The 115,343-nt window shown below is 49.7% G+C and carries 108 protein-coding genes (1 of these 108 running past the window's edge); 58 read left to right on the top strand and 50 right to left on the bottom strand.

Annotated features, from left to right (window positions below; all coding sequences use genetic code 11):
- Together ACYZZ0_RS18925 and ACYZZ0_RS18920 are read left to right on the top strand one after the other, a co-directional pair.
- Positions 1-70, top strand: partial view of a rhodanese-like domain-containing protein gene (locus ACYZZ0_RS18925; protein ID WP_461538221.1) — the 3' end only. The gene continues 1,319 nt to the left of window position 1, outside the view; the window shows 70 of its 1,389 coding nt (coding positions 1,320-1,389); its start codon lies off the left edge, out of view; its stop codon occupies positions 68-70.
- A gap of 111 nt (positions 71-181) precedes the next feature.
- The gene (locus tag ACYZZ0_RS18920; RefSeq protein WP_461538220.1) at positions 182-775 is read left to right on the top strand and encodes an HD domain-containing protein; all 594 of its coding nucleotides are present in this window, start codon (positions 182-184) and stop codon (positions 773-775) included.
- Positions 776-807: 32 nt separating this feature from the next.
- Here the strand turns inward: ACYZZ0_RS18920 and ACYZZ0_RS18915 are convergent, their stop codons facing one another.
- The 5 genes from ACYZZ0_RS18915 to pyrE form a co-directional block, all read right to left on the bottom strand.
- Positions 808-1,332 (bottom strand): hypothetical protein, encoded by a 525-nt coding sequence (locus tag ACYZZ0_RS18915; protein ID WP_461538219.1) that lies wholly within the window; start codon positions 1,330-1,332, stop codon positions 808-810.
- Between the two features lie 12 nt (positions 1,333-1,344).
- The gene (locus tag ACYZZ0_RS18910) at positions 1,345-1,800 is read right to left on the bottom strand and encodes a hypothetical protein (RefSeq protein WP_461538218.1); all 456 of its coding nucleotides are present in this window, start codon (positions 1,798-1,800) and stop codon (positions 1,345-1,347) included.
- On the bottom strand, positions 1,794-2,150 hold the full coding sequence (locus tag ACYZZ0_RS18905) for a hypothetical protein (RefSeq protein ID WP_461538217.1): 357 nt from the start codon (positions 2,148-2,150) through the stop codon (positions 1,794-1,796). The genes ACYZZ0_RS18910 and ACYZZ0_RS18905 overlap by 7 nt, the downstream gene beginning before the upstream one ends.
- A gap of 412 nt (positions 2,151-2,562) precedes the next feature.
- Positions 2,563-2,757: a hypothetical protein gene (locus ACYZZ0_RS18900; protein ID WP_461538216.1), complete on the bottom strand. Its 195-nt coding sequence runs from the start codon at positions 2,755-2,757 to the stop codon at positions 2,563-2,565.
- A gap of 162 nt (positions 2,758-2,919) precedes the next feature.
- Positions 2,920-3,573: an orotate phosphoribosyltransferase gene (gene pyrE, locus ACYZZ0_RS18895; RefSeq protein WP_461538215.1), complete on the bottom strand. Its 654-nt coding sequence runs from the start codon at positions 3,571-3,573 to the stop codon at positions 2,920-2,922.
- Positions 3,574-3,767: 194 nt separating this feature from the next.
- On the opposite strand from pyrE, the gene ACYZZ0_RS18890 reads away from it, so the two are divergent.
- From ACYZZ0_RS18890 to ACYZZ0_RS18880, 3 genes are all read left to right on the top strand, one after another.
- Positions 3,768-4,541: an exodeoxyribonuclease III gene (locus tag ACYZZ0_RS18890; protein ID WP_461538214.1), complete on the top strand. Its 774-nt coding sequence runs from the start codon at positions 3,768-3,770 to the stop codon at positions 4,539-4,541.
- A gap of 313 nt (positions 4,542-4,854) precedes the next feature.
- On the top strand, positions 4,855-5,277 hold the full coding sequence (gene dut / locus ACYZZ0_RS18885) for a dUTP diphosphatase (protein ID WP_461538213.1): 423 nt from the start codon (positions 4,855-4,857) through the stop codon (positions 5,275-5,277).
- 107 nt (positions 5,278-5,384) lie between these two features.
- The gene (locus ACYZZ0_RS18880) at positions 5,385-6,296 is read left to right on the top strand and encodes a manganese-dependent inorganic pyrophosphatase (protein ID WP_461538212.1); all 912 of its coding nucleotides are present in this window, start codon (positions 5,385-5,387) and stop codon (positions 6,294-6,296) included.
- A gap of 69 nt (positions 6,297-6,365) precedes the next feature.
- On the opposite strand, the gene rph is transcribed toward ACYZZ0_RS18880, so the two are convergent.
- Positions 6,366-7,082 carry a ribonuclease PH gene (rph, locus tag ACYZZ0_RS18875; RefSeq protein WP_461538211.1) on the bottom strand — a complete coding sequence of 239 codons (717 nt, stop codon included), beginning with the start codon at positions 7,080-7,082 and terminating at the stop codon, positions 6,366-6,368.
- 236 nt (positions 7,083-7,318) lie between these two features.
- Here rph and ACYZZ0_RS18870 point away from each other — a divergent pair, with 236 nt between their 5' ends.
- The 8 genes from ACYZZ0_RS18870 to ACYZZ0_RS18835 all read left to right on the top strand — a co-directional run bounded on the left by ACYZZ0_RS18870 (position 7,319) and on the right by ACYZZ0_RS18835 (position 14,892).
- Positions 7,319-7,930 carry a trimeric intracellular cation channel family protein gene (locus ACYZZ0_RS18870; RefSeq protein ID WP_461538210.1) on the top strand — a complete coding sequence of 204 codons (612 nt, stop codon included), beginning with the start codon at positions 7,319-7,321 and terminating at the stop codon, positions 7,928-7,930.
- Positions 7,931-8,161: 231 nt separating this feature from the next.
- The gene (locus tag ACYZZ0_RS18865) at positions 8,162-8,794 is read left to right on the top strand and encodes a trimeric intracellular cation channel family protein (protein WP_461538209.1); all 633 of its coding nucleotides are present in this window, start codon (positions 8,162-8,164) and stop codon (positions 8,792-8,794) included.
- A gap of 139 nt (positions 8,795-8,933) precedes the next feature.
- Complete coding sequence (locus ACYZZ0_RS18860; RefSeq protein WP_461538208.1) at positions 8,934-9,800, top strand: YicC/YloC family endoribonuclease; 867 nt, start codon at positions 8,934-8,936, stop codon at positions 9,798-9,800.
- Between the two features lie 29 nt (positions 9,801-9,829).
- Positions 9,830-10,468 carry a guanylate kinase gene (gmk, locus tag ACYZZ0_RS18855; protein WP_461538207.1) on the top strand — a complete coding sequence of 213 codons (639 nt, stop codon included), beginning with the start codon at positions 9,830-9,832 and terminating at the stop codon, positions 10,466-10,468.
- A gap of 209 nt (positions 10,469-10,677) precedes the next feature.
- On the top strand, positions 10,678-10,926 hold the full coding sequence (gene rpoZ, locus ACYZZ0_RS18850; protein ID WP_461538206.1) for a DNA-directed RNA polymerase subunit omega: 249 nt from the start codon (positions 10,678-10,680) through the stop codon (positions 10,924-10,926).
- A gap of 250 nt (positions 10,927-11,176) precedes the next feature.
- On the top strand, positions 11,177-13,306 hold the full coding sequence (gene spoT / locus ACYZZ0_RS18845) for a bifunctional GTP diphosphokinase/guanosine-3',5'-bis pyrophosphate 3'-pyrophosphohydrolase (RefSeq protein ID WP_461538205.1): 2,130 nt from the start codon (positions 11,177-11,179) through the stop codon (positions 13,304-13,306).
- A 141-nt stretch (positions 13,307-13,447) separates the two neighbouring features.
- Positions 13,448-14,440, top strand: a complete 993-nt coding sequence (locus tag ACYZZ0_RS18840; RefSeq protein ID WP_461538204.1) for a type II asparaginase — start codon at positions 13,448-13,450, stop codon at positions 14,438-14,440.
- 65 nt (positions 14,441-14,505) lie between these two features.
- Positions 14,506-14,892 (top strand): RidA family protein, encoded by a 387-nt coding sequence (locus ACYZZ0_RS18835; RefSeq protein ID WP_461538203.1) that lies wholly within the window; start codon positions 14,506-14,508, stop codon positions 14,890-14,892.
- A gap of 29 nt (positions 14,893-14,921) precedes the next feature.
- On the opposite strand, the gene ACYZZ0_RS18830 is transcribed toward ACYZZ0_RS18835, so the two are convergent.
- On the bottom strand, positions 14,922-15,830 hold the full coding sequence (locus ACYZZ0_RS18830) for a hypothetical protein (RefSeq protein WP_461538202.1): 909 nt from the start codon (positions 15,828-15,830) through the stop codon (positions 14,922-14,924).
- Positions 15,831-16,058: 228 nt separating this feature from the next.
- Positions 16,059-16,478, bottom strand: a complete 420-nt coding sequence (locus ACYZZ0_RS18825; protein ID WP_461538201.1) for a CBS domain-containing protein — start codon at positions 16,476-16,478, stop codon at positions 16,059-16,061.
- 275 nt (positions 16,479-16,753) lie between these two features.
- Here ACYZZ0_RS18825 and ACYZZ0_RS18820 point away from each other — a divergent pair, with 275 nt between their 5' ends.
- From ACYZZ0_RS18820 to ACYZZ0_RS18810, 3 genes are all read left to right on the top strand, one after another.
- Positions 16,754-17,020 carry an acyl-CoA-binding protein gene (locus ACYZZ0_RS18820; RefSeq protein WP_461538200.1) on the top strand — a complete coding sequence of 89 codons (267 nt, stop codon included), beginning with the start codon at positions 16,754-16,756 and terminating at the stop codon, positions 17,018-17,020.
- Between the two features lie 219 nt (positions 17,021-17,239).
- Positions 17,240-18,058 carry a phosphodiesterase gene (locus ACYZZ0_RS18815; protein ID WP_461538199.1) on the top strand — a complete coding sequence of 273 codons (819 nt, stop codon included), beginning with the start codon at positions 17,240-17,242 and terminating at the stop codon, positions 18,056-18,058.
- A 181-nt stretch (positions 18,059-18,239) separates the two neighbouring features.
- A complete protein-coding gene (locus tag ACYZZ0_RS18810; protein WP_461538198.1) occupies positions 18,240-18,734 on the top strand; it encodes a TDE2712 family protein in 495 nt (164 codons plus the stop codon).
- A 33-nt stretch (positions 18,735-18,767) separates the two neighbouring features.
- On the opposite strand, the gene ACYZZ0_RS18805 is transcribed toward ACYZZ0_RS18810, so the two are convergent.
- Entirely contained in the window at positions 18,768-19,829 is a 1,062-nt protein-coding gene (locus ACYZZ0_RS18805) for an AI-2E family transporter (RefSeq protein ID WP_461538197.1), read from the bottom strand.
- 299 nt (positions 19,830-20,128) lie between these two features.
- Positions 20,129-20,743, bottom strand: a complete 615-nt coding sequence (locus ACYZZ0_RS18800) for a TetR family transcriptional regulator (RefSeq protein ID WP_461538196.1) — start codon at positions 20,741-20,743, stop codon at positions 20,129-20,131.
- A 202-nt stretch (positions 20,744-20,945) separates the two neighbouring features.
- On the opposite strand from ACYZZ0_RS18800, the gene ACYZZ0_RS18795 reads away from it, so the two are divergent.
- Both ACYZZ0_RS18795 and ACYZZ0_RS18790 read left to right on the top strand, forming a co-directional pair.
- Positions 20,946-22,211: an iron-containing alcohol dehydrogenase gene (locus ACYZZ0_RS18795; RefSeq protein WP_461538195.1), complete on the top strand. Its 1,266-nt coding sequence runs from the start codon at positions 20,946-20,948 to the stop codon at positions 22,209-22,211.
- Between the two features lie 217 nt (positions 22,212-22,428).
- Complete coding sequence (locus ACYZZ0_RS18790; RefSeq protein ID WP_461538194.1) at positions 22,429-23,634, top strand: iron-containing alcohol dehydrogenase; 1,206 nt, start codon at positions 22,429-22,431, stop codon at positions 23,632-23,634.
- Positions 23,635-23,686: 52 nt separating this feature from the next.
- Here ACYZZ0_RS18790 and ACYZZ0_RS18785 read toward each other — a convergent pair whose 3' ends face one another.
- On the bottom strand, positions 23,687-25,072 hold the full coding sequence (locus ACYZZ0_RS18785; RefSeq protein WP_461538193.1) for an MATE family efflux transporter: 1,386 nt from the start codon (positions 25,070-25,072) through the stop codon (positions 23,687-23,689).
- Positions 25,073-25,197: 125 nt separating this feature from the next.
- A complete protein-coding gene (locus ACYZZ0_RS18780; protein WP_461538192.1) occupies positions 25,198-26,793 on the bottom strand; it encodes a bifunctional aspartate transaminase/aspartate 4-decarboxylase in 1,596 nt (531 codons plus the stop codon).
- Between the two features lie 183 nt (positions 26,794-26,976).
- Here ACYZZ0_RS18780 and ACYZZ0_RS18775 point away from each other — a divergent pair, with 183 nt between their 5' ends.
- Entirely contained in the window at positions 26,977-27,675 is a 699-nt protein-coding gene (locus ACYZZ0_RS18775; protein WP_461538191.1) for a class I SAM-dependent methyltransferase, read from the top strand.
- Positions 27,676-27,683: 8 nt separating this feature from the next.
- Here ACYZZ0_RS18775 and ACYZZ0_RS18770 read toward each other — a convergent pair whose 3' ends face one another.
- Positions 27,684-28,661, bottom strand: a complete 978-nt coding sequence (locus ACYZZ0_RS18770) for a glucokinase (RefSeq protein WP_461538190.1) — start codon at positions 28,659-28,661, stop codon at positions 27,684-27,686.
- 276 nt (positions 28,662-28,937) lie between these two features.
- On the opposite strand from ACYZZ0_RS18770, the gene ACYZZ0_RS18765 reads away from it, so the two are divergent.
- Positions 28,938-29,951, top strand: coding sequence for an alpha/beta hydrolase (locus tag ACYZZ0_RS18765; protein WP_461538189.1), 1,014 nt, complete (start codon positions 28,938-28,940; stop codon positions 29,949-29,951).
- Here ACYZZ0_RS18765 and ACYZZ0_RS18760 read toward each other — a convergent pair.
- Complete coding sequence (locus ACYZZ0_RS18760; RefSeq protein WP_461538188.1) at positions 29,903-30,778, bottom strand: SDR family oxidoreductase; 876 nt, start codon at positions 30,776-30,778, stop codon at positions 29,903-29,905. The two genes, ACYZZ0_RS18765 and ACYZZ0_RS18760, sit on opposite strands and share 49 nt — an antisense overlap.
- A gap of 120 nt (positions 30,779-30,898) precedes the next feature.
- Between ACYZZ0_RS18760 and ACYZZ0_RS18755 the strand changes: the two genes are divergently transcribed.
- From ACYZZ0_RS18755 to ACYZZ0_RS18745, 3 genes are all read left to right on the top strand, one after another.
- Positions 30,899-31,813 (top strand): LysR substrate-binding domain-containing protein, encoded by a 915-nt coding sequence (locus ACYZZ0_RS18755; protein WP_461538187.1) that lies wholly within the window; start codon positions 30,899-30,901, stop codon positions 31,811-31,813.
- Between the two features lie 2 nt (positions 31,814-31,815).
- Positions 31,816-33,897, top strand: a complete 2,082-nt coding sequence (gene recG, locus ACYZZ0_RS18750) for an ATP-dependent DNA helicase RecG (RefSeq protein ID WP_461538186.1) — start codon at positions 31,816-31,818, stop codon at positions 33,895-33,897.
- A 247-nt stretch (positions 33,898-34,144) separates the two neighbouring features.
- On the top strand, positions 34,145-34,639 hold the full coding sequence (locus ACYZZ0_RS18745) for a hypothetical protein (protein ID WP_461538185.1): 495 nt from the start codon (positions 34,145-34,147) through the stop codon (positions 34,637-34,639).
- On the opposite strand, the gene ACYZZ0_RS18740 is transcribed toward ACYZZ0_RS18745, so the two are convergent.
- From ACYZZ0_RS18740 to ACYZZ0_RS18725, 4 genes are all read right to left on the bottom strand, one after another.
- Positions 34,640-35,902 (bottom strand): hypothetical protein, encoded by a 1,263-nt coding sequence (locus tag ACYZZ0_RS18740; protein ID WP_461538184.1) that lies wholly within the window; start codon positions 35,900-35,902, stop codon positions 34,640-34,642.
- A 77-nt stretch (positions 35,903-35,979) separates the two neighbouring features.
- Positions 35,980-37,428: a hypothetical protein gene (locus tag ACYZZ0_RS18735; protein ID WP_461538183.1), complete on the bottom strand. Its 1,449-nt coding sequence runs from the start codon at positions 37,426-37,428 to the stop codon at positions 35,980-35,982.
- Positions 37,429-37,569: 141 nt separating this feature from the next.
- Positions 37,570-37,965, bottom strand: a complete 396-nt coding sequence (locus tag ACYZZ0_RS18730) for a phnA protein (RefSeq protein ID WP_461538182.1) — start codon at positions 37,963-37,965, stop codon at positions 37,570-37,572.
- A gap of 39 nt (positions 37,966-38,004) precedes the next feature.
- Positions 38,005-38,757, bottom strand: coding sequence for an amino acid ABC transporter permease (locus ACYZZ0_RS18725; protein WP_461538181.1), 753 nt, complete (start codon positions 38,755-38,757; stop codon positions 38,005-38,007).
- Positions 38,758-38,932: 175 nt separating this feature from the next.
- Here ACYZZ0_RS18725 and ACYZZ0_RS18720 point away from each other — a divergent pair, with 175 nt between their 5' ends.
- A complete protein-coding gene (locus ACYZZ0_RS18720) occupies positions 38,933-39,709 on the top strand; it encodes a transporter substrate-binding domain-containing protein (RefSeq protein ID WP_461538180.1) in 777 nt (258 codons plus the stop codon).
- Positions 39,710-39,790: 81 nt separating this feature from the next.
- Here ACYZZ0_RS18720 and ACYZZ0_RS18715 read toward each other — a convergent pair whose 3' ends face one another.
- Both ACYZZ0_RS18715 and ACYZZ0_RS18710 read right to left on the bottom strand, forming a co-directional pair.
- Positions 39,791-40,447: a DUF2959 domain-containing protein gene (locus tag ACYZZ0_RS18715; RefSeq protein ID WP_461538179.1), complete on the bottom strand. Its 657-nt coding sequence runs from the start codon at positions 40,445-40,447 to the stop codon at positions 39,791-39,793.
- A gap of 18 nt (positions 40,448-40,465) precedes the next feature.
- Positions 40,466-40,678, bottom strand: a complete 213-nt coding sequence (locus ACYZZ0_RS18710) for a YqaE/Pmp3 family membrane protein (protein ID WP_461538178.1) — start codon at positions 40,676-40,678, stop codon at positions 40,466-40,468.
- A gap of 311 nt (positions 40,679-40,989) precedes the next feature.
- Here ACYZZ0_RS18710 and ACYZZ0_RS18705 point away from each other — a divergent pair, with 311 nt between their 5' ends.
- Positions 40,990-42,378 (top strand): tryptophanase, encoded by a 1,389-nt coding sequence (locus ACYZZ0_RS18705; protein WP_461538177.1) that lies wholly within the window; start codon positions 40,990-40,992, stop codon positions 42,376-42,378.
- A gap of 86 nt (positions 42,379-42,464) precedes the next feature.
- Here the strand turns inward: ACYZZ0_RS18705 and ACYZZ0_RS18700 are convergent, their stop codons facing one another.
- The 3 genes from ACYZZ0_RS18700 to ACYZZ0_RS18690 form a co-directional block, all read right to left on the bottom strand.
- A complete protein-coding gene (locus ACYZZ0_RS18700) occupies positions 42,465-45,650 on the bottom strand; it encodes a CHASE domain-containing protein (RefSeq protein ID WP_461538176.1) in 3,186 nt (1,061 codons plus the stop codon).
- A 149-nt stretch (positions 45,651-45,799) separates the two neighbouring features.
- A complete protein-coding gene (locus tag ACYZZ0_RS18695) occupies positions 45,800-46,255 on the bottom strand; it encodes an OsmC family protein (protein WP_461538175.1) in 456 nt (151 codons plus the stop codon).
- A gap of 119 nt (positions 46,256-46,374) precedes the next feature.
- A complete protein-coding gene (locus ACYZZ0_RS18690) occupies positions 46,375-47,040 on the bottom strand; it encodes a fumarylacetoacetate hydrolase family protein (protein WP_461538174.1) in 666 nt (221 codons plus the stop codon).
- Between the two features lie 159 nt (positions 47,041-47,199).
- On the opposite strand from ACYZZ0_RS18690, the gene ACYZZ0_RS18685 reads away from it, so the two are divergent.
- The gene (locus tag ACYZZ0_RS18685; protein ID WP_461538173.1) at positions 47,200-47,463 is read left to right on the top strand and encodes a DUF4404 family protein; all 264 of its coding nucleotides are present in this window, start codon (positions 47,200-47,202) and stop codon (positions 47,461-47,463) included.
- 18 nt (positions 47,464-47,481) lie between these two features.
- Here ACYZZ0_RS18685 and ACYZZ0_RS18680 read toward each other — a convergent pair whose 3' ends face one another.
- Entirely contained in the window at positions 47,482-48,078 is a 597-nt protein-coding gene (locus tag ACYZZ0_RS18680) for a LysE family translocator (RefSeq protein ID WP_461538172.1), read from the bottom strand.
- Between the two features lie 143 nt (positions 48,079-48,221).
- Here ACYZZ0_RS18680 and ACYZZ0_RS18675 point away from each other — a divergent pair, with 143 nt between their 5' ends.
- Complete coding sequence (locus tag ACYZZ0_RS18675; RefSeq protein ID WP_461538171.1) at positions 48,222-49,595, top strand: aminotransferase-like domain-containing protein; 1,374 nt, start codon at positions 48,222-48,224, stop codon at positions 49,593-49,595.
- Positions 49,596-49,872: 277 nt separating this feature from the next.
- Positions 49,873-50,865 (top strand): hypothetical protein, encoded by a 993-nt coding sequence (locus tag ACYZZ0_RS18670; protein WP_461538170.1) that lies wholly within the window; start codon positions 49,873-49,875, stop codon positions 50,863-50,865.
- Between the two features lie 89 nt (positions 50,866-50,954).
- On the opposite strand, the gene ACYZZ0_RS18665 is transcribed toward ACYZZ0_RS18670, so the two are convergent.
- Complete coding sequence (locus tag ACYZZ0_RS18665; RefSeq protein ID WP_461538169.1) at positions 50,955-51,746, bottom strand: class I SAM-dependent methyltransferase; 792 nt, start codon at positions 51,744-51,746, stop codon at positions 50,955-50,957.
- A gap of 82 nt (positions 51,747-51,828) precedes the next feature.
- Complete coding sequence (locus tag ACYZZ0_RS18660; RefSeq protein WP_461538168.1) at positions 51,829-52,698, bottom strand: LysR substrate-binding domain-containing protein; 870 nt, start codon at positions 52,696-52,698, stop codon at positions 51,829-51,831.
- Between the two features lie 165 nt (positions 52,699-52,863).
- Between ACYZZ0_RS18660 and ACYZZ0_RS18655 the strand changes: the two genes are divergently transcribed.
- Together ACYZZ0_RS18655 and fghA are read left to right on the top strand one after the other, a co-directional pair.
- Positions 52,864-53,994, top strand: a complete 1,131-nt coding sequence (locus ACYZZ0_RS18655) for an S-(hydroxymethyl)glutathione dehydrogenase/class III alcohol dehydrogenase (protein ID WP_461538167.1) — start codon at positions 52,864-52,866, stop codon at positions 53,992-53,994.
- 65 nt (positions 53,995-54,059) lie between these two features.
- Positions 54,060-54,902: an S-formylglutathione hydrolase gene (gene fghA, locus ACYZZ0_RS18650; protein ID WP_461538166.1), complete on the top strand. Its 843-nt coding sequence runs from the start codon at positions 54,060-54,062 to the stop codon at positions 54,900-54,902.
- A gap of 60 nt (positions 54,903-54,962) precedes the next feature.
- Here the strand turns inward: fghA and ACYZZ0_RS18645 are convergent, their stop codons facing one another.
- Positions 54,963-56,375 carry an FAD-binding oxidoreductase gene (locus ACYZZ0_RS18645; RefSeq protein WP_461538165.1) on the bottom strand — a complete coding sequence of 471 codons (1,413 nt, stop codon included), beginning with the start codon at positions 56,373-56,375 and terminating at the stop codon, positions 54,963-54,965.
- 219 nt (positions 56,376-56,594) lie between these two features.
- Here ACYZZ0_RS18645 and serA point away from each other — a divergent pair, with 219 nt between their 5' ends.
- Positions 56,595-57,824: a phosphoglycerate dehydrogenase gene (gene serA, locus ACYZZ0_RS18640; RefSeq protein WP_461538320.1), complete on the top strand. Its 1,230-nt coding sequence runs from the start codon at positions 56,595-56,597 to the stop codon at positions 57,822-57,824.
- Positions 57,825-57,899: 75 nt separating this feature from the next.
- Here serA and ACYZZ0_RS18635 read toward each other — a convergent pair whose 3' ends face one another.
- Positions 57,900-61,022: an efflux RND transporter permease subunit gene (locus tag ACYZZ0_RS18635; RefSeq protein WP_461538164.1), complete on the bottom strand. Its 3,123-nt coding sequence runs from the start codon at positions 61,020-61,022 to the stop codon at positions 57,900-57,902.
- Positions 61,023-61,025: 3 nt separating this feature from the next.
- Complete coding sequence (locus ACYZZ0_RS18630) at positions 61,026-62,219, bottom strand: efflux RND transporter periplasmic adaptor subunit (protein ID WP_461538163.1); 1,194 nt, start codon at positions 62,217-62,219, stop codon at positions 61,026-61,028.
- A 593-nt stretch (positions 62,220-62,812) separates the two neighbouring features.
- Here ACYZZ0_RS18630 and ACYZZ0_RS18625 point away from each other — a divergent pair.
- Positions 62,813-64,390 (top strand): peptide ABC transporter substrate-binding protein, encoded by a 1,578-nt coding sequence (locus ACYZZ0_RS18625; RefSeq protein ID WP_461538162.1) that lies wholly within the window; start codon positions 62,813-62,815, stop codon positions 64,388-64,390.
- Between the two features lie 63 nt (positions 64,391-64,453).
- Here the strand turns inward: ACYZZ0_RS18625 and trhP are convergent, their stop codons facing one another.
- The 3 genes from trhP to ACYZZ0_RS18610 form a co-directional block, all read right to left on the bottom strand.
- On the bottom strand, positions 64,454-65,797 hold the full coding sequence (gene trhP, locus ACYZZ0_RS18620) for a prephenate-dependent tRNA uridine(34) hydroxylase TrhP (RefSeq protein ID WP_461538319.1): 1,344 nt from the start codon (positions 65,795-65,797) through the stop codon (positions 64,454-64,456).
- A gap of 212 nt (positions 65,798-66,009) precedes the next feature.
- Positions 66,010-66,654 carry a DsbA family protein gene (locus tag ACYZZ0_RS18615; RefSeq protein WP_461538161.1) on the bottom strand — a complete coding sequence of 215 codons (645 nt, stop codon included), beginning with the start codon at positions 66,652-66,654 and terminating at the stop codon, positions 66,010-66,012.
- A gap of 93 nt (positions 66,655-66,747) precedes the next feature.
- Positions 66,748-67,644 (bottom strand): MBL fold metallo-hydrolase, encoded by an 897-nt coding sequence (locus ACYZZ0_RS18610; protein WP_461538160.1) that lies wholly within the window; start codon positions 67,642-67,644, stop codon positions 66,748-66,750.
- A gap of 112 nt (positions 67,645-67,756) precedes the next feature.
- Between ACYZZ0_RS18610 and ACYZZ0_RS18605 the strand changes: the two genes are divergently transcribed.
- Positions 67,757-68,644, top strand: a complete 888-nt coding sequence (locus tag ACYZZ0_RS18605; protein WP_461538159.1) for a LysR family transcriptional regulator — start codon at positions 67,757-67,759, stop codon at positions 68,642-68,644.
- 73 nt (positions 68,645-68,717) lie between these two features.
- On the opposite strand, the gene rpmG is transcribed toward ACYZZ0_RS18605, so the two are convergent.
- Complete coding sequence (gene rpmG / locus ACYZZ0_RS18600; RefSeq protein ID WP_461538158.1) at positions 68,718-68,888, bottom strand: 50S ribosomal protein L33; 171 nt, start codon at positions 68,886-68,888, stop codon at positions 68,718-68,720.
- A gap of 17 nt (positions 68,889-68,905) precedes the next feature.
- On the bottom strand, positions 68,906-69,142 hold the full coding sequence (gene rpmB / locus ACYZZ0_RS18595; protein ID WP_461538318.1) for a 50S ribosomal protein L28: 237 nt from the start codon (positions 69,140-69,142) through the stop codon (positions 68,906-68,908).
- Between the two features lie 439 nt (positions 69,143-69,581).
- Between rpmB and ACYZZ0_RS18590 the strand changes: the two genes are divergently transcribed.
- Entirely contained in the window at positions 69,582-70,217 is a 636-nt protein-coding gene (locus tag ACYZZ0_RS18590) for a tRNA-uridine aminocarboxypropyltransferase (protein ID WP_461538157.1), read from the top strand.
- A gap of 8 nt (positions 70,218-70,225) precedes the next feature.
- Here ACYZZ0_RS18590 and radC read toward each other — a convergent pair whose 3' ends face one another.
- On the bottom strand, positions 70,226-70,900 hold the full coding sequence (gene radC, locus ACYZZ0_RS18585) for a RadC family protein (protein WP_461538156.1): 675 nt from the start codon (positions 70,898-70,900) through the stop codon (positions 70,226-70,228).
- Positions 70,900-71,388, bottom strand: coding sequence for a nuclear transport factor 2 family protein (locus ACYZZ0_RS18580; protein ID WP_461538155.1), 489 nt, complete (start codon positions 71,386-71,388; stop codon positions 70,900-70,902). The genes radC and ACYZZ0_RS18580 overlap by 1 nt, the downstream gene beginning before the upstream one ends.
- Positions 71,389-71,640: 252 nt before the next feature.
- Between ACYZZ0_RS18580 and coaBC the strand changes: the two genes are divergently transcribed.
- The 8 genes from coaBC (at position 71,641) to ACYZZ0_RS18540 (ending at position 78,047) form a co-directional block, all read left to right on the top strand.
- Entirely contained in the window at positions 71,641-72,864 is a 1,224-nt protein-coding gene (gene coaBC, locus ACYZZ0_RS18575) for a bifunctional phosphopantothenoylcysteine decarboxylase/phosphopantothenate--cysteine ligase CoaBC (protein ID WP_461538154.1), read from the top strand.
- 93 nt (positions 72,865-72,957) lie between these two features.
- Positions 72,958-73,413 carry a dUTP diphosphatase gene (dut, locus tag ACYZZ0_RS18570; RefSeq protein ID WP_461538153.1) on the top strand — a complete coding sequence of 152 codons (456 nt, stop codon included), beginning with the start codon at positions 72,958-72,960 and terminating at the stop codon, positions 73,411-73,413.
- 298 nt (positions 73,414-73,711) lie between these two features.
- Positions 73,712-74,647: an acetylglutamate kinase gene (gene argB / locus ACYZZ0_RS18565; protein WP_461538152.1), complete on the top strand. Its 936-nt coding sequence runs from the start codon at positions 73,712-73,714 to the stop codon at positions 74,645-74,647.
- A 28-nt stretch (positions 74,648-74,675) separates the two neighbouring features.
- On the top strand, positions 74,676-75,266 hold the full coding sequence (gene slmA / locus ACYZZ0_RS18560) for a nucleoid occlusion factor SlmA (protein WP_461538317.1): 591 nt from the start codon (positions 74,676-74,678) through the stop codon (positions 75,264-75,266).
- 157 nt (positions 75,267-75,423) lie between these two features.
- A complete protein-coding gene (alr, locus tag ACYZZ0_RS18555) occupies positions 75,424-76,545 on the top strand; it encodes an alanine racemase (protein ID WP_461538151.1) in 1,122 nt (373 codons plus the stop codon).
- A gap of 50 nt (positions 76,546-76,595) precedes the next feature.
- Positions 76,596-76,763: a rubredoxin gene (locus ACYZZ0_RS18550; RefSeq protein WP_461538150.1), complete on the top strand. Its 168-nt coding sequence runs from the start codon at positions 76,596-76,598 to the stop codon at positions 76,761-76,763.
- Between the two features lie 384 nt (positions 76,764-77,147).
- A complete protein-coding gene (locus ACYZZ0_RS18545) occupies positions 77,148-77,420 on the top strand; it encodes an HU family DNA-binding protein (RefSeq protein WP_461538149.1) in 273 nt (90 codons plus the stop codon).
- A gap of 285 nt (positions 77,421-77,705) precedes the next feature.
- The gene (locus ACYZZ0_RS18540) at positions 77,706-78,047 is read left to right on the top strand and encodes a hypothetical protein (protein ID WP_461538148.1); all 342 of its coding nucleotides are present in this window, start codon (positions 77,706-77,708) and stop codon (positions 78,045-78,047) included.
- A 48-nt stretch (positions 78,048-78,095) separates the two neighbouring features.
- Here ACYZZ0_RS18540 and ppx read toward each other — a convergent pair whose 3' ends face one another.
- Complete coding sequence (gene ppx / locus ACYZZ0_RS18535) at positions 78,096-79,625, bottom strand: exopolyphosphatase (protein WP_461538147.1); 1,530 nt, start codon at positions 79,623-79,625, stop codon at positions 78,096-78,098.
- A gap of 188 nt (positions 79,626-79,813) precedes the next feature.
- On the opposite strand from ppx, the gene trxA reads away from it, so the two are divergent.
- From trxA to ACYZZ0_RS18510, 5 genes are all read left to right on the top strand, one after another.
- Positions 79,814-80,155, top strand: coding sequence for a thioredoxin TrxA (gene trxA / locus ACYZZ0_RS18530; RefSeq protein ID WP_461538146.1), 342 nt, complete (start codon positions 79,814-79,816; stop codon positions 80,153-80,155).
- 473 nt (positions 80,156-80,628) lie between these two features.
- The gene (gene rho / locus ACYZZ0_RS18525) at positions 80,629-81,888 is read left to right on the top strand and encodes a transcription termination factor Rho (protein WP_461538145.1); all 1,260 of its coding nucleotides are present in this window, start codon (positions 80,629-80,631) and stop codon (positions 81,886-81,888) included.
- Between the two features lie 96 nt (positions 81,889-81,984).
- Positions 81,985-83,451, top strand: coding sequence for a 4-hydroxy-3-polyprenylbenzoate decarboxylase (ubiD, locus tag ACYZZ0_RS18520; protein ID WP_461538144.1), 1,467 nt, complete (start codon positions 81,985-81,987; stop codon positions 83,449-83,451).
- Between the two features lie 96 nt (positions 83,452-83,547).
- On the top strand, positions 83,548-84,273 hold the full coding sequence (locus ACYZZ0_RS18515; RefSeq protein ID WP_461538143.1) for an NAD(P)H-flavin reductase: 726 nt from the start codon (positions 83,548-83,550) through the stop codon (positions 84,271-84,273).
- A gap of 409 nt (positions 84,274-84,682) precedes the next feature.
- Positions 84,683-85,186 carry a hypothetical protein gene (locus ACYZZ0_RS18510; RefSeq protein ID WP_461538142.1) on the top strand — a complete coding sequence of 168 codons (504 nt, stop codon included), beginning with the start codon at positions 84,683-84,685 and terminating at the stop codon, positions 85,184-85,186.
- 48 nt (positions 85,187-85,234) lie between these two features.
- Here the strand turns inward: ACYZZ0_RS18510 and ACYZZ0_RS18505 are convergent, their stop codons facing one another.
- On the bottom strand, positions 85,235-85,867 hold the full coding sequence (locus ACYZZ0_RS18505; RefSeq protein ID WP_461538141.1) for an arylesterase: 633 nt from the start codon (positions 85,865-85,867) through the stop codon (positions 85,235-85,237).
- Between ACYZZ0_RS18505 and ACYZZ0_RS18500 the strand changes: the two genes are divergently transcribed.
- The gene (locus tag ACYZZ0_RS18500; RefSeq protein WP_461538140.1) at positions 85,860-86,573 is read left to right on the top strand and encodes an ABC transporter ATP-binding protein; all 714 of its coding nucleotides are present in this window, start codon (positions 85,860-85,862) and stop codon (positions 86,571-86,573) included. The two genes, ACYZZ0_RS18505 and ACYZZ0_RS18500, sit on opposite strands and share 8 nt — an antisense overlap.
- Positions 86,560-89,043, top strand: coding sequence for an ABC transporter permease (locus ACYZZ0_RS18495; protein ID WP_461538139.1), 2,484 nt, complete (start codon positions 86,560-86,562; stop codon positions 89,041-89,043). The genes ACYZZ0_RS18500 and ACYZZ0_RS18495 overlap by 14 nt, the downstream gene beginning before the upstream one ends.
- Before the next feature lie 49 nt (positions 89,044-89,092).
- Here the strand turns inward: ACYZZ0_RS18495 and ACYZZ0_RS18490 are convergent, their stop codons facing one another.
- The gene (locus tag ACYZZ0_RS18490; RefSeq protein ID WP_461538138.1) at positions 89,093-89,659 is read right to left on the bottom strand and encodes a VOC family protein; all 567 of its coding nucleotides are present in this window, start codon (positions 89,657-89,659) and stop codon (positions 89,093-89,095) included.
- Positions 89,660-89,770: 111 nt separating this feature from the next.
- Between ACYZZ0_RS18490 and ACYZZ0_RS18485 the strand changes: the two genes are divergently transcribed.
- Positions 89,771-90,232 (top strand): superoxide dismutase, Ni, encoded by a 462-nt coding sequence (locus tag ACYZZ0_RS18485; RefSeq protein WP_461538137.1) that lies wholly within the window; start codon positions 89,771-89,773, stop codon positions 90,230-90,232.
- A 56-nt stretch (positions 90,233-90,288) separates the two neighbouring features.
- Here the strand turns inward: ACYZZ0_RS18485 and ACYZZ0_RS18480 are convergent, their stop codons facing one another.
- Positions 90,289-90,960 carry an NAD(P)H-dependent oxidoreductase gene (locus ACYZZ0_RS18480; protein WP_461538136.1) on the bottom strand — a complete coding sequence of 224 codons (672 nt, stop codon included), beginning with the start codon at positions 90,958-90,960 and terminating at the stop codon, positions 90,289-90,291.
- Positions 90,961-91,125: 165 nt separating this feature from the next.
- Between ACYZZ0_RS18480 and ACYZZ0_RS18475 the strand changes: the two genes are divergently transcribed.
- Positions 91,126-91,482, top strand: a complete 357-nt coding sequence (locus tag ACYZZ0_RS18475) for a winged helix-turn-helix transcriptional regulator (protein WP_461538135.1) — start codon at positions 91,126-91,128, stop codon at positions 91,480-91,482.
- Between the two features lie 44 nt (positions 91,483-91,526).
- On the opposite strand, the gene ACYZZ0_RS18470 is transcribed toward ACYZZ0_RS18475, so the two are convergent.
- The gene (locus ACYZZ0_RS18470; RefSeq protein WP_461538134.1) at positions 91,527-92,999 is read right to left on the bottom strand and encodes a hypothetical protein; all 1,473 of its coding nucleotides are present in this window, start codon (positions 92,997-92,999) and stop codon (positions 91,527-91,529) included.
- Between the two features lie 152 nt (positions 93,000-93,151).
- Positions 93,152-94,501: a branched-chain amino acid transport system II carrier protein gene (brnQ, locus tag ACYZZ0_RS18465; RefSeq protein ID WP_461538133.1), complete on the bottom strand. Its 1,350-nt coding sequence runs from the start codon at positions 94,499-94,501 to the stop codon at positions 93,152-93,154.
- 112 nt (positions 94,502-94,613) lie between these two features.
- On the opposite strand from brnQ, the gene ACYZZ0_RS18460 reads away from it, so the two are divergent.
- Both ACYZZ0_RS18460 and ACYZZ0_RS18455 read left to right on the top strand, forming a co-directional pair.
- Positions 94,614-94,769 carry a hypothetical protein gene (locus ACYZZ0_RS18460; protein WP_461538132.1) on the top strand — a complete coding sequence of 52 codons (156 nt, stop codon included), beginning with the start codon at positions 94,614-94,616 and terminating at the stop codon, positions 94,767-94,769.
- Between the two features lie 148 nt (positions 94,770-94,917).
- Positions 94,918-95,853 (top strand): hypothetical protein, encoded by a 936-nt coding sequence (locus tag ACYZZ0_RS18455; protein ID WP_461538131.1) that lies wholly within the window; start codon positions 94,918-94,920, stop codon positions 95,851-95,853.
- A 14-nt stretch (positions 95,854-95,867) separates the two neighbouring features.
- Here ACYZZ0_RS18455 and ACYZZ0_RS18450 read toward each other — a convergent pair whose 3' ends face one another.
- Positions 95,868-96,293 (bottom strand): PaaI family thioesterase, encoded by a 426-nt coding sequence (locus tag ACYZZ0_RS18450; RefSeq protein WP_461538130.1) that lies wholly within the window; start codon positions 96,291-96,293, stop codon positions 95,868-95,870.
- A gap of 575 nt (positions 96,294-96,868) precedes the next feature.
- Here ACYZZ0_RS18450 and ACYZZ0_RS18445 point away from each other — a divergent pair.
- Positions 96,869-98,428 carry a SulP family inorganic anion transporter gene (locus tag ACYZZ0_RS18445; RefSeq protein WP_461538129.1) on the top strand — a complete coding sequence of 520 codons (1,560 nt, stop codon included), beginning with the start codon at positions 96,869-96,871 and terminating at the stop codon, positions 98,426-98,428.
- A gap of 85 nt (positions 98,429-98,513) precedes the next feature.
- On the opposite strand, the gene ACYZZ0_RS18440 is transcribed toward ACYZZ0_RS18445, so the two are convergent.
- Positions 98,514-100,886 carry an RING-HC finger protein gene (locus ACYZZ0_RS18440; protein ID WP_461538128.1) on the bottom strand — a complete coding sequence of 791 codons (2,373 nt, stop codon included), beginning with the start codon at positions 100,884-100,886 and terminating at the stop codon, positions 98,514-98,516.
- A gap of 171 nt (positions 100,887-101,057) precedes the next feature.
- Between ACYZZ0_RS18440 and ACYZZ0_RS18435 the strand changes: the two genes are divergently transcribed.
- On the top strand, positions 101,058-102,881 hold the full coding sequence (locus ACYZZ0_RS18435; RefSeq protein WP_461538127.1) for an RING finger protein: 1,824 nt from the start codon (positions 101,058-101,060) through the stop codon (positions 102,879-102,881).
- Between the two features lie 81 nt (positions 102,882-102,962).
- Here ACYZZ0_RS18435 and parC read toward each other — a convergent pair whose 3' ends face one another.
- The 6 genes from parC to ACYZZ0_RS18405 all read right to left on the bottom strand — a co-directional run bounded on the left by parC (position 102,963) and on the right by ACYZZ0_RS18405 (position 109,364).
- A complete protein-coding gene (gene parC / locus ACYZZ0_RS18430; protein ID WP_461538126.1) occupies positions 102,963-105,212 on the bottom strand; it encodes a DNA topoisomerase IV subunit A in 2,250 nt (749 codons plus the stop codon).
- Positions 105,213-105,295: 83 nt separating this feature from the next.
- On the bottom strand, positions 105,296-105,796 hold the full coding sequence (locus tag ACYZZ0_RS18425; RefSeq protein WP_461538125.1) for an avidin/streptavidin family protein: 501 nt from the start codon (positions 105,794-105,796) through the stop codon (positions 105,296-105,298).
- An 89-nt stretch (positions 105,797-105,885) separates the two neighbouring features.
- Positions 105,886-106,710 (bottom strand): hypothetical protein, encoded by an 825-nt coding sequence (locus tag ACYZZ0_RS18420; RefSeq protein ID WP_461538124.1) that lies wholly within the window; start codon positions 106,708-106,710, stop codon positions 105,886-105,888.
- A gap of 221 nt (positions 106,711-106,931) precedes the next feature.
- Positions 106,932-107,339 (bottom strand): acyl-CoA thioesterase, encoded by a 408-nt coding sequence (locus tag ACYZZ0_RS18415; RefSeq protein WP_461538123.1) that lies wholly within the window; start codon positions 107,337-107,339, stop codon positions 106,932-106,934.
- A 73-nt stretch (positions 107,340-107,412) separates the two neighbouring features.
- The gene (locus tag ACYZZ0_RS18410) at positions 107,413-108,792 is read right to left on the bottom strand and encodes a TRAP transporter large permease (protein ID WP_461538122.1); all 1,380 of its coding nucleotides are present in this window, start codon (positions 108,790-108,792) and stop codon (positions 107,413-107,415) included.
- Complete coding sequence (locus tag ACYZZ0_RS18405) at positions 108,789-109,364, bottom strand: TRAP transporter small permease subunit (RefSeq protein ID WP_461538121.1); 576 nt, start codon at positions 109,362-109,364, stop codon at positions 108,789-108,791. Before ACYZZ0_RS18405 ends, ACYZZ0_RS18410 begins: the two co-directional genes overlap by 4 nt.
- Positions 109,365-109,807: 443 nt before the next feature.
- Here ACYZZ0_RS18405 and ACYZZ0_RS18400 point away from each other — a divergent pair, with 443 nt between their 5' ends.
- From ACYZZ0_RS18400 to ACYZZ0_RS18390, 3 genes are all read left to right on the top strand, one after another.
- A complete protein-coding gene (locus tag ACYZZ0_RS18400) occupies positions 109,808-111,976 on the top strand; it encodes a type I secretion system permease/ATPase (RefSeq protein ID WP_461538120.1) in 2,169 nt (722 codons plus the stop codon).
- On the top strand, positions 111,969-113,348 hold the full coding sequence (locus ACYZZ0_RS18395; protein WP_461538119.1) for an HlyD family type I secretion periplasmic adaptor subunit: 1,380 nt from the start codon (positions 111,969-111,971) through the stop codon (positions 113,346-113,348). Before ACYZZ0_RS18400 ends, ACYZZ0_RS18395 begins: the two co-directional genes overlap by 8 nt.
- A 100-nt stretch (positions 113,349-113,448) precedes the next feature.
- The coding region (locus tag ACYZZ0_RS18390) for a hypothetical protein (RefSeq protein WP_461538118.1) at positions 113,449-115,343 on the top strand (1,895 nt) is incomplete at its 3' end.

Raw genomic sequence — 115,343 nt, 5'->3', positions numbered from 1 at the left:
TGCTTCGGGGGAACTGACCAGAGAGCAGGCGCTTGAAGAGTGGAAACAGTTGGAATCAGCTCTGCTCTGACTCATAGGCATAGACTCAGGCACAAGGGCTGGCATAAATTGTCAGTCCTTTGTGGCGCTGTTTGATTAATATGCTCTTGGGAATAATTATTTTAAGCGTAGAATTCCCGCCATGAATAAAGCCAATCTTACCCAGCAGCTCGATTTTATTATTGAGCTGGATCGTCTTAAAACGGTATTACGTCAGACCCACGTGAAGTCTGCCGGTAACCGTCAGGAAAACAGTGCCGAACACAGCTGGCATATCGCCATGACGGCGATGGTTCTGGCTGAATATGCCTCCCAACCGGTGGATATCAATCATGTGATTCGCCTGTTGCTGGTGCATGATATCGTTGAAATTGAAGCCGGTGATACCTTCTGCTTTGATGAAGCTGCTGTTCAGGATCAGGGCGATAAAGAAGAAATCGCGGCACGTCAGTTGTTTGGTATGCTGCCAGAGCCCCAGGGTGCTGAAATGCTGGCGCTCTGGTATGAATATGAAGCACTTGAAACCTTTGAAGCGCGTTTTGCCAAAGCGATCGACTGCGTTCAACCTTTCCTGCTCAATATCAATAACGAAGGCGGAAGCTGGCGTAACCACCATGTCAGGGAAGAACAGGTTAGAAGACGACAGCAGTATCTGGCTGAAGTTGCCCCGGAGGTGTGGGAACTGGTTGAACCAATGATTACAGCTGCCGCAGAAAAAGGCTGGATTAAATCCTGATTTTTCAGAGCAAGCTTCGGATTCAGGTGATTTTAACGACTACAGCTAACCGTAATGGTTGTTCTGATTGAGGTTTCGCCAGCCGGAATCTCATCCATATCCCGTCTTACCTGAATCCATGAATCATACCGGCCTGCCGGCAGGGCGTTTCTGGAAGACCCCTGCCACTGATCGATGGAGTATCTTTTTTCTCCTCCGGTCAGGTAGGGAGCGGTTACGGTAAAAATAACATCACTGTCGTTTATTCCGATATAAGAAAGATTATCCGAAATGCTGTTCATATCGACCCGCACATAGGCTCCGGCTTTGCCCTGCATTCCGGTATCTGGCAGCTCGACGTTACTGTTAATTCTGAAAGAAGATGCAGTGGATGGATCCCGGGAGCCGGAACCCCAGCGGCCAAAGGCAATCCCCCCGCGGTTATCACTCATTTGAATCCCGCAAACGGGTTCAACGGTTGCGCCCCATTTAAGTGACTGACCTGTCGCCAGCGTACTGAATACAGTAGCAAGACAGCAAAACGCAGAAACAAGAGTAAGTTGTCCGGACTTTTCCATTCTTTGTGGTCTTTATTCCGAGAACTGGCTTCTGTTGATCTTGGCCTTCATCTGCTTCAGTTTTTCCATCTTGAGCTGAACTTCGAGCCGCTTCAGCTGTAAATCAAGCTCGGCATTCTCTTCGACAATTTCCTGAAACCGGGTGCAGTCAGGCTTTCGACCTCCTCCCAGATCAAAGGGTATGCTGATTTGGGCGTAGATACCCTGATCTTTATCAAGCGTGTTTCCGGGGTTGTTGGTTTTATCTTCGTTCAGCCGGCTGTCCGCATTGTAGGCACCAACCTGAAATGTCGCTTGGGAGCGCCGGGCTTCACAGCTTGAACCATCGATTGCCCGGATACGGCTGGTGTCTTCCATATTGGGCGGACTGGGCAGACTGTTAAGATCGGCATGGCTCTTACCTGCCAGCAGCATCAGCGTGGCTCCCAGCAGCAACGCCTGAAGCTGTACCTGATACTGATTTACCATTTGAACTCAACCTTGGTGCAGACTCGCGATCGCATGCTCTGGTTTTCTTTGGGCACAGAGGTACTGCACAGGTTTTTTTCAGTGTTATCAGATATGTTTTTCAGGGTGATGGGTACATCACGGGTTACGCCCGGAGGAACGTCTTCCAGCACACCCAGTACTTTTCCATCCACGGAAATTTCGTAGCTCTGGGTGTACGTGTTCAGGTTTTTGATTTTTATGGAAACCGTCTGCTCAGTATAAAAAGGGTCTTTGACAATTCTTGAAGGATACTGAGAGTGACCAAAAGCTGTTGCAGAAAATAACACCAGCGCGGCGAGGAAATACTTCACAAATAAACGTCGTATCATGAACTCTTACCCAGCTCTAAAATGAAATTTTCTTTTCTTTGATGCAGGTCACTGATTTTAAGAGTTGAGCGGAGAGCGACTATAAGCGCTTTACCTCTGCCTGATGTTTTGCAACGTAAGGTATCAGGTGGCTTGTACAGCGCTTTTGGATGCTGACTTATGGAAGGGAAGACTGGAGGTTAGGGATTTTTTGTTGTTTGTTAAGTATTTGTTCTGAAAAGGTTTTGCTTTGAGCCTAAAGTTTGCCAATGGGCTGACGATAAACTGAGAACCCGCGCGGGAAGCGTTGTTTCGCAGTTGCAGAATGTTGTAGTTGCCAGAGTGTAGTCACCCAGCCATGGCGCCTGCGCGGGACCACTTCTTTCATTATTACCGGCAGTTATTCCTTTGATTTGATTGATGTTTTTGCAGGCTACATCAACCAGTAGCCCAGCAGGGCAAAGACTCCGGTAAGACCAAAAATGATCAGAGTACCTGATTCCGGGGCTCCCCAGTGTTTATCTGAGTATTCACCAGCTATCCAGGCTATCCATACCCAGGCGCAGAAGAGAACGGCGCCGACAGCCCAACCCAAGGGTGTCAGAAAGAATGAAGTTAAAGCTTCCATATCAAATGAGACTACTGTTCTGAGATTTATAGTTGCTTTGAGTATGGTTCAGGGTTGGGCACCCTGCCAGAAATGGGATTGAGAAGGGAGAATAGTGAATGGGTGATGGGAAATGGTCTGAGCAGGGTCAAGATGCCCGATCCATGGGCCTCATATCCGTGATCAGGCTGTTTCTATGCCATATTGCTGGCGATAAGCCTCGATCGCAGCAGCATGTTGCTGTAGCGCCTCATCGCTGCGTACGAAGGTCAGGACTTCAGCCAGACTGGCGATGCTGTGTACCGGAATGTTGAAGTCACGCTCGACTTCCTGAATCGCAGACAGCTCATGTTTACCCTTTTCCTGTCTGTCCATTGCTACCAGTACCGTAGCCGGTGTAGCTTTGGGGTGATGGCTGAGTAAATCCATGACTTCCCGGATAGCTGTACCGGCGGTGATGACATCGTCGATGATGGCAATGCGGCCCTCCAGCGGTGCACCGACCAGGTTGCCGCCCTCACCATGATCCTTGGCCTCTTTGCGGTTGAAGCACCAGGGAATATCGATGCCATGGTGTTCGGCCAGGGCAATAGAGGTAGCCGCAGCAAGTGGAATGCCCTTGTAGGCAGGGCCAAACAGTACATCGAACTCAACACCGCTGTGGACAAGGGTATCGGCATAGAATCGGCCAAGCCGGGCCAGAGCGCCACCGGTATTGAATACCCCTGCATTGAAGAAATAGGGAGAGGTGCGCCCGGACTTGAGCGTAAATTCGCCAAATTTCAGTACATTGCGGTCAAGCGCGAAGCGGATAAAGTCTTGTCGAAAGTCAGCCATCGTTATTATTCAATAAGTAGTTATTAATCGGATGATCATTACGAATGTCTGCAGGTATTTTAACCTGAAACGCGGGAAACCGGTGGTGAAAATATAATACGTGCTCGGGTATGATACGCACCCTTTAAGGGCGAGGGCTTTGTCAGGAGCTCCCGGGGCCCGTTGAACCCAATGATATGGACTACTAGACCAGCATGAGAGTCATCAACTTCAATGCGGAAGGAATCAGGACGGCGGTCGAAGCAGGCCTGTTCCGCTGGTTGGAAGAACAGGATGCGGACGTTATTTGTCTGCAGGACACCCGCGAAACTGAAGATGTAATGGAACAGCATTTTCAGCTTGACGGTTATTTCGGATATTTCTTCTCTGGCTATGAGCGTGAGAGCGTTGGTGGTACTGCGCTTTATACCCGCCATGCGCCGAAAGCCATTATTCCCGGGCTGGGCTTTCCGGCCTGCGACGAGACCGGTCGCTATCTGCAGGCTGACTTCGACAAGATCAGTATTGCCAGCCTGTTTGTACCGGGTCACGAAGACAATGGTCTGGAAAACAAACTGCGCTTTCTGGAAGGCTACAGCCTTCACCTGCAGAAACAGTGCCGCAAGCGTCGTGAATTTATCATGACCGGTACCTGGAATATTGCTCACATGAAGATGGACGTTGCCAACTGGCGTGAGCAGCAGGAAGAGCCGGGTTTCACCCCGATGGAGCGGGCCTGGATGGATGGTCTGTTCAATAATATGGGCTTCACTGACGCGTACCGTGAAGTGGATCGTGAAGGTGGAAATTACTCTCTCTGGACTGATGAAGCAGCGCGTGAGCAGAATGATGGCCGTCGGGTTGACTATCAGGTTGTGACTCCGGGTATGTGCCATCGCGTGCTGAATGCAGGCATGTACACCGGCCAGCGTTTTTCCCGTCATGCTCCGGTTATTGTCGATTACGACTGGGAACTTGGTTTCTCCTGATTTTTAAAAAGCCCGACAACTGTCGGGCTTTTTTATAGGGATGAAAAATACACCATACAAGACATAACTATTCACTGCCTGACGCAACTTCATCAGTTTTTAATGTGATTACTTGCAGCAATTCTGGCGAATTAGCTGGTCTATATTTCGTTCATATATTTTGACAACGCTTGGACAGAGAGGTGCTTGATTTATGTCTTCTCTTTTATCCAGTTGCTGCTCACCCATACTGTTTTGTTTTTCTTTTCTGTTCTTGTTTTCCGGGCAGGCAGTTTCAGCTGATTTACAGGAGTCGGGCGAGATCCGGTTCAGTATGTCAGATAATACTTGCCTGCCTTCCTATGCTACGAATGGTTCTGCCGGCGCTGATTTGAGAGCCTGCATCAGAGAGTCTGTAGTGATAAAGCCGGGAGAAAGGAAGGTGATTGATACCGGTATTGAATCAATGCAGTTTCCGGCCAACCTGATGCCCGCTGTTCTGTCCCGTGCAGGTCTGGGAATGGAGGGTATTCAGGTGGATTTTATTTCCAGAGTTGACCCTGATTACACCGGGCCACTATTGATTCCCCTTAAAAACACCTCGGATAGTGCATTTACTGTTAAGCCGGGCATGCGGATCGCCCAGTTGATTTTCTTTAATGTTGAACGTCCCCAGCTTGTAAATGATCCTGAAATTAAAAACCGTAAAGCAGAATCAAGAGGGCAGTCAGGTAGAGGTAGTACCGGTCTGAATTAGGTGGTTTTTGGGAAGTTAAATAACGGGTTATTGCTGATTCGTCGTCTGATCTTATTGTTGTAGTCTTTGCGGCCTTCTGAATATGTAATGAAACAAGGGAATCATCAATGATTCAGGTTGTAGGCCATACCAATCCGGACTCTGACAGTATCTGTTCTGCTCTGGTTGCTGCTGAATGGCTTAAAGTGGCTCGCGGTGTTGAAGCTGTTGCCATGGCTCAGGGCGAAGTAACCAGCGAAACCGCATTTATTCTGAATGAAGCCGGTGTTGAAGCGCCGCAAATCTGCAACTCTGTTGCTGGTGAGAAAGTCTGGCTGGTGGACTATACCGATCTGTCTCAGGCGCCGGCTGGTATTGAAGAAGCCGAGATTGTTGGCATTGTTGACCATCACCGTCTGGGTGATATCACTACAGCAAACCCGCTGGAAGCCTGGATCTGGCCGGTTGGCTGTTCCTGCACCATTCTCTATCACCTGCACAAGATGGAAAACATCGAGATTGCACGTCCTCAGGCCGTGCTGATGTTGGGTGCCATTGTCAGTGATACCGTTGCTTTCCGTTCCCCGACCTGCACTGAAAAGGATCGCGAAGCGGCAAAAGCGTTGGCTGAAATTGCCGGACTGGATCTGGAAGATTTCAGCGATCGTTTGCTGCGGGTTAAAACCAACCTGGAAGGTCTGTCTGTTGCCAGCCTGGTTGATCGTGACCTGAAAAAGTATCCGTTTGAAGATCAGTCTCTGGTTGTTGGTCAGATTGAAATTGCCAGCTTTGAGCAGGTAAACGACAAACTGGAAGCACTGCAGGCTGAACTGGCTGTCCGTTGTGAAACGGATGGTCTGAAGCTGGCAGCACTGATGGTTACCAATATCAGTAACTCCACCACCCGTCTGCTGTTCCAGGGTGAGTGGGCTGCACGCCTTGAGGCACATGCATCAGAAGCAAATGTGGTGGTAATGGAAAACACCCTGAGCCGTAAGAAGCAGGGCTGGCCCTGGCTGCAGGCTGTTCTGGCAGTGTAAAGCAGAGTGTTAGAATAAAAAAAATCCCGGCTATAAGCCGGGATTTTTATTTCTGCTGGTCAGCTTGGATCAGGCTTCCAGAGCAGCTTTCTGTGCGGCCAGCAGTTGATCAATACCATCACGGGCCAGTGCCATCATGGCAATCATTTCATCCTGGTCAAAAGCTTCGCCTTCAGCAGTGCCCTGAACTTCGATGAATTTGCCCTGATCGTTCATAACCACGTTCATATCTGTTTCGGCATTGGAATCCTCCGGGTAGTCCAGATCCAGTACCGGAACGCCGTTGTATATGCCGACAGATACAGAAGCAATCATCTGCTTCAGCGGGTCGTTGCGCAGAATCTTGCGATACTGCAGGTGGCGCAGGGCATCAACCAGTGCCACACAGCCGCCGGTAATAGACGCTGTACGGGTACCACCATCAGCCTGAATAACATCACAATCGATAGTGATGGTGTTTTCACCCAGCTTTTTCAGATCAACGGCTGCACGCAGGGAACGACCGATCAGACGCTGGATTTCCAGAGTCCGGCCACCCTGTTTGCCACGGGCTGCTTCACGACCCATGCGGTCGGTGGTTGAACGGGGCAGCATGCCGTACTCGGCAGTAATCCAGCCCTGACCCTTGCCCTTGAGGAAGCGCGGAACCATGGTGTCCACGGAAGCGGTACAAAGTACTTTGGTATCCCCGTACTCAACCAGAACGGAACCTTCCGCGTGTTTGGTGTAGTTACGGGTAATTTTGATCGGGCGTAACTGGTCTGCCGTTCTGCCGCTTGGACGCATCGGTTTTCTACCTGATTACTTGAAGAAACGGCTGCGATTATAACCTGAGGATACGGTATTGCGGCTAGTGGCAGGAGTGGTCGTAATAAATATATTTTAGAGTGCCCCGTGTAGGTATAGCGCAATGAGATAAATAACTGATTCCACTATTCCAGAACGCAATATAAATCTGAGAATATAGGCCGCTTTTTTTTGACCATGCCTTTATGTGGCTTTTTCGGGGAGATTGGCGGCAAATGTCGATGCTGGAGGTTCTGGATATCATTGCGGTAATTGTGGCTGGTATGGCCGGTGCAATGGTAGCGGGACGCGAGAAAATGGATCTGTTCGGGGTCTATGTGATTGCTTTTTGTACTGCGCTCGGGGGTGGAACACTCAGGGATCTGGTGTTGGGCAGCTATCCGTTGATCTGGATTGAAAATACTGAGTACCTGATGTGGGTGCTGGTTGCGGTTGCTCTGGCGATGCTCCTGCGCACCTTGCTGCCGCGAATGAAAGAAGCGTTTCTGGCTTTGGATGCCCTGAGTATTGTGACATTTGCCATTCTGGGGGCACAGAAAGCGCTTTCCCTGGGGCATGATCATGTGACGGCTGCAATTATGGCTGTTTTCACCGGTGTCTTCGGTGGTGTGATTCGGGATGTATTGTGTCACTCAATGCCACTGATTTTCCGTCGTGAACTTTATGCCGGTGTTGCCCTGGTCACCGCCGTTATTTATATGGGTATGCTGGATTTTGGCTTTGCCGTGCATATTGCAACACTTACCGCTTTGACGGCCGGCTTTGCCTTGCGAATCACAGCAATCGTATTCCGTATCGAGCTTCCACGTTTCAGTTATCTTGATTAGTCAGGAATATTGACCATTATTATTCACCACTTTAGTTGGCCTCGGTCTGAGAGCCTGTTCACAATCTTATCGTGGGCTGCAAATGCCGATAAAAACCTCAGGTGCTCCGCTTTTCCTCGTTACATAGCACCACTATGCGCCTCGAAAAATCGGAGCACCTGAGGTTTTTCTAAACATTTTCGCTATCCACGAAAGATCATGAACAGGCTCTAACAGTGGCGGAATACACTGGTGCTGGAAAGCCTTTACATCCTTGCCATAACAGTAGAATCCATGACCGGTGCCATTGCCGCCGGTCGCAAGGAAATGGATCCGTTCGGAGTGCTGGTCATTTCCTGCTGTACTGCGGTGGGCGGTGGCTCCATTCGAGATGTATTGCTGGGGAATTACCCGCTGGTCTGGATCGCTAACCCGCAGTTCATTCTAGTGGTCTGTACAGCAGCCCTGTTAACGATATTACTGCGTCCACGTTTGTCGGATATGTCGACCGCCTTTCTGGTGCTTGATGCACTGGGGTTGGTGACGTTCAGTATTATCGGAGCCCAGAAAACCCTGGCGCTGGGGCACAGTCCGCTGATCGCTTCGATGATGGCGATCTTTACCGGTGCCTTTGGCGGCGTTATTCGGGATATTCTGTGTAATGACGTGCCGCTGATTTTTCGGCGGGAGCTGTATGGCAGTATTTCATTTGCCGCAGCCTGGCTTTACATGGGGCTTTGCTGGCTACTGGCAGATATGACAACAGCCATTCTGGTGACCCTGATCACTGGGTTTCTGTTGCGACTGGCAGCGATTGCCTTTGATATTGAAATGCCTGTTTTTCGCTATCGGGAGAGCCGTTATCGGGACGATGATGACTCCTGATCGGGATTGGGCGTACACTGAAAACAGTTTTAATTTGTAGTTTTTACCTTTAAAGGGTCATTCAGCGGCTATTAACTGGTTTTTCGTAACGGCGATCCACCGTACAATAGCGCCCCTTTTTACCGGAGCTCTGTAATCGATGACTTCCAGTATGACCGCTTTTGCCAGAGTCGAGTCGCAGCAGGACTGGGGCAGTCTGGTGTGGGAAATCCGTTCTGTTAACCACCGTTACCTCGAGCCGCACTTCCGGCTTCCTGAAAGTCTGCGGGAAATCGAGCCTGCATTGCGTGAACAGCTGCGCAAAAATCTGTACCGGGGCAAGGTTGAGTGCAGCCTGAAACTGCAACTGAATGAAATTTCCCAGACAATTAATATCAACAGCAGTCTGTTGAAGCAGCTGAATCAAGCCTGTGACAAGGTGAAAGCCGAGTTCAGTGATACTGGCAAGGTAAATCCGCTGGCAGTGCTTAACTGGCCTGGCGTGCTGGAAGCTGACGAAGCTGATTTCAGTGTGATTCGTGAAAAGGCATTACAGTCTTTCCGTGAAGCCATGATCCAGCTGACTGATACCCGCAAGCGGGAAGGTGCAGAGCTGCAGCAGTTTATTTTCCAGCGTCTCGACAGCGTGGGTGAAAATGTACGGGAAGTACAGAAGCGAATGCCGGACGTACTGGCCTGGCAGCGTCAGCGCATTAATCAGCGACTGGAAGATGCCAAAGTCGAGCTGGAAGCCAACCGGCTGGAACAGGAAATGGTGATGGTGGCGCAGAAGTGTGATGTGGAGGAAGAGCTGGACCGGCTCAATGCCCACAGCACCGAAGTCCGCCGGGTACTGGAGCAGTCAAAGGGCGCGATTGGTCGTCGACTGGATTTCCTGATGCAGGAGCTGAACCGGGAAGCCAATACTCTGGCATCCAAATCAATTGATGCCGATGTCACCCGTCATTCCGTCAACCTGAAAGTGTTGATCGAACAGATGCGGGAACAGATTCAAAATATTGAGTGATTGCGTGATCGCAATTACGGACAGAGATTATGCCTAAAAGTATTCTCAAAGGTACGCTGTACATTGTTGCAGCCCCTTCCGGTGGTGGTAAAACCAGCCTGGTACGTGCCCTGATCGGTACCACCAAGCATCTGTGTGTGTCTGTTTCACACACGACTCGCCCCATGCGCGAGGGTGAAAAGGAAGGTGTTCACTATCACTTTGTTGAGCAAAGTGAGTTCGCTGCATTGAAAGAGCAGGGTGTATTCCTGGAGCACGCCACAGTCTTCGGTAACTCCTACGGGACTTCCAGACTGTGGGTACAGGAGCAGCTGGATAAAGGCGAAGACGTTATTCTGGAAATCGACTGGCAGGGCGCCCAGCAGGTACGCAAGCTGATGCCTGAAGCGACTTCCATTTTCATCGTTCCGCCGTCTCTGGAAGTGTTAAAACAGCGCCTGTATGGCCGTGGTACTGATTCTGATGAAGTGCTGGCCGGTCGTATGGCACAGGCTCTGGATGAAATGAGCCACTACGCTGAATTTGATTACCTGATTGTTAATGATGACTTTGATCATGCCCTGCTGGATTTGCGGGCCGTGATTCGCAGTCGCCGGGTTGCGCTGCCATTCCAGCAGGAATATGAGCGTGATTTGCTGACTGATTTGCTGAAGGATCATCAGAATTAATCATCTGGAATCGACTGCTTTCATTCGTTGTAAATGAGAGCAGTATTTATGAAAAAACAGTTTTTAAAGAAGCTTTTAAAGAAAAGCCTGAGTCATTCTGTGGATTGACTTGTCTTAACTGTTTTACATTCGATAAACTATTCGTTTGAATGCCCCGACCCTGTCCGGAGTGAGCTCCGGCGGTCAAGAATCAAGAGGATGGATATACCGTGGCTCGAGTGACTGTCGAAGACTGCCTGGAAAATGTAGATAACCGTTTCGATCTGGTGATGCTGGCATCCAAGCGTGCCCGTCAGCTGACGATTGGTGGCAAGGATCCCATGGTTGAGTGGGAAAATGACAAGCCAACCGTGGTTGCCCTGCGTGAAATCGCGGAAGGCCTGGTGAACCACGAAACAGTCATTGAGCGTGAAGACGACGAAATCGAAATGGCGTCTTTTGTAGGTCTTGAAGGCTGATAAACAGCCCTCAGGGAACTGTATTCGGTGATATTCATGCAGTGCTTTGATCTTCACCCTGTGGTTGTTATGGCCGCTGTGGCGTAGTTTAAAAAGCCCTGTATGGTATCAACCGGGCATGATGATCCGGGTTCCACCTGGCTACGTTTCGCCTGTGCGATCAGACCGATCAGGTATTGTTTGGTCAGGTATTGTTCGATCAGCTAACGTGGCGTACCCAAAGCAACCCGGTTGCAGTTAGGAGAAGGTGGTGCCCGACATCGATGCTCTGGCCCTCAGATTGAAGTCTTACCTGCCGGAAGAGCAGGTCAATCAAGTGCGACGTGCGTATTACTATGCAGAACAGGCGCACGATACCCAGACTCGCCGTAGTGGCGAACCTTACATCATTCATCCGCTTGCTGTAGCTGAAATCCTTGCAGATATGCATATGGACCATCAAAGTCTGATGGCTGCCATGCTGCATGATGTGATTGAAGATACCGGCATTAAAAAAGATGCGATATCAACCCAGTTTGGTGAAACTGTTGCCGAGCTGGTGGACGGAGTCAGCAAGCTGACTCATATGCACTTTGAAGACAAAACCATTGCCCAGGCGGAAAACTTCCAGAAAATGGCGCTGGCCATGGCGCGGGATATTCGCGTTATTCTGGTAAAGCTGGCGGACCGGTTACATAACATGCGGACACTGGGTGTACTGCGACCTGAGAAACGTCGCCGTATCGCCAAGGAAACGCTGGAAATCTACTCCCCCATTGCCAACCGTCTGGGTATGCATAATCTGCGTACCGAACTGGAAGATCTTGGGTTTAATGCCATGCACCCGATGCGCTGCAGTCGCATCAGGGCTGCTGTAAAGCATACCCGGGGCAACCGGCGAGAAATTGTTTCCAATATTCAGCAGGCTATAGCTGCCCGGATGGAGCAGGAAGGATTATCCGGTCGTGTTGTCGGGCGTGAAAAACACCTGTACAGCATCTACCGCAAGATGCGGAATCAGCATAAATCGTTCAGCGATATCATGGATGTTTTTGCCTTCCGGATCATCGTTGACAGTGTTGACAGCTGTTACCGGACGTTGGGGCTTGTGCATAACCTCTACAAGCCGATTCCCGGTCGTTTCAAAGACTATATCGCCATTCCCAAGGCCAACGGTTACCAGTCGCTGCATACGACATTGTTTGGCATGCACGGTATCCCCATTGAAATCCAGATTCGTACCCAGGAAATGGAAGATATGGCGAATAATGGCATTGCTGCTCACTGGTTATACAAGTCCGGTGATGAAGCGCTGCTGGGTAGCCAGGCGCGTACCCGGGAGTGGCTCAAGGGCGTACTGGAACTGCAGGAAAATGCCGGCGATTCGCTCGAGTTTATCGAGAACGTCAAAATCGACCTGTTCCCGGATGAGGTCTATGTCTTCACCCCGCAGGGCCATATTATGGAGCTGCCCAAGGGTGCGACAGCTGTCGACTTTGCCTATGCTGTCCATACTCATGTTGGCAACACCTGCGTCGCGTGTCGTATTGATAAGCGGCTTGCCTCGCTGAGTCAGCCGCTGGAAAGTGGTCAAACAGTTGAGGTTGTTACTGCTCCAGGCGCAAGGCCCAATGCAGCATGGTTGTCGTTTGTTATCTCCGGCAAAGCCCGCTCCAATATTCGTCATTTCCTTAAGAATCAGCAGCACAGTGAGTCGATTGCACTGGGACGTCGTCTGCTGAACAAGGCATTGATCGGATTCGATACCGAGCTGGACAAGATTGACTCCCGGATTCTTAACAAAGCCGTGGAAGATGCGGGGATGGGTTCGCTGGATCATCTGCTGGAAGAGATCGGACTTGGCAACCGGATGGCCTATATTGTGGCCCGCCGCTTGATGGACGGGGCCGATCTTGCTGATGACACTCCGGATCAGCTGGATACCTCCGGTTCAGAAAAGCTGCTCAGTATTCGTGGCACAGAAGGCATGGTGATTTCCTTTGCCAAGTGCTGCTACCCGATTCCTGGCGACCCGGTTGTCGGTCATGTCAGTGCCGGCCGCGGTATCGTGATTCACACTGAAGCCTGTAAGAATATTGCAGAAATTCGCCATAACCCCGAAAAAATCCTGGAAGTCGACTGGGACAAGAATGTCGGTGGCGAATTCTCGGTAGAACTGCAAGTGGAGTTCGAGCAGGAGCGAGGCATGATTGCCGCGCTGGCGAACACTGTGACGTCATTTGATGCCAGCATCGAGAAGATCAACCTGGAAGAACGTAACCCACGTTTCAGTCAGGTTCAGTTACTGATCAGCGTGCGAGACCGGATTCATCTGGCCCGGTTGATCAAAAAGCTGCGTGCTATTAAAGGGGTTACCTCGATCGCACGGCGACGGGAATAACCTTTTGTGGGGGCCTTCCGGCCCCTGCTGTTTCATTTCTACCTACCTATCAACTTCACCAAAGAGCATCAATGCCGCAGGCATTGGTTACGCGGGCGCTGTGAAGGCGCTGCGTCGAGGTATCATCAGGGAGTTAGCGTTATGTCCTTGCCTAAAGTCATGATTCTGGGTACGGGCGGCACTGTTGCCGGCACCGGTGTGTCGAGCCATGAAACCAGTTATACCTCGGGACAGCTGACTGTCAGCAAACTGATAGAGTCACTGCCGGGTATTGAAACTGTGGCTGATCTTCAGTGTGAGCAGGTTGTGAATATCGGCTCCCAGGATATGGGAGAGGAGATCTGGTTCAAGCTGGCAGCAAGGATTAATGAACTGCTGGCTCAGGATGATATTGATGGCATTGTGATTACTCATGGTACTGACACCATGGAAGAGACGGCCTGGTTCCTTAATCTGGTGGTAAAAAGCAGCAAGCCGGTTGTTCTGACCGGTGCCATGCGACCGGCAACGGCGCTGGGTGCTGATGGCCCGGCCAATATGTTTGCCGGTGTTGTGGTTGCTGCCGACAAAGCGTCACATGGTCGTGGTGTGATGGTGGTAATGAACGACAAAGTGCATGATGCCCGTGATGTGACCAAACTATCGACAACAGCAGTTGATACTTTCTGTTCGCCCAACTTTGGCGTTCTGGGACATGTTCACAATGGTACGGTCGACTATCAGCGCAGTCCGCAGCGCAAACATACGACATTTTCAAAGTTTGATCTGAAAGGTATTGATCACCTGCCTCGCGTTGGCATTGTCTATGCCCACGCATCCGGTAGCTCCGATGTTGTCGACGCACTTGTCGATGCCGAGTTTGACGGAATTGTTCATGCCGGTCTGGGTAACGGCAATATTCACCATGAAGTGCTGTCCGGGCTGACTGACGCGCGTCTGAAAGGTGTTCAGGTTGTACGGTCATCCAGAGCCCAGGTGGGGGCGACTACCGAAGATGCTGAAGTGGATGATGATCGCTATGAATTTATTGCATCCGGTTCCCTCAATGCCCAGAAAGCACGTATCCTGTTGCAGCTGGGGCTGACCCGCACACAGGATTACCGTGAACTGCGTGAAATGTTTCGCAGCTACTGAGTTTTTGTAAATCAACACGACAGAATCAGCTTTTCTGATGCTGTTGATCTGTTTCAGGAGTTTTCATGAGCAACAAGCAGATTATTCATACCGACAAGGCTCCGGCAGCCATTGGCACCTATTCTCAGGCTGTTAAGGCAGGTACGACTGTCTACATTTCTGGCCAGATCCCACTGGTACCGGAAACAATGGAGCTGGTAGAAGGTGACTTTGAAGCCAACACCGTTCAGGTATTCGAAAACCTGAAAGCCGTTGCCGAAGCCGCGGGTGGCACACTTCAGGATGCAGTCAAAGTAAACATTTTCCTGACTGACCTGAGTAACTTTGCCACTGTAAACGAAGTCATGGCACGTTACTTTGAAGAGCCTTACCCGGCACGTGCTGCGGTTGGTGTGAAGGAACTGCCAAAGGGTGTTCCGGTTGAGGTGGAAGCGATTCTGGATCTGAAGTAAGTCTTTCAGATCAGAGCCGGGGCTGCAGATCACATATCTTTCAGCCCCAGTTCCTCCCATTCATCGTCATTGGTTCGGGTTGCACGTCCCTGCGAATCAACCATGACGTATTCCTTTTCAAGATCCCCTGCATGATGGTGCTTCCAGACATGTACCCGGGCTGCCAGTGAGGACTGGTATAGCATTTCGCGGGTAATGATATAGTCTGTCAGTTCCGGAACTTCGGCTACATGATCTACACACCAGGCATAGCCACGATAGTTGCCCGGTTCTCCCTTTGAGTTAAAAAAACACCAGCCGGCTTCCGGTGAAGGACCCAAAGGCACCAGGGCAGTCAGATGACCGGGGCTGCCGGGATGATCGGTAAATAACTTCCTGACCAGTGTCTGATGAGTTTTCAAAAACCCTATTGAAAGAGCATGATTGCGTGGCCAGCAGCCATCGGCAATTTCAAGCAGCTTCCCTGTTGTTAAAAGTTCGGTCAGTAAATGGCCAGCATTCTGTTCCAGCGGCAAAAACTGTTGGGATGATACAGACGGTAATGGAATAGTATCTGCAGTTGAGAGAGCCACTGCGCCGGCAGGCTGAATCGATTGCTCCAGAATTGTCAGATCATCACTTTGATTGACCTCCAGTAGCATCTCGGTACCCGGTCGAGGCAGTAGCAGGTTGGTTGAATCCAGGCCGAAAAGCTTGAAGGTCTCTGTATATGAGACTTGTGATAACCGGCCGAGTCCGGCGCCGGTTTTATATTCCTGACAGGCTTTAATTCCCAGGCTGATCCACTGGTCCAGTACTGCTGTCGTAACCTGAGTTACCGGATGTTTGATGGCACTGAATACCGCCTGTGCGGTAATGAAAGCACAGGCCTGTGCCGAGTAGAGGCTGGAATCAAACAGTTCGGTAGTCTGACCAATGCTCGCTTCAATTCGGTACATAACCTATGCACTGCATGGGAACAACTTTGTTACTAATGATTAGACTATTTTCAGATGATATGAAGTTGTTTGATTTGATGACATTGCTGGGGCTGAAACCGCTTTATTGAATTTTTATGGAAAAGGTCGGGTTTAATTGTGGCCTCCGGCAGAGAACTTCTTGCTCTGCCTCTGGAGGAGTGTGTTTTCTATTGCAGTACCTTAAAACGGATCTTCACAAAACCTCGTCTAGATCGTGGTTTTACAGTTTTCCATTTCATAGACCAGTGCCTGTAATACCGCACGACGGGGAATGACACCAACCAGTCGGTTATCCTTCAGCACCGGATAGGTTTTGGGTTTATCTTCCGACATCCTTTGAGCCAGAGTGACGATGGTATCGTCGGCGTGAACGGCCAGTACATTGGTAGACATTACATCATCGACGATAACGTTCAGATCGCAGTGGTAACTGCTGGTCAGCGCCTGTCGAATGCAATCCTGCTCGGATACAAAGCCGACAACCCGTTCATCGCCGTCAACGACGGGAGCGCCGGTTAAACGGTTATCCAGCAGATGACGAATCGTCTGCTGCAGAGAGGAGCCGGCCGGAACCGGTTTGGCGGTTTCCATGTAATCAGAAACCAGAGGGGAATGGTTATCTGTCATATCACAAGCCTCCTTTGCTGTGAGGGAGCCGAATAGATCGATCTCCCATAACCAGCATGCCTTACTTCTCAGTTTATAGCACGTTGTCTGAAATTGGGCTCTGTAGAGAGCCTATCCATGAAAAATCATGAACAGGCTCTGAGAAAAACTGACACTATTTGTATGGAGATAGAGGTATTTATGTACCATTTGGCCTGCTTTATTGACCTTTTGCCCTTTCCTTTGGGGAAACAAATGTCTACCTTAGCGGCTTACTCAAGGGGGTAAGTAGAAAAATGACAGAACTTGAACAACAATTCGAAGCTGCACAGGTCCGGGTCAAACAACTCACCAAGCGTCCGGGCAATGAAGACCTGTTGATGCTGTATGGACTCTACAAGCAGGCGATTGATGGCAATAACAAAGAGAAAACACCGTCCCGACTGAATATTGCTGCCTATGCCAAGCACCAGTCCTGGCTGCAGATGGCGAATATGGATCGGATTGACTGTCAGAAGCGCTACATTCAACTGGTAGACAAACTGACAGATCAGTTAAGCTGATTTCTTAGAGCCTGTTCATAATCTTTCGTGGATAGCGAAAATGTTGAGAAAAACCTCAGGTGCTCCGATTTTTGGAGGCGCATAGTGGTGCTATGTAACGAGGAAAAGCGGAGCACCTGAGGTTTTTATCGGCATTTGCAGCCCGCGATAAGATTGTGGACAGGCTCTTAATGCTGCGGGCTTGTCAGATCTGCAGTAGACAGCAGAAGGAGAGCCCGCATGCTTATTGCCCAGTTAACGGATACCCATATCAAACCCGATGGTCGCCCGGCCTATGGTCGCGTCGACACCCTGAGCTGCCTTAAAGCCTCGATTAATCATATCAATACCCTGCAGCCGGCTCCGGATGTCGTTCTGGTCTCCGGTGATCTGGTTGATCTGGGTACGGCAGAAGAATATACCCTGATCCGCAGCCTGCTCGATGAGCTGCAAATGCCCTGGATGGCTGTTCCCGGCAACCATGATAACCGGGAGGAAATGCAGTCCAGTTTTGGCGACTGTGACTGGATGCCTGAAAGTGCGCCTTTTATTCAGTACGCAATTGATGACTATCCATTGCGACTGATTGGTCTGGATAGCCTGAAGCCTAATTCCGGGGGCGGGCAAATCTGTTCCGAGCGTTGTGACTGGCTGGATCAAACACTGGCTCAACAGCCTGACAAGGATACCCTGCTATTTATTCATCACCCGCCGTTTAATACCGGTATTCGTCATATGGATCAGATTGGGCTGGAAGGTTCAGATCATCTGGCCGAAGTCGTGCAACGACATCCACAGGTGAAAATGTTGCTGTGTGGTCATGTGCATCGCAGTGTGCAGACTATCTGGAAAGGCATTCATGTTGTTATCGCCCAGTCACCGGCTCATGCGGTTACTTTGGATATATCGGCTGATGCTGAATCCAGTTTTGTGATGGAACCGCCGGCTGTTCAGTTGATTCGTTACGAAAACAACGAGTTGGTGACACATCTCAGTTTTGTTGGTGAGTTCAGTGGTCCGTGGCCATTCTGCCATCCGGATGGATCATTGATTAACTGAAGACGCTTTTAAGTCTTTTTTGTTGCTCCGTGTCATACATAAGCCTGTGTGATCGCAGGTAGCATATGCTCCTTGCTGTACTGCCAGAAGTAGTTAATAGCTCCGCTTTGAAAAGTATATGGAGACTGTTCTGGTGGTCTTTTTCTGATAATGCAGCGGTATTAGCTGGGGAAGATGTACTATGGCGATCACACTCAACATGGAAGTCATGGAGCTGGTTTACTATTACTGGCAGGCAACCAGTGAAGGTGAAAAAGTCGGTGAAGCTTTTATCATGACGATTGCGGATCATGAAAAGATGAAACCGGTTTATAGCAAGGGTTTCACTCCTGAGTCTGTTCGCCGTGCTCTCAGTGCAATCAGTAATAAAGAAAAATTCAGCGCAGAAAATAAAACCGAATCCCGCTTCTGGAACAATAATATGTGGGCCATGGAAGATCTGGGGTTAATGGAGCTCATGATGGCTCCACTCAAGGTAATGAACCTTGATGATATTGAAGTGCAGAAGCCGCTTGAAATTGTTGTACTGCCGCTGCATCTGGATGACTACTACCTGACCGATAACACGCTTTATCTCAACTTCTTCCGGGTGCAGGCTGACCTGATGGGGATGGAGCCGCTGAAAATGGATGGCATTGAACTGAAGCAATGGATCCGGCAGGTTTGCAGTGGCTAAAGAACCTCAAGGTACCTGATATAAGGGCAGGGCTTATTCCTCCCTGCCTTTCTCCTCTTCTTCAACTTCTCTTGTTGAACCCAGCAGCAGCGCGTAGCGATGCCCCTGCGGCGTAGTTTCCAGTGCAATTTTGACAATCATGGTCAGTGGCACAGACAGAATCATTCCGACCGGACCCAGCAGCCAGCCCCAGAAAACCAGAGACAGGAAAACCACGATTGTGGATAACCCCAGCCCGTTCCCCATGATCCGGGGCTCCAGCACATTCCCCATCACCATATTGATCATCACGTAACCGACGGCTATCAGGCCTGCATCGGCAAAGCCTTGTGATATTACTGTCAAAAGTACGGCGGGTACGGCAGCAATCATGGAACCGATATTGGGGATAAAGTTAAGCAGGCATGCCATCACGCCCCACAAAATGAAAAAGTCGACGCCTTTTATCCACAGCATCAAACTGACCAGTAATCCGGTGACAGCACTGATGGCGCTCTTGAGAGCAACGTAGTGGTTCAGGGATGAAATAAAGCGCTTTACCGGCCGCATTTGCTGTGTCGGATCTGGCAGAATCAATCTCAACTTTCTGCCTAGCCAGGGCCCTTCCAACATCATGAAAATAACTGTCAGAAGAACCAGCACCAGATAACTCATCGCACCACTGATACCGGCCAGTGTATTCGTAAAAACGGAAACGGCTGCGCCGGGGTCAAATGACTCGGCCAGAAGATCTGCATTTAACTCAATATTGCGCTCGGCCAGACGTTCAAGAATCCAGCGAAACTCGGTTTCCAGCTGTTCACGGTATTCAGGCAGGTTACGGGTAAACTGCTTGGCTGACGTTCCGACGATGCTGACCAGCATGGTCAGGACAATCAGAATCGCTGCAATCACAATGGATATTCCTGCAATCCTGGGTACTTTCAAGCGCTCCATAAATTTCACAGGCGGATTGCAGAGTACGGCAATAAAGAATGCAAGCAGAACCGGAATAACAATACTGCTGGCCAGTTTGATGCCGGCCATGATGATAACCAGTGCGGCAATCAGTGTTGCCGGCCGGCTGCCAGGCAGGGGAAGAGTTGCAGGTGACATGGATTTGACGTTTGCGCCTCGGATAAAAGTTATTCACCCAAGATTAACCGCCAGAGGGACAGCGAGACAATTCACAAGTGTATCTGTGGACAGATTTTGAGTTATCAACAATAAGCCAACCCGGGTAAAATCCGGGCAAAATACAGTTATCCACTTTGGGTAACAACTTGCCCACAGATAGTTAACAAAGCATATATCCTCGTCTGTTATTCACAGATTATGTGGGCAGGCTTGTGCTCTGCCTGTGTATAACTTGAGCGCGTAGGATACCAGTGGGATATTTGCAAGCTGTACAAATTTTAACCAGTTTTTGCTGGTCTCAAACTATCTGCACAGAGGTTGATATAAAGTGGAAGGTGCTCTCTGAGATCCTGGGGGAGATTAAACTGCAGCCAGTTACGTATCAGGCCATCAATATAGCCATAGAAAAAGGAGGCGGCCTGACTAGCGGTTATATCATTCCGAACCTGATTCAGTTGCTGGGCCTCCTGCATTAGTTCCGTGATATTTGTCAGGTCTTTGCATAAGTCTTCTTTTATCCACTGATGCAACGTGGGAATGGCCTCGGCCTGAATTGATATCCGGTGTATCTGCTGCAGTTTGGAATCGGATGTCAGCTCATCCATAAAACGTACGACCAACTCAAGCATGGCATTGAATTTATCCTCGCCTGGTAATTCTCTGAGTTCATCAAAACGTTGCAGAATGGGTGCTGTTATTTCTTCCCACAATGTCCGGAATAGATCATCCCTGTCCTTGAAGTGCCAGTAAATGGCGCCCCGGGTAACTCCTGCGGCTTTGGCAATCTGGGCCAGGGTTGTGTGATTAATGCCCTGCTGGTCAAACAGTTGCAAGGCTGTATCCAGCAACAGCTTGCGTGTCTGTTCGGCTTCTTCCCGGGTTTTGCGGGCCATGAAAAACTCTCTGATCTGGTGTGATGTGGCGTGATTATGCAGTAACTATATGTGGAACGTGCAAATGTAACCGGTCATTTTAACACGGAAAGAAACAGACTGTGTCTGTCTCGAATAAAGAGGATGTTATGTGATGAAAACTCTTCTGAAGAGAAGCAACTCGGTTATCTGATCTGTTTATTTATTGCGGCTTCCACTTATAATGCGTTGTGGTTATGCAATAACAATAAAAATAGCATTTCATCTCTGGGGGGAGAGCACTATGTTCGCCATGACATCTTTGTACAGGGCACGGCACGCTTTACTGCGCATTGCAATTAGACTGATCGGTACAGAAAAACCAACAACCGCTATTGGTCCTGATTCCAGTCTGCAATTATGCAAAATGATGGCAGATCTGGGTTTACGAAAAGTGATGATTGTTACCGATAAGCCTCTGGTTGAGCTCGGTATGATCGACGGAATTAAAGCGAAACTGGATGAGCTGAAGATTCAGGTTGCGGTGTTTGATGCTATCAAACCTGATCCGACTTTTGAGGTAGTGCGTGAAGGCATTACCAGAGCAAGGGATGCAAGCAGTGACGCGATTCTGGCCGTAGGCGGAGGATCTTCCATTGATGCTGCCAAAGTCATGGCCATTTCCCTGACCAATAATAAAGATCCACAGAAAATGGTGGGGATCCTTAAAGGAAGGAAGCAGGCGTTACCCCTGTTTGTTATTCCTACAACTGCCGGTACTGGCTCTGAAGCTACCGTTGCCGCTGTTATTTCCAATGATGTCAGCCATCAGAAAGAAGTCGTACTGGATCCCAAGCTGGTACCTGTTGCGGCGGCTCTGGATCCGGCTCTGATGACCAAATTGCCAAATCACATTACGGCTGCAACGGGGATGGATGCTCTGACTCATGCCATTGAGTCATATATCGGAGTATTTGCGACCGATGAAACCCGGTTTTATGGTGCGGCGGCTGCCCGAATGGTTTTTGAGAATCTGCCCAAGGCCTGCGGTGAACAGAGCGAAGACCTAGAAGTGCGAGAGCATATGGCATTGGCTTCCTATTATGCCGGGTTGGCATTTACCAAGGCTCATGTAGGTTATGTGCACGCAATTGCCCATCAGCTGGGGGGCAAATATGGCATTCCCCATGGTTTGGCAAATGCAGTTATGCTGCCATTGGTACTGGAATTTTCCAAAGATGCTGCGAGACACAAACTGGCTGAGTTAGCCCGGGTTTGCAGTATCGGCTCTTTATCCATGTCTGATGAACAGCTGGCACAGGCCTTTATCGATCATATCAAGTCACTGAATAAGCAATTGGGTATCCCTGCTACTTTGGAAAAAATCGAGCGACAGGATATTCCCCAACTTGCGACTGCAGCGCTGAAAGAAGGAAACAGCTATCCGGTTCCATGCTTTATGGATCAAAGCCAGTGTGAAGCTGTTATCGCAAGAGCAATGGTTAGCTGAATTAAAATCTGACCTGTTGATAGAACCCGGCTATACACTGCTATGGTTGGGTTTTCTTTTGCCTGAAGGTAATGTGGATGATTTTATGAAAAGGCATGAACGCGTATTTTAGCTACAGTTTTACCTGAGTTTTGAGTGAATATGTTGATATTTACATGGTAGAGTTTCTGGAGCATTCGTGATGCCGATAATAAAAATAATAAAGGAAACTCCCATCATGCTCTTCATGACGGCGTTGTATCGGACAAGATTGTTCTTTCTTCGAATTGCTCAGCAATTGCTACTGGGTGGAGAAAAACCTACGACGGTAATCGGGCCTGATTCCAGGTTGCAGTTGTGTAAGATCATGGCTGGATTCAACTTCCGTCACATTATGATTGTGACTGACAAGCCACTGCTGGAGCTTGGAATCACCCATACGATTCAGGAAAGGCTTGAGCAGCTGGATATGAAGGTTTCGATATTCAGTGGCGTCAAGCCAGATCCAACCTGTGACGTTATCAGAGAGGGTATCTTGCATGCACGACAGCATGATTGTGATGCCTTGCTTGCGGTTGGTGGCGGGTCATCGATTGATGCTGCCAAGGTGATGGCTATTTGTCTTGCCAACAACAAGGAACCACAGCAGGTTGTAGGTATCCTCAAAAGTCGGAAACAGGCACTGCCGCTATTTGTAATTCCGACAACAGCCGGAACTGGGTCAGAGACAACAGTGGGAGCCGTGCTTTCTGATGATGTTACCCATCAAAAGTCGCTGGTTATTGATCCCAAGCTGATGCCCATCGCTGCGGCTATTGATCCGGTTGTGATGCAGAAACTCCCCGCATCTGTAACTGCTGCGACCGGCATGGATGCGCTGACTCATGCGGTTGAGGCTTATATCAGTACATTCTCGACTCGAAACAGCAGGTTTTATGCCGGGGCGGCGGCAAGAATGATATTTGAAAACCTGCCCAACGCCTGTGGTGAGCAAAGTGATGATCTGGAAGTCAGGGAAAAAATGGCACTGGCGGCTTATTACGCCGGTCTGGCAATAACCAAAGCCCACGTGGGAAATGTACATGCCATTGCCCATCAATTGGGCGGAAAATATGGCATACCGCACGGGTTGGCCAATGCTGTTCTGCTCCCGCAAGTACTGGAGTTGTACCGGGTTTCAGCACGTCAGAGCCTGGCTGAACTGGCGCGTATTTCGGGGATTGGCGAATTGTCGATGTCAGATGACCAACTAGTGGACACCCTGATCAGTCATATTCGACAGTTGAATGAAAAAGTGGGCATTCCGCAAACCCTTAATCAGGTTCAGCAGCAGGATATTCCCGAGCTGGCTGATGCTGCCCTGAAGGAAGGAAATGGTTATCCCGTGCCGTCGTTTATGGAAAAGCGACAGTGTGAGTCAATTCTTGTCAAAGTGGCTGAATAATGAAATGTGAAAAGCTGGAGGCATGTTACCTCCAGCTTTTCATAAATGAACTTCAGGCGAGTTTTGCCTCTAAATGTCCGGCTTTTCTCTCAGGATGGTGGTAGATGAACCAGTAGAACCAGCCAAAGAGCAGCACGCCTTTAGCTACAGATGTGAGAGATACAACCCACCAAACACCTTCCACACCCGGAACACCAAGATCCAGTATCCCTTTGGCGACCAGCAAGGCTAGCGGGATTCGCATACCCGTTAAGATAATGCTTACCATTGTAGGAGGAATTGTTTTGCCAACGCCATAGAAGGCACCGGATGTAGATATTTCCATACACATAAACATCTGGCTGATACCAAGAATACCCAGATAGATGGCTCCCAGCTGGATGGCATCCGGTTCGGGAATAAACAGGGAAAATACTTGTTCACCAAAGAGCAAAAATACCAGCGTTACGATAGCACCTATCAGGACGCTGATAGCTACCGTGACCAGAAAGCCGGCATAAATACGGTGCCACTTGTTGGCTCCATAATTCTGTCCGGTAAATGTGCCCAAAGCGGTGGCAAATCCTTCTGCCGTCATCCAGGACACGGCCTCGATCTGGGCTCCAACACTTTGTACCGCAATGGGTAATGCTCCCCATTGGGACACAATTCGGGCAATAGCGATCGAGAAACAGGCAAACAGCGCCATATGTGAGGCTACCGGGAAGCCCAGTTTCAGAATTCGGGCTGCGATATCCTTGTTCAGATGAAAGCGGGTATCAGGTAGTTTGATTACCGAGCGTCCCTGATAGATCGCTGCAATAAACAGCACGGTAACAAATAGCTGGGACAGCACTGTTGCGATTGCGGCGCCATTGGAGCCCATCCCGGAGAAAGGACCCCAGCCAAAAATAAACAACGGATCAATAATAATATTCAGAATCAAACCAGCCGATGTCACCTTGAAAGGTAATCGACTGTTTCCTGCTCCGGTAAATACTCCGGAAAAGGTCAGATTGAGATAATAAAACGGCGCACCTATGGCAATAATCTGCAGATAGGAAGTGGCCATTTCATTAACGCTCTGTTCTTCAAGCTTGAAGAATGCTATCAGTTCGGGAGACAAAACGAAGGTTGCCACCCCGTATATGACGGCCAGTAGCAGACCTAATATCAGAGAGTTAGAGCCATAAACCGCAGCTTTATCCTGATTACCCCGGCCAATTTCCTGTGAAATGGTAATTTCGGCCCCGGTTTTGGTTGTCATCTGCAATGACATACCGAGCCAGGTAAAGAAAGTTGCTGTACCTACCGCGGCGACAGCATCGGCCCCAACCCGGCCCAACCAGATCATATCGACCATGTTGTAAGCCATCTGGACAAATGACATGCCCATAATGGGCAGTGCAAGACGAAGCAGCGATGGAACAATCGCTCCCTGAGTAAGATTTTGATTCATTAAAAAACGAGCTAAATGCCGGCCCTGTCAGTATTTTTGTATTAATAAACGTCAGCGGCATTGAGCTCCTGTGGCGCTATATTGTCAATTGCAAAACCCCGAACGAGAACCGGGGAATATGACTTTTAACATTCGCTTTTGCTGAACTCTTCAAAAAACTCATTCAGAACCTGACGTGTAAACTGGCCAATGGTGCGGTAGTTAGCTAGCGTCAGGTTGGCGAGTGATACACGTACAGATGGATGATGTACTTCAAACCCCTTGGCTGGTAACAGTACTATGCCCGTCTCTTCTGCCAGCCGGAATAAAAAGTCGGGACAGTTATGCTGAGTAACAAACCAGCGAGCAAAGTCTTCTCCATAAAGTGAGGTGGCCAGCTGCTCCAGATCCAGCAGCGTGTAATAGCCAACGTTCTCGGGGTTGTGAAGGGGTGTAATACCAATATGCTGATACAGGGTTTCGTAGCGTGACTGAATAAGTCTTTTCGCACCCTGTTTGTAGCGATTTTCACTGTCAATCAGGCAGCTGAGAGCAAACAGGGTCATTTGTAACTGTTGCGGTGATGATAAACCTGCACTGTGATGCAGTGCTACTGAGCGGCTGTCAGCCACAAGACGGTCAATAAACGAAAAGTTATCCGGCTGTTCGGTAATTGTGGAATATCTTTGTTGGAGAAGTTGCTTTTTCTCAACCGAATGACGATGAATCAAATCGTCAAAAACATTATTGTCATGCAGTGCAATGACACCCTGCCGCCAGCCGGTTGCTCCGAAGTACTTCGAAAAAGAATAAACGCAGAGCGTGTTGTAAGGGCAATGAGCCAGTAGCGAACCAAAGTTGTCTGCAAACGTTGCGTAGACATCATCAGTGACAATCATCAAGTCTGGCCGCTTGTGCTCAAGCAGGTGGCTGATTGATTGCAGGGTCTGATCGTTTATCTTTACTGATGAAGGATTACTGGGATTAACCAGACAGAACAGCTTGACTGAAGGGTCTTCCAGCTGCCTGATTGAAGCTTCCGGCATTTGCCAGCAGCACTCTTCACTTGCCTCGATATCAATCACTTCCAGTTGATAATCGTTCAATAACGGGATTTCGAGATAAGGTGTGAAAATGGGTGTTCCCAGCGCAATCTTGTCTCCCGAATCGAGCAGTCCGTTGGCTTTGAGGGACTGGAAGATATAGCTCATTGCTGCCGTACCGCCTTCGCAGGCAAATAGCCGGAAGTTATTCGTAGGGCGCTGGTCATCATAAAGCTCCTGTTTGATGTAGGCTTTGATGACAGGCTCGAACTGATGCAGCATCGAGACAGGCTCCGGGTAATAGCACCCCAGAAAAGCTGTCACCATTTCGTACAGGAACGCTTCCGGCTCCAGCCCTAGCTGATCCTTCACCAGAGAGATAGCCGCCTGGATAAATCGCATACCCTTGGCATCTTCATGGCTGTGCATGAACATCTCGAATCGCTGCAGCATCCCTTCCTTTTCCGGTAACCCTCCAAATCCCCGGTTTAGAAAAGAGTAGGAACGTTCAGCCTCTTGCAGGGCGAAGTCGCCAATTTGCAGAAAAGCCCGGCGAGGATCAGTTGCGAGAAAGTTCGGGTTACCCCGACCTGCATTCAGCATCATGCGCATGGAGCTGGAGGATGCGGCATTCAGTAATTTGTCTTTGAACTCAAACGGGCTGAGGGAGTCATATTCTTTCAAGGTATGAGCATCCATTACAGACTCCAGAAGCAGAGCAGTATGATGATGGGGCTGATATGAGAGGATATAAAAAAAGGATAGTGCATGAGAGCATCATGAGATGTTCCACAATGAGCTACACTGGCCGCTATCGCTAATTCCTCTTGTTCCTTTAATCTGGTTTTTAAACAAAAAACAGGGAATGGTCAGGGTAAGTGTATGTTAACGAATGCCGAGTTTCTTGATAGAGCCTGGTCCGAGAGTGGGCCAAAGCTGATCAGTGGTTTTTCCCGTCCGTTTTTCCACAATTTGATGGGTATACTTCATGGCTATAAGTACGATAAAAAAAGCTACGGGGGCATGATCCGTCATAGTGAAGCGGGTATGCTTTACTGCTGGTCCCGGCAGCTTCCTGCTTCAGCAACTATCGTCGAGATAGGATGTTATGGTGGCCTTTCTACCAGTTATCTGGCTGCAGGGTGTAAGGGTAAACAGGGATGCCAGATCTATTCTATTGATCCTTTCAACTCCAATCTTGAGCGACAGGCAGAGCTGACTGATAACTGTGTGTCTCTGGATAATAAGCCAGCCCGGGATTTGGTTGCTGAGAGGCTCAGTCAAAGTGGCTTTGGTGATATTGTCGAGCTGATAGAGGGATATTCACAGGATGTTGCTGCTAAATGGAGCAAACCCATTGATTTTCTATGGATTGACGGTAACCACGAACAGGCATTGCAGGACTTTAACGATTTCAAACCCTGGCTGAAAAAAGGAGCCAGGGTGGCGCTTCATGATGCTCACCCTCGTTATGGCTACCAGGAAGTTGTTCGGGATGTGGCACAAATTTTTGCCAATGATGACGAGTGGTGCGAAATGGAGCACGTCAAAAGTATCATCACCGGCATCTACAGAGGTTGATCTGCCTGTTAGCCCCGGATGCCAAGGGCTGCAGCACCGACCAGAGCGGGCACAGAGTGAGTGATGAGTGATACCGGCACATCATCCATATAGGCTCTGGCATCGCCTCTGCCCACAAATAGTCGGGCAAATGTATCTTTATCCAGCAAAGACTGCAGTTTCGGAGTAATACCGCCACCTATATAGACGCCACCAATTGCATCAAAGACCATTGCCAGATCTGCTGCGATTGTGGCCATCCACTGAAAAAATACCTCTACAGTTTTGCTGCATATCGGATCTGTTGCTGCCAGTGCATGGTTGCCCACTTCCTGTGGCGAGTAGCTTTGAGGGATTATTCCCTCGATAAGGCAAAGGGCTTTATAAACTCTTGTTAGTCCAATGCCGGAAAGTACAGTCTCTCCACATAGAAAATTCTCATCTCCTGCCTGTTGCCGAAGTATTTGCAACACATCGTGTTGTAGTGGTGTCGTCGCGGCCAGTGAAATATAACCACCTTCAGAGCTGATCGGGAGCCAGCTATGACCGGTATGTATTAAAGCAGCAGCGCCCAGTCCGGTTCCCGGGCCAAGAACAACCCGGGGGGCCAGTGGTCTATGAATACCGTGCTTTATGCAAGTTGTATCGGCTTCTTTCAGCAGTGGAAGGGCTGCTGCCAGAATAGTGAAATCATTCTCCATTCTGAGTTGATCAAATCCGAATTGCTGTTGTGTCCGACTGATTGAAATTGGCCATGGCAGGTTTGACGGTGTAATTTCGTCGCCAAAGACCGGACCGGCTACGCCAAATACAGCATTGTCAGGTAGCGTTGAGTTTTGCTCATTTTGATAGCTTTGGAGTAGTGCTTGAAAACTGGCAAAGTCTCGGGTTGGCTTGATCCAAGTATTCTCAAGCTCAACAGAGTTGTCGCGGTCAATTACAGCCAGAGCAAGACGGCTGTGAGTGCCACCAATATCACCAACGAGAACAGATGTTTTTGTTGTCACCTTTGTTGTCACTCCAGGCTTTTCCTTTAAGTCAGGATGTATTCGGGAATCGTTCAGTTGACTCCGATGGTCATTGTATTCTCAAGCCAGAATATCAATACTGCTTGCAGCCCTGTCAGGCTTTGAAGCTGCAAGCCAGACGCTTCTGTCAGTTTGGTTGATGGTAACGTGTGAAGCAATTCAACAAGAATAAATCGAGCTTGTCTTTTCACAACTGAGCAGAGGTTTTTCAGATTTGTCCTGACGGGTTCTCGAAATGCAGGGGGGGAATCTGTTGTGAATGTCATTAAGAACTTTCTGATTGTGCTCTGGCTGATACTTAAAGCGCTGATCAGCATGATCCTGAAACCGGCCCGACACCCGGAACGTAGCTGGAAAGCAGAATATGTTTGTCGATTGATGCGCAATATTTTTGAGCAGGCTTCGGTAAGTGGACTGCCCTGGCTGAGAAAGTTAATGGATGCCCAGGCGAAAACGGTTTCTGAAGCTGACGGAGTTTTCATCTACGACGATATTCTGGGTGGTGTTCCTGTCCATGGCTGTCGGCCGCTGCAGATTGAGCAGCCCAAAAGAGTACTTGTTTACCTGCACGGCGGTGGCTATGTTTTTGGCTCGGTAAAAGTTTACCATCAACTAATGGCTCAACTGGCTCGAGAGATGAAGGCGCTGGTTATCGGTGTTGAGTATCGTTTGGGGCCGGAGCATAAATTCCCCGCTGCCAATGATGACTGTCTCGCCGCGACGTTAGCAGTTCTAGAGCAGTATGAGCCACGCACTGTGACTATTGCAGGAGATTCTGCGGGTGGTGCGTTAACGTTGGCTACTGCAGTGGCATTAAAAGAAAATGGCCATCCCATGCCTGCAGCCTGTGCTGTGATGGCTCCATGGAGTGAACCGAGAGATCTCTCCGGCAGCATGAAGAGTCACCTGCCTTATGACATCTTTCCGCTTGAGCTGTTTCAGATGCCAGATGCTCAGTGTTATGTGACTCAGGCTCTGGAAAATCACCCCAGAGTGAACATCAGTCAGGCTAATCTGACTGGGCTGCCGCCGTTGTATATTCAGACGGGCAGTGTCGAGTTGTTTTATGACCAGAATAAAAGATTGGAAAAGCAGGCCCGGGAAGCTGGTGTTGATGTGACACAGGATGTTTATGAAGGCATGTTTCATGTCTTCCAGCTTTTCCCGGACTGGCTGATTCCTCAAAGTTCCATGGCATTGAATAAGTTAGGGCAGTTTCTCTATTCACATACACCGGAATTACCGGATGATGCCAGCAAGGCTGCATAGCCCGCCTTATAGTCCGGATAACGGAACTGATAGCCAGTCTGCTTTAGCAGGTTGTTTTGGCAACGTTTACTGCCTCGACTGGATTGTTGGCGTTCAGTAATTTCGGTATTCAGCTGCCGGGTTAGCCACTGCATAACTTCATGTAGAGGCGCCGGGCAGTCATCTACACCGATATAGCAGCTGTCCAGCGAGTGACCTGCCATATCTTGCTGGATCAGATGTCTGAGCACACCTGCGCAATCATCCCGGTGGATTCGGTTACTCCAGCTGACAGGCGTATCCGCATATCCTTTTCCTGCCAGCGCCTGACGCATCATACGTTGTCGCCCCGGGCCATAGATGCCGCCAAACCTTACTGCGGTTGATGGTATAGCGCTTTGTCGCAGCAAGTTTTCTGCCTCCAGCATGATTGTACCGCTGAAGCTTTCGGGCTGGGTTGGACTGGTTTCATCGACCCATTCGCCGCCGGACTGGTGATAAACACCGGTACTTGAAGTAAAGAACATGCGTTTGGGCTGTTGTGTGCCTTCTGCTGTCCAGTCCAGTACATGCTGTAAACCGGTGACATAAGCTTGCTGATAGGCCTCGGGAGAATGGCCATTCGCCGCGGCACAGTACACCAGATAATCTATTCTGTCGGGCCAGTCCACAGGCTTGTGAGGTGATGACAAATCGGCTTTCACCGGAATAACGCCGGCTGGCAACGCTTCGATATTTCGTCGCAATCCCCAGACTTTGACTTTATCAGCCAACAAAATACGTGCCAGTTCACAACCCACATCGCCACATCCGGCAATAACAACCCTGATTTCATTATGCTCTGTCATTGCACTGCTCCGGCATCGCGCTAAGATAGCGCTAAGTGTAATAGATTTTTTTAATCACTACTCCAACTGGACTTGGGCTTGTTAATCATTACAAGCCATCAATGAGTTTAACCACCACCTATGACCCTGACTGAACTGCGTTACATTATTGCCCTTGCCCGGGAACAGCATTTTGGCCGTGCGGCAGAGCGTTGCTTTGTCAGCCAGCCGACCCTGAGTGTCGGGGTGAAGAAGCTGGAAGATGAACTGGGAGTGGCGATTTTTGAGCGATCGAAGTCTGCGGTCAGGGTAACGCCGGTTGGAGAGCAGATTATTGAACAGGCTCAGAAAGTGCTGGAAGAAGCCAGCACTATTAAAACGCTTTCCAGTGCCGGACAGGATCAGTTAGCAACGCCGCTGCGGGTCGGTGCCATTTATACCATCGGGCCCTACCTGTTCCCGTATATGATTCCCCAGCTGCAGAAAGCGGCGCCGACCATGCCGCTGTATATCGAGGAAAATTACACCTCGGTATTGCGGCAAAAACTACGGATGGGTGAGCTGGATGCGATTATTGTTGCGCTGCCGTTTAATGAAGCCGATGTTGTAACTCAGTCGCTTTATGATGAGCCTTTCACTGTTTTGCTGCCGGCAGAACATGAATGGGCATCCCGGCAAACAATCGATGTCAATGATTTAACAAACGACAATTTGTTGTTGTTAGGTGAAGGACACTGCTTCAGGGATCAGATTCTGGACGCCTGCCCGGCCTTGCGTTCCGGCAAGGATCAGCGCCCTAATGACAAGCAGACCACCATTGAAGCCAGCTCGCTGGAAACAATCCGGCACATGGTCGCTTCCGGTATGGGGATTTCAGTACTGCCCATGTCGGCTTCTCACCAGCACCATTACTCGCCGCGGGTACTGGTTACCCGGCCATTCAGTTCTCCGGGGCCACAGCGAACAGTGGCACTAGCCTGGCGCGCCAGCTTCCCCCGTCACAAGGCGATTGATGTACTGTCTGATGCCATTCGACTTTGTTCGGTGGCGCACTGACGATGCAGACACTGGCTGATACTCCGGTAACCGAACTGAAAGGCGTGGGTGCAAGCCTGGCAGACAAGCTGGCTCGTATTGGCATTCACAGTATTCAGGATCTGTTGTTTCATTTGCCCCTGCGCTATCAAGACCGAACCCGTATTACGCCGCTGGGTGGGTTGCCGCTGGAACAGGATGTAGTTATTCAGGGGACAATTGTTGCTTCGGATATTGTTCAGGGTCGCCGGCGCAGTCTGTTATGCAGGATCCGGGATGATACTGGCAGTGCCAGCCTGCGGTTTTATCATTTCAATGCTTCTCAACGAAACAGTCTGAAGCCCGGAACTGAAGTTCGTTGCTTTGGCGAACCTCGCCGAGGCTCCAGTGGGCTGGAGTTTTACCATCCTGAATTCAGAGTGATCCAGCCTGATCAGACAGACAATATCGAAGAGACCCTGACACCGGTCTATCCTGCGACAGAAGGGCTGACCCAGATGCGGTTGCGCAGCCTGTGTCTGCAGGCGCTGAAATTTATGAATCGGCCGGATGCACTGCAAGAGTTGCTGCCCTTTGGCATTCTGGCCCGGTTGCAGATGATGCCGCTGGCTGATGCTGTCCGCTTTCTGCACCAACCACCACCTCAAACCGAAGTGGAAGAATTGCTGGAAGGTTGTCACCCGGCGCAGCAACGACTGGCATTTGAAGAGCTGCTGGCCCATCACCTGAGTCTGCAGAAGCTGCGTAACAAGGTGCGGCAGGAAGGCGGCTATGCTCTGAAGCCCGGACATGATCTATCAAACAAGTTTCTAGAGGGACTGGGTTTTACCCTGACAGGTGCCCAGGCCCGGGTATGCGATGAAATCCGGGAAGATATGCAGCAGCCGGTGCCGATGCTGCGACTGGTTCAGGGGGATGTAGGCTCTGGCAAGACGGTTGTTGCCGCAATGGCGGCATTACAGGCGGTGGAAAATGGCTATCAGGCTGCACTGATGGCACCAACTGAAATACTGGCTGAACAGCACTTCAAAAACTTTGGTGCCTGGCTGAAGCCGTTAGGTGTAACGCTGGCCTGGCTGACGGGAAAAACCAAGGGAAAGAAACGTACCGAAGAATTACAGCGTATCGAGACTGGAGAAGCGCAGGTTGTCATTGGCACCCATGCCCTGTTTCAGGATGATGTCATGTTCAACAAGCTGGGTGTTGTTATCGTCGATGAACAACACCGGTTTGGTGTTCACCAGCGACTTGCTCTGCGACAAAAGGGTGAAAATCAGGGTGCCCGGCCACACCAGCTGATTATGACGGCAACACCGATTCCCCGAACCCTTGCCATGAGCGCCTATGCAGATCTCGACTGCTCCATTATCAATGAGCTGCCTCCGGGTCGAACACCTGTAAATACGGTTGTTATGGGCGATGATCGTCGTCCGGAAGTTATTCAGCGGGTGCGGGCAGCCTGTCTGGAGGGTCGTCAGGCGTATTGGGTTTGCACCCTGATTGAAGAATCTGAAGCTTTGCAGTGTCAGGCCGCAGAAGTTACGGCAGAAGAGTTACAAAAATCATTACCGGATCTGTCCATTGGGTTGATCCATGGTCGTATGAAACCGACAGAAAAAGCCGAGGTGATGGCGGCATTTAAATCCGGTGAATTACATCTGTTAGTGGCAACCACGGTAATAGAAGTCGGTGTTGATGTACCCAATGCCAGCCTGATGATTATTGAAAACCCTGAGCGACTGGGACTGGCCCAGTTGCACCAGTTGCGGGGACGTGTTGGCCGGGGCTCGATTGCCAGCCACTGTGTGCTGATGTATCACGCGCCATTGTCCCAGCAGAGCCGTGAAAGACTGAAAGTGATGCGAGACTCCAGTGACGGTTTTGTCATTGCTGAAAAAGATATGGAGTTGCGTGGCCCGGGTGAAGTGCTGGGAACCCGACAAACCGGCCTGATGCAGATGAAAGTTGCTGATTTGCAGCGGGACCAAGGGCTGCTGGATACAGTCCGGATAGCTGCCGCAGAGTTACAACAACAGGCACCGGGGCATATCGAAGCGATTATCAGTCGTTGGCTGGTAGAAGGTGATCGCTATCTTGATGTCTGATTAAGCGTTTTTTCGGGGTTTGTTCGATTTTGTTCGTTATCGTACGGTGACTGACGCTACATCTACTTATTCCGGTTTTAGTCGTTATATGCGATTAATATCCGCCACAATTTTGGCCTTTCATTTATATCGTGTTGGTATGGTCTGCATTAAGGCCGTCAGCAGAGATGCCGCTTACCAATAACAGCCACTGACGGTGGGATAAAACAGCGGTGCTTTCACAGGGCAGCACAGAGGGAAAGTGGCAATGATAAAAAAAAGACAGTCAGTTTTAGTGTCGGCCGGATTGCTGTTAGCGGGACTCGCCCTGAGCACAACAGGTCAGGCCGTGAATAACGGCAAGGTTGCCTCCTGGCAATATACCGTTTTTGGTAAAGGTGATTTTCGCCAGCACGTCGCTTCGATTTCTACTGGTATGGGAACAGAACTCGCTATTTTCTGCACCGAAACCAGCCAGTGGCCAGCTTTGATGCTGTATTCTCCCAACGCTAATTTCAGACAGGAACGTGCCGGTATTATTCGTCTGAGTGTGGGTAGCAAGCGTTCCGAGCTGACTGCGCGCTACAAGAACTACACCGCATTTAGCCCGGATGTAACGGCAGAATTGATGGATCAGCTGAAACAGGGCAACTATGTTTCTATCGTGCGGGAGCTACCCGGTGGCAAAACCCGAACCCTGCGGATGCCGCTGAAGCGTTCATCCATGGCGCTGAATGCACTGGCATCACACTGCAACATGTAATCAGGCTTCGATAACCTCCCAGTCATCCGGGAGGCCGTTGCTACCCGTCTTCTGCAGTTTAACTGGTTGACTCGCAAACCGGGGAGGCGGTGTTGAAAATGCCCGCCCCAGTATAATGTCATTTAGTCGTGCACTGACCAGTTCATCCTTGCCGGAAAAACGCATTTCATACGCTTTCACATACTCGTGGATATAGTTCTGACTGATATCCTTGAGCTTTTCTATGTGCTCGGTTCCTTTGGCGAAATCAGCTTCGGATTTCATATGGTTGCCTGAATCCAGCAGTTTCAGAAACCGGTAGGGGTGAGCAACAAAACCAGAATTCAGGGTGATTGCAGCAATGATCGGGCAGGGAATAACGGCCTTTTGAAACCACTCTGAGAAGATCTGGTGGTTATATATCATGGAACGTGAAGACTCGCGGATTTTCCAGTCCTCGGCAGCTTCCTTAAGCACTTTTTTGACAAAGTACTTCTGAATCATACCTTCCACAAAACTGACGATTGCCTGCAGCACGGTTTTTAACACACTGACAATAGAGCCCATCATTCCTGCGAGATCGCCTGAAGCAGTCAACCCGACCATGGTTGTTTCTATCGCTACATCGGTAACGCCACCGGCTGTTCTGGCAAGAGAATGCCGAGCCATGGCATTGGCAATGATTGACGGGTGTCCGCCGAGTAATTCAACTTCATAGCCGCTCCATAGCTGGGAAAAGAAGGTATAAGCACCTGATATAGCCCGGCGGGTAGCCTGGTAGATGGCACTTGCTGATTTAACGTAGCCCCAGCCCGGAATCATCCCAACCAGCTTGCCTGCCAGTGCACCCAGCACTGCTGGTGATATAGAGCGCAGTTTTTCAGCTACTGTACTGCTGAATCGGCCAAAAACTGAAGCCAGTTTGTCCAGTATTCTGACAAAAAATGAAGAGACTTCAGCATTCAACTTGTGAGCCATACTGCCTACTGCTGAACCCGCACTGGCCAAAGCCTGCCCGAAACTCGTGCCGATAACCGGTGTTTTGGTCACGATGGCTGACGACAAAGTTGTTATATCTTCAAAAAAAACAGTATTGCCAAAAATGCCTGATAACAGTGATGAGGCGAGAGAGACTTGTTTGGGGTAAGGAACAAACTCGGAATTGGCCAGAAAATACAGTGTGCCCTGCCGGGCATCTGCCATTTCTGCCAGTTGGACACCTATTGCGTTGGAGTGTGTTTTTCCAAACAGGGCATCGCGAATGCTGTCCAGAATTTCCGGCATGGTAAATTCTACAGTTGTTGAGATAAGACTGGCTTCTCAGTCTAGCTAACAATCTCTGAATTGAAGGCAAATGCTATTTAATTGGTCGATGATTCAACAGGGGGGACATCCGTACTGCTAAAAGACCTGTTGACACTACGCCTTTTTCTGCCAGCCATGGAAGCAGCTGTATAGTCCTGAGACTGCACTATTGCATCATATCCGCCCTGCTGATCTTCCATTAAGCTCATGAGCTTAAGCATCGCCGGGTCCAGTTTGGGGCCAGCTTTTGCAATAGAGAGCATGCTTTCCAGCATCGGTAGTACACCACCTTCAGCAGTCTGAGCCAGTCTCAACTGACAGCTACCTTCCAGAAGACTGTAAGTAATAGTGTTTGTTCTGGGTACAGCACTGCAGGCCCAGGCTTTATTTATCCAACCGGGGAGTATTTCTGTGATACCCAGGGCAGCAATGCGGTCTCGTAACAACTTCATTTGTCCGCGAGTACACTTGTCAAAGGACTTCAGTGCTTCACCGCGGAGATCTAGCTTCATCATAGGCAGATCGCCCTCGCTGTCGCCACAGATGCATATCACATTGTTATCAGGTGGAGAAATTAAACCGGTTTCCTGTAGTTTCATCAGGATCCACTGAGCGGCATAACCTTTGTTTATGGCAAGGTTTTGGACAGGAAAAGACCTTTCATTTTCCCTTGCTGCTGGCCATACCAGTAAACTGCTCTCGGGTAGTAAATCATCAGGAATTAATGGTCTGGGGAAAACAGGTCCTTGGAGTTGTCTGATAAGGAAGAGTTGAGAGTATGTTGCTGGCGTTATCGGGCTTACAGGAAATTTTTCCCGCTCCCAAAACTGGTGAAGTACATCAAGCTGCTCTTCATCAGCGGTAATCCACTGCTCGACTGTTGAATTATAGAATGCGGGGTCTATCCGTTCATTTACCCTGCTACCAACCTGAATAAAACTGCCACTTCCTGTAATCAGTATATGGGGTTTTGGGATTAGAGCCCGTGTTCCATCTCGCTGCCTGAGAACAAGCCACTCATCAGGTTTTCCAACAAAGGGAAGACTCTTGGGACTTTCATTCAAATCGATACCTAAATTTGCGAACTGCCTTACATAATTCTCGATATAGCTAGACTTTATGTTTGATTTTTTTATTGTTTCATCAGCTCTTGCTTGAATACCCTGATCTGATGAAACAGGTACATAGGGTCGGGCTGTATTGAAGATTACATAACAATTAAGCTGGTTACAGATTAACTGTAGAAACTGGATGTAAAAGAAGTGTTGATAAGTTCCCCCGGGAACCAAGTCACATGATTTGATTAGTTCTTTGTCATCGCTCTGAAAAAATGTGCCGTCTATATCTGCTATGAAGATCATGCATTGCACTGAGCTTAGATACTCGCTCCATTCAGCCATTAACTGGGTTATACGCTCTAGTGTTGGGTCTGCTGAAGTTTTCAGAGAGCAACACAAAACTAGAGCCATAAAAAGAGTTTTCTTTTGGATTGAATACTTTTTCATTTTTCTAATCCAATAGAGAAATGAAAAAGCATAGATATGATTTTGGAATTTGCTAAATAGCACTGTGGGCTTCAGATAACATCGCCCACAGCGTTTGGTAAAAATGTCTTATTAATTTGTAGTATTAATTGTTATGCGGGTTTAGCCATTTTCGACCCAGGCTTCTATTTCAGGCTCCAGATAAGCATGCTCCATAATTTCAGCCGCCCAGGGGTAGTGCTCTGAAAGCTGTCGCAGCATCCGGACAGCAGTAACCTGTGCTGCAGGTACCTGGCTCCATACCGCCTTGCCCAGACAGCGCCAGTGATCCGGCTCTATACGTTTCGGGTGTTCCAGTTGGGTATGGCAGGTTTCACATAGTTTCAGGCAGTGTTCGATTTCCGGCTCTGCCGGAACTGGTGCTACTTCCCAGGTTGCCAGTGATACGCCGGCAGCTTCGCACAGCTCGCACTTAGAGCTGGCGCGACGGGCCAGGTCTTTGCCCAATCTGTTCAGTGCATCCAGCCGTTCCCGGTGTTTCTGCAGCCCTTTCGCCATTGTGATTACCTCGTTTCAACGCTTGATAAATGTGTTCTGTCAATTGGGGTAGGCCATCGCCTTCTCAAGGCGTCGGGCCAGGAAAGAGAAGATCAGCACAATAATCAGGTATTCGAGCACAAGGAAAGAGTAAATCTCCATTGCCCGGTACTCATTGATCTGCAGCTCATTGGCGCGACGGGTCAGTTCCTGTACCCCGATAACTGAAGCCAGTGAAGACATCTTCAGCATATAAACAAACTGATTGCCCAGTGGTGGCAGAACCTGACGAATAGCCTGCGGCAGAATAACCTTCTGCATGGTGCGCCAGCGCGACAAACCCAGCGCTTTTGCAGCTTCAGCCTGCCCTTTGTGGATGGATTGAATACCGCCCCGGAATATTTCTGCATGAAATGCGCTTTCACACAGTGCCAGTGCCAGCAAAGCTGCAGCAAATGCAGACATTTCGATACCCAGTACAACCGGTAGGCCGTAATAGATCCACAGCAGCATAACCAGCACCGGAATGGCGCGAAAGACTTCTACATAAAAACGATTGACGATCCTGATGCTACGTTTTTCTGATAATCCGGGCAGGGCAATCAAAAAGCCAATAGTCATAGCCAGAATAAAGGCACTGATACTAAGAGACAGTGTCCAGATAAAGCCGCTGGCCAGAAACTTGAGATTAATCTGGCCATTGTCAGTGAGTGGTGACAGGATATGCCAGCCCCAGGTGTAAGCGTCATCAGCTCCGGAACACCCGGACAACAGTAGCCCCAAAAAAATAACCGGCCAAAACTTCAGGCGCACAGTTCGCTTCCTTGTTTGTGATTCTCTCGCGAAGCATAACGGTTAGAACGTATTAATACGACGACCAGTACTTTTTATAAAAGTAGTTATATGCCCATAACGACCTGCACGTTGACCTGATTCTGCCTTATAACAGAAGATGGCGTCTGAAACACAACATATAACAGGTTTTCAGATGCGACGTATCATAGCCTCATTTTTGATGCTGGTTTTTACCTTGGGGGCTCAGGCGGGCGATAAATCCCGTCTGGATGAAATTCTTGAGCGGGGCGAACTGCGTGTAGGTACTACCGGTGACTGGGATCCGATGAGTGTTCGTAATCCGGTTACCAACGAATATCAGGGTTTTGATATTGATCTGGCCAAAGCGCTGGCCAAAGATATGGGAGTAAAAGTCACTTTTGTTCCGGCTGACTGGAAGACGCTGGTAAACGGTGTTGTTGCTGGAAAATATGATATGACCGGCAGTGCTTCTATCAATATGAGCCGTGCCCGGGTTGCTGGCTATTCAGATCCCTATTTTACCCTGGGAACTGTACCGGTTACGTTGAAATCCAAAGCGAAGAAATACGCCAGCTGGGATGATCTGAATAAGGCTGAAGTACGTGTAGCGGTAACGCTGGGAACTGTGTTTGAAGCTGAAGCCAAGTCTGGATTGCCCAAGGCTAAACTGAAAACAGTTGAAGCGCCGGCCAGAGACTTTCAGGAAGTTCTCTCCCGTCGGGCTGATGTTGCTCTGACTTCAACGCTGGAAGCGGCCAAACTGGTTAAGAAATATCCACAACTGGCAATACTTTCATTTGAACCGCGTCAGGCCAAGCATCTGGCATTGTTGCTGCCGCAGGAAGATCAGGTGTGGATTAATTATATCAACCACTGGATCCGCTATCGTCAGGCTCAGGGATTGTTCAGGGCACTGGAAACGAAGTGGATTAAAGAGTCAGCAAATTAAAAGCTTTGGTGAAATGAGAGTGGCTTTGGTAGCCACTCTCATATGTACCTGGAATAACACAGGAGCACGAAATCAAATTCTTCAGGACTGCTTCAGGGTTTCTACAAACTCCCGGCTCTGATCAATAGAAACCTGCATTTCCCGAATCAGTCTTTCAATATCGGCTTTGATATTGCCAAACTCGCCCTTCAGTGCCGCAATCGCACTGGCATTCAGATTATGCTTCAGATACAGCACCTGATCCTGAAATGCATCCAGAACCGGCTGCATACGGGACTCGGAGCGCTCCAGAGTGCTCAGCATCTGACGGTAGTGACGGCGAGTCTTTTTCAGTTTGCGCAGGCTGTCCTGTTTCAGTGCACTGCTTTTGTACAGTCTTGTTTCTTCTTCCCACTCGTCAAACAGGGCTTCGGACACATCCTTTATTTCCGCTATACGGTTACGGACGTCTTCTGCAACAGCAGTGCTGCTTTCGTACTCGTCGTTCAGTTCGTTATACGCATCTTCCAGATCGCCACCGTCGAAATTAACGACACTACGGAAGCGTTCCAGCGCTGATTTGAACTGCTCCTGAGCCTCTTCCTGAGCTTCCTGAGTATCCTCAATACGATCTACCAGAATATCACGCTTGTGGATACCTACCTTTTCCATTGCGCTGTAGTAAGCGCTTTCGCAACCGGTCAGCAGCAGTGCAACCAGAGCTATACAGGAGAGAGCAGAGTACTTGCGGGTTCGCATATTCAGTTGTCCTGGTCTTTAAATACTTCTTTTTGATGAATCTTTTTCTATGGCGTCAATCAGGTTTTTGTTGCGCTTGTCGGCCAGATGAGTGTGGACGATAAACAGGGCATGGACGACACCGGGAATCCAGCCAAGCAATGTCAGAATCAGGTTCAGCAAAGCCTGAAAGGGCTTGCCACAGAGCAGGGCTGCAACAGGGGGCAGAATAATAGCAAGAAAATAGCGCATGAATCTTCCTTGGCTCCAGTTATTTTTGTATTACCCGAAGGGACTATGTTATTCCTCTAGAGAGCGTTGCTCAATGAGCTGTTTTTACTGGCTTCTGAATATAACGGACATTCCAATAAGACAAGCTCGTTCAAAATTCCAGCTTTGGGCGCGCGGTCATTCCATTAGCTGCCATACTGGGTGTTTTAGACTCTGTTGCTATATGCAGACAGGGCTCATAGATAAGTTGTCACACATAAAGGTTAATTTTTTCACTTAATATGTTGATGGCCCAGTATCTTCCTGGCCAAACATCTCAATGGATAGTGCCTATGAAACGTATCCCGGAGCCTTTTCGCATCAAAATGGTCGAACCGATTCATATGACCACCCGAAGTTACCGGGAAAAAGCCCTGGAGGATGCCGGCTTTAATCCCTTCCTGCTAAAAAGTGATGATGTTTTTATCGACCTGTTGAGTGATTCCGGCACCGGAGCGATGAGTGATAACCAGTGGGCCGGATTGATGCGAGGGGATGAAGCCTATGCCGGTGGCAGAAATTATTATCGACTGGCAGAAACCATAGAAGAACTCTTTGGCTACAAGTATACGACACCTACCCATCAGGGCCGGGGTGCCGAGCAGATTTTGTTTCCCTGTCTGGCTGAGCGCACAGAGAGCAAAACGCCGGTTTTTATTTCCAACTATCACTTTGACACCACCGCTGCCCATGTAGAACTGTGTGGAGGTAAACCGGTTAACCTGCCGGTATCTGAAGCTTTGGATACCACTACCCCCTATCCCTGGAAAGGCAATATCGACATTGCCGAAATGCAGCGAACGATTGAGGAGCATGGCAGCAAGAATATTGCAGCCCTGATTCTGACTGTGACCAATAACAGTGCTGGCGGCCAGCCGGTATCCATGGCTAATATCCGTGAAGCCAGCCAGTATGCCCGTGACAGAAATATCCCGGTGGTGCTGGATGCAGCCAGATTCTGTGAAAATGCCTGGTTTATTCGGGAACGGGAAGAAGGCTACAGCAACAAAAGCATTCGGGAAATTATTCAGGAAATGTTCAGCTATGGTGATATGTTCACCATGTCGGCCAAAAAGGATGCGCTGGTAAATATTGGCGGACTTTGCTGTATCAAGGAAGATGAGTCGATCTATCGCTCGGTGTGTGAGCGTTGTGTCCCGATGGAGGGCTTTGTGACTTACGGTGGCCTTGCCGGACGGGATATGGAGGCTTTAACGCTGGGTCTGCATGAAGCCATGGATGATGACTATCTGAATTATCGCATCGGCCAGGTTGCCTATCTGGGTGAGCGGTTAAGAGAGAGTGGTATACCGATTCAGTATCCTACAGGTGGGCATGCTGTTTTCATTGATGCGGCCAAAATGTTGCCACATATAGAGCCCAGATGTTTCCCGGGACATGCGCTGGCCAATGAGATTTATCTGGAAGGTGGTATCCGTGGTGTGGAGATCGGTTCACTGATGCTGGGTAGAGATCCGGATACCGGAGAACAGAAGGCATCTCCCTTTGAGATGTTGCGTCTGACAATTCCCCGCCGAACCTACACCAACGATCATATGGACTTTGTGGCTGAAACGCTGATTGAGCTGAATGATCGTGCAGAAACAATCAAAGGCGTCACCTTTACCTACGAGCCGCATGTGCTGCGCCACTTTACTGCCCGTTTTAAAGCGGTTGCCTGAAAGCAAGTGGGGATCAGGAAGGCATTGAGATCAAAGCAGAGAAGGGGAGGATGATTCCGGAGCCTGTGGAATCATCCCTTATTCGATCAGGAGCGAATTTTTTCCGCCCAGCGACTTAATGTTGCCTGCATGCGCGCCAGAGTAACCGGCTTATCAAGAAAATCATCCATACCTGCATCGGTACAGGCCTGCTGGTCCGACTGCATGGCATTGGCTGTAAACGCAATGATCGGTATTTTAGACAGGTCGCTGTCCATCGCCCGAATACGACGGGTTGCTTCATAGCCGTCAACTTCAGGCATCATGCAATCCATCAGTATCAGGTCAAACTGGTCTTCTCCGGACTGAAGCTTTTCAATCGCTTCGGCACCATTGTTCGCTACCTTGGTGGTACAGCCAAGCTTGGACAGCAACTTGGTGGCAACCATCTGATTGACCGGGTTATCTTCAGCCACCAAAATCCGCAGGCCAATGGATTCGGTACTGGCCGGTGCAGTCGAGTTCATATTTTCAGGCTCCTCCTTGAGACCGTTCAGTGCGTTTACCACCTGTTCGCCCAGCATTTTTTCTGTGAAGGGACGCAGCATAAACCGGGTGGCACCACTCTTTTCACAATGTTCGTTGTCACCGGGCTCCGGGAAGTTACAAATCAAGAGCGTTGGAGCCTTCTCGTTCCGGGTATTGCTCAGTGATGTCTGGAAGGCCTGAAGTTCCTCCCGTGCCCCTTCACCCATAGTGTCCGTCTGCCAGATAAAGAGGTCAGCATCGGAATCGAGGTCAGGTACATCCTGAATTTCCACGGTGTCAAAACCCAGCATACCAAGCTGTTGTTTCAATAATCTACTCCAGCGTGGCTTGCCGGTCAGCGCGATGGTCTTGCCGGATTGCTCTTCGCTGACTGAAGGTAAGGTTTCTGTACTGTCAGGCGCTGGTGATACAGGGAGCTGCAGAGTGAATGTCGAACCCTTGTCTGCTTCACTTGTTACGGTCAATTCGCCACCCATCAGGCGTGCCAGTTTACGCGAGATACTCAGCCCCAGCCCGGTACCACCAAACTTTCGGTTCACAGACACATCAGCCTGCATGAACTCGTCAAAAATGGTGTCCAGCTTGTCTTCGGGGATACCCACACCCGTGTCTCGAACATGCAGGAACAAGTAGTTATCAGCGCTGAAACGGGCTTCGAGCAGGATATGACCCTCGTGGGTAAATTTGACCGCATTGCTCAGCAGGTTCAGCAGAATTTGGCGGATTCGGCCGGAGTCTCCGATGATCTCTGCAGGACAGCTGCGATCAATGCAAAGTTGAAGCGGCAGGCTTTGCTGACTGGCGCGAGGATAGATAATGGCAACAATCTGTTCGAGCAGGTCCATCAGGTTGAAGGAGTGGTGCTCAACCTCGATTCTTCCGGCCTCAATCTTGGAAAAGTCGAGTACATCGTTAACGATTGCCAGCAGAGAGTGTGCAGAAGTCTGAACCGTTGAGAGTAGCGATTTTTGCTCTCCTGTTAATGATGTCTCAGCCATCATTTCCGAAGTCGCAATAATGCCATTCATCGGTGTCCGGATTTCATGGCTCATATTGGCAACGAAGCGGCTTTTCAGTTCATTGGCGGCTTCGGCTTTGGTTCGTGCCTGCTCCAGTTCATAAGTCCGCTCTTTTACCTTCTGGTTTACTCTCAAGGTTTGTCCGGTTACCAGCAGCAGACAGGCTGAAATACCTGTAGTCAGCAGCAGGGCTGTAACCAGGAACATCCAGGGAGGCCCAGTCAGGCGGTCGGCAACCAGCACATCATCGGGGATCATCAACAGTTGCCACTGACGCTGCCCCGCAGTAAGTGAGTAACTCTGCAGCAGTGGGTGACCGGTGAAGATATCCTGAGTCATATCAGGATCTTCCGGCACCTGTGCCAGCATAATTGGCTGGGCACTGCGGGTGGAGTCAACCAGCATCATTCGAGTATGGCGGGGCATACTGTGACCAAACATGGCCAGAATCATCGGTCTGATCTTAAGTACTGCAGAAACCAATCCCCTGAAGTTTGATATCGGGCTGTCAGGAGTATCGCGGGTGAATACCGGCAGAAAGGCAAGGAACGCAGTACTATTGTCTTCGAACAGGTTCAGTGGCTCGGTGAATACCAGTTTGCCGGTCTGATGGGATTGAGTGATGGCTCTTTCACGTTTCGGCTCAGAGCTCATATCAAAGCCAAATGTCTGGCGGTTCTTGCCATAGGGCTCTACGTATTTAACCGGAAAGTAAACAGGTCTCTCTGCGGCTCTTTCCAGTGCACCCGAGCGGTTCTGCTCGACAATAATCATCGGGGTGCTGTCTTCATTGCCTTCAGCAGATTCAAAGTCATCCCGCTCATCAGCCTTGATTCTGGGAATCCACTCCAGTGCCTGAATTTCCGGATTTAGCTGCAGGAAGTGGCGGGTAAAATCCCGGAACTCACTTTTGGATACATCGGGAGTCGCTGTGAACAGACTGCGAAGCGCCTGCAGCGGCTCGGCAATATCACGAAGGCCACCACGCACCAGATAATAAATGTCATCAGTTTTCTGTCTGAAGTACTGGCGGGCTTCATGGAGTGCATACTGATTCACCGACCAACTTAGCATCAGGCTGACTATCAGCATCACGGTCCAGACACTCAGGGTCAGCGGAATCTTGAAAACGATATTAGGTTTGCCATCACTACCGAGAAAACGCCATAACGGCAGCAACAGTGCTGAGCTGAGGGCATCACCGGTGAACTTGTCCAGCAGTAGATCCTGAATCTCATGGGTTGGAACTTCCAGATTGCTGACATAAAGCAGTGGTCCGGTAATCAGTACGCCAATCAGGGATGGTGCAAACAGCAGAATACCCAGTGCCTTGAGCAGGGATGCCGGCTCTATCAGTGGGTTGGGAAATCCCACTACCCTTCGCAGGATAAATGCTGTCAGCACCGCCTGAATGCACAGAATGGCGGCAAAAGCCGAACTGTACAGTAGGTCTGAAACATTGGGCGGCAATGCCATGAAATAGTGGCTGGCCAGCCAGTTAAACAGCCAACCGCCCAATAGTACCGGCAGCATCTGGATATAGCCGAATCTCAGCAATGCCAGAATGGCAATACCGAGTCCCGGATTTATCTGGGCCAGCTGCTGCTGGGGAATGTAGGAAACCGAAAGTGTCAGCATACCGCTGGCTACCATCAGAATGATAATCAGCAGGCTGGTTAAAAGCCGGTTTATACCGGGCTTTGGAGCAGTATCGTTGTCTTGCATTGGATGGCGCGCGAATCATCCGGAGATATTAATCTCTGTAGCGGCAGCACAGACTGATACTTTCGTGAATAGGACAGGCTTGATAGCTAATAGATAACCAATAAATGACGGTATTGAAGCCGTCATTTATTGGTGGGGGTGGAGGAGCTTCAGGCCGGAACAGCCTGCTCAGCAGCAACGTGCTCGACTACGGTTGTTTTGGCAATGTTGTCATGTACCGGACAGCGGGCACAGATGGCATCCAGAAATGCCTGTTTTTCTTCGGCAGTCATATCGGCATCAATCTCGGCACTGACATGGAAGCTCTGGAAGCCGATGCGGTCATCAGTCGGCTTGCCTGCCAGACCTGCGGTATTCAGCCCGGCTTCAACAGTCACCTTCATGCCTCGCAGTGCGAGCCTTTGCTGACTGGCCATGATTCGACCGATGCTGGCGACACAGCCACCCAGAGAAAACAGGAAGTATTCCAGAGGAGTCGGGCCGGCATCCTGTCCACCGGCAGCTTTTGGCTGGTCGATGACAGCAAGGTGGTTGCCTAATTGGGCCTCAATCCTGAAACCGTCTTCCATACTGGAGGTTACGGAAATAGTCTTGTTTACAGCCATCTGCGAGTACCTTTGGATTAACGCTGAATTAAATCATCAGGGCAGAAATAATATATTAGTTTTTTCTAATATTCTATTGCTATGAAGCAAATCTCCAGCCTGCCTTCAACTCAAAGAGTTTAATCCGTTACCCGGGTATGAAAACGACAAAGTTTATCCAGCTCGGCCCGCAGCTCATCCCCGGTGCTCAGAGCGCCAACACCGGCAGGGGTTCCGGTCAGAACGATATCGCCAGGAAGCAGAGTGAAATGCTGACTTATCTGGCTGATCAAAGCGGGGATCGCGGTCAGCATCTGTGAGCTGTTGCCCTGCTGACGCAGTAACCCGTTGATATACAGCTTCAGGTTAATATCATCCAGAGAAGGCAGGTGTTTGGTTGCCACAAAGCCGGTCAGCGGGCAGCTATTATCGAAAGCCTTGGCTTTCTCCCAGGGGTGACCTTTTTCCTTGAGCTGGCTCTGCACATCACGCAGGGTAAGATCCAGTCCCAGCCCGATACCTGTAATTGATGCGACAGCATCTTGTTCCGAAGCATCAGAGAGTTTCTGGCCAATCAGCACCGAGATTTCGGTTTCATAATGAACTTCACCCCGCTCAGAAGACAGCTTGATGGGGCGCTCAAAACGTGTAACGGCGGTGGAGGGCTTGATAAACAGCAGTGGCTCGGAAGGTATCGGGTTGTTCAGCTCCTTCGCATGCTCGGCATAGTTACGTCCCACGCATACAACTTTGCCAACAGGAAGATCGATGCCGTCACCACTGACCCATGTGTGTTTGTACGTCATAGTTTATCCATCTGCGTTACTTTATTTATCACTGGCAAGACAGTGACTGTCATTTTTCACAGATTGTTAGTATTCCTGATTTTTCAGGCAGTCTGCTCTGCCATTCTATCAGTCGCGGCGCTATGCTAGGAGAACGAGTTAGGAAAAGGGGTGAATGCCATGCCTGAACAACAACTCAATACCCAGATACAACATCTGCACGATCTGCTTGAAGGTCAACCGGTTGATGACTGTACTGCAGCCAGCTTGAGGCAGGTGACCAGTGAAATCCAGTTGGCTCTGGCCCGAGCTGAAGGGGAACTTCCCGCCGAAGCCTTTAATGACCAACTGGAACAGGAAGTGATTCAGTTTGCTGAAGATCATCCGGCATTGGCTCAGGCTGTTCGCCAGATTATGAATACGCTGAACAGTATGGGTGTATAAACGCAGTTTTTTCCTGCCTTACCAGATGAATAGCAGGCAGGATGCTGTTGCCACACCCATAATGCCGTTAAATATTCTCCAGGCTTTGGGCGTAGCCAAATAGTGCCTGATCAGGGAACCAAAACCGGCCCAGATGGAAGAGGTTGGAATCTGGGTCGCCCAGAATGCCATGGCGATAATCAGTGCTGAAAGCCAGTATTCTTCACCACTCAGAGTGAAGCTGCCTACGGCTGTAATCGCCATTACCCAGACTTTTGGATTCACAAACTGGAACAGCGCGGCTCCAAGGCAGGTCATTGGGCGGCTTGACGCTTTCGCATCATTACCGGGAGCGGAGGCTATAGCGATTTTCCAGGACAGATAAAGCAAATAGGCACTGGCTATCCATTTGAGGCCCATCTGCACCGCCGGGTACTTCTCAAAAATAATACCCAATCCGGCTGCGACCAGCAGTATTACTGATACCAGTCCGATTCCAATCCCGAACATGTGTGGAATAGTACGTCGGTAACCAAAATTGGCGCCGGAGGCTGTCAGCATCATGTTATTTGGCCCGGGGGTACCGGTCATGGTTGCTGCAAATAAAGCCACAGTCAGGAAAAGCTGAAACTCCACATTACCCACCTTGAAGTCTGTTTTTCATCCGTGACTTCAAAATTGTATCGATACAATTTAGGATGAAACAATTGATTTGTGTCATTTTTCACAAATGAACCCTAACAATCACCGATAAGTGATGCAAAGGAATTATTGTCACCATGACAATTGATAAGTATGTGCTGGAAGCACTGTCTTTATCCCGTTCTGAGGGCCCGATATACCGTCAGTTAGCGGATCATTTTGGACAGCTGGTTCAGCAGGGAGTTCTCAAACCGGGTGATAAATTACCGACTCACCGTGCTTTGGCGGATGAGTTACAGGTAACTGTTGGCACTGTGACCCGAAGTTATGCAGAGATGGAGAAAAGAGGTCTGGTTGAGGCGAGGGTTGGTGCCGGAACATTTGTGAAACAGTCTGAACGGCAAGGCTGGTTCCTGCAGCCGGTGAGAACTGAAAATCATGAGTGTAACCTGGGATACAATATTCCCCCTGCACTGGATCGTTCAGCGACGATACAGGAGGCTTTACAGCAGCTTGCGACATCCCGGGAACAGCTTGGCCACATGATGCTGTATCAGAAGGCTGAAGGCTTTGATCAACATCGACAGTGCGTAGCCGACTGGCTGAAGCAGCGTGGTGTTGCGGTTGATGCTTCCAGAATGCTGTTTACTTCAGGGGCTCAGCACGGTGTCCAGCTGGCCCTGACGGTGATGTGCCGGGCTGGAGATACATTGCTGGTGGAAAAATATGCTTACCCGGGGGTGATCAGCTTGGCACAGCAGCAACAAGTCAAACTGGAGCCGGTAGAAATGGATGACCAGGGCTTGCTACCACAGTCGCTGGAAGCAGCCTGCAAAAGGCACAATCCGCGAGCAATCTACTGCACTCCAACCCTGCAAAACCCTACGACAGCTATTATGAACTCAGAGCGAAGAGTTCAAATTCTGGCTGTTTGCCGTAAATACGGGGTAATGGTGCTGGAAGATGATGTTAACGGGCTCTTACCTACCAATCCTCCGCCCCCACTGGTTAATTCTGATCCAGATAATGTGATTTACATTGGCTCGTTGTCAAAATGCCTTGCACCGGGATTGCGGGTTGGATTTCTTAGTGCTCCAAAACGGTTGTATCGCCGGCTGGCTATAGCGCTTCAAAACCAGAGCTGGATGATTAGTCCAGTGTTGACTGGGTTATCCTGTGAGCTTCTGAGGAGTGGTGCTGCAGACCAGATCTTACAATGGGTTCAGGCTGATATGCGGCTCAGATACCAAATACTGCAACAAGTGTTGGGCAGCTTTGATATTCGCAGTCAGCCCAACTGCTTCCACTCCTGGCTCAGGATTCCTGATGAATGGCAATTGAATAAGTTTATTCGGGCTTGCCATCAGCAGGCAGTAACGGTCAAGTCGGGCGAGCTGTTTGTCCCGCCGGGCTGTAAAGCTCCACAGTATATCCGGTTGGCAATAAGTGGCCCTGAATCAGTGCCGCAGTTAGAGCAGGGCTTAGAAAAAATCAGAGATCTGATCAGCTAGAGCCCTGTCAGGAGCTGAGATCGTTAGTATTTTGCAAGCACCTCTGATATTGAAGTTTATTCAAGTGTTTGCAATTGAATTTAATTAGCAGCATAAACTGAATTATTTTTTAAAAGTCACTAAAAATAAATAAATGTAAAAATTAAGAGCTTTTGTATCAATATAAATAGCTTGATTTTGATTAGATATTTTTATTAAAAACAACTCCGATATGTAGGAATTGGTATAAACTTTAACGGTAAACCTTCGTTGCTAATCTACTAAGCAAAGGATTGTCATGAAGATTTATCAAAGATTTTTAAAGTGGTTTGTAAATCATATGAAATTAATGGGAATGGCATTGATATTGCCCTTCTTGATTATACTTCAGTTTCAACCAGTTGCAGCATCTGACTTTCCGCTGTTGGATATATTGTTTGATGACACTATCACTGATGATGTCAGGGTTGGTAAATTAAAACAGTATGATCAGGATAATAAGATTAACTGGTTAAAACCAACAATGACTGATGCAGAAAATCCGGGGAATTATTCATATGCTGATGGGCAGCCTTTCAATGCTGCAACATCAATTCCATACTCGGTTATGGTTCGTCGAATAGACAAGCTTTCACCCCACACAGTGAATTATATCCTTAGTGAAATGAAAACAGCCGGTATGGTGAGCTGGCTTGTTGTTCAGAATGTGAATGAAACGGGAGACCCTTTGGTTCAGATATCTCCTTTTCAGGATGTTCTGGGACAGGTAAATCTGTTCCAGTATCTTGGCGCTCAGACCAAAACACCTGAACCACGATTTGCTCTCTGGCTGGACTTATTGGCTCGGCTGCTTGAACTGGAAAATGAAGCTTATCTGGCAATGATGCCTCAGGGAACAGTTCTTCCCCGTTTGCAACAAGCTGCTCCCCCGCCGCCGCCAGCACCAACAGTGGCTCCCCCGCCGCCGCCAACTACAGCACCCCCACCGCCCCCACCGCCATCTGCTGGACCGCCACCTCCTGGCTGGCAGCCAAAAAAGAAAACAGCAACTGGTACGACGACTTCTGCTCCACCTGTGACGAAACCGCCGGCCCCAAAACCACCTACAAATGGCGGTGGACCTGGCCTTCCTCAGTTTGATCCCTCACAAGTCAAGCTCAGGAAGACAACACCAAACAGTCCTCCGACAGGCAGGGTGGAGACAGGAAATAAAAAAGGACCACCGCCGACTGTTGATTACAAAAATAAGCCAAAAAGGCCAAAGGCAGTTAACGATACAAATCAACAATAGTTGAACTGACAACTTAATCTGCTAACAAAAGAAGGTGCATTAATAGTAATGCACCTTCTTTTCTCGTTCTTGGCAGGATTTTCTGCTTGCTATCTTTTTACTAAATAACAAGGACTGGGTTCTGCTTTAATTGCCAGAAACTGATGGCGGGTAAAATCCAGATACCAGACACCGTCCGGCCCCAGGTGAGACGGAGCCATTTCCGCAGTCAGTTCACTAATGAACTGGGGCCATGCTGATTCCAGTGCAACGGGAATTGGATTAAAGATCGTTTCAACAAACTCCTGCATGTTGCCTGGCAGAGGAATGGCATGTTGAACCAGCTTGTAAGTTTGAGGCTGAAGTTTGCTGGCTTTCAGGTCTTGCAGTAATGATTTAGGCGTGGAAAAGTTTACTGGCGCTACGTCTTCCAGATTAAAACCGTACCTTGGCAGGGCACGCTTGAAGTGAGCCAGAAAGTGATTGCTCGCGAAATCCGATGTGGTTGCACCAAACTCTGCAGCAAAGTAGCCCCCTGGCTTCAGCGCCTTGCAGATCCGGCTGAACAGGGATGAATGATCCTGAATCCAGTGAATAGTCCAGTTGGAAAAAACCGCATCAAATTCATTATCAAAATTGATCTCCCTTGCATCCATCAGCCGTGCATCGATACCTTTTTGCAGGGCTTTTTCGATCTGATCCGGATTCATGTCGATACCGGTCACTATTGCGCCCTGGTCCTGCAACAGCTGACTGATTGAACCTTCACCACAGCCGATATCGAGTATCTTCATGCCGGGTTGAGGCTGAAGTAACGCCAGTGTTCCGGCAGAGAATCTGTGTGCAAGCCGGGCATAATGACTGTAGCTTTCGGGATTCCAGTGATGGACGGCCTTATTCATGGTGTTATGAGTGACGTCGTTGTGGATGGTAGAGCTACCAGTATGGATTCCACTGACGGTATCGCCATTCCGGGATGATGTATTAGGGCAGTCTCTGCTCCAGAAGCTCTACCAGCCGGCGTACTTTTGGAGAAAGGTGACGGTTCTGTGGATAAAGTGCCCAGATATTTTCCTCGGGTTCCTGATATTGCTGCAGGACTTTTCTCAATGAACCGCTGGCAATGGCATCGCCTACGTAATAGCTGGGCAGCTGGATCAAACCGATTCCCTTGAGTGCTGCATTCAGCAGTGTATAACCGCTGCTACAGGTCAGGCTGCCATGAACCCTGATGCTTCTGGCTTTGCCGTTCTCAGTAAACTGCCAGTGACTGTTATTTCCGACAAGGCAGTTATGCTGCCCAAGTTCGGACAGCGTGTGTGGCATACCCTGTCGTTCAATATATTCGGGTGATGCACAGACAAAACGGGTACGACTGGTCAGGCGTCGGGCAATCATGGATGAGTCAGGTAATGCTCCCAGCCGGATTGCAAGATCATAGCTACCTTCAAGCAGATCAATTTGCTGATTAGTCAGATTACAGATGACTTCAATATCCGGGTGCTGCTGCATATATTCAATAATTACCGGCATGATGAACTGCTCGCCATACGTTACCGGAGCGGTCATCCGGATGATGCCGCGTGGCTTATCATTAAGGCTTGAAACTGCTCGCTCTGCTTCTTCAAGGCCATCCAGTGCCAGCCGGCAGTGATGGTAATAGACAGTACCCTCTTCTGTCAGAGAAACCTTGCGGGTAGTGCGATAAAGCAGCTTGATTGCCAGCCTTTCTTCAAGGTTGCTGACTTGTCGACTGACATGGGCGGTAGATGTGTTAAGTCGTTTAGCGGCGGCAGTGAAAGAGTGGCTTTCAGCGACCGCTATAAATTCAACGACACCTGCCCATAACTGCATGATTATTACTGTCCTGTAAAAGTGAATTGCATCAGAGGCGGATTATCCTTTCGCGTTGGATAAATACAATAGAAACGAAATTAAGCAAATACACCATACTCATCCTGCATGCCTGACAGTATTGGCTGTTTCAGGGCAGGTGAATAGAAATTATGGAGCCGGGTCATGTCTGAACAGTTTATCAAGTCAAAAGCCGCCATTGCCTGGGGACCGGGTCAGCCGCTGTCGGTTGAAGAAGTTGATGTCATGCTGCCCAAAGCCGGTGAAGTGCTGGTGCGGATTGTGGCATCCGGTGTTTGTCATACAGATGCTTTCACTCTGTCCGGTGATGATCCGGAAGGCGTTTTCCCGGCAATTCTTGGCCATGAGGGCGGTGGTATTGTCGAACAGGTTGGCGAAGGTGTGACCAGTGTAAAGCCGGGCGATTATGTTATTCCGCTCTATACCGCTGAATGTGGCGAGTGCAAATTCTGCACTTCTGGTAAAACCAATCTATGCAGCGCGGTACGTGAAACCCAGGGCAAGGGGTTGATGCCGGATGGCACTACCCGTTTTTATAAGGATGGTGAGCCGATTTATCACTATATGGGCTGCTCCACCTTCTCAGAATACACGGTATTGCCTGAAATCTCGCTGGCAAAAGTATCTCAGGAAGCGCCTTTGGAAGAAGTCTGCCTGCTGGGCTGTGGTGTAACCACCGGTATGGGTGCGGTACTGAAAACAGCCAAGGTACAGAAAGGCGACACTGTTGCGATTTTTGGTCTGGGCGGCATCGGCCTTTCTGCGGTTATCGGTGCCACTATGGCCGGGGCCAGCCGGATTATCGGTATTGATATTAACGACACCAAGTTTGAATTGGCGAAAAAACTGGGTGCTACTGATCTGGTTAACCCGAAAGAGCACGATAAGCCTATACAGGATGTCATTGTTGAGATGACCGACGGTGGTGTGGACTTCTCCTTTGAATGCATTGGCAATGTTGAAGTGATGCGCAGTGCGCTGGAGTGCTGCCACAAGGGATGGGGTGAGTCGGTGATCATTGGTGTTGCTGGTGCCGGTCAGGAAATCTCTACCCGTCCGTTCCAGCTGGTAACTGGCCGTGTCTGGCGTGGCAGTGCGTTTGGTGGTGTGAAAGGTCGTTCTGAACTGCCGGGTATTGTTGAACAGTATTTGGCGGGTGAATTCAAACTGAATGACTTTATTACTCACACCATGGGGCTGGAAGAAATAAACGACGCTTTTGACCTGATGCACAAAGGCGAAAGTATTCGCAGTGTGATTCATTACAACAAGTAAGTTGAAGCCATTTACCGTAGTGCCTTATTTTGATTGAGGTGCTGCGGCCAGCCTGAGGAAAAGCCATGAATCTTGAAAATATCAGCTCCAGCAAAGTGTTTGGCGGTTGGCATAAGCAATATACCCATCGCTCTGAAGTACTGAACTGCAATATGCGGTTTGCAATTTATCTGCCGCCTGCTGCCAATACTGAAAAGGTGCCAGTACTCTACTGGTTGTCCGGTCTGACCTGCACCGATGAAAACTTTATGCAAAAGGCCGGGGCCCAGCGGGTAGCTGCTGAGCTGGGTATTGCGATTGTTGCTCCGGATACCAGTCCGCGCGGAGATGATGTGGCTGATGATCCTGAAGGTGCTTACGACTTTGGACTTGGAGCCGGCTTTTACCTGAATGCTACGGAGGCACCCTGGAACCGTCATTATCGAATGTATGATTACATCACTCAGGAGCTACCAGCGCTGGTTGAAGCGAATTTTCCGGTTTCAAGTATTCGCAGTATCAGTGGTCATTCGATGGGAGGGCATGGTGCGCTGACCATTGCCTTGAAAAATCCGGAAGCATACAAATCTGTTTCTGCCTTCAGCCCTATTTGCCATCCGGTTGATTGTCCATGGGGACAAAAGGCATTTTCCAGTTATCTGGGAAATGATAAGGAAAGCTGGAAGCAATATGATGCAGTTGAGCTGATTAAAACGACTGCTGCGAAAGTTCCGGCGCTGGTGGATCAGGGAAGCTCGGACGGTTTTCTCGAAGAACAGTTAAAGCCTGAGGCACTGAAGCAGGTAGTAAAAGCCACTGGTTATCCGCTAGAGCTGAGAATGCAGGAAGGCTATGACCATAGCTATTACTTTATTTCCAGCTTTATTGAAGATCACCTGCGATTCCATGCGAAGCATTTGTCTTCATAAACGCATGCGGGAAATCGGGCTTCGCTCATAAAAAAAGCAAAGCCCGATGCTATAGAGTAATTACACGTCCAGCATTTTGCCCGGATTCATAATATTGTTGGGATCAAAAGCCAGTTTGATCGCTTTCATATAGCTGATTTCTGCTTCGGACCTGGAGTAGCCCAGCCATTTTTTCTTCAACAGACCAACGCCATGCTCAGCGGAAACAGAACCTTTGTATTGCTGAACAATATCAAATACCTGCCGGCTGACGTTTTCACACTGTTGCAGGAATTCGTCTCTATCCAGAGCGTCTGGCTTGAGAATATTCAGGTGCAGGTTGCCGTCGCCGATATGGCCAAACCAGATAATTTCAAAGTCAGGATACTGTGAGTTTACAACCTGTTCGATTTCCTCAAGGAACATCGGGACCTTTGAAGTAACAACAGAAATGTCGTTTTTATAGGGCGTCCAGCGGGTGATGGTTTCGCTGATATACTCCCGGCACTTCCACAGATTTTCCAGCTGGCTCAGGCTCTGGCTGATAACACCGTCTTCCACATCGCCAGCTTCCAGGCACTCTTCAAACAGGTTCATAGCCTGTTCCATCAGCTCTTCATTCAGGCATTCGAATTCAAGCAGCGCATAGTATGGCGTCTTGCTTTCAAACGGACGCTGTACAGGATGATGTTCAACCACCTTGGCCAGAGCCTTTTCAGAGAAGAACTCAAATGCTGTCAGATCGATAGCTTTCTGGAAGCGTTCCAGTACCCGCATCACAGCCGGCATATCCGGTACACCCAGCAGCAGTGCGGTCAGGTCGCGCGGTGGGCGAACCAGTCGCATGGTGGCTTCAACAATCAGACCGAGAGTCCCTTCACCACCAATAAACAGTTGGCGCAAGTCGTAGCCGGTATTGTTTTTTAGCAGGTCGTGGTTCAGTTCCAGAATTTCACCTTTGCCGGTCACAACTTTCAGTCCGGCAACCCAGTCGCGGGTCATGCCATAGCGAATCACCTTGATACCGCCGGCATTGGTGGCGATATTACCGCCAATCTGGCTGGAGCCGCTGGATGCGAAATCAACCGGATAATACAGCTCCTGCTCTTCAGCAAAGTTCTGCAGTTGCTCGGTAATCACACCGGCTTCACAGCGAACGGTACGATCAACCGGGCTGAAATCCGAGATCTTGTTCATCCGGTCAAAAGAGATAACCAGCTCGCCATTCAGGGCGACGGCGCCACTGCTCAGGCCGGTTCGGCCTCCAGAAGGGACGATACCCAGTTTCTGCTCGTTGGCAAACCGCACCAGTGCCTGTACTTCATTGATATCTTTGGGAAAAGCAATGGCCAGCGGGGCCGGGGTATGGAATCGGGTCCAGTCACGGCCCCAGTTTTCCAGTGATTCGGCATCTGTTAAAACGCGCTTTGGCTCCAGCAACTGTTCCAGTTGGGCAATAATTTGTTGATGGTCTGCGTCCCGTTGACTGCTCATTTTTATACCGGGCCTCAATTTTTGGGCTGTTGGAAGATTTATTAAGCCGAAAGGCGATAGTTAGGTGAATTGCTACGTAGTTTCCACGGTGGGTCATGTTATCATACCCGCCCTGTTTGTCGTGAAGCACTGAAGCCTGAATCCGTGACAATAACCAAAGCCGGAGAAGGGTCTCAGAATTACGGCGGAATGGCTGCGAATAATAAACTGGGAGTCATCATGGCCACGACGTCTCTGGATAAGAACAAAATCAAAATTCTTTTGCTGGAAGGTGTCCATGCTTCGGCTGTTGAAAGCTTTGAAGCCTGTGGGTACACCAATATCGAGTACCTGACTACGTCCCTGCCCGATGATGAGCTGAAAGCCAAAATTCGGGATGCCCATTTTGTTGGTATTCGCTCCCGTACCCAGCTGACAGCTGAGGTGTTTGAAGCTGCGGAAAAACTGCTGGCTGTTGGCTGCTTCTGTATTGGCACCAATCAGGTTGATCTGGATGCAGCGACCAAGCGTGGTGTAACCGTATTTAATGCGCCTTACTCCAATACCCGTTCTGTTGCAGAGCTGGTGCTGGGTGAAGCGATTCTGCTGCTGCGTGGCATTCCCGAGAAAAGTACGCTGGCGCACCAGGGTGTGTGGCGCAAGTCTGCCAGTAACAGCTATGAGCTGCGTGGCAAGAAACTGGGTATTGTCGGTTACGGCAATATCGGCAGCCAGCTCAGTGTTATGGCCGAGTCCATGGGCATGGAAGTGAGCTTCTATGACACTGTATCCAAACTGCCACTGGGTAACGCCGAGCAGATTCGTGAGCTTGAAGATCTGCTGGCCCAGAGTGATATTGTCACCCTGCATGTTCCGGAAACACCATCTACCCAGTGGATGATTGGTGAAAAGGAACTGGCGGCAATGAAAGACGGCAGCATTCTGTTGAATGCCTCCCGTGGCACCGTTGTTGATATTCCTGCACTGGCCTCAGCACTGGAATCCGGCAAGCTGGCCGGAGCGGCGATCGATGTCTTCCCGGAGGAGCCTCGCTCTAACGATGAAGAATTTATTTCTCCACTGCGTGGTCTGAACAATGTCATCCTGACGCCGCATATCGGTGGTAGTACGCTGGAAGCCCAGGCCAATATCGGTAAGGAAGTTGCCGAGAAACTGGTGAAATACAGCGATAACGGTACTTCATTGTCGTCTGTTAACTTCCCTGAAGTAGCCTTGCCGGGGCATCCGAACAGCCACCGTATTTTGCATATTCACCACAACGTGCCAGGTGTTTTGGGATCAATTAACAAGATCTGCTCCGACAACAATATCAACATTACCGGCCAGTACCTGCAGACCCGAGGTGATATTGGTTATGTGGTTATTGATCTTGATGCATCCAACAGTGAAGTTGCGCTGGAGAAACTGCAGCAGGTCGAAGGAACTGTTCGCTGTCGTGTACTGTACTGATTAATTTTTTATTCGGTATAAACAAGAAACCCGGCATTCGCCGGGTTTCTTGTATTCAAAGGAGGTAAAGGAGCATTAGTGCTGCATATGCTCAATACCGCCTTTGGCCTTTTCACGCATACCCTGGATTATCCGGTACAGAACCGGAGTCATCAGAGTACCGATAATGGTTGCCGCCAGCATACCGCAGAGTACTGTCATACCCAGTGATACCCGGCTGGCAGCACCCGGACCGGTAGCCACAACCAGAGGCAGAATACCCAGTACAAACGACAGTGCTGTCATCAATACCGCCCGGAAACGCAGTTTTGCTGCAGCCTGTGCGGCATCAACAATGCTCAGTCCATCCTGATCCCGTTTGGTCATGGCAAATTCAACAATCAGAATCGAGGTCTTTGCCGAAATACCGATCAGCAACACCATACCGATCTGGGCGTAGATGTTATTGACCATATGGGTCAGGGTCAGACCTACCGCCGAACCAAAGATCGCAATCGGTACAGAAGCGATAACCGAGAACGGAATATTCCAGCTCTCATACTGTGCCACCAGGAACAGGTAGACGAACAGAACTGCTAGTCCGAACAACATCGGTGCCAGATTACCGGCTGTGATCTCCTGACGGGTCTGTCCGGCCCATTCAAAAGTGTAACCGTCTGGCAGCTTTTCTGCCAACTCGGTCATAACTTTGATGGCATCACCGGTGCTGTAGCCGGGAGCGGCTTCACCGTTAATTGTTACAGAACGGTACAGGTTAAACCGGCTGATAGTCGTTGGACCCTGAATAGGCTTCATCTCCACCATGGTGGACAGAGGCACCATTTCGTTTTTGCTGTTACGGACAAAGAAGTTGTGCAGGTCTTCCGGCTTGGTGCGATATTCGCTGTCAGCTTGCATCACGACCTGATAAATCCGGCCAAAACGGGCGAAGTCATTGATATACAGTGATCCCAGCTGTGCCTGAAGAGTCTGATACACCTCTGACAGGCTGACACCCATGGCCTTGGCCTTATCCCGGTCAACCTCAAGGTAGAACTGGGGCACATTGGCCCGGAATGTACTGAATACCCGGCTTAGTTCAGGCTGCTGATTCGCTTCATACAACAGGCCGTTCATGATCTGGGCCATTTCCTTCGGATCCCGGCTCATGGTGTCCTGCAGCCGGAAGTCAAAACCACTGGTAGAACCGAGACCTGGAATGGGTGGCATCTCAAAGGCAAATGCCTGAGCATCCTGCAGACTCCACAACATGCCCTGCATCCGGCCTACGATAGCTTCCGGCTGCATATCCGGTGTTGTCCGCTCGTCCCAGTCCTTCAGTACCGCAATACCGAAGCCATTATTTGAACCTGCACCACCCAGAATACTGAAACCGGAAATACCGATGAAGTGTTTTACCGCGGGATCCTGACGGATCATGACCGAGATATTTTCCATCACATCATCGGTACGGTTGATGGATGCAGCATCCGGCAGCTGAACGTTCACAAATACAAAGCCCTGGTCTTCGTTCGGCACAAAACCGGAAGGCAGACCTTTCAGCAGATAGCCGGCTCCAGCCGCAATTACCAGGAACAGAATGCCGATACGGGCGGAACGTTTCAGCATCCAGCCAATCACACCGGAGTAACCGGCTGTCATGCGGGTGATGCCTTGCTCAAGAGGCTTCATAAAGCCCAGGTGGGACATCTTGTCCGCACGCAGCAGAGTGGCACAAAGGGCCGGACTGAGAGTCAGTGCATTGATAGATGAAATGATAACCGCAACAGAAATCGTGACGGAGAACTGTTTATACAGTGTTCCGGTCATACCCGGCATAAAGCCTACAGGAACAAACACCGCCAGTAGTACCAGAGTGGTTGCAATAACCGGCCCGGTCACTTCTTTCATCGTGATTCGAACGGCTTCTATTGGCGTCAAGCCTTCCGATATATGCCGTTCGACGTTTTCAATAACAACAATAGCGTCGTCTACTACAACCCCGATGGCCAACACCAGACCAAACAAAGAGATAGTGTTGATCGAATATCCCAACACATTCATCACAGCAAAGGTGCCGATCAGGGAGACCGGAATGGCAAGGGTTGGAATCAGGGTCATACGGAAGTTCTGCAGGAACAGAAATACTACCAGTACTACCAGAGCTACAGCCTGAAACAGGGTTGTGGTTACTTCCTCAATAGAGCGATCGATGAATTTTGTAGTGTCGTATACGATGTCGTATTCAAGGTCTTCCGGGAAGCTTTGGGAGAGGCGCTCCATCTCTTTGTAGATACCCTCGGCAACCTGTGTCGCATTCGCTGAGGGCAGTTGATAGGCAACAATAAAAGAGGTCGGAGCATTGTCCAGCAATGCTTTGCCGGTATAAGCCTTGGAGCCCAGCTCGATTCGGGCAACATCCCGCATCCGGACAATAGAGCCATCGGTGTTGGCGCGGATAATACTGTTACCGAACTCTGCTTCAGTTTTCAGGCGCCCCTGGGTTTGAATCGTATACTCAAACTGCTGATCCGGCAGAGTAGGTCCCTCTCCCAGTTTACCAGCGGCAACAATCAGGTTTTGCTCCTGCAGAGTGCGCTGAATATCACCTACAGTAATACCCAGTGAGTTCATCCGATCCGGATCCAGCCAGATTCGCATGCTGTAAGTTTGCTCACCCATTACCTGCATTTTACTGACGCCGGCAACCCGGGCCAGGGGTTCAGTCAGATAGTTGGTGGCATAGTTACTCAGGAACAGATTGTCATAGGTGCCATTGGGCGATGTCAGGTTAATACCCAGCAGCATATTGGTTGACTGCTTGAGTACACTGATACCCTGGCGCCTGACCTCTTCCGGTAGCTTTGGTGTTGCCAGAGATACACGGTTCTGGACGTTCACCTGGGCGATATCATCGTCAATACCGGGGTTGAAAGTAATGGTTATTGTGGCTGCACCATTATTGCTGGCGGTTGACTCGATATACAGCATGTCCTCCACCCCATTGACCTGTTCTTCAATGGGGCGAATAACGGACTCTTCAACAATCTGGGCACTGGCACCTGGATAAACTGCTGTAATCTGCACCTGTGGTGGTGCAATTTCCGGGTACATGTTAACCGGCAGGGTAAACAGTGAGAGCAATCCTGCCAGTGTTATAACGATTGATATGACAAAGGCGAACTTGGGGCGCCTTATGAAAAAATGACTGAACAGCATGACTTAGTTCGCCTCGCTGTTCGGTGCATTACCGGCGTCATGCATAACACCAGTGGTTTTATCCACAACCTTAAGTACCGGGTTTACTGCAATACCAGGGCGAACCTTCTGCAGGCCGGAAACAATGACTTTTTCTCCTGCTTTCAGGCCTGATTTAACAGACCACATCGGGCCAATACGACGACCTGTCTCGATAATCCGGGTTTCTACCTGATTACTTTCATCGACAACCAGGACAAAACGTCCCTGCTGGTTTTCCTGTACTGCAGCCTGGGGGATAAGCGGCATTGGCTGTTTTTTGGTGCTGTCAGCAACAAGAGTTACATACAGGCCCGGCAGCAACAGTTTGTCGGGGTTAGGGAAACTGGCCCGAATGTTTACTGTACCCGTTGCTTCATCGACCTTGATGTCAGCAAAGTCAAAGTTACCTTTTTGATCGTAAACGCTGCCATTTGGCAGTTTAAGGCTCAGGTTGAAGTCATCATTGGCATCAGGATTCCGGGCATGAGACTGTTGATAAGTAATCTGTTCTTTCTCGTTGACCTGGAAATTAACGTGGATTGGATCAATTTGAATCAGTTCTGCCAGAGGAGAACTTGAGGGACCAACCAGGTTGCCAACGCTGTAGGTCTCTTTACCAATTTTGCCGCTGAAAGGCGCATGAATTTCGGTGTAAGAGAGATTGATTTCAGCTGTTTCAAGCTGTGCTTTGGCTACCTGCACATTGGCTTTGGCCTGTGCTTCAGCACTGGTCAGTTTATCCAGGTCAGCTTTGCTCATATGACCTTTTGGATAAAGCTCCTGACCACGCTCAAGGTCAGCTTTAGCTCGAATGGCTTCAGCCTCGGCACTGGCAAGACTGGCCCTGGCCTGACTGAGTGCTGCTTTGAACGGTGCCTGATCGATTCGGAAAAGCAGCTGGTCTTTTTCAACATTGGCGCCTTCAGTAAAGCCGCGTGTTTCGATAAAGCCTTCAACTCTTGCCCGTAACTCGACTGTTTCACTGGCTTCTGTTCGGGCGACGAATTCACGATATTCACCGACCGGCTCCAGCGGAACAGAAATGACAGAAACAGCCGGGGCTGGCATCTGGAATTCAGCGTCAGTTGTTGCTTGTTCATCAGAGCAACCGGCTAAAAAGGCAAGCCCCAAAATCAGCGAGGCAGTTCTAAAGGCGAGTTTTCCGGGTATATGCATAACGTCCCTCAATTGATGGGCATCCCGCTTTTTAAAGGGGTTTTGTTCTGTTGGTCATCCATGGCGCTTTAGAGCCTGTTCACAATCTTATCGTGGGCTGCAAATGCCGATAAAAACCTCAGGTGCTCTGCTTTTCCTCGTTACATAGCACCACTATGCGCCTCGAAAAATCAAAGCACCTGAGGTTTTTCTCAACATTTTCGCTATCCACGAAAGATCATGAACAGGCTCTTAGAGCAAAGCGTCAAATAGCCCCTTGCAGCAACAGGGGACTAGCCATTGTTATTTCTCTGCTGTTTTCAAAGAGCAGGCAGTGAAATTAAGAAGTCTGGGAAAGAGGCAGGCTACGCCAACAAGGAACTATCGTCTAGTTGAGGAGAATACTAACATACAGGAATGTATGTTAGTGAGTAGTGCAGAACGTGGCGTAATTTTTATTCAGTATTCTGGTGAACTCTTGCTGTGGCGGGTAATCTGAAAAACAGTATTGCTGCGATAACTTCCAATAAGCACAGCATAGCGAGACCCTTACCATGTTCGGATGGATCAGGCGTAAAAGCCTTGTTTGTGGCGCTCTTGTTTGTGGGACATTTGTGTGGAGCGTTGCTCAGGCTGCAACACCTCCACCAGATGTAGAGTTGGCCGAAAAGCAGACGCTCACCAGAGCATTGCGGGGTGATCCCGAATCTCTTGATCCTCAACTGGTAACCGGTATTCCCGGCAACCATGTTACTCAGGATCTGTTTGAAGGGCTGGTAACCCAGAATTTGCAGGGCGACATTATTCCGGCCCAAGCTGAAAGCTGGGAAACGTCTGCAGACGGAAAGACCTGGACTTTTACCCTCCGCAAGAAACTGAAGTGGTCAGATGGTCAGGAGTTGACTGCCCGTGATTTCGAATATGGGCTGAGGCGATTGGCTGATCCGAAAACAGCGTCCACCTATGCCTGGTATCTGGAAGCGATGGGTATTGAGAATGCGGGTGAAGTTATCAGTGGCAAATTGCCTGTTGCTGAACTCGGAGTCAAAGCAATATCCGGACATGAGCTTCAGCTTCGGCTTGCCTATCCAGTGCCCTATCTGGTTCGCCTTCTGGTTCACCGTGCTGTATCACCGATTCCCCGCCATGCAGTGGACAAATTCAATCGGGACTGGGTTGCCCCCGAGAATATTGTTGTTAATGGTGCCTTCAAACTACTAAAGCGAGTGGTTAACGAGCGCATAGTGCTACAGCGCAACCCGCTTTACTGGAATAGTCAGCATACTGTTCTCGATACAGTGACCTATTTGCCGTTGCCTTCGGAAACAGCTGCGCTGCACCGCTACCGTGCTGGTGAAATTGACATTATGGCCAATCTGCCGGCCAGCCATTATGACCAGTTATCCAGACAACTCCCGGATCACCTCCACTCTGTTCCATTACTGGAAACTTATTACCTTACCTTCAACACCCGTGAAAAGCCGTTTGATGATGTCAGGGTAAGAAAGGCACTGTCTTATGTTATTGATCGTGAGCGGATTGTTGGCAGTGTTCTCAGGCAGGGGCAGAAAGCAGCTTATACTTTCGCGCCTGAAATCGTTGCAGGCTTTACTCCGCCAACACCTGAATATCAGCGCATGAGTGCAGCAGAGAGGGAAGAAACTGCTCGTCAGTTGTTACAGGAAGCTGGTTTCAGCGAATCCAATCCTCTCAGGTTTACCTATATCTACAACCCGACGGATATTAACCGCATGATTGCCATTGCGATTCAGGCCATGTGGCAAATCCATCTTCCGGTAAATGTCACTTTGCAATCGCTGGAATGGGCAACCTATCTGGATATGAAGCGCAATGGCCGTTATCAGGTGGCGCGCGCCTTGTGGCAGGGTGATTACAATGATGCATCGACCATGCTGGGGATACATACGCCACAGCATTCGAATAACAGCAGCTTTTACAATAATGAAAGATTCAACCAGCTCTTGAGTCAGGCACGGCGTACTGCAGATGAAAGTGCCCGGAACCGTTTATATGCTGAAGCTGAACTTGTAATGGCGAATGATGTACCGGTGGCTCCAGTGTACTGGAACTATAACCTCTATCTGGTTCGGCCGGAGCTGGGCGGTGTCAGTGTGAATAATCCCAGTGGAAGGATGTATTCCCGCGAAATCTATCGGGTCAAAAAGAAGTGAGTGTTATTGCCAGCATGTGTCGACCAGAAAGTCGGCACATGCTGGAAAAATGACGAGCAGCTATCAGGCAGCAGCGCCCGGCAGGTTGCGAACCAGCAGAGAGAAGTCTCCCGGCTGACTACCTTCCGGCATCGGGATCTTCACCTGGTGACCGGAACCCGGTGCAACTTCCACTGACTCACCCTTGCGATTTTCAATCGCATCCAGCTCGAACACATGGTTGCCTTCCGGGGTCATCAGTTCCAGCGTATCGCCTTTCTCGAAACGGTTACGCACATCAACGGTCATTACCTGACCGTTGCAGTCTACGATATCGCCAACAAACTGCTGGCGGGTACCTTTTGAGGTGCCCTGCTCATAGTTTTGGTATTCGTCGTGAACGTGACGGCGATAGAAACCTTCGGTGTAACCCCGGCTGGCCAGATTCTCCAGCGTATCCATCATAGACATGTCGAACTTGCGACCGGCTACGGCATCATCAATTGCCTTGCGGTAAACCTGAGCGGTACGTGCTACATAGTAGAAAGACTTGGTACGGCCTTCGATCTTGAGGGAGTGAACACCCATCTCGGTCAGACGCTGTACGTGCTGAATTGCGCGCAAGTCCTTGGAGTTCATGATGTAAGTGCCGTGCTCATCTTCAAACGCAGGCATGAACTGATCCGGGCGACCTTCTTCCTGTAGCAGGAAGATTTCATCCGTAGTTTCGCCTTCGCCCAGAGTCGGTTGTGGCTTGATCTGTTCCGGTTCAATAGTCTGTACCGGAATGACATCACCACCGGCAGTTTCCTTGGCTTCATGAGCCTGGTACTTCCAGCGGCAGGAGTTGGTGCAGGTGCCCTGGTTCGGGTCACGCTTGTTGATGTAGCCGGACAGCAGGCAGCGACCGGAGTAAGCGATGCACAGTGAACCGTGAACAAATACTTCGATTTCGGTGTCAGGGCACTCTTCGCGAATTTCCTGAATTTCATCCAGAGAAAGCTCACGGGACAAAATAATCCGGCTGACACCCTGCCTGGCCCAGAATTTAACAGTTGCGAAGTTTACAACGTTGGACTGTACCGACAAATGAACTTCCTGATCAGGCCAGCGCTCACGGACTTCCATGATCAGGCCCGGATCGGACATGATCAGCGCATCCGGTTTCATGGCGATTACCGGTTCCATATCACGCAGATAGGTGCGCACCTTGCTGTTGTGAGGAGCAATATTGCTGGCCAGATAGAATTTGCGACCGAGGCTGTGAGCTTCCGCGATGCCGTTGCCGAGATTCTCCAGACCGAAGTCATTGTTACGTACCCGCAGGCTGTAGCGTGGCTGGCCGGCATAGACCGCATCGGCGCCATACGCGAAGGCGTAGCGCATGTTCTTCAGCGTACCCGCAGGGGATAGCAGTTCAGGCTTCATGATCATCGAGTATTTATTCACCGTAAAAGAACACCTTGCAGGGGTATCCTTTTCGCTCATGGCTATTAGGGGAGGCGAATTATAGCAGGGTTGGAACGATGAAAAAGTAGTCGTAATTTACCCGATAGATCCGATGTCATTGCCTGTAGATAAAAAGCAAGGCTCGTAGTGAGCCTCAAAGCCTTGGAGAAAGCGTATTAAACAGTGAAATTTCAGAGGGTATTGTTGATCAAATAGCGCTGCCATTCTTTAGGTTGGCCATAGAACTGGTTCAGGGGTAGGGGCTTAAAGCATCCCTGATCAGCCTCCAGTCCGACAGAGGGAAAGCCATTACCCTGTACCTTTTCCATCAGCTGCATGGATGCATGAAAATGTTTGTGGGTGTTTAGTCCCAGAAGAACGCGGAAGGTTTTAGCAAAGGCTATTTCATTAATGCCTATGTTTCCGGCCAAAGCCAGTAGTGTTGATTCCTGAGAAATATCCAAACCTGATACATAATGAGCCTGCTGGATAGCGTTCAACAGTTTCAGTCCGCAGCCACCCAGGCTTTCGGCAGCAAGAATGGCGGCGGAGGGTGGTTCGGAATCAAATACAACCTGAGTGTTTCTCAATAACCCGTCAAAGTAGTCCTTTCCGAATTGTTGGTCACTGAGTTGGGCAATGCGTTGATCCTGAGGTATTACATAGCTTCTCCATGCCTCACTGACTTTCTTTCGTCGGCCAGCAGCAAGCATACCGCCGCAGTGCAGCCTGACTTCCAGGTTTTCAATATTCTTGCTGGCATTCAGCAGCGGCAGTGCTGCGTAAGTCCAGCCGCAGTAAGGCTCGACAATATAGTGAAGAACAGATCGGGTCATTTAATACTCATGTTCAAAAGAGAGGCGGGCTTTTGGTTAGCCCGCACTGGAGATGGATAAAGACTTCAGGGGTACATCTTGTCTACAGAAGGCTTACTGAGGCCACTTCATTTCACCCATAACAACTTTTGCACTGAGTTCCAGATCCTGGATATTGCTGAACTCCGGGTACAGTTGGGTCATGCGCTTGATCAGGTCAGCACTGTTTTTGGAAACTGCGGCCTGCTCATCAAAAGCTGCGATATATTCCCGGGTAGACTGGATACTGGATTTATCCATGGCAGATTCACCCATATAGTGACCGGGGATTACTTTTTCCGGGTTCAGGGCTTCGATCCGGTCCAGTGTTTTCAGCCAGGTCTGGCGTGACTCCGGGGTCTGGTTATCTGCCATCCAGACGTGGACATTTTCATAAACCGGAACGCCGCCAGCGATGGTCTTTGTCGAAGGAATCCAGAGCACGGTATGGCTGGGGTCATGCTTCAGTCCAAATATTTCGATGGGTTCGCCATCGACGGTCAATGTGCTGCCCTTTACTTTCTCGGGATAAACCAGATGTTCTGGTGCATTGGCTTTCAGAATCGGGCCCCAATAAGCTTGCTTACCTTCTGCGGTTTCCCGGATCTTCTTGATAGTGGCGGGTGTCGCCACCACACGGGCTTCAGGGAATTCACCGGTGATGACATCCAGCCCGAAATAGTAATCCGGGTCGTAGTGGCTGATATAAATGGTTTTCAGGGTTTTGCCGCTGGCTTTGATTTTATTGACCAGATTCTCTGCATCGTTGCTTTGGAACTGGGCATCAACCAGCATGATTTCACTGTCGCCACTGATCAGGTTTGACGATACAGGAAACAAACTGGCCGTTCCTGGGTTGTAAGTGTCAACGCTGAGTGGCGCTTTTGGTGCCGTATCATTCATGCTGCAGGCTGAAAGCAGTGCTGCAGCGGCAAGGGGAGCCATTAATTTGAGAGATAACTTTTTCAGCATGGGGCCGTTTCCTGTGTTGTTCTCTGCTGGAAGATGGCCTTATCTTAAATTTCGTTATGTGGTGTAAAAACCGTAAAATGATCGATAGTTTGTTGCATTAATCGGTTTAATTATGGACAGAGTCACAGCCGCTCATGTTTTTGTCACCATTGTGGAGCGGGGAAGTATGGCGGGAGCAGCGGATATGCTGGATATGTCCCGCTCCATGGTGAGTCGCTACCTGTCTCAAATGGAGGGCTGGGCAGGTGCCCGGTTACTGCATCGCTCGACCCGTTCGCTCAGCCTGACCCCGGCCGGAGAGGTTGCTCTGGAACATTGTCTCCAACTGCAGGAGCTTGCAGAAGGACTGAAAGGGGTCGGAATGGCTGCTGATCAGACTCCGGGAGGAAAGGTCAGGATCAGTTGTGCTCCCTCTCTTGCTGACAGTGTGCTGGTACCGTTTCTTCAGCAATACCTGGACAGGTTTCCTGCGGTTTCGGTTGATCTGCAGGTCAGCAATCAGACCGTCAATATGGTAGAGGAGCGGATTGATCTGGCAATCCGGATTACCAACGCTCTGGATCCCAACCTGATCGCAAGACCTCTGGGACAGTGTCGCTCTGTACTCTGTGCTTCCCCGGAATATCTGGCTTCACAGAATGTAATCCACACGCCTTCTGATCTTACCCGGCACAACTGTTTGACGTATTCCCATTTTGGCAGCCAGTGGCAGTTTGAGCACAAGGGCGAACCTGTTGTGGCTTCGGTAAGCGGCAATTTCTGTGTGAATGAAGCTTTTATCGTTCTGAAAGCAGCAGTGGCAGGCATGGGGGTCGGGCTGTTGCCATTATATGCTGCCAGTCCCTATCTTCGATCAGGCGCTTTGGTACAGCTGTTACCGGACTATCAACCTGAAACACTGGGGATTTACGGGGTCTATCGCTCCCGAAGGCATATGTCTCCGGCGTTACGGGCTTTGATCGATGAGCTGGTTGAACACTTCAGCCGGATTGAGATCTAGCCAGTTATCAGTAAGGCACGAATGACAGGCACAAAAAAACCCGCCGGAGCGGGTTTTTTCTGAAGCGTCGATCTTACTTGATCTTGGCTTCCTTGTACTCAACGTGCTTGCGTACAACAGGATCGTACTTCTTGAATACCATCTTGTCCGGCGTGTTACGCTTGTTCTTGGACGTGGTGTAGAAGTGACCGGTGCCCGCAGAGGAAACCAGTTTGATCTTTTCGCGAATCGCTTTCTTAGCCATTTTTTACCGCTCCTAAATTAAACTCGCTCGCCACGGGCGCGCATTTCGGTCAGAACGGCGTCGATGCCCTTCTTGTCGATGATACGCATACCTTTGGAGGTGACGCGCAGACGCACGAAGCGGTTTTCGGTAGCAACCCAGAAACGCTTGTAGTGCAGGTTCGGCTCAAAGCGACGCTTGGTCTTGTTGTGAGCGTGAGATACGTTGTTACCGGTTACCGGGCGCTTGCCGGTGACCTGACAAACCTTGGACATGATTCCTCTCCAACCACGTGCCAGCCATCCGGCGGCCTGTCGAACGGATTCCCGTAACAACCAGGGGCCTGCCTGCTGTGGCTGGTTATAAAAACCTGTAACGTCAGCTGAAATCAGGGCGTGTAGCACCTTACAGTCAGCGTCAGCACAGAAGTTAAAATCTTATTAGTGAGTTGCCGGGCCATCACCTGGCCATCGACACCCGGCCATCGCCGAAGTCTGGCAGGCCCATCACTGATCTATAAAGAGCGGGGTTTATACCAGAAAGACCACCCCCAGACAATAATTTGTACAAAATATACGCATTAATCAGGGGATCGGAGGGGAACGAACAGGTATCCTCCTTAATGGTCTCACCGCCGGCGGGTATGGTAACAAACTGTGGCCTGCAGTTCTGCTTAATGCAGCAAAAAATATTCTGCCTCTGTTGGAAAAAACTGTGACTAAAAGAAAGTGCTGTGCCCGTTGTACCCGCCCGGAAGCGTATTGCTATTGCTCCGGGCTGGAGCCAGTAAATACCTGCGCCCGAGTGGTTATTCTGCAGCATCCGTCAGAGCAGAAACACCCGCTGAATACCGCCAGAATTCTGGCGCTGGGATTGAATAACTGCCAAATCATTCGGGGTGAAGACTTTACTGAGCATGATGAGTTGAATGCCTTGCTGGAAGCTAACAGGGGAAATGTCTGGCTGCTATTTCCCGGTGAGCAGGCCTGCTCACCTGAAGACGTCAGGGCAACTTCTGTAGCATCCGGCAATGCCCCATTAGTGGTTGTACTGGATGGCACCTGGCGCAAGGCAAGCAAGATCTGGCATTTATCCCGTAATCTGCAACAGCTGCCAAAAGTGGCTCTGACAGATATTGCCGAGTCAGCCTATCGAATTCGCAAGGCTCCGGCCAAAGGCCAGCTTTCTACTCTGGAAGCAGTATCAACCTTGTTGCATGAGCTGGGACAGAGCTCAGGATCATTACAGCCGATGCAGCAAGCCTTTCACCGAATGATAGATTTGCAGATTAAAGCCATGGGGCAGGATGTGTTTCGTCGGAATTATCCACAGTTCGCTCAGGAAAACTGAGCTCAGGACTACATCAAACCTCGTTCCGCCAGAGAAACTGTCTGGCCATCACCCACGATCATATGATCCAGCACTCGGATATCTACCAGAGCCAGTGCTTCCTTGAGGCGTTCGGTCAGCCTGATATCAGCCTGACTGGGCTCCGGATTACCGGACGGATGGTTGTGGGCAAGAATAAGAGCGGCTGCATTCCGGTGCAGGGCACTCTTCACAACTTCCCTCGGATAAACAGTGGCGCTGTTGATTGTGCCCTGGAACAGAATATCGAAGGCAATGACCCGGTGCCGGTTATCCAGAAACAGGCAGGCAAAGACTTCTTTTTTGTAGTCTCTTAAATGCAACTGAAGATATTGGCGAGTCAGCTTCGGGCTGGTCAGAGCATCCTGTTGTTCCATTGTTTCGGCTAAATGACGACGTGCCAGCTCCAGAGTAGCGTGAAGCTGGCAATATTTAGCCTGCCCCATACCTTTAACCTGACTGAAAGTATTCAGGTTGGCATCGAATAGCTTCCTCAGGCTACCGAAGTGAGTTAGCAGTTCGCGTGCCAGATCAACAGCAGAAAAGCCGGCTGTGCCGGTGCGCAGGAAAATAGCCAGCAGCTCTGCATCGGAGAGGCTGCCGGCACCTTTATTCAGTAACTTTTCACGGGGACGTTCGGTTTCGGGCCAGTCACTGATCGACATTATTTATTGGGAGGGAATGAATGCCCGGTGGGTTGCTCGATCAGTGGTGTAGACCAGTGAGCATGACGGATCAGCCATTGATCCTTGTGCTTTTCGACATAGAAAGTCACCCGTACAGGCGGGAAGGTTCGCCATTGATCCTGGCCGATGGGGAGGTAACGTACGGATAACTCCGCCAGTACAACGCCGGCATCGCCGTGCAGCATGGTATTGCTGTAGGTGCGCTTGATTTCAGTTCGGGCTTCCTTGAAGTCACGTTCCAGCCCTTTGCGGAAATCATCTCTGGCTGCAGTATGCTCATCAGCACCCGTGCCCCAGACATCAATCTGACCTTCTTTCACTACCAGTTTGAGCAGGCTGTCTGTGTCAGCCTTCATATAGGCTTCTATATACTGGTTCATTACCTCGTTGGCAGCAGCCTTGTCGCTTTTAGAGGGTGCATCCTTCGCAGCCACACTATTCACCATAATAAAGAGAAGAAGGATCATGAGTATCTGCGAAGCGATACCTTTCAGGGGACCGATACCTTTTGTGCATTTCATTACTGTAAGCTCGCTATCCAATAGGCCGGATGATAAACCCGAGTGAGTCGAATGAAATCGAATACTGGAGAACGAGCATAGACCATATTGGCTCAGTGGAGTTCCTGCAGGTGCTGAGCAAGAACGAGAAGGAAGCGGGTGAACTGTCTGCACAGCCCATATTATAATCGCCCAATTCAACCTGAAGTGGGTCATCGCATGCTGCGACTACGAAACAAACGTATTCTGCTGGGGATTACTGGTGGTATTGCCGCGTACAAGAGTGCCGAGCTGACCAGAGAACTGCGTCGCCAGGGTGCTGAAGTGCACGTGGTGATGACCCGTGCCGGGCAGGAATTTATCACGCCACTGACTTTGCAGGCATTGTCAGGTAATCCGGTTCATACCGATCTTCTCGATCCTGAAGCTGAAGCCGGGATGGGTCATATTGAACTGGCGCGCTGGGCTGATCTGGTGTTGGTAGCGCCTGCAACTGCAGACTTTATGTCCCGGATGGCGGCAGGGCTGGGTAATGATCTGCTGACTACCCTTTGCCTTGCTACTCACTCTCCAATTGCACTGGCACCGGCCATGAACCAGGGCATGTGGCAGGATCCGGCAACCCAAAAAAGTATCGAAACCCTTAAAAGCCGGGGTGTCACCCTGTTTGGACCGGCTGAAGGCAGCCAGGCTTGTGGTGAAGTCGGTCCGGGTCGAATGCTTGAACCGGTAGAGCTGGTTGAGCACTGTGCCGGGATGTTTCAGTTTGAGTGCCTGACTGGCAAGCGGGTGATGATTACTGCCGGTCCGACCCGTGAAGCGATTGATCCGGTGCGCTACATCACCAACCACAGCTCGGGAAAAATGGGTTTTGCGCTGGCCGAAGCTGCGGCTGAAGCAGGTGCTGAAGTACTGCTGGTGGCTGGCCCGGTTAATCTGGAAACGCCGGAGCGGGTAAAAAGGGTGAATATTGTCAGTGCAGAGGATCTGTACAAAGCGGTGCATGACAATATGGATGATCAGGATATCTTTATTGGTACCGCCGCTGTTGCGGATTATCGTCCAGCTCAGTGTGCTCCGGGCAAACTCAAGAAAGACCCGAACAGTGATGCCGGTCTGACCATCGAAATGGTGCGTAACCCGGACATTATCGCTTCAGTTGCCAAACTGCCTGAAGGAAAACGTCCGTTTACAGTTGGCTTTGCCGCAGAAACCTCGGATGTCGTCGGCTATGCCAAAGGCAAGCTGCAGCGCAAGTCACTGAATATGATTATTGCCAATGATGTATCCGACAGCTCTATCGGTTTTAACAGTGATAATAATGCCGTCACTGTTATTGCTCCTGACTATGAAGAAGCGATTCCGACCGGATCCAAACGTACATTGGCGCGTCAATTGGTTAAAATGATTAGCCAGCAATTTGAACAGACCCGAAAGCAATAACAATAATAAAGCGGTATCAACAAGTAATCATGACCTGAAATGCCGCTCGTCCTGTGGGATATGAGCGGCATTTTCAGGTAGAAAGGAGCACACATGAGAAAGCTGCAAACCCGGATTCTTGATCCTCGCATTGGTAAAGAGTTTCCCCTGCCTGAGTATGCGACTTCCGGTTCTGCCGGTATGGACTTGAGAGCCTGCCTTGATGAGTCTTTGGTGTTGCAGCCGGGAGAAACCCAGTTGATTTCAACCGGGCTATCAATTTACATCGAAGACCCGGGTTTGGCGGCCATGTTACTGCCGCGTTCCGGACTGGGGCACAAGCACGGCATTGTGCTGGGTAACCTGGTCGGCTTGATTGACTCTGACTATCAGGGGCCTTTGATGGTGTCTTGCTGGAACCGTGGTTCCGAGCCTTTTACGATCGAGCCGGGTGAGCGTATGGCGCAAATGGTTCTGGTGCCAGTGGTACAGGCTGAAATGGAAATTGTGGAAGAGTTTGACACCAGTCATCGCGGTGAGGGCGGTTTTGGCCATTCAGGCCGCCACTAACCCAGGGTGCGAATAGCCAGATTCATTTAGCGTTTGGTTTAAGTGAATGTTGCCACCGGTCGAATCTTCAACTGGTGGTGTAGGCCTGGTAAAGAATAATAAAAAACTCCTCAAATTCAGGCAGTTATGCCGTGCAGGACTGCGGCTGAGAGCTGTCTTTATTGGGCATCGGACTTTGCACTGATATTGCTCAGTGCCGGCAACGGAAGTGTCTGATTGAATAGAACTGCCTGATTTGAGCTAAAGGAGCCGGTGAAGCACCTGCTCCGGGAACACAGCACTAGAACAAGGTTTACAAATGCAGGACAAGAAGTTGCGGGCGATCGAGACTGCCGGAGTACTGACAGAGGCTCTACCCTGGCTGCAGGCTTACAGAGGGAAAACCATTGTCGTTAAGTACGGCGGCAATGCGATGGAGTCCGAAGAACTTAAAAATGGCTTCGCCCGCGATATTGTTCTGTTGAAAGCTGTAGGTATCAACCCGGTAGTAGTCCATGGTGGTGGTCCCCAGATTGGCAGTTTGCTGCAACGGCTCAATATTAAAAGTGAGTTTATCGGTGGCATGCGGGTCACCGACAGTGAAACCATGGATGTGGTCCAGATGGTGTTGGGCGGCCTGGTTAACAAGGATATTGTCTCCCTGATTAACGGCCATGGTGGTCGGGCTGTTGGACTCACAGGCAAGGATGGTGATTTGATTCGGGCCAAAAAACTGCGGGTAAAACACCAGACAGAAGAAATGACTGCGCCGGAGATTATTGATATCGGCCATGTGGGAGAGGTGACTCATATCGAGCAGGGGTTACTCTCGACACTGGTTGAATCTGATTACATCCCGGTGATTGCACCGATTGGTGTCGGTGATGACGGTGCTTCCTACAATATCAATGCAGACTTGGTTGCAGGCAAACTGGCCGAGGTGCTGCAGGCCGAAAAACTGTTACTTTTGACGAACACTTCGGGTGTTATGGACCAGGAGGGGAGCCTGCTGACAGGGTTGCAAACCGAACAGGTTGATGCCCTGATTGAAGATGGAACGATATATGGCGGCATGCTGCCAAAAATACGCTGCGCCCTGAGCGCAGTCGAGCAAGGTGTGACCAGCGCCCATATCATTGATGGCCGGGTGGCTCATGCTGTACTGCTCGAGATACTGACCGATGCGGGTGTCGGCACATTGATTACCAATACCCCGATGAACGATGCCCCGATAAATCATGCGGGCCTGGACTGAGCCCATGCAAGAAGCTGTTGACCTCCAGATGGACAAACCGATCAAGATTTCACGCAAAGAGCAAATTCTGCAGACTCTGGCTCATATGCTGGAAACTGCACCGAAGGAACGAATTACCACTGCCCGGCTGGCAAAGGAAGTGGGTGTTTCGGAGGCAGCACTCTATCGTCACTTCCCCAGCAAGGCCAAGATGTTTGAAGGCCTGATCGAGTTTATTGAAAACTCGGTTTTTACCACCATTACCCGGATCTTGTCAGAGGAAGAAGATGGTGTTCGCCGGCTTGAGCAGGTGCTGCGACTGCTGCTTGGCTTCTGTGAGCATAATCCTGGTCTGGCCCGGATTCTTGGTGGTGATGCGCTGGCAGGAGAGACCGATCGCCTGAGAGGGCGCGTAGTGCAGTTCTTTGAGCGTCTGGAAACTCAACTGCGACAGATTCTTAAAGAAGCCGAGCTGTCACAAAAACTGCGTACCCGCATGCCACAGGGAATGACAGCGAATTTGCTGCTGGCTGCAGCAGAAGGCCGTATTGCCCAGTTTGTCCGGAGTGAGTTCAAGCGTAAGCCTACCGAAAATTGGCAGGATCAGTGGGATTGCCTGTCTAATGTCGTATTTTACTGAGGCTGCTGTCGAATAAGGTAGTTTCGGTCAGGATTATTGCCGGCTGTGCTCTGTAGTCGGCTTTAATCAGTTGTTGGCGTGTGGAAAATTCAGGGGACGAGTCGGGGTCGTTATTGTTATCATTCGCGATATCCTTCAAACAGATTGATGCGAGCTAATGAGTCGGCCAGCAAAAGTTGTTATTGACCTGGATGCCCTGAGATTTAATTATCGTTATGCCAAGCAAGTGACCGGCAGAAAGATTGCTGCGGCGGTGAAAGCCAATGCTTATGGTCACGGCATTGTACATGTGGCCCAGGCGCTGGCAGCAGAAGCCGATGCGTTCGCGGTAGCCTGTATTGAAGAAGCTGTGGAGCTTCGTGCGGCCGGTATTAAGACACCAATTCTTTTGCTCGAAGGCTTTTTTGAAGCCTCGGAAATCCCCCTGATTGATGAGCTGCAGCTGGACACCGTTGTTCAGCACCCCTTCCAGATAGAGGCATTGCAGCAAGCCTCGGTTTCCCGCCCGATAAGGGTTTGGTTAAAAATGGATTCAGGCATGCACCGGGTTGGCTTCCTGCCGGATCAGTACCGGGCGGCCTGGCACCAGTTGAATGATACGGCTGCGGTGCGGGAAATCATTCTGATGACCCATTTTGCCCGGGCAGATGAACCGGAGCATGGGTACACTCGCTCTCAAGTCGAAACATTCAATGAATCTATTTTGGGTTTAAGCGGATCACGCAGTCTGTGCAATTCGGCGGGCCTTCTGGCCTGGTCTGAAGCTCATGGAGACTGGGGGCGTCCAGGGCTGATGTTGTATGGCGTTTCACCCTTTGTTGGACATCATCCTGCCGCTGATCCACTGCGTCCGGTAATGAAGCTGACTTCGGGACTGATTGCTGTCAGAGATATTCCTCAAGGTGTACCGGTAGGTTATGGCGGAAGCTGGGTGGCGCCGCGTCAAACTCGTGCCGGTGTTGTCGCTATGGGTTATGGGGATGGCTATCCTCGCCATGCGCCATCAGGAACCCCTGTTCTTATCAATGGACATCGAGCGCCGGTTATCGGTCGTATTTCAATGGATATGATGACCGTCGATCTGACCGATGTACCGGATGTAGCGATTGGCGATGAAGTCACATTGTGGGGCGACCCGCTGTTATCCGCGACAGAAGTGGCCGATATGGCAGCTACAATCCCCTATGAACTGTTTTGCTCCGTGAAGCGGGTTCCGTTTTCATATGAAAGCAAAGCGGTTTCTGTATCAGAAACTGACTTGCAGGATACGGCTGTTTAAGCAATTCAGATCTGTATCACACATGGCTATCTTTATGGAGGTGACGCCTCATGAGAAAGTGGCAGTGTATTGTTTGCGGATTTATCTATGATGAGGCATCAGGCTGGCCTGAGGATGGTATCGAGCCGGGTACTGCCTGGGAGGATGTTCCTGCCGATTGGCTCTGCCCGGATTGCGGTGTGGGTAAAGATGACTTTGAAATGATTGAAATCGGCTGAATTCCGCTACCACCGGTGTGAAAAGGCTTGCCCTGAAGAAGTTGTCTGATTTATGGTGTTAGCACTGGGGTTCAAATTAGGTGTGGCAGACCGGTCAGAAGCACCGGTGCCTGCAGCTCAGGGGATGCTGTTTGGTATCCAATATCAATATTTCCTGTCTTTATCGGATCACTGCCTGCAGTGAGTCTGTTGCTGTACTGTCTGGCTGGTTGCAGCCGGTTTGATCCAGATAACCAAAAGCGAAATTCGCCGTTTATGCTGAAGTTCTGATTCGGTGATTTATTCGCGTAGAAACAATCATGAATGAAGAAGTTGCGTTTTAATTTATTAAAGCGCCATGCTCATGGTTAACACAGCTAATAATAAAAAAGGGATAGACGACGCATGCGTAAACCGGAACTCGTCGACGCCATTGCCGACCAGGCTGATATCAGCAAGGAAAAAGCTGCCAAAGCCCTGAATGCCTTTATTGAACAGGTCACTCAGGCACTAAGCCAGCAAGAAAGTGTCAACCTCATCGGGTTCGGGACTTTCAATCCCCGCTCACGGAGTGCCCGTACCGGGAAAAACCCGCAAACGGGTGAGACCATCGAAATTAAAGCCAGCAACACTGTGGGCTTCAAGCCCGGCAAAGCTCTGAAAGAAGCTGTTAATTAATCCTGTTGCCACCGGGCTGGCTTTATTTCCGAAATAAATGCATCAGCCCGGTGGCCGACTGGCCTTCATCTGCCTTGTCTTGCTTTTGATTTGTTCTACCTGAAAACCCATCCCAAACCATGAATTACACGATTTCAGCTTGTGGCTGGGAGTGATCATGGTTTCTTTTACTTTTGCATTGACGCAAAAATCATACTGCTTTTATTGTACTTTTAGCTGTTATACCGGTGACACTGAAATCATAGAATAGCCCCATCTTTAATAATTATATTTGGGTGTCTTGCTGTGCTACGTCGTATTGCTTTTGGTCTGTTGCTGGCTGCTTCTATTCCTGCTCAGGCAGAACTGACTTGTAATGAATTGGTTACCGCTGCAGATCTGGCGGACTTTTATGCTGATGATGTCTTTTTTGCCAACAGGGTGCGTGAGGGCTCCCGCTATGATGAAGAGCTGAGTGATCTGGTTGATGTGCTGGGACATATTGCGGATGTCGAAGATGACCGTCATCTTTTCCGTCAGGTGGACAGGCTTGAAGACAGCTGGGTCGATCAGAAGTGGAATACTTTTGATATTACACTGCAGAACATCACTGATCGTCTGGATGATCTGTACGACAGAGACTGCTAAAAACAGTGAAAGCAGGGAAGTACTTGTTGATACTTCCCTGCTTTACACTTATTGGGCCAGCAGTTCGTAACCGGCCTGCCTGAAGGATGCCTGTTCTTGCTGCAAGCTGGTGGCTGTCAAAGGGTGTTGCTCCAGCCATTTTTCAGGAAAACAGACTTTCAGCGTGTCTTCTCCAGCTTCAATCGAGTAGTCAGGCACCTTGTCGCTGATACGAATTTGATTCAGCAGGATAGCCACCCGAAGCAGCAAAATCAGGCGCAGCAGTGAACGTGATTCTGTCTGTGGCCAGTCTGCAAGTGCAGTAAAAGGCAGACCACGGCGATGCCCCCGTACCAGTAGAGCCAGCTGCTTCCGCTCCTGACAGGTAAAGCCAAGTAAGTCTGAATTCCGAATCAGATAGGCACCATGTTTATGAAACTGGGTATGGGAAATTGTCAGACCAATTTCATGCAGTTGTGCCGCATGGCCAAGTAACTGGCGGTGCTCAGGTGTCAAAGCCCAGCTATCCGCTACCAGATCAAAGCAGTTCCAGGCATGTTTTTTCACTCGATCGGATTGACGTCGATCGACGTGGTAGCGGGTCATCAAACCGTCCAGTGTCCGGTTCCGTACATCTTCATGATAGTTACGACCGACCATGTCATAGAGCACGCCCTCGCGCAGTGCACCGTCAGAGAAGCGCATGGACTTGATATTCAGGGCATCAAATACTGCCGTTAAAATGGCAAGTCCGGCAGGGAAAATGCTTTGTCTTTCCCATTTCAGTCCCGGGAAGTTGAGGTTCCGGGTATGCTGCAGGCTGATGCATTCACGCTTGAGTTGCTCAAGCGTCTGGCGGGTGATTTTATCGCCCTGCTGCAGATGGCTTTGAATAATTTGTTGAACCGATTTTATCGATCCGGATGAACCGATAGCATCGACCCAGCCAGCGTCACTGTAGGCCTGTTCGATATTCATCAGCTCAAGGCGAGCCGCGTAGTAAGCCTTGTTAAAGGCGTCATGGGTGATGGTGCCATCAGGAAAATAACGGCAGCTCCAGGATACGCAGCCCATGTGCAGGCTTTCCAGCAGGCGGGGTTCGAACCGTTCACCGATAATAAACTCGGTACTGCCGCCGCCAATATCCACAACCAGCCGTCGTTCCTGATCATCGGACTGGGTATGGGATACACCAAGGTAAATCAGCCGGGCCTCTTCCCGTCCGGGAATAACATCAATGGGATGCCCGAGAATAGCTTCGGCAGGCTGGATAAAGGCTTCCTTGTTGCGGGCTTGACGCAGGGTGTTGGTACCTACGATTTTGACCCGCTCCCCCGGCATTTCGTTGATGTACTGGGCAAATTTTTTCAGACAGTTAAGGCCCCGGTCAATGGCTTCCTGTGACAGGTTGCCATCCTGATCCAGCCCTGCTGCCAGCTGAATCTTCTCACCAAAACGCTCCACCGGGCGTACTTCATGCTCTTCCGGCCGGGCAATGATCATATGAAAACTGTTGGAGCCCAGGTCAATGGCTGCGACCAGCTCCGGATTCATATCAGCGTCATTTTTAACGGGTATAACTTTTTTAGAATCAGGCACCGCTTGAACTCAGCTTTTGGTACAACTATAAAAACAGGATATCAGAGTACAGGGTATCGCAAGAGCGGGCTTTGATGAATATTTCCCTGTATGTTGCGGAAACTTCGTAGCTGTTTGGTCAGCTGCGAAGCAGGTGGTATCATCGGAAAATTCAAGATCCAAATAAAGCTAGCTAGGAGGCCGTATCCATGGCTGAGATGGACAATACAGGTGGAATCGTAAATATCACCGACGCCAGTTTCGCGGACGATGTACTGAATGCAGAAGGCCCTGTTCTGGTTGATTACTGGGCTGAGTGGTGTGGACCCTGCAAAATGATCGCGCCGGTACTGGAAGAAGTTGCCCGTGAATATGAAGGCAAGCTGAAGATCTGCAAGCTCAACATCGACGAAAACGAACAGACTGCGCCCAAGTACAATGTACGTGGTATCCCGACCCTGATGCTGTTCAAGAACGGCAATGTGGAAGCGACCAAGGTTGGCGCACTGTCCAAGTCCCAGCTGACTGCATTCCTCGACAGCAACCTGTAATTTCTGCTGTTACCTTCCCGTTTTCCTCACAGCTTTTCTTGCGTCGGGGAAGACGGGAACTTACTGAAAATCACCGGGTCGATTATCGTATCCGGGTCAGTGTTTCAGGTAAAAACAGCTACATCACCCTGTTGGCAATACCTGAAAAACTTGATTATTTTATGAGTCAGGAAGTAGACTCTCACTGTAAGGCCATGCTAGATTGATTCCTGTACCGGAATCTCACCGCTGTCCCTGCAGCAAAAAGCCCATATAAAGCATGAACATCCAAAGGAAAGCTTGGTAAAGTCTTGGTAAAGCCATTTGGTCTCGCCAATGAGCTTGTCAAAGCTGAACCGAACGGGCTGAAGACGCTGTCCTTAAAGGACTGAATTAAGCTGGAATAAACTGGCTCAGTGCCTGAATAAGAACATAAATTCTTCCTGCAAGTATGACAGCTGATACCCTTTCACCGTCATTCGTATGATTTCACTATGCATCTTACCGAGCTGAAGAAAAAGTCTGTTCCAGAGCTTCTGGACATTGCCAACGAGATGGGGCTGGAAAACCTGGCTCGTTCACGCAAGCAGGATGTGATCTTTTCCATTCTCAAGCGCCATGCCCGTAGTGGAGAAGACATCTATGGCGACGGTGTGCTGGAAATTCTGCAGGACGGGTTTGGCTTCCTGCGTTCTGCCGACAGTTCCTACCTGGCTGGACCGGACGATATTTATGTTTCTCCGAGCCAGATTCGACGTTTCAATCTGCGAACCGGTGATTCTATTTCCGGCAAGATTCGTCCGCCGAAAGAAGGCGAACGTTATTTTGCCCTGCTGAAAGTAAACCAGATCAACTTCGACCAGCCTGAAAACGCCCGCAATAAAATTCTCTTTGAAAACCTGACGCCTCTGTTCCCACAGCAACGTCTCACCATGGAAATCGGTAACGGTTCCACTGAAGACCTGACTGGCCGGATCATTGACCTGTCTGCACCGATTGGCAAGGGTCAGCGTGGTTTGCTGGTATCTCCGCCGAAGGCGGGTAAAACCCTGATGCTGCAGAATGTTGCGGCCAATATCGCCCGTAACAACCCTGAATGTCATCTGATCGTTCTGCTGATTGACGAACGCCCGGAAGAAGTAACCGAAATGGCGCGTTCTGTTAAAGGCGAAGTGGTTGCATCTACCTTTGATGAACCGCCATCCCGTCACGTTCAGGTTGCGGAAATGGTGCTGGAAAAAGCCAAGCGCCTGGTTGAACACAAGAAAGACGTTGTTGTATTGCTGGACTCCATTACCCGTCTGGCCCGTGCCTACAACACTGTTATTCCTTCCTCCGGTAAGGTACTGACCGGTGGTGTGGATGCTCATGCTCTGGAACGCCCGAAGCGTTTCTTTGGTGCGGCACGTAACATCGAGGAAGGTGGCAGTCTGACTATTATTGCGACTGCACTGGTTGATACCGGCTCCAAGATGGACGAGGTTATCTTTGAGGAATTCAAGGGTACCGGTAACATGGAAGTCCACCTGGACCGCCGTATCGCTGAAAAGCGTGTGTTCCCGGCTATCAGCATCAACAAATCCGGTACTCGTCGTGAAGATCTGCTGACAACCGATGAAGAGCTGCAGCGGATGTGGATTCTGCGCAAGATCCTGCACCCGATGGATGAAATTGCAGCAATGGAATTCCTGCTGGATCGCATGAAGCACACCAAGACCAACGTTGAATTCTTCCAGTCCATGAAGCGGAAGTAATTACTGCCAACGTTGCTTTGTCTTCAGAGTCTCTGGCCGGGTCGTTAATGACCCGGCGTCCTCTCTCTCCAATAATAATTTCCTCTTCAGCAGTTCATGAAATACAAAGATCTCCGCGACTTTATCAAGCAACTGGAAAAGCAGGGGGAGCTCAAGCGTATTTCCGCTGAAATTGACCCCCGTCTCGAAATGACTGAAATCAGTGACCGTACCTTAAGAAAGGAAGGCCCGGCGCTGCTGTTCGAAAACCCCAAAGGCTTTGATATGCCGGTGCTGACCAACCTGTTTGGTACACCGAAGCGTGTGGCTATGGGTATGGGGCAGGATGATGTCAGTGCGTTACGGGATGTGGGCAAACTGTTGGCTTACCTGAAGGAGCCGGATCCTCCCAAGGGTTTCCGTGACGCGTTGCAGAAGCTGCCTGTATTCCGTCAGGTTATGAACATGGGACCAAAGGTAGTCAAATCAGCACCCTGTCAGGATATTGTGCTGAAAGGGGATGAGGTCGATTTAACCAGAATACCGATTCAGACCTGCTGGCCCGGTGATGCGGCACCGCTGGTAACCTGGCCGCTGGTAATAACCAAAGGACCGCGTAAAGAGCGGCAGAACCTGGGTATTTATCGCCAGCAGTTACTGGGGCCGAACAAGCTTATCATGCGCTGGCTTTCTCATCGGGGTGGTGCGCTTGATCTGAGAGACTGGCAACAGCAACATCCGGGCGAACCTTTTCCGGTATCTGTTGCTTTAGGGGCTGATCCTGCAACTATCCTGGGAGCTGTAACTCCAGTACCCGACTCTTTATCAGAATATGCATTTGCCGGTTTGTTGCGTGGTTCCAAAACCGAGCTGGTGAAGTGTGTCACCAATGATCTGCAGGTGCCTGCCAGTGCCGAGATTGTGCTGGAAGGGCATATCATGCCGGGTGAAATGGCGGATGAAGGGCCTTATGGTGATCACACGGGTTATTACAATGAAGTAGAAAGTTTCCCGGTCTTTACGGTTGATTGTATTACTCATCGCAAGGATCCGATCTATCACAGTACCTATACCGGACGTCCGCCGGATGAGCCGGCAGTGTTGGGTGTGGCTCTCAATGAAGTGTTTGTTCCGATTCTGCAGAAGCAGTTTCCAGAGATTGTGGACTTCTATCTGCCGCCGGAAGGCTGTTCTTATCGCCTTGCAGTGGTGACGATTCGCAAGGAGTATCCGGGCCATGCCAAGCGGGTCATGCTGGGTGTCTGGTCGTTCCTGCGCCAGTTTATGTATACCAAGTTTGTCATTGTCTGCGACGATGACGTCAATGCCCGGGACTGGAAGGATGTGATCTGGGCGATGACCACCCGAATGGACCCTCAGCGGGATACCGTTTTTGTAGATAATACCCCCATAGACTATCTGGATTTCGCTTCTCCTGTTGCAGGCCTGGGCTCCAAAGCCGGCTTTGATGCGACTAACAAATGGCCGGGAGAAACAACCCGGGAGTGGGGCCAGGCTATTACCATGTCTGATGAAGTGAAACAGCGGGTAGACGATCTATGGGATGAGCTGGGCATCTTTTGATATCTTTCGGCAGCTATCGACCCTTTAGGGGCTTTCCCTTATGATGGCTGCCACGGAAGTAACAGAAGAATACCCGGAAGGCCTATGAGTCCGGCAATGAATAAACCAATTGAAATCAGCTGTGTAGTAACCCGCCTTGAACTGATGAACGACGATGTGTTCAGAGTGGGGCTGAAGCCGGAAAGTGATCAGACATTATCCTTTTATGCAGGGCAGTATCTGGAGATTTTGCTTCCGGATGGAAAGCCCTGCGCCTTCTCCATAGCATCATCGCCTGAAGCTAGTCAGGAACTTGAACTGCATATTCATTTCCTGTCCGATAAGCCTGCGCTTGTCACTCTCTTTGACCTGCTTGAGAACTCTGAAAAGCTGCAAGTGCGGTTGCCGATGGGAAGCTGCCATGTTGGCCAGCTGCCCGCTGCACCTTTGCTATTTGTTGCGGCAGGTACCGGCTTTGCCCAGATGAAAAGCATGATTGAACATGCGCTGGAACAACAGCACCCTCACGATATTCATCTCTATTGGGGAGCACGTCAGCCAGAAGGTCTTTATCTGCCAGGTTTGCCTCGACAGTGGTCAGAGCAAAATCTGCTGACCTATCATCCAGTGGTGAGTGATGCTGACCCCGCTGGTGACTGGTCGGGCCGTGATGGCCTTTTGTATGAAGCTATTCTGGCTGATGAGCTGGACAAGGCTAATACTCATGTTTTCCTGAGTGGCTCTCCTCAGATGGTATATGGAACCGTGGATGCCCTGGTTGCAGCGGGCTTCAGAGAAGAAAATATGCACTCTGATGTTTTTGCCTATGCTCCCCGAGGTTAATTCCCGGGGCTGATTCAGGAGGGTAAGGCAGAGACCTGTTCGTGCCTTACTCTTCATGGCTAAAGCTTCGGAGAGAGCTTGCGAGACCTGACCTGAGGTAATAAATTTAAAGTATAAGTGGCTAAATTGCGCATTTTTTAGCCTCTTTGATAGTCTCAGGATATTAAAAAAAGTTTTTAATAACTTTTTGATCAAAAGATAGACATACCGTCATGTCGCCCGTCTTTAACCTGTCATTATCAGAGTGATAGTTTAAAACTCATTTGAAACATGGCTCTATGGTTTTTATCAGGATGAACGATAAACAGCCATAGGCAGCGAAATACAAAGAGCGTATTTCAACATATCGATACGACCGGGGTTGGAAGCTGTACCCGGCCATACTACAAACGGATCTGAGTATGGCACTATGGTAAACAAGACTGCGTCAGCAATACATTTTCTCTACCATCAGTTTTCTCATCGCTGTTTGGCAGCGCTTCTTGCAGCTAGCTGCGTTGCTGTTACAACTGATGCCAAAGCTGAGAGATCTTCATCCGGATCACAGGGCTGGGCTGAACAAAGTCGAAAGTACAGCGAGATCAACTTCTTCCCCCAAAAGAAATCACATAACCTCGAACAAAGCCTTGGCCGTGCAGTTTACAAAGCTGTGGATGATCCGGCTGCAGTGGGGCGCAAAGCCGCTGGAGCTTTGTTTTATGGCTCTCTGGATCTGGTCGGACTCGATGATGAAGTTAAAGCCATGGTTGATTATGTGGAAGAGAAAACCGAGTTTGAATTCGGTGAATGTGGGGAAGTGAAGCTCCGCAACGAGCTTCGAATGGAAACCTGTCTGAATAACGAAACGTCGCTACGCTTTCGCTCTGACTATGACATGGGAGATGTGAAACTTGAGTTTAACTGGAGGTTTTAATATCGCCTCCAGTTGTCCCCGCCTTTCTACCGACTTATTTTTAGTTAGTTAATCATCCAGTGCATCTTCTACCAGAGGCCAAACATTATCCAGCAGTACTGGCTGGGCCTTGGGTAATGGATGAATCCCATCGGCCTGATTCAACTTGGCATTTCCGGCAACATCTTCCAGAAAGAACGGTACCAGAGTCGTACTCTCTTTGTCGGCCAGCTTATGAAAGGTATTGTTAAACAGCCGGGTATAAAGTGGGCCATAGTTTGGCGGTATCTGCATTTCAAACAAAAGTACTTCGGCATCAATAGCCTCGGCTTGCTGAATCATCTTCTGCAGGTTTTTCTTCATAACAGGAACGGGCAAACCTCGCAGTCCATCATTTGCTCCCAGCTCCAGCAGAATCACTTCGGGGTCATGACGTTCAAGCGCTTCAGGAAAGCGGCGAAGACCGCCGGCTGAGGTCTCTCCACTCAGGCTCAGGTTAACCAGCTTCCATTCCGGATGGGTTTGTTGCAGTCTTTGTTCCAATAGAGCAACCCAACCCTGGCGTGTATCCATACCGTAAGCTGCACTCAGACTGTCGCCAAACACTAACAGGGTATTTTGATTATCGTCCGCAGCCCGGGCAGCAGACAGCGTAAAAACAGACAACAAAATCATCAGGAAAAGACGACAAGCAATGAGCATAAATAAACCTGCCAAGGCTGAGGTAATGGTCGAGGCGATCAAAGTAAGGAAGCAGGTTACCACCCATTCAGGCTCACTGACCATTCTCGATAGTATCAATATGCAAATTCTGGCTGGGGAGTCTGCGGCCATTGTCGGGGCTTCCGGAGCAGGAAAATCCACCTTGCTGGGACTACTGGCTGGACTCGATACGGTATCCGAAGGTGATATCAGACTGGCCGGTCAGAGCCTGAGCCAGCTTGATGAAGATGGCCGAGCCAGTATCCGGGGCAAGACAGCAGGCTTTGTGTTCCAGTCTTTTCAGCTGCTGCCAGCACTGACGGCGCTGGAAAATGTCATGTTGCCGTTGGAGTTACAAAACCGACGTGATGCAAAAAAACGAGCTGTGGAGCTGCTCGAAAGAGTGGGTCTTAAAGAGCGTATGACTCACTATCCGGGCCAACTTTCCGGTGGAGAACAACAGCGGGTGGCGATAGCGAGAGCATTTGCAACCGAGCCGAGCATCCTGTTTGCCGATGAGCCGACAGGTAATCTGGATCAGACCACCGGGCAGCACATTATTGATCTGTTGTTTGAGGTAAACCGGGAAGCAGGCACCACATTGATTCTGGTAACACACGATATGGCTCTGGCGGCCCGTTGTGACCGAACCTTACAGCTGGTCGGAGGCCAGTTGGTTGAGGAGTCAGATAATGCAGTGGCCTAACCTCTCGCGTCTGGCCGTGCGCCAGACCCTGCGTGAATTGCGTGGTGGTAGTTTGGGTTTGCTGTTGGCCGCCATGTGGCTGGCGGTAACGGTGAGCACCGCCATTGCCCTGCTGGGTGACCGGTTGCAACAGGGTATGAACAGTCAGGCTGCAGAAGTTCTGGGTGGCGATCTGATAATTAAAACCAGTAGGGAGTTGCCGTCTGAATTATTGACGTTGGCGGATACCGGGAAATTGTCCCGAACAAAGGTGCTGGAATTTTCCACTGTTGTGCTGGCAGGGGAATCGATGCAACTGGTATCGGCCAAAGCTGTAAGTGAAGGCTATCCCCTGCGAGGCTGGTTACGCTCAGCGGCTCAGCCTTTTGCTGAAGATGAGCGCACACAGGATATCCCGGCTCCGGGAGAAGTCTGGCTTGAACCCCGGCTGTTTCCCCTGTTGCAGGTAAAGCCCGGAGATACTCTCTATTTGGGTGAGAAAGAACTGGTGATCAGCCGGGCCATCACATATGAGAGTGATCGTGGGGGCGACTTTTACAGCTTCTCTCCCCGGGCAATGTTTAACATGGCTGATGTGCCGGCAACCGGTGTGATTCAGCCCGGTAGCCGGGTGTTATGGAAATATCTGTTCGCCGGAAACGAGAGGTCATTGAAGTCTTTTCGTGCCGAAGCAGAGCCTCAGTTGGATGTGACCCAGCAGATCCGCTCTACTCTGGAAGACAGTCCTTCGGTGGGTAACTCTGTAAACCGACTCAAACAGTTCCTGGGACTGGCCAGCTTGGCAACAGTATTGTTGGCAGGTGTTGCCGTTGCACTTGCTGCCCGCCGCTTTGCTGAACGCCATTTTGATACCGCGGCACTATTGCGTTGCAGTGGTGCATCGCAACGTGATGTTACCTGGCTGTTTGTGATTCAGTTATTGGTTGTCGCAGTGTTGGCGATTATTCCCGGCTTATTGGTCGGCTGGGCAGCCCATGAAGGTGTGCTTCTTATGCTGCGCGATGTGTTGCCGGCATGGCTACCCGCTCCGGGATGGGAACCATGGATGTTGGGAGCAGCTACAGGTTTGGTACTGTTGCCCGGCTTTGCGTTGCCTCCGCTGATTCAGCTGCATCGTGTTACACCCCTGAGAGTTCTGCGTCGTGAAATCCAGCCACTGCCTCCGGCAGCCTGGTTGTTATATATCACCTCACTTACTGTGCTGGTGATTCTGCTCAGGGTATACACCAATGGCTGGGGAATGGCGTTGGCAATGGTTGCCGGCGGCGGTGTGATTCTGACCGCTGCGACTTTGCTACTGAACCTGATTGGCAAGCTGGTTACAAAGCTTCTGACTCATACTTCATCAGTACCTCTACGGCTATCGGCTGCCCGCCTGACACGACAGCGCAGCTTATCCAATATTCAGTTGCTGGGCTTTTCCCTGACATTTATGGCCATGGCGATTGTGCTTATCCTGCGAATGGATCTGCTGGGCCGCTGGGAAGCCCAGCTGCCGGATGATGCGCCCAACCAGTTTGCCATGAATATCGACCCTGCAGATGTTGCCGGTTTTGATTCATTTCTCGAACAAAATCAGCTGCCTGACAGTCAGTTGTATCCGGTTATCCGTGGTCGTCTGACAGAAATTAACGGTCTGACAGCACTGGATGTTGTGCAGGATCATGCACTGGAGCGGGAGCTCAATCTGACCTGGTCTGAACAGCTGCCGGAGCAAAATGTGCTGAAGCAGGGGCAGTGGTGGAGCAATGAGCCAGGTAGCGAAGTCTCTGTCGAGTTTGAGCTGGCAGAGCGATTGGGGCTGGCTTTGGGTGACAAGTTGACCTTTGATGTAAACGGTCAGGCTGTTACCGCTGAAGTGACCAGTTTCAGGGAAGTGCAGTGGGAGAACTTCCGCCCTAACTTCTTTATGGTCTTCCCTCAGGTTGCACTAGACGGTTTACCGGCGACATGGCTCAACAGCTTCTATGTACCGCAGGAAAAGAAGACGTTGTTAAATGATCTGCTACAGCAGTTTCCGTCGGTTACCTTGCTGGATATCGATAGTGTGATGTCCAGAGTTCGGTCCTTGATTCAGCAGGCTGGAGCGGCAATCAACTATATGTTGCTGGCGGTGCTCGGCGCCGGGTTACTGGTTTTGCTGGCTGCGATTGAAACCAGTCTGGATGAACGACGAAGGGAAGGCGCATTACTTCGTACCATGGGCGCAAGCAGCCTGAAGCTGCAGCAAGTACAGGTCATGGAGTTTGTTGTAATGGGCGGGTTATCAGGAATACTGGGCCTGATTGGCGCAGAAATCTGTAGTTACCTGCTGTACCAGAATGTATTCAAACTCAACTGGGAACCTTCGCTCTGGTTATGGTGGCTGCCGTTTGCTGCAGCACTTGTCACCGGAGTGACGGGTTGGCTGGGAACACGGTCTGTCAGAAGGGTGCCCCCATTGGTAACGCTTCGTCGTGTAATGGGCTAGGATAATTCGGGATAAAGTCGCCAGAACCTCTGGCGACTTTATGATGCTTTCAGGATGGTTTTTGCTCGAACTCCCACTGAACTCCATAAGGGTCGAGGAAGTAGAAGTAGCGGATTTGTTTTACCATTTCTCTGATGTCATGACGGGTTGCCTGATCCCGATCCAGGTGTTCGTCAAACAGGGCGAACTGTTCGTCAGTAATGGGGCCGATTTGGTAAGCCTTGTAGTCGGGAGATTCACTAATCATTTTTACCCCGGACTGACTTTTAACAAACTCGAAAGCTTCGTCTATGTTGCTGACACCCAGTGAGACATGGCGTGGACCTCCCAGGTCATGGGTTTGTTTCCATTCAATCTGCTGACTTCCGACAGGACTGTGATACTCAATCAGCTCCAGCGTGAAATTATCTTCTGTGGGTATCTGTAGATATCGGATTGAAACATCCACATCATCCGGCTTTTCCATAAAGCCAGCAGACAGGGCAAAGTTTCGGTTTTTAAAGTGTGGAAACTCGACGGTCGGTTCAGCCTGAAAGGTCTTGCTGTAGAACGCTGTCGCCTTATCCATATTATCAACGACAATATTTATATGGCTGAAACGAGAGAACTGGATCATAACGCTGTTACACCATGAGTTAACTGATAATAACCGCTAAAGAAAGGTGGTGCTCCTGAGCATAGCTGCTATTTATAGAAGCGGCTTTGTGTAATCTGTGAGTAACCTGCCATGAAACGTCTGCATGCGCTCCTGCTCCTTGTTGTGATGTCCTCAGGCCTTCTGCTGTTTAACCCCTCTCTTACCCGGGCGCATTGCCAGATACCTTGCGGCATTTATGATGATTTTGCCCGGGTTCAGGCCATGCTTGAGGATGCGGCTACAGTGGAAAAGTCTGCCAGGGAAATAGCTGAGATGGCTGGAAAGACCGATGCCCAGTCACAGAATCAACTGGTGCGCTGGGTGATGAACAAGGAGAAATATGCGGAAAAAATTATCTGGACGATCAGTGATTATTTTTTAACCCAGCGGATCAAGCCTGATCAAAAAGACTACGACGAAAAACTGAAAAAGCATCATGCTGTTATGCTGGCTGCCATGAAAGCGAAGCAGAATGCGGATGTGAAATTTGCTGTAGCCCTTAAAAACAGTATCGAAGCACTGGCTCCCTATTACCCGGAGCATAAACACTAACAGTGTTTTGAAAAGCGGTGACTTATTTAAAGCCACCGCTTTAACGGGTTATCAGCTTAGTTCAGCCACTCTACGACAGCGTCTTCCTGATGGCGTGTTTTCGGGAAGGGCTCATTTTCCCGGTAGCCAAACGCAACCATGCAGCTGATACCGAACTCCTTGCCATCAAACAGGCCTTTCTCGATCATCAGCTTTTCCAGTGGCTCGCGATCAAACCCTTCAATCGGACAGGAGTCGATGCCAACCTGTGCTGCCACGCTCATCATATTGCCCAGTGCGATATAGGTTTGCTTACAGGACCAGTCGAACATGGCACGTGGAGATTCTGTCAGCTTGAAGTGTTCAATCTGGAACTGGCGATAAAAGTCACCTTTCATTTGGACAATATCTTCCGGCAACTGAGTCACGTCACGCATATGGTTCTGGATGTAGTCAGAGTCGTAATGCATATCGGCTTCTTTGCGAGCCAGAATGATGACAAAGTGACTGGCAGTTGGCAGTTGCCCCTGGGCACCCCAGCACAGAGGTTTCAGGGTTTCCCGTAATTCCATGTTTTGCACAACCAGAAATTTCCAGGGCTCAAAGCCAAAAGAGCTGGGGGAAAGACGACCGGCTTCCAGAATAAAACCAAAGTCTTCGTCGGTGATTTTTTTACTGGCATCAAAGCTTTTGCAGGCGTGACGGAACTTGAATGCGTCGAGGATCTGCTGTTGTGTAACCTGGTTCATAATGCGACTTCATTCTGCATAGAGGTAATTGGTGGGCATTCTATGCCTGATGAAAAATGTAGGGAAGAAAGCACAGAAATGTGAGGCAATATACAGATATGTACTCAGGTACATTTTTTATACTATGACTCGTTCAATAAAATATTGCTTCCCTGAGATAGTCAGATGAGTGTTGAAAGTATCCATGACGCCTATGAGGCAGGTGAAAGACCTTGTCCGGTAGAAGTTGCCCTGAATGCGATTGGTGGCAAATGGAAAGGGGTGATTCTCTATAAGCTATTATCCGGCTGTCATCGTTTCAGTGAACTGAAACGGAAACTGCCCCGTGTAACCCAGAGAATGCTGACACTTCAGTTACGTGCGCTGGAGGCAGATGGCCTTATCAGCCGGACTATCTATCCGGAAGTTCCGCCACGGGTTGAATACCGTCTGACAGAACTGGGTGAGAGCCTTGAACCTGTGATCCAGATGCTAATGGACTGGGGACGATTATATGAGGAAGCCTGTGATATTGACCGATAATAAAATGGTTTGATTAACAGGCTTCTTTTGGTTTCCGGGGTTTTCTATAAGCCAGGTAAATCAATTGTGAATGGCTCAGCTTCGGAGTCCCACAAAAGCAGCTGATCATAGCATTGGCTGAATTTGGCGATGCCATCTTCGTTTACTGGTAGCCCGACGTTGCATACGTCTTCCCAGTCAAGAGAAACAGGCTGCTGAAACCGATTGGTTGCTTCCGACATGCCGGAGCTCTGAGTCTCTTTTTCAGGGCTGGGAGCTTTTAAAAGAAATAAATCATGGTTAAACGGCTCAAGCCCGGGATCACTCCGGTAACGGGCTACTACCGTATAAATATGACCGTCGAAACAAGATATAAGAGGCTGAAACTTCTCGTTTGTTCGATCGCCTGAAAGCTTTGTGTAATGAGATGAAGACTCAAGTCTCGGTGGGAGAAACCTGATAAGAGGTGTGCCTGATACGAGCTCGGACGCAGAGGAATAGCTATACATCGAGTCAAAGCTCAAGCAATGTTCTCCTCTCATTCCAAGATCAAAAAGTACCATACCCCTTTTTCGTGGATCGGTTGTCAGGTTGTATAGGCGACCCGGGTTGTAATGACAGAGCGTTTCTTCTTCACTGTCAGTCGAAGTGCTGGAGGTTCTGTTATGAAAAACAAGAGGAAAGCTGCTGGAGTGAATAGATGCTGGGCTTTGAGCCCAAGTGCAACCACTTTCGCTTAAGTTGAGCGAAGCCATATAAAAGGGTGTCCCCCCACCTCGGTCCGCAGGGGGAGGATAATAGCGATCCATGGATACAAGAGCGTGTGTTTTTTGCTGGCTGTCCTGAACCAGTTCCATACCGGAAATGAAATGATGACGGACCCAGCGCTCCGGTTCCCGGATCAAGTTGTTTGTTATTGGGTATGGAGTGACTTGCAGGTTGCTAAAGCTTCCGGTCTCTTCTGGGCCTGTAAGGTCAAGCTGGATAAGGAATGAGTAATCATCACAGGCCCCCAGAAAGTATCGTTTATCTTTTTGTCTTGTTTTGAATACTTCAGTGATACAAAAGGGTGAGTATTGCTTTAGACCTGCGATGCGTTTGGGTAACCAGTAATAGAAAACAGGTTGAGTCAAATGACGACAGTGGCTCCAGGAAAGGTCATACTTCGTTTGGTGGAGTTTAAAATCTCCAAAGGCATCTGAAACCCTTAAGTCGAACAGATAGATAAACCCATTCGGACTTGAAAAGATCAGGTGGTTCTTATCGATAACCCTCATACGAGGTAAAAACTGTAAATTACCTTTATCCGTGTGAGAAGCCCCTGGCAGGAGCAATTTATAATATACGGGTTCTTTAACCTGACCATCAATATCATCAACTATTTGTACCAATGCAACCACTCCAGACTGATCCCACTGCATTCCCTCAAGCGGGTTCGTGTCGCGGTAAGCTGTCATAAATGCCGATATAGCTGCTGATAATGGTAAGCAGAATAACAGGAACAGGCTACATAACGCCTTTAAGCCCAAGTATTTCATACCATTTATTCTCTATATCGTTATTTTGGAAGAAACAATTTATATAGCTGTAATTTCTTGCAATGTGTATTCAGGAATAAAGTTGAGAGCAGGGGATAATAAAAAGGCGGCTTTTAAAGCCGCCTTTTTATTAGATATTTCTCACAGAATAATTATGTGTTTGCTATTTCTGCAGGGCTGCAAGACGCTTTCTTTTGCATCCATCCCGGGGCAGCACCGGCGATGAAACCAACGATACCCGGCAAAATCCAGCCCAGATCGTGAGCCGCCAGTGGTAACTGACCAAACAGCTCGGCCATTGGGGTGATTGCCTCAACATTACCGGCAACCAGACCATCGGTCAGGCCGACAACTGCAACCGGAATCAGGGTGTAGCTGAAGACGCGGGTTGGGTTGGCAAACTTGTCACGCGCCAGACACAGCAGAATCAGTGCGATAGCAACCGGGTAGATTGCCAGCAGTGCCGGAATTGTCAGGGACAGCAGTTCGTTCAGACCCACATTGGCAATCAGGGTACTTACCAGCGTGCTCAGCACAACCCAGGTGCGATAGCCGGCAAACGGCAGTACTTTGGAGAAATACTCACCACAGGCAGTCAGCAGACCAACGGCAGTGGTCAAGCAAGCCAGCATGATGGAAGCAGCCAGAGCAACCAGCCCGATCTTGCCGAAGCTGGCAGAAACATAAGCGGTCAGGATTTCGGCGCCATTAGTTGCATTCGGAGCAACGGCATAGCTGGTGGCACCGAGATAACCCAGAGTCATATAAACCGCACTCAGGCCCAATGCGGCAATCAGACCTGCCTGAATGGTATAGCGGGTGATCTGTGCTTTTTCAGTGACACCGCGCTGCTTCAGACTGGAGATAATAACGATGCCGAAAACCAGTGCACCAAGCGTATCCATGGTCTGGTAGCCTTCCTTGAAGCCACGTACCAGTGGGTTAACCATGTGAGTTGCGGGGTCAATTTCGCCCTGCGGGAACATAAATACACCGACCGCAATCGCTGCCAGAACAACAACCAGCATCGGTGTAATCAGCTTGCCGATGAAATCAATCAGCTTGCCCGGATTCAGAGACAGGAGCATGGCCACAGCAAAGAAACCCATGCTGAAAAAGGTCAGTCCCATTCCGCTGCTATCGCCCAGAAATGGCGCAATGCCCATTTCAAAAGCAACAATACCGGTACGGGGGGCAGCAAACAGCGGGCCGATAGCCAGGTAAAGAATCAGGCCGGCAGCCACAGCCGCGCCTTTAGGCAGATCCTGGGTGAAACGATCCAGACCACCACCCAGTCGGGCCGCGGCAACCACACCCAGTAGTGGCAGGCCAACACCGGTTAGCAGAAAACCGAGCAGGGCGGGAACCAGTGCACTACCAGCTTCCTGACCTAATACCGGAGGGAAAATCATATTACCGGCGCCCAGGAACAGAGCAAAGGTCATCAGACCAACGGCCATCACATCAGATTTTTTTAAACGGGTTGAACTGGAAAAAGACAAAAGCCTTACCTCTTGTGGCATTAATGCGTGGTGTCTGACGGATTGCCATAACAGCGACTGATAATACGATGCAGGTCGCTCTGGTTGTTATGGCCCAGGTCAGCTGTACCAAATGTCACGCGAGGGTTCGGAGCAGGAGGAGGCCGGCATCCGGGGTGTTGGAATACAGCAGTATGGCAGTAGCACGGTTTTGCATGATACCACCAAACCCGGCCGGTTTTTTGAAACCGGTCGAGCACCTTCATCAAACCCGTTAAGCGATGTGTAATGTATCCCATATCCACAGATAGTGCGGCAATCGCGACATTTACCTAAAAAAACACTTTTTGATATTGCTTTTACAGGAAATCTAAATGTAAAGCCTGAAGCCTTTTCGCCGATGTGAGAATTGATGAAATCGAAAGCGGAATGCTGAAATGAGAATCGGGTTGTTATCACTACTGGCATTACTCTGGCTGACCGGCTGTACATCAATGAAACCGGGTACGCTGGATGAGCGCTGGTCCAAAGCCAGAAACCTGACTATGGCGGCTGGCATGGGAGCTGAGCTCACCGACCATACACTGGCACCGGAAGCTTACGACAGTGATGGCAAACTGCTGGATTATCAGCTGAACCGGATTGCGCTGCCGGCTTATGGTTCGTCCTCCGGTGTTTCAGGCCTCAAAGTCTGGCCTCATGGCCCGTTTCAGGATCTATATGCTGGTTGGGCGCTTCCCGGTAATAATCATCTGCACGAGCACCACTTTTTTGCCTGGATGCCGCTGACGGAACTCACCAAGCCGGTAGAAACTGGCCCCGAAACGACTCCTCGTGAACGCATGGAAGCGCTGATTGTTGAACACTCCATGGCCGCCCTGCGGGATATGAGTTACAAGGCAAGGCCCTTTAGCGCCAGAACATCACTCAATGGTATTGATATGCTGCAGTGGTATCTGTCGGACGAGGACAGTGGCTGTGATATCAGTGCCAAAAACTGTGTGTTGACCGTCTATGTACCGCCACCGATAAAGGAAATGGTTGCTCCGGCGTATACCCACCACGGTATTGCCGGTAAAGAAGCGTTGCTGTTTTCAGCTCACGGTGATGATGAGACCTTTCCCCGCGTAATTATCAGTCAGGCTGGTGGTATTCGTACTATCAGTGAGCATGTCTTTTACCAGAAACTCAGTGCTCGTATGCCGGGTTGGTTCTATATCTATCTGGCACCGGATGAAGTCGGGATAGCTGATAGTAATAAGACTATTGGCTATCCGTATGTATTAGAAAAAGGTCGGCCACTGTTATTCATCTCACCAGAAATTGGCCCGGTAAGAATTAATGATGCAGAGACTGAAACAGCAAAAGAGTAAAAGACCACAAATAATCAGCTTGCTTGCTGTTTGACAGGCACTGCATATGTACCGGTTGCATGAGCAACCGGTGTTTCATCACCTTCCGAAAAAAGAACAACCTCTCCATAAACCAGTCGTCTGCCGTTTTTTATTAAACGGCATTCTCCAATAATGGCTTTGTCTGCAATGGGACGACTGAGAAAGTTAATATTCAGATTTGATGTCACAGCCATAATATCTTCAGGGCTGGTGGCCAGGATCGCGATATAAAGAGCACAGTCCGCAATTGAGAACAGAACCGGGCCAGATACGGTTCCTCCAGGGCGAAGATGTCGTTCCTCCACCGGAAACCGGATTCGGGCAGTACCATCACCAGCTTGCTCAATAATCAGGGTTGAATCCGGAAAGGCCTGATCGACAAAGGCCTGCAGCTTGGGTATAGAACTCAGGTCAGTCATTACACAACATCATTGTTATTATTGTGCCGTCTATCATGGCGTTCGCCTGAGGATTTGGCAAATACCCATATCACTATGATACACGCCTGATTGTTTTTACCAGCCTGCTTCATTAAACTTCCCGGCCCATTATGAAAGATAAAATGATGCAGGTTCAGGCCGCATCGACCGCGCCGGGAAAACCCTGAACCGGTGCCTTGCTCTCTGAACCCCCAGTGAACCTCTCCAGAGGGATGCCTGAACATGATGGTATGCCCGTTCACTTTATATTCATGTATGTGTGATTGATAAATCGTCTGCTGTTCAAGCCTTGTCCCGACAGGTTTCCTGCCGATTTATTGCTTGAGGGTTTACTTTGGATAGCGTGCCAATGGATCGTATCCCGACAGGTACGCAATGCATCTGCCAATAACAAACTTTTACGTTTGTCGGCCTGGCCTTTTGCTTGTGGGGCTCACCCTGAGGAAAAGACCGGTCAGAGACCGGCGACTCGCTAACTGTAAGGCAAGAAAGCCATCGTCCTCTATGGCAGAGGAAGTGGTACTTTTTTGTTAAAAGCTGTTTGGAGAAATACTGTGTTTGATTTGCATGTCAGCAAAGTCGCCACAATGAAAAATGACTTGCTGTCGGGATTAACTGTTGCGCTTGCACTGGTTCCCGAAGCTGTGGCCTTTGCTTTTGTTGCCGGCGTTGATCCGCTGGTGGGTCTGTATGCGGCCTTTATGGTCGGTTTGATTACTGCGGCTATTGGTGGTCGTCCGGGCATGATCTCCGGTGCGACCGGTGCACTGGCTGTGGTGATGGTCGCCCTGGTAGCTGACCATGGCGTTGAATACCTGTTTGCCACTGTAGTGCTGATGGGCATCATTCAGGTGCTGGCCGGGGTATTCAAGCTGGGTAAATTTATCCGCATGGTACCGCATCCGGTTATGCTGGGATTTGTAAACGGTCTGGCGATCGTGATCTTTCTTGCCCAGCTGAGCCAGTTTGGTCAGGCTGGTGAAGCAGGCTGGTTAGCAGGCACCTCTATGGAAGGCAGTGTTATCGACGTTGCCTGGATGGAAGGTGCTGACTTGTATCTGATGCTGGGTCTGGTTGCCCTTACTATGGCAATTATTCACTTCCTGCCAAAGCTGACTACCGCGATTCCATCTTCACTGGCAGCCATTATTGTTGTGACCGCACTGGTACTGGGCCTGAATCTGGATACCAAGGTTGTTGGTGATGTTGCCAGCATTGCCGGTGGCTTCCCGAGCCTGCACATTCCATCTGTGCCACTGACGATGGAAACCTTCTGGATTATTCTGCCGTACTCGCTGATTCTGGCGGCTATTGGCCTGATTGAATCCCTGCTGACCCTGCGGATGGTGGATGAACTGACAGAGACCCACGGTAGCAGTAACCGTGAATGTGTGGGTCAGGGCGTTGCCAACGTTGTAACCGGTATGTTCGGCGGTATGGGCGGCTGTGCCATGATTGGTCAGAGTATGATCAACGTAAATTCCGGTGGCCGTGGTCGTCTGTCCGGTATCTCTGCAGCGCTGTTCCTGCTGACATTTATTCTGTTTGCCTCTCCGCTGATTGAAAAGATTCCGCTGGCAGCACTGGTCGGTGTCATGTTTATCGTGGTTATCGGTACCTTTGAGTGGACCAGTTTCCGCATCATGGGCAAGGTGCCGAAGGGTGATGCCTTTGTACTGGTGCTGGTATCCGTTGTGACAGTGCTGACTGACCTTGCAATTGCCGTTATTGTCGGTGTGATTGTTTCCGCGCTGGTATTTGCCTGGGAGCATGCCAAGCACATTATGGTGGAACGTTCCGAAAACGAAGAAGGCTCTACTGTTTACCGTGTGCGTGGCCCGCTATTCTTTGGTTCTACTGCGAACTTTATGGAGCAGTTTACTCCGCGTGAAGATAATGACGATGTGATTATCGACTTTGCTGGCTCCCGGGTATGCGACCACTCTGGTCTGGAAGCGATTGATTCTCTGGCAGAGCGTTACCTGAACAATGGCAAGAAAGTACATTTCCTTCACCTGAGTCAGGACTGCCGTCAGCTGGTTCAAAAGGCTGGTAGCCTGATCGAAGTGAATGTGGTGGAAGATCCCAAGTATTTCGTGGCGACCAATAAATAATTCCTTCCTGTTCCCGCCAGAATATGGATTTTGGTGGGAACGCCTTTTACTGCTGTAGCCTACTTGGTAGAACACTCATTCCCTGTCAGGGCGCAAAAGTAATCCTTTGCCTGCAGGTTGGGCAGTGACTTTTTCGTTTTAACCACTGTTGCAGGCACGACATGCAGGTGTTGGTATGTCCACATTCCAGATTTACCAGTTCAACTTTGCTGTCAAAACAGATGATACAAAAATCTGTGACAAACCGGCCCAATATACCCCTTACAGGTGTTGTGATGTCGAATTCTTCGGCCGAAAGCTCTGCTGTTTTCAACGCTGATTTCAGCATTTGCCTGAAGCTCGATAAGGTAAAACTTTTTGGGTTTAGCATGCAGTTTGCACACCCGGATAAAGCCTCCTTTATAGTCACAACTGTAGTATGGGAGCCCTCCGATAAATAAGAAAACTGTGGCTCTACAAAACAACCTGTATCGTATTCTGAGGCTCCGGCTAGTTGGGCAAAATAATAAGGAGTCTGTCCTTCGCAGGCAGTAGAGTGATGCAATTCTCCATGAAGGGTGTACCCGACCATAAAAGCCAACCGGATCATATCAACATCACGGGCAGAGAGTATCTGGCCTGGCTCATCTAACAAGCGTTGGGCAAATCCGAGTTTGTAGCCGGGAGGAAACTTGTCCGGCTCAACCGTAGAATTCAAGGGTCGGGCTTCAGAAAAGTCTATCCATCGCCACGCTCCTGTTTCGGTAATCATGAAATTACCTGGTGTTAGATCTATCAATGCCAGCCCGGCCCTGTGAACAAAATCAAGTCCGTTGATCATTGCCCTGATAGCTTTGAGTCGGTCTGTACAGTTAGGTGTTGTATGACTGAGATAACGCTGTAGTGTTTGTTCTAACGCTTCCATGACGATAATGGACGAGCTGTCATGAATCCCCCCGCATGTTATGCCCTGACTGATGATGAACGACAAGTTGTTAGAATAATGATCACCATTGGAGTTATGGGCATATGAGGCAAGGGTTAGATAGTTTTCCCGCTCCATCAGAAAAGATTGTTGTGCCCGTTCTGGATCAGAGAAAGTACCTCCGGTATACACTTTAAAGGCATACTTTCTGCTACGGTGGTCTTGTACCACGTGTATTTCAGCAAGGGAGCTTTCTACCAAGGGTGTGCCCTGGCTAAACCACAACATGCCACCAGTATTCCTTCCTTCATCGGGAGGACTGGCGATACAGAAGTAAGGAATATGTTTCGCCCGGCGCTGGCAAACTGTTTGACCCATAAATGAGTAAGGACAAGGACTGTCGGCTTCGACACTCAGTCTCTGATGTTCATTCCACGGATTGTCTTCTTCTTCCCAGGAGCCGGCATGCAAGTCACAGTGAATACAGCATACGGTATCTTCTGTCGGTTCGTCTTCTTCTCTGGTGGTGTAATCGTGTTTTTGTTCTGTGGTTAAAGGCATAAATCCTGCTGCAGCGAGTGCTTTGAAATTAGCCGGAGTAAGGTTGAATCTGGCTGCAGAAGGAGCCAGCTGCTCCATTCTGTATCTGACACGAAAAGGACTGGACTGATTCCAGATCTGGGGGAGTGAGCTTGCTACAGCTTCAAAACTTAAATTGTCATAAGTGTCTTCAGACACTAATTGGCATGAGGCATCAAGGGCTGGAGTTGTCATAAAATGCTTTGGAATTGACGTATCCCTTCTAGGGACTGGTACAGGCTTTTCCGCTTCTCTGGAAACGGCACCAACCAAGTCATCTAAATCAATAACAGCCCCATCTTCACTTTCAGACCGTATAGTCCAGGTTTTTAACTGCTGATTGCTCGTGGTTTGGTGCTGCAAGCGGATTAATGTGTAACCGGTAAAATTTGTTGCATGGGCAAGAGAAACTGATCTGATTGCTGCCTCCTCAAGACTGTCCAGCCATACAGGTGTAATGATTGCACTGAACATATCAAAGGAGGTGATTTTGATAATATGGAGTCTGGCGTTGTAGCAAACAGCTATAAATAGTTGTTCTGTTCCTCCTGTAATCGCTCTGAACTGGCTACTTTCGAATTTCTCGGTTAAATGCCGGACTTTTCCATCAGGCTGAAACACCCAGAATGCAGGTTGGTTATGTCCATCACGATTTCTGAAGGTTACCGGGCAAACCAGATTGGTTCTGGTTAAGACTGGAAGAAGTGGCAATAAAGCAGCTTCGATGGTCTCTGATAATTCTGGTTGGCATGAAAATAGTTTTTGGAGTGCTACTGTGAATTTGTCCTGCGCTATACAGCAGCTGTTGAGAACAGACCTTATATCAGAAACCTCCAGCTTTCGCTGGGGTAATCTCCAGATAACAGAGTCAGTTACAGTATAAGGCATCCATTGCAAAGTATTAGGCTTGGCTTCCTCTTGTGCCAAAAATGAAAAAACAAAAACAAAAAATATTTTTCTGATTGCCTTATTCATTATATGCAACACAACTTATGCTTTGTCTGGATTAAATTAATAATCAATGATTATTAATTTAATGTTGTCATGAAAACTGTTTATTGTAATTGCTGTTAAATAAATGGACAGCTTTTGCTTTACAATCCAAAATTCTAGGCGCAAGAGTTTTTAATAAAGGCAATAATTAATATGTTTTTTTTAAGTCCTTTATATAGAATTTTGTTGTTAGTGGTTCTTATTTGTCTTCCTGGTTTGTCTCTGGCAATGAAGGGCGGTCAGTCAGGCTCAACGGATACGACGCCCGGTTCACCGTCGCAAGACAGGAGTTCTTCCGAAGCCAGTACTGTTGATGAGGTAGAAAAAGATGCTGCAACGAAAAAAAAACCCGAGGTAAAAAGAAATAAACTTGCAGAGAATAACTGGGCGGCAGTGAAAATGGTATCGCAACAGTCTTTCACTAAAGCGCGTACTGACATCACGACTGAAGATCAAGAAAAAAAACCGGGATCTTTGTTATCTAGCACAGAGAAATTAAAAGGTTATGAATTTGAATCTGACTACGTATTAACTCTTGTGCTGGGAGGAGGTGAGAGAACAGCCAAGCTTAGTGTTCACGTTGTAGGTGCAAATCAAAAAGAAGTTAGTGATTTTCAAAGAATGATCTGTCCTCTTTGTGAGGGTGTTTTAAGAACGCCTGTCATGCAAATGAGCTGTGGTGAAAGAGCATGTCGTCAATGTGTTCTTCAATATCAAAAACAAGTCATTCATAGTCGTGATACACAAATTGTAGAGATGGATGGCCCCGGTAGCTATGGTCAGTCAGAAAATGATGTAGAAAAAGATGGCCCCCCGACTTCATTTCAAAGCACCTATAACCCGAGTGAAAGTAGTAGCGCTTCAGGTCGAATTGGAGTAGAGCATTTAGTATGCCCCAAATGTAAGACGAATGTACATGAAGCAAATAAGGATAAAGCGGCTGAGAGAGAGTTAGCAGCGGATAGAGCTGTAGGTATTCAGTGCCCGTTATGCCAGCAGTTTTATTGTCATGCATTCGAGCTTCGCTCCGAACACGGACAAATGGTGTCTCATATGCGTGATGACTGCCCCTGCCTGCCAATACCTTGCCCTAACCGGGAAAGAGGTTGTGAATTTGAGTGTGAACGGCGTTGTCAGGATGAGATGCAAGCTCACATTAAGGAATGTGAATATCAACTGGAAGCATGCGAGTTCTGTCAGACTCAAGCTTTAATCAAAATGATGAAAGAGCATCATGATGAGTGCGATCAGTATCCTGTCAAAATTGTTATGTCTTCCGACCTGCAACTGACCCGGCTTCAGATTAAATGTCTAATAGGAGCGCAGAAATCAAAGGTTGACGACTTGGGTAGTCTTCTGGGCTTGGCTGCTGACCACATGCTTAAGCTGCAACAGATGGTGTTGAAACAAACTGCAGACAGCCAGGCTATCGCAGAAGAAAGAACACAGCTTCAGCTTGAAGTGAAAAAGCTGCAGGCTCGAATAGATACAGATATTCCGAGAATGGAAAGGTTGTTACAAACTGCTGGTGCTGGGCAAGTGGCTTTTGACCTTCAGGTACTGAATATGGAAACCTCTCCGATTCGTTATTATCAGGGCTGCGAACCTGACCAGTCCCAAGCTTTGTTGGTTAACGGTATGTCACTAACGCCCTGTTATTCTACCCATCAGGAATATGCGCATCAGAGCGACTACTATAGCAGAGCGCAAACCCAACCTGTGATTATGTTTCAGTTTGGAGTTCTCCATTATCGGCCATTTCAGAGTTGTCAGGTTTTAGGTCAGGTCAATGTGTTGATTTTTAACCCGAGAGACCCAACAAAATATGAACCATGTGGTTCAGTCAAGTTTGAGCCATCGTCGGAGTCATATGTACCTGTAAAAAAACATATGATTACTAAAAGGTATACATTTGCGAGCATCAGAAGCTATGCGGATCAACGGGGGAGGGTGAAGGTAATATTGGAAGCCCGATGATGCTATGAATATCCACATTTCAGATAAATACAATGCCCTCGGGCAGTTTGCTGCCGAGGGCACATGGTACTACCGAAGGGATTACTCCACTGTGATACGATCTACTTTCTGGAATCCTCGAGGTAGCTTGTTACCACGCCGTCCCCGCTCGCTGGTGTAATGCTCCAGATCAGCAGGCTTGAGATTCAGATGACGTCGGCCGGCATAAATAACCAGCGTATCTGCTGCGCTCAAAACAGTGACAGCGACGACAAACTCTATGCGATCTGCAGCGCGTGCTGAGTTGATGCTGATCAGCTTGTTACCCTTGCCCCTTGCCATGACCGGCAACTCGGAAGCTTTGAAAATAAGCAATCGACCTTCATTGGTGATGGCCGCAACGGTCTGCTCTTCCGGATTGGTCATGCGTACAGGAGTCAGAACCCGGGCATTGCGTGGCAATGTCAGTACCGCTTTACCCGCCTTGTTCTTGCTGCTCATATCTTCCAGTGAAGTGATAAAGCCATAACCGGCATCGGATGCCAGTAACAGCATATCCTTCTGTTCACCTGCCAGCACATGCTCGAACACAGAGCCGCCCGGAGGGTTAACCCGACCGGTCAACGGTTCGCCCTGACTACGTGCCGATGGCAGAGTATGTGAGGCAATGGTGTAGCTTCTCCCGAACGAGTCGAGGAAATAGGCCGACTGATTACTGCGACCATGAGCTGACTGCAGGTAGGCATCCCCGGCCTTATAGCTCAGGGTGGAAGGATCAATCTCATGGCCTTTGGCAGCACGGACCCAACCTTTCTTGGATAGTACGATAGTCACCGGGTCAGAGCTCATCAGCTCGGTTTCAGACAGCGCCTGAGCTTCCTTGCGGGTAACAATCGGAGAGCGACGGTCATCACCAAAGGTTTCCGCATCCTTCATGATTTCCTTTTTGATCAGGGTCTTCATGCGGCGGTCGGAGCCCAGCGTCTGCTCAAGCTGTTTGCGCTCTTTGCTCAGTTCGTCCTGCTCAGCGCGGATCTTCATTTCTTCCAGTTTGGCCAACTGGCGTAACTTCAATTCGAGGATCGCTTCAGCCTGACGTTCACTCAGGTTAAAGCGTTCCATCAACACCTGCTTGGGTTTGTCCTCAGAGCGGATAATATCGATGACTTCGTCGATATTCAGGAACGCAGCCAGCAGACCATCCAGAATATGCAGCCGATCAGTGACTTTATCGAGGCGATACTGCAAACGACGGCGAACAGTATCGGTACGGTAACTCAGCCATTCGGTCAGAATACGATCCAGCGGCTTCACCTGTGGACGGCCATCAATACCGATCATATTCATGTTGACGCGGTAGGTGCGTTCAAGATCGGTGGTAGCGAACAGGTGGTTCATCAGCTGTTCAGCGTCGCACTTCTTCTTGGCCGGAGTAATGACGAGGCGAGTCGGGTTTTCATGATCAGACTCGTCACGCAGATCAGCAACCATTGGCAGTTTTTTCTTCTGCATCTGGTCGGCAATCTGTTCCAGAATTTTGGCGCCGGAAACCTGGTGAGGTAGGGCGTTGATAACAATATCGCCGTTTTCCTTCACCCATACGGCCCGCATACGAACCGAGCCGCGGCCCAGTTTGTACATCTTGATGATGTCGGCACGGGAGCTGATGATCTCGGCTTCAGTCGGGAAGTCCGGTCCCTTGATGTGCTCACACAGATCTTCAATGGTGGCAGCCGGCTTTTCCAGCAGATGGACACAGGCGCTGGCAACTTCTTTCAAATTGTGTGGCGGAATATCGGTGGCCATACCGACGGCGATACCGGTTGTGCCGTTCAGCAGCAGGTTGGGCAGTCGAGCTGGAAGCGTTGCCGGCTCATCCAGGGTGCCGTCAAAGTTGGGTACCCAGTCTACTGTGCCCTGGCCTAGCTCCTGCAGCAGTACATTGGCATATGCATCCAACCGGGATTCGGTGTAACGCATGGCGGCGAAGGACTTGGGGTCATCCGGCGAGCCCCAGTTACCCTGGCCATCAATCAGCGGATAGCGGTAAGAGAAAGGTTGTGCCATCAGCACCATGGCTTCATAACAAGCACTGTCACCATGGGGGTGAAACTTACCCAGTACATCACCCACAGTACGAGCTGACTTTTTATATTTGGCTGTATTTTTCAGCCCCAACTCGCTCATGGCGTAGACAATACGCCGCTGAACCGGCTTCAGGCCATCCCCGATATGAGGCAGCGCACGGTCCAGGATGACGTACATGGAATAGTTGAGATAGGCGTTTTCGGTATAGGCGCGAAGTGACTGGCGTTCGATTCCGTCATCGCCAAGCACGATCTGTTCCGTCATTGGAAACCTGTGTATTTGTCAAACGGGAAATTCCTCCATGATAAGTAGCCTGTGGTTCGTGCGCCAGTCCATCGCGTTATTCTTTATTGTTTTGATGGATTCATTTTGGTGTAGACATCACGGTTGATAGCGCGGGAATTCCATTGATCCTTGCCGCTGGACTGCACTAAAAACATGACATCGAGCTGATTTTGCTCATCGATATAGCCGGCCAGGCTGATTGTGACTGGAGAGCCGCAGCTTTCCATGCTGAGACTGAAAGATACGGCATTACCATTGATAAAACCGTGGACTTCCACCGGCGCTCCAATGCAGGTTTTGGTTGCTGCAACCGCTGTGGTAAAGAGTCCCCGGAATTCATTATTTTCCAGTTTGGCAATATCCAGCGTGGAGCCCCTTTGGTTGACCCATACGCCTTTGAGTTGCTGAGGATCGAAGGGGGTAGCAACTGAAGCTGGCTTATTCAGGGAATCAGGAGCAACAGCTTTATCTGCTGTTGCTGGCAAAGACAAGGCACATACCATCACAAAGCTGACAAGCGCCTGAACCCTATACCTAGCGATAAGTGAATTCTTTTTAATCATACCCTGCTGTCATTTATCAAGCCTGACTGACTCATAAATGTAGTCCGGATTTTACAATTTGGAATACGGCCTTTTGGGTATGATGTGCCTTACTTTTTCTTTTTATTCAAGTCAGAACTGCCTTTAGCTGCAGAAGGATGGTGATCCGCTAGAGGATTACTGAAAAAGTCAGCAGGAACAGAGACGCCAGCAAGCGCCATTTCGATAGTTTCAAAATCTGGAGTTGTGAAAACAATGGCTGCTTTTAAACTTTGAAAACCGGCACGGGTATATAACTGGATGCCTGCAACTCCCCCCTGATTAAAGGTTGTTGCTACATGATCATTGATCAAATAGTGCCCGTTTGTTTTAACTTTTGGCAATTGCAGCCTGAAATGACAGGGCAGACAATGGCTAACAATCATACAGGTAAGTGTCCATGATCGAGGGTCGCAGTAGCTGTTTATAACAGGCCACTGTTGTAGCAAAAGGTAAATATGACGCAATATTTCAGATGATGTCATCAGTGAAAAAAACGGATAGGTAAGCAGATGTTCTCCTGGCCTGTCTGTGATCCCGTCTCTTTGCTGAATAACTCTTTGTGTATACTCAATAGTTTCCTTTAGTCGCCATGACCCTTTTGGATGCTTGAGGTAGACGCACCTGTTTTCGGAATTGATCTGTAATAAAGATGGATTGTCCTGATACGCTGTGCAGGAAGATATTTCTATCTTATTCACCTGAGGAGTAAACGGAGATGTAGGAGGTTCTTTTGCTTTTTCCAGGATCAAAGTGTCGGATTTTGCTGGGGAGCTCCTAACCCAGAAAATAGCTTTTCCATCCAACTCAACAGCTAGATTGCGATGAGCCAAAAGCTGACTGGAAAGAATAAGCGAAAGGCTGAATATTGAAACGTGTAAGATCCTGCGCAACACGTCAATTCCACTATTATTGGCTGTTTGAATTCCATACTAGCCGACAATATAGAGGGCTTAAGATTAATTTGAAATTACAGTTTTGATTCATCTTGTCAAAGAACAGACAACAAAACTGAACTGAAAGAAGAGCCTCGAACACATCGGGTAAGCGAAGCTCTTTTGGTTTCAGGTATCGAGAAGATAGCAGTCTTCCAAACACTGCCTTCCAAACATCAATGTCAGGCCGTCAATGCTCGTGTCCGACCACAACCACCGATGGCAACAAAAACAAACTGGGCATCGGTCACCTTGTGCAGGCTGCCTTTACCAAAAGGTTTGTTCCAGACTTCGATGGAAACAGTCACCGAGCGCTGACCGGTTTTTTCCACTTCGCCATAAAAGCTGACCTGATCACCCACTTTAACCGGGCTGACAAAACTCATACCTTCAACCGCTACGGTTGCAACCCGGCCACCGGCAATATTACGGGCCAGCATTTCTCCAGCCTGATCCATATGCATCAGTACCCAGCCGCCGTTGATATCACCTTCGGGATTGGTGTCCCGCGGCTGGGCGATCAGTTGCATCACCAGCTCACCCTGGGGCTGGGGAAATATTTCGTTATCAACGGTGTGCAGATCCATCATAGGAATACTCCTCTTTTATTCTTCTTATTGTGCAGAGGCCATTGGTACTGCAGGTTCCGCTGGAACATATATATCACCCATAGATTTGCTCCGGCAACCAGGTTGCCAGCTCCGGCCATAGTGCAAGCATGGCCAGCAATATCAGTTGAATTGCTATAAAAGGCGCAACGCCTTTGTATATTTCTGTTGTTTTAATATGCGACGGTGCTACGCCGCGAAGGTAGAACAGGGCAAAGCCGAATGGTGGCGTCAGGAACGATGTTTGTAAATTGACGGCAATCATGATTCCGAGCCAGACCGGATCAATACCCATGGCCAGCAATACCGGACCCACAATCGGAACAACGACAAAGGTGATTTCAATAAAGTCGAGAATAAAGCCGAGCAGGAATATCACCAGCATGACGACAAATACGGCCGTGAACTTTCCGCCAGGCATGGACTGGAACAGATGCTGTATCAACTCATCACCACCATAACCACGGAACACCAGCGAAAATACTGAGGCTCCAATCAGAATCATGAACACCATACAGGTGATTCGAGTGGTCGATTCGACAATTTCCTTTAGCTGGGAAATACCCAGAGCTCTTTTCCAGAGTGCCAGCAGGGTTGCTCCAAGCGCACCGACACCTGCTGCTTCAGTTGGCGTTGCGATACCTGCCAGAATGGAACCCAGTACAGTGAAGATCAGTAGCAGGGGCGGAAACAACGAAGTCAAAAGACTTGGATGTTCGATACCATCATCTACAGACTCATCACTGGATGCAGCAGGAGCCAACTCCGGCTTCAATAAAACAGTTACCGTGATGTAGATAATATAAAGTGCAACCAGAATCAGGCCGGGAATCAAAGCGCCAACAAACAGGTCCCCGACAGATACTGTTTTAGGTGAAAAGATCCCCTGACTGAGCTGGGCCTGTTGATAAGCACTGGAGAGGACGTCACCCAGTAATACCAGCGCTATAGAAGGAGGAATGATCTGACCCAGAGTGCCTGTGGCGCAGATTGTGCCGGTTGCCAATGCCGGAGAGTAATTCCTTTTTAACATGGTGGGCAGTGAGAGTAGTCCCATTGTCACGACCGTGGCCCCGACAATACCGGTACTGGCAGCCATCAACATACCAACCAGAGTTACTGCAATACCCAGGCCACCGGGAAGGCGCCCGAGCAACCGGGACATACTATCCAGCAGGTCTTCGGCTACTCTCGACTTTTCCAGCATAACGCCCATCAATACAAACAGAGGCAGTGCCAGCAAAGTCTGGTTGGTCATAATGCCGTAAAGGCGATTGGGAAGTGCCGAGAGAAAAGCAGGATCAAATAAACCACCGGCAATACCACCGATAGCAAATACCAGTGCTGTGCCGCCCAGAGAAAATGCGACAGGGTATCCGGCCAGTAATACCAGGCAGACAACAGCAAACATAAACAGCGGAATATATTCCATCATGCTGGCTGCCCTCCTTTTGTAGAAGCTTTATCAGTCAGCACCAGAATATTGCGTAGACACTCAGCCAGTCCCTGTAAGAAAAGAGTACAGGCCATAACAGGAATCAATGATTTCAACAGATAGATGGCCGCCAGTCCGCCAGGATCCTGCGAGCGTTCCTGCACAGCCCAGGACTGGGCAACATAATCAAAGCTGATCCATAGAATAAACAGACAAACGGGGATCAGTAAGAACAGCGAGCCAAGCAGATTAACCCAGGCTTGCCCCTTTTGAGTGAATCGCTGATAGAAAATATCAACCCGAACATGGCCGTTATGTTTTAACGTCCAGGCTGTTGCTGTCATGAATATAAGTGCATGAATCCAGGTTGCGGCTTCCTGCAGTGCTATGGATCCGATATTGAAACCGTAACGTAAAAGTACAACCAGACAGACAACAATCATCAACAGGATATTGCACCACGATGTTATTCGACCGGTGGCCTCTGTTAATGCATCGATTTTCTGAATGATCTGCCGGGATGCTGCTTCCGGCATCCGGGCCTCACCTGCAGGCGTTCTGACTGGTGGCATACAAGCTCCCTTTATTTTCTGTCTTATTGCGGGTTGCCAGCGTGCCTATTAAATCACATTGGGAAGTAAAGGATAACTAGGCAGGTAATGGTAAAGAATTAACGGCTTTGATCTTCTTTTATCTGAAGTCGGGCTTGATTATCCGCTGTTTGCTTCGCGGTCGTTAATCGTCAGCGGGCTTAAAAACTTAAGTGTGCTCTGGACAAGCCGGATTACGGTGTGTGAAACTCGTGAGCCACTAAATATACACATTACGTAGATGTTTTCAGTTTGATCCTGAAGCATCACAACTATAAGAACAGATACCATGCTGCCTTCTCTCTTGCAGCATTGGGCAGACGTCATTGCATGAATAAAACAATGCGGTAGCTGGCCGGAAAACATTCGGCTCTGAAATACAACAATCTGAACAAAGTACAGGGATTGGTGCAGGGGTATTACAGGTGAGCTTGTTCGAGTATGCCGGAGACCCTCTGGCTGGATGTCTTAAGCAATTAGTACTTTATTTCGACTGTCGGGCTGATCAGGGCTCACTGACAGCAGGTCTACCATTACGTGATGGCTGCCTTATGCCGCGGGAATTCCAGCGTGCTGCTGAACGGGCGGGGCTGGAGACAGAGCTGGCAGAAAACAGGATTTCCAATCTGAAGGAAGATGCGCTGCCCGCTGTACTGCTGATGCAGAATGATCAGGCCTGTGTCCTGTTTCAGATCAGCCGCTCTAATAATGAAGCCGTAATTGCTGACCCTGAAGGTGAATATCACACCATCCGCCTGTCAGACCTTGAACAGGTACTGACCGGTTTTATCATTACTGTCCGCCCTCATTTGTCTTCCGGCCTTTTAAACAAAGGTACTCAGGAAGAAGATACGGAGCTTAAACGCAGTCGCTGGTTCTGGTCTGCCTTCAAGCCTTACGTTCCTATCTACCGGGATGTGCTGTTGGCAAGCTTGCTGGTCAATATGTTTGCGCTGGCCTCACCCCTGTTTGTTATGAATGTCTATGACAGGGTTGTGCCTAATCAGGCATTTGAAACCCTGTGGATGCTGGCGATTGGAGTATTGCTGGCGTATACCCTCGAATTTGCCGTCAAGGCAGTACGTGCCCGCTTTGTTGATCTGGTAGGTAAACAGATTGACCTGACATTATCTGCCCGGTTGATGGAGAAGGTGCTGGGCCTGAAGCTTGCCGCCAGACCTGCCGCAACCGGCAGCTTTATGAGTAATCTGGCAGAGTTCGATAGCATCCGCAGCTTTATTACATCGGCAACAGTGCTAACGCTGGTGGACTTGCCTTTTGTGCTGTTGTTTATGGCGCTGGTTATTTGGGTGGGTGGCCCGTTGGTGGCTGTTCCTTTGGCCAGTATGACGCTGGCCGGTATAGCGGCCTGGTTTATCAACCGTCCACTGCAGCAGAACATTGAGCAGAGCCAGCAGGTTTCATCCGAACGCCAGGCGTTTCTGGTTGAAACCCTGATGGGGCTTGAAGCGATCAAGACATCTCAGGCTGAAAGCCAGAGCCAGTTCCATTGGGAGCGAATGAATCGCTTTCTGGCAAGTGTCGGCCTCAAAATCAGACAGCTGCAGTTTGTATCCAGCCAGCTAGCCACGTTTATGATGCAGGTGGGCACAATACTGTTGATCGCTGGTGGCGTATACATGATCAGTGCCGGAGATCTGTCCATGGGTGGCTTGATTGCCCTGATGATGGTCTCCGGGCGTTGCACGGCTCCGGTTATTCAGGCAATCGGGCTGATTAACCAGTATGAACGGGCCAAGCAGGCTCTGGATCATGCCGGCAGTATTATGTCTTTGCCGCAGGAAAGACCGGTCGAGCGCCGCTTCCTGAAACCCGGCAAGGTATTTGGCAGCTGGAATATCAATAATGTGACGTTTGCTTATCCAGAGTCTCAGCCGTTGTTGAAAGAGGTTTCCATCGAAGTAAAAGCGGGTGAGAAGGTTGCGGTACTGGGGCGTATGGGATCAGGCAAAAGCACCCTGCTGCAGCTGTTGATGGATTTGTGGGAAGCGTCAGACGGTACTATCAGTCTCGATGGTATTGATATTCGCCAGCTTGATCCGGCGATTTTGCGTAGCTATGTCGGCTATGTGCCTCAGCATATTGACCTGTTCCGTGGCAGCATTCGCGACAATATTACTCTGGGGCGGAGTAGTGCCTCGGATGAGGATATTATCCGCGCGGTTAAACAGTCCGGGTTTGGCGAACTGCTGGAGTCGGGTGGCGCCGGACTGGATTATCAGGTGGCTGAAGGTGGGCGTAACCTCTCTGGTGGCCAGATTCAGTCAATTGGTATTGCCCGGGCATTATTACTGAATCCGCCGGTACTGATTCTGGATGAACCAACCAGTGCTATGGATAACCAGGGTGAAGCCTGTTTCCGGGAGACACTGGCCAGTCTGAAAGAGCAGACGGTTATTATGGTAACTCACAAGATTTCCCTGCTGGATTGCATGGATACCGTTGTCGTAATGGAAAAAGGGCGTGTTGTAGCCAAGGTTGCAGCCCAGGAGATGCTGGCATCCCAGCGTGTGAAGAGACAAAGCCGGGTGGTACAGGCCAACCCGACTCAAGCGGAGGCTGTCCATGACTGACCATCCGAAGAACCCTGAAGCATCAACATCAAAAACAGCATCAAGTGAAACATTGCGGCAGTACTATCAGCAGGATGCACGTTCTGCTGTTCAGGATGCTCTGCCGAGGGGCGGTCGCCCGCTGCTGTTTGTGACAGCTTTATCGCTGGTGTTGTTTCTAGGCTGGGCTGCCATTTGCGAAATCGATGAAATTACCCGGGGTATGGGGAAAGTTATCCCCTCCAGCCGGATCCAGATGATTCAGAACCTTGAAGGCGGAATTATCTCTGACATCAAGGTGCAAGAAGGGGATACCGTTCAGAAGGGGCAGGTACTGCTCACTATGGATGATACCCGGTTCAGTTCCAGTCGGGATGAAAAACGAGCCAGCCAGCAGGCACTTGAAGCACGACTGGCGCGTCTTACTGCCCAGGTTGAAAACCGAAAACTGGCAATGCCGCGAACTGTTATGGATGAATCTCCGGAGCTTGCGGCAAGGGAAATACAGCTGTTTTTCAGTCATAAGGAAGAGATGAAAAGCCGGCTGGGTGTACTGCAGCAGCAGCTGGAACAGCAGGAAAATGATCACGAAGAAATGCAGGCCAAGAGCAACCTGCTAAAGCGACGCAACAAGTTATTGAGTGAGGAATTCCAGCTGGCTAAAAAATTGGCTGCAGAAGGTGCTGTTTCCCGGGTCGAACTGTTAAGAATTGCCCGGCAAGTGAGCGATGTTGAAGGTGAAGTGATGATGGCTAGCGAGTCACTCGACCGGATTCAGGCTCAACAACAGGAAACATTGAAGCGGGTTGATGAAACCAAATTGTCATTCATTAACAAGTCACGGCTGGAGCTGAATGAAACACTTGGCAAACTCAATGAGCTGTCTGCAGGGGAGTCTGCACTGGAAGATCGGGTAGACAGAACGAAGGTTCGCTCACCGGTACATGGAATTGTAAAGACCATTATGGTAAACACTGAAGGTGGTGTAGTGCAGCCGGGCATGAACATGATGGAAATTGTGCCGGTCGATGACACGCTGAAAGTAGAAGCTCGCATTCGCCCCGAAGATATTGGCTTTCTGCATCCGGGACAGAAAGCCATTGTCCGTTTTACCGCATATGACTTCACCATATATGGCGGACTTGAGGGCGAACTGACGCATATCAGTGCTGACACCATTACGGATGAAAAGGGCGACAGTTTTTATCTGGCCCATATCCAGACCCGAAAGAATTCCCTGGACAAAGAAACGCAAGGCGTCACCGGCAATAACAAGCCGGTGATACCCGGTATGGTCGCAACGGTTGACATCATGACCGGTAAAAAGACCTTGCTGACCTATCTGCTCAAGCCTGTTTTAAGGGCAAAACAGTTAGCTTTTACCGAGCGATAGCGGTCAGCAGAAGCTGGAACAAAGAAAAGAATTTAAAAACACCCGACGTGGTACGGGCAGATCGGGTGACTGAAAAGAATAAAGGATAAGGAGCTCACCCATGATCTCGGCCAATACACAAAGTATAGGATCTCCCCACTTTGTAACGGGTAAGGTTATTGCCAGAAGTCCTGACGGCGTGGAGCGGATTATAAAAGTCGGAGACAAGATCTTTGCCTCTGACACGATTATTACTGCAGCCAGCAGTTCCATTCATATTGATTTTAATAATGGCGAGACAGTCGAAGTCTTTTCCAATCAAAACTTCAGTCTTGCAGATTATTTGCAGCAAAACGGGTTTGAATTTGCCGGTGAAATTGAAGCTGAGCAGGTTGAAGAGGTTCTAGCTGCCAATGAAACAACACCCGAGCCACTGCCGGATGCCGATGGCGAGCTGACCATTGAAGACATTCTTAACCTGCCGGCACCAACTGCGGGCCAGCAGTCTGCCGGTGGAGGCATTGAAGAGCCTGTTATCATTCCTTTTGATATTCGACAGGTAACGCCCGATACCCGTGCCGTTGATACCGGGATTGGTGGCCAGACTGATGAGATTACAGATCAGATTGGAGATGACACCGGAAGTGTTATCAACAATGCGCCTGCCATCACTGTTACTGCCAATAACTTCACCGAAGATAGTGGTGCTGCTGCTGGTGATGTGGCTGCAACTTACGTTGCCACTGATCCTGACGGGGATGCGCTGACCGTATCTTTCACTCCCGGTACCAACACTAATGGTCATTATGTTCTTAATAATGGCCGGGTAGAACTCACCCAGGCCGGTGTTGATGCGATTAATGCCGGACAGCCTCTGGACCCTGTCGATCTGACCGTCACCGATGATGGTAATCCTTCCCAATCTGCCAGTGATAGTGATACGCCGGTTGTGACGACTGTCAACGACGCTCCGACTATTGATGTCACCGCTAATAACTTCACTGAAGATAGTGGGGCACAGGCAGGTGATGTTGCCGGAACATATGTTACCCGTGATGAAGAAGGGGATAACCTGACGGTAAGTTTCACTCCGGGTACCAATACCAATGGACATTATGTACTTGCCAATGGTCGTGTGGAGCTGACGCAGGCAGGTGTCGATGCCATTAATGCTGGGCAGCAATTAGACACCATTGATCTTACCGTCAGTGATGACAACCTGACCGGACAGGACAGAGATGATCCTGTTGTTACCACAGTAAATGATGCACCAACCATTGATGTCACCGCCAATGACTTTACTGAGAACAGTGCGGCCGCAAACGATGTAGCGGCAACTTATGCTACAGGTGATGAGGATGGAGATAATCTGACCGTCAACTGGAATGGCCCTGTTCCTTCTGATCCAGATGGCGATCCGTTATATCTGCTGGACACTGCTAACAATAGAGTGTTGCTGACACAGGCAGGTGCTGACCACGTCAACGCAGGGAATGACCTGCCACCGGTGAACCTGACCGTTACCGATGACGGTGCCGGCAATCTGACCGGACAGGACAGTGATGACCCGAATGTCACCACCGTCAACGATGCGCCGGAGATCGATGTCACCGCCAATGACTTCACCGAGAACAGTGCCGCAGCGAACCAGGTCGCAGCCACTTACACGACTGCAGATGAAGACGGCGATAACCTGACCGTCAGCTGGACCGGCGGTAATGTGCCATCTGACCCGGATGGTGATCCGCTGTATCAGCTGGATACCGCCAACAACCGGGTGCTGCTGACCCAGGCCGGCGCCGACTATGTCAATGCTGGCAATGATCTGCCACCGGTGAACCTGACCGTTACCGATGACGGTGCCGGCAATCTGACCGGACAGGACAGTGATGACCCGAATGTCACCACCGTCAACGATGCGCCGGAGATCGATGTCACCGCCAATGACTTCACCGAGAACAGTGCCGCAGCGAACCAGGTCGCAGCCACTTACACGACTGCAGATGAAGACGGCGA

This window comes from Spongorhabdus nitratireducens (assembly GCA_947387575.1).
GTDB lineage: Bacteria > Pseudomonadota > Gammaproteobacteria > Pseudomonadales > Endozoicomonadaceae > CANDOC01.
Note: the sequence above shows the minus strand (reverse complement) of the source record. Positions and strands in the feature narration are given on the sequence as shown.

Bases quoted from the DNA above. Each gene is read 5' to 3' on its own strand.
- ACYZZ0_RS18920 (WP_461538220.1), top strand. From the start codon at position 182: ATGAATAAAGCCAATCTTACCCAGCAGCTCGATTTTATTATTGAGCTG.
- ACYZZ0_RS18915 (WP_461538219.1), bottom strand. From the start codon at position 1,332: ATGGAAAAGTCCGGACAACTTACTCTTGTTTCTGCGTTTTGCTGTCTT.
- ACYZZ0_RS18910 (WP_461538218.1), bottom strand. From the start codon at position 1,800: ATGGTAAATCAGTATCAGGTACAGCTTCAGGCGTTGCTGCTGGGAGCC.
- ACYZZ0_RS18905 (WP_461538217.1), bottom strand. From the start codon at position 2,150: ATGATACGACGTTTATTTGTGAAGTATTTCCTCGCCGCGCTGGTGTTA.
- ACYZZ0_RS18900 (WP_461538216.1), bottom strand. From the start codon at position 2,757: ATGGAAGCTTTAACTTCATTCTTTCTGACACCCTTGGGTTGGGCTGTC.
- pyrE (WP_461538215.1), bottom strand. From the start codon at position 3,573: ATGGCTGACTTTCGACAAGACTTTATCCGCTTCGCGCTTGACCGCAAT.
- ACYZZ0_RS18890 (WP_461538214.1), top strand. From the start codon at position 3,768: ATGAGAGTCATCAACTTCAATGCGGAAGGAATCAGGACGGCGGTCGAA.
- dut (WP_461538213.1), top strand. From the start codon at position 4,855: ATGTCAGATAATACTTGCCTGCCTTCCTATGCTACGAATGGTTCTGCC.
- ACYZZ0_RS18880 (WP_461538212.1), top strand. From the start codon at position 5,385: ATGATTCAGGTTGTAGGCCATACCAATCCGGACTCTGACAGTATCTGT.
- rph (WP_461538211.1), bottom strand. From the start codon at position 7,082: ATGCGTCCAAGCGGCAGAACGGCAGACCAGTTACGCCCGATCAAAATT.
- ACYZZ0_RS18870 (WP_461538210.1), top strand. From the start codon at position 7,319: ATGTCGATGCTGGAGGTTCTGGATATCATTGCGGTAATTGTGGCTGGT.
- ACYZZ0_RS18860 (WP_461538208.1), top strand. From the start codon at position 8,934: ATGACTTCCAGTATGACCGCTTTTGCCAGAGTCGAGTCGCAGCAGGAC.
- gmk (WP_461538207.1), top strand. From the start codon at position 9,830: ATGCCTAAAAGTATTCTCAAAGGTACGCTGTACATTGTTGCAGCCCCT.
- ACYZZ0_RS18840 (WP_461538204.1), top strand. From the start codon at position 13,448: ATGTCCTTGCCTAAAGTCATGATTCTGGGTACGGGCGGCACTGTTGCC.
- ACYZZ0_RS18835 (WP_461538203.1), top strand. From the start codon at position 14,506: ATGAGCAACAAGCAGATTATTCATACCGACAAGGCTCCGGCAGCCATT.
- ACYZZ0_RS18830 (WP_461538202.1), bottom strand. From the start codon at position 15,830: ATGTACCGAATTGAAGCGAGCATTGGTCAGACTACCGAACTGTTTGAT.
- ACYZZ0_RS18825 (WP_461538201.1), bottom strand. From the start codon at position 16,478: ATGACAGATAACCATTCCCCTCTGGTTTCTGATTACATGGAAACCGCC.
- ACYZZ0_RS18820 (WP_461538200.1), top strand. From the start codon at position 16,754: ATGACAGAACTTGAACAACAATTCGAAGCTGCACAGGTCCGGGTCAAA.
- ACYZZ0_RS18815 (WP_461538199.1), top strand. From the start codon at position 17,240: ATGCTTATTGCCCAGTTAACGGATACCCATATCAAACCCGATGGTCGC.
- ACYZZ0_RS18810 (WP_461538198.1), top strand. From the start codon at position 18,240: ATGGCGATCACACTCAACATGGAAGTCATGGAGCTGGTTTACTATTAC.
- ACYZZ0_RS18805 (WP_461538197.1), bottom strand. From the start codon at position 19,829: ATGTCACCTGCAACTCTTCCCCTGCCTGGCAGCCGGCCGGCAACACTG.
- ACYZZ0_RS18800 (WP_461538196.1), bottom strand. From the start codon at position 20,743: ATGGCCCGCAAAACCCGGGAAGAAGCCGAACAGACACGCAAGCTGTTG.
- ACYZZ0_RS18795 (WP_461538195.1), top strand. From the start codon at position 20,946: ATGCGTTGTGGTTATGCAATAACAATAAAAATAGCATTTCATCTCTGG.
- ACYZZ0_RS18790 (WP_461538194.1), top strand. From the start codon at position 22,429: ATGCTCTTCATGACGGCGTTGTATCGGACAAGATTGTTCTTTCTTCGA.
- ACYZZ0_RS18785 (WP_461538193.1), bottom strand. From the start codon at position 25,072: ATGAATCAAAATCTTACTCAGGGAGCGATTGTTCCATCGCTGCTTCGT.
- ACYZZ0_RS18780 (WP_461538192.1), bottom strand. From the start codon at position 26,793: ATGGATGCTCATACCTTGAAAGAATATGACTCCCTCAGCCCGTTTGAG.
- ACYZZ0_RS18775 (WP_461538191.1), top strand. From the start codon at position 26,977: ATGTTAACGAATGCCGAGTTTCTTGATAGAGCCTGGTCCGAGAGTGGG.
- ACYZZ0_RS18760 (WP_461538188.1), bottom strand. From the start codon at position 30,778: ATGACAGAGCATAATGAAATCAGGGTTGTTATTGCCGGATGTGGCGAT.
- ACYZZ0_RS18755 (WP_461538187.1), top strand. From the start codon at position 30,899: ATGACCCTGACTGAACTGCGTTACATTATTGCCCTTGCCCGGGAACAG.
- recG (WP_461538186.1), top strand. From the start codon at position 31,816: ATGCAGACACTGGCTGATACTCCGGTAACCGAACTGAAAGGCGTGGGT.
- ACYZZ0_RS18745 (WP_461538185.1), top strand. From the start codon at position 34,145: ATGATAAAAAAAAGACAGTCAGTTTTAGTGTCGGCCGGATTGCTGTTA.
- ACYZZ0_RS18740 (WP_461538184.1), bottom strand. From the start codon at position 35,902: ATGCCGGAAATTCTGGACAGCATTCGCGATGCCCTGTTTGGAAAAACA.
- ACYZZ0_RS18735 (WP_461538183.1), bottom strand. From the start codon at position 37,428: ATGAAAAAGTATTCAATCCAAAAGAAAACTCTTTTTATGGCTCTAGTT.
- ACYZZ0_RS18730 (WP_461538182.1), bottom strand. From the start codon at position 37,965: ATGGCGAAAGGGCTGCAGAAACACCGGGAACGGCTGGATGCACTGAAC.
- ACYZZ0_RS18720 (WP_461538180.1), top strand. From the start codon at position 38,933: ATGCGACGTATCATAGCCTCATTTTTGATGCTGGTTTTTACCTTGGGG.
- ACYZZ0_RS18715 (WP_461538179.1), bottom strand. From the start codon at position 40,447: ATGCGAACCCGCAAGTACTCTGCTCTCTCCTGTATAGCTCTGGTTGCA.
- ACYZZ0_RS18710 (WP_461538178.1), bottom strand. From the start codon at position 40,678: ATGCGCTATTTTCTTGCTATTATTCTGCCCCCTGTTGCAGCCCTGCTC.
- ACYZZ0_RS18705 (WP_461538177.1), top strand. From the start codon at position 40,990: ATGAAACGTATCCCGGAGCCTTTTCGCATCAAAATGGTCGAACCGATT.
- ACYZZ0_RS18700 (WP_461538176.1), bottom strand. From the start codon at position 45,650: ATGCAAGACAACGATACTGCTCCAAAGCCCGGTATAAACCGGCTTTTA.
- ACYZZ0_RS18695 (WP_461538175.1), bottom strand. From the start codon at position 46,255: ATGGCTGTAAACAAGACTATTTCCGTAACCTCCAGTATGGAAGACGGT.
- ACYZZ0_RS18690 (WP_461538174.1), bottom strand. From the start codon at position 47,040: ATGACGTACAAACACACATGGGTCAGTGGTGACGGCATCGATCTTCCT.
- ACYZZ0_RS18685 (WP_461538173.1), top strand. From the start codon at position 47,200: ATGCCTGAACAACAACTCAATACCCAGATACAACATCTGCACGATCTG.
- ACYZZ0_RS18675 (WP_461538171.1), top strand. From the start codon at position 48,222: ATGACAATTGATAAGTATGTGCTGGAAGCACTGTCTTTATCCCGTTCT.
- ACYZZ0_RS18670 (WP_461538170.1), top strand. From the start codon at position 49,873: ATGAAGATTTATCAAAGATTTTTAAAGTGGTTTGTAAATCATATGAAA.
- ACYZZ0_RS18665 (WP_461538169.1), bottom strand. From the start codon at position 51,746: ATGAATAAGGCCGTCCATCACTGGAATCCCGAAAGCTACAGTCATTAT.
- ACYZZ0_RS18660 (WP_461538168.1), bottom strand. From the start codon at position 52,698: ATGCAGTTATGGGCAGGTGTCGTTGAATTTATAGCGGTCGCTGAAAGC.
- ACYZZ0_RS18655 (WP_461538167.1), top strand. From the start codon at position 52,864: ATGTCTGAACAGTTTATCAAGTCAAAAGCCGCCATTGCCTGGGGACCG.
- fghA (WP_461538166.1), top strand. From the start codon at position 54,060: ATGAATCTTGAAAATATCAGCTCCAGCAAAGTGTTTGGCGGTTGGCAT.
- ACYZZ0_RS18645 (WP_461538165.1), bottom strand. From the start codon at position 56,375: ATGAGCAGTCAACGGGACGCAGACCATCAACAAATTATTGCCCAACTG.
- serA (WP_461538320.1), top strand. From the start codon at position 56,595: ATGGCCACGACGTCTCTGGATAAGAACAAAATCAAAATTCTTTTGCTG.
- ACYZZ0_RS18635 (WP_461538164.1), bottom strand. From the start codon at position 61,022: ATGCTGTTCAGTCATTTTTTCATAAGGCGCCCCAAGTTCGCCTTTGTC.
- ACYZZ0_RS18630 (WP_461538163.1), bottom strand. From the start codon at position 62,219: ATGCATATACCCGGAAAACTCGCCTTTAGAACTGCCTCGCTGATTTTG.
- trhP (WP_461538319.1), bottom strand. From the start codon at position 65,797: ATGAAGCCTGAACTGCTATCCCCTGCGGGTACGCTGAAGAACATGCGC.
- ACYZZ0_RS18615 (WP_461538161.1), bottom strand. From the start codon at position 66,654: ATGACCCGATCTGTTCTTCACTATATTGTCGAGCCTTACTGCGGCTGG.
- ACYZZ0_RS18610 (WP_461538160.1), bottom strand. From the start codon at position 67,644: ATGCTGAAAAAGTTATCTCTCAAATTAATGGCTCCCCTTGCCGCTGCA.
- ACYZZ0_RS18605 (WP_461538159.1), top strand. From the start codon at position 67,757: ATGGACAGAGTCACAGCCGCTCATGTTTTTGTCACCATTGTGGAGCGG.
- rpmG (WP_461538158.1), bottom strand. From the start codon at position 68,888: ATGGCTAAGAAAGCGATTCGCGAAAAGATCAAACTGGTTTCCTCTGCG.
- rpmB (WP_461538318.1), bottom strand. From the start codon at position 69,142: ATGTCCAAGGTTTGTCAGGTCACCGGCAAGCGCCCGGTAACCGGTAAC.
- radC (WP_461538156.1), bottom strand. From the start codon at position 70,900: ATGTCGATCAGTGACTGGCCCGAAACCGAACGTCCCCGTGAAAAGTTA.
- ACYZZ0_RS18580 (WP_461538155.1), bottom strand. From the start codon at position 71,388: ATGATCCTTCTTCTCTTTATTATGGTGAATAGTGTGGCTGCGAAGGAT.
- coaBC (WP_461538154.1), top strand. From the start codon at position 71,641: ATGCTGCGACTACGAAACAAACGTATTCTGCTGGGGATTACTGGTGGT.
- dut (WP_461538153.1), top strand. From the start codon at position 72,958: ATGAGAAAGCTGCAAACCCGGATTCTTGATCCTCGCATTGGTAAAGAG.
- argB (WP_461538152.1), top strand. From the start codon at position 73,712: ATGCAGGACAAGAAGTTGCGGGCGATCGAGACTGCCGGAGTACTGACA.
- slmA (WP_461538317.1), top strand. From the start codon at position 74,676: ATGGACAAACCGATCAAGATTTCACGCAAAGAGCAAATTCTGCAGACT.
- alr (WP_461538151.1), top strand. From the start codon at position 75,424: ATGAGTCGGCCAGCAAAAGTTGTTATTGACCTGGATGCCCTGAGATTT.
- ACYZZ0_RS18550 (WP_461538150.1), top strand. From the start codon at position 76,596: ATGAGAAAGTGGCAGTGTATTGTTTGCGGATTTATCTATGATGAGGCA.
- ACYZZ0_RS18545 (WP_461538149.1), top strand. From the start codon at position 77,148: ATGCGTAAACCGGAACTCGTCGACGCCATTGCCGACCAGGCTGATATC.
- trxA (WP_461538146.1), top strand. From the start codon at position 79,814: ATGGCTGAGATGGACAATACAGGTGGAATCGTAAATATCACCGACGCC.
- rho (WP_461538145.1), top strand. From the start codon at position 80,629: ATGCATCTTACCGAGCTGAAGAAAAAGTCTGTTCCAGAGCTTCTGGAC.
- ubiD (WP_461538144.1), top strand. From the start codon at position 81,985: ATGAAATACAAAGATCTCCGCGACTTTATCAAGCAACTGGAAAAGCAG.
- ACYZZ0_RS18515 (WP_461538143.1), top strand. From the start codon at position 83,548: ATGAATAAACCAATTGAAATCAGCTGTGTAGTAACCCGCCTTGAACTG.
- ACYZZ0_RS18510 (WP_461538142.1), top strand. From the start codon at position 84,683: ATGGTAAACAAGACTGCGTCAGCAATACATTTTCTCTACCATCAGTTT.
- ACYZZ0_RS18500 (WP_461538140.1), top strand. From the start codon at position 85,860: ATGAGCATAAATAAACCTGCCAAGGCTGAGGTAATGGTCGAGGCGATC.
- ACYZZ0_RS18505 (WP_461538141.1), bottom strand. From the start codon at position 85,867: ATGCTCATTGCTTGTCGTCTTTTCCTGATGATTTTGTTGTCTGTTTTT.
- ACYZZ0_RS18495 (WP_461538139.1), top strand. From the start codon at position 86,560: ATGCAGTGGCCTAACCTCTCGCGTCTGGCCGTGCGCCAGACCCTGCGT.
- ACYZZ0_RS18490 (WP_461538138.1), bottom strand. From the start codon at position 89,659: ATGATCCAGTTCTCTCGTTTCAGCCATATAAATATTGTCGTTGATAAT.
- ACYZZ0_RS18485 (WP_461538137.1), top strand. From the start codon at position 89,771: ATGAAACGTCTGCATGCGCTCCTGCTCCTTGTTGTGATGTCCTCAGGC.
- ACYZZ0_RS18480 (WP_461538136.1), bottom strand. From the start codon at position 90,960: ATGAACCAGGTTACACAACAGCAGATCCTCGACGCATTCAAGTTCCGT.
- ACYZZ0_RS18475 (WP_461538135.1), top strand. From the start codon at position 91,126: ATGAGTGTTGAAAGTATCCATGACGCCTATGAGGCAGGTGAAAGACCT.
- ACYZZ0_RS18470 (WP_461538134.1), bottom strand. From the start codon at position 92,999: ATGAAATACTTGGGCTTAAAGGCGTTATGTAGCCTGTTCCTGTTATTC.
- ACYZZ0_RS18460 (WP_461538132.1), top strand. From the start codon at position 94,614: ATGTCACGCGAGGGTTCGGAGCAGGAGGAGGCCGGCATCCGGGGTGTT.
- ACYZZ0_RS18455 (WP_461538131.1), top strand. From the start codon at position 94,918: ATGAGAATCGGGTTGTTATCACTACTGGCATTACTCTGGCTGACCGGC.
- ACYZZ0_RS18450 (WP_461538130.1), bottom strand. From the start codon at position 96,293: ATGACTGACCTGAGTTCTATACCCAAGCTGCAGGCCTTTGTCGATCAG.
- ACYZZ0_RS18440 (WP_461538128.1), bottom strand. From the start codon at position 100,886: ATGAATAAGGCAATCAGAAAAATATTTTTTGTTTTTGTTTTTTCATTT.
- ACYZZ0_RS18435 (WP_461538127.1), top strand. From the start codon at position 101,058: ATGTTTTTTTTAAGTCCTTTATATAGAATTTTGTTGTTAGTGGTTCTT.
- parC (WP_461538126.1), bottom strand. From the start codon at position 105,212: ATGACGGAACAGATCGTGCTTGGCGATGACGGAATCGAACGCCAGTCA.
- ACYZZ0_RS18425 (WP_461538125.1), bottom strand. From the start codon at position 105,796: ATGATTAAAAAGAATTCACTTATCGCTAGGTATAGGGTTCAGGCGCTT.
- ACYZZ0_RS18415 (WP_461538123.1), bottom strand. From the start codon at position 107,339: ATGATGGATCTGCACACCGTTGATAACGAAATATTTCCCCAGCCCCAG.
- ACYZZ0_RS18410 (WP_461538122.1), bottom strand. From the start codon at position 108,792: ATGATGGAATATATTCCGCTGTTTATGTTTGCTGTTGTCTGCCTGGTA.
- ACYZZ0_RS18405 (WP_461538121.1), bottom strand. From the start codon at position 109,364: ATGCCACCAGTCAGAACGCCTGCAGGTGAGGCCCGGATGCCGGAAGCA.
- ACYZZ0_RS18395 (WP_461538119.1), top strand. From the start codon at position 111,969: ATGACTGACCATCCGAAGAACCCTGAAGCATCAACATCAAAAACAGCA.